This is a genomic window from Pedobacter sp. PACM 27299, from assembly GCF_001412655.1.
Lineage (GTDB): Bacteria > Bacteroidota > Bacteroidia > Sphingobacteriales > Sphingobacteriaceae > Pedobacter.
Genome location: NZ_CP012996.1, coordinates 346,028 through 461,370 on the forward strand (window position 1 = coordinate 346,028; position 115,343 = coordinate 461,370).

At 41.2% G+C, this 115,343-nt stretch carries 105 protein-coding genes (2 of these 105 running past the window's edge); 69 read left to right on the plus strand and 36 right to left on the minus strand.

The features are described from left to right. From AQ505_RS01395 to AQ505_RS01415, 5 genes are all read left to right on the plus strand, one after another. Positions 1 to 1,071: the 3' portion of a LamG-like jellyroll fold domain-containing protein gene (locus tag AQ505_RS01395; protein ID WP_197286275.1), read on the plus strand. Its footprint begins 705 nt before the window's first position; the window shows 1,071 of its 1,776 coding nt (coding positions 706-1,776); the start codon falls outside the window, past its left edge; the stop codon is at positions 1,069 to 1,071. Between the two features lie 35 nt (positions 1,072 to 1,106). Continuing rightward, the gene (locus AQ505_RS01400) at positions 1,107 to 3,011 is read left to right on the plus strand and encodes a M60 family metallopeptidase (protein ID WP_062546526.1); all 1,905 of its coding nucleotides are present in this window, start codon (positions 1,107 to 1,109) and stop codon (positions 3,009 to 3,011) included. Between the two features lie 24 nt (positions 3,012 to 3,035). After that, positions 3,036 to 4,742: a DUF4983 domain-containing protein gene (locus AQ505_RS01405; RefSeq protein WP_062546527.1), complete on the plus strand. Its 1,707-nt coding sequence runs from the start codon at positions 3,036 to 3,038 to the stop codon at positions 4,740 to 4,742. Positions 4,743 to 4,816: 74 nt separating this feature from the next. Then, positions 4,817 to 5,644: a discoidin domain-containing protein gene (locus AQ505_RS01410; RefSeq protein ID WP_062546528.1), complete on the plus strand. Its 828-nt coding sequence runs from the start codon at positions 4,817 to 4,819 to the stop codon at positions 5,642 to 5,644. A 94-nt stretch (positions 5,645 to 5,738) separates the two neighbouring features. After that, positions 5,739 to 8,261, plus strand: coding sequence for a beta-N-acetylglucosaminidase domain-containing protein (locus tag AQ505_RS01415; protein ID WP_062546529.1), 2,523 nt, complete (start codon positions 5,739 to 5,741; stop codon positions 8,259 to 8,261). 170 nt (positions 8,262 to 8,431) lie between these two features. Here the strand turns inward: AQ505_RS01415 and AQ505_RS01420 are convergent, their stop codons facing one another. Next, positions 8,432 to 8,800, minus strand: a complete 369-nt coding sequence (locus tag AQ505_RS01420) for a hypothetical protein (RefSeq protein ID WP_231635005.1) — start codon at positions 8,798 to 8,800, stop codon at positions 8,432 to 8,434. 86 nt (positions 8,801 to 8,886) lie between these two features. Between AQ505_RS01420 and AQ505_RS01425 the strand changes: the two genes are divergently transcribed. After that, positions 8,887 to 9,420: an ExbD/TolR family protein gene (locus tag AQ505_RS01425; protein ID WP_062546530.1), complete on the plus strand. Its 534-nt coding sequence runs from the start codon at positions 8,887 to 8,889 to the stop codon at positions 9,418 to 9,420. Between the two features lie 60 nt (positions 9,421 to 9,480). On the opposite strand, the gene metK is transcribed toward AQ505_RS01425, so the two are convergent. Continuing rightward, a complete protein-coding gene (gene metK / locus AQ505_RS01430) occupies positions 9,481 to 10,731 on the minus strand; it encodes a methionine adenosyltransferase (RefSeq protein ID WP_062546531.1) in 1,251 nt (416 codons plus the stop codon). 231 nt (positions 10,732 to 10,962) lie between these two features. Between metK and AQ505_RS01435 the strand changes: the two genes are divergently transcribed. The 30 genes from AQ505_RS01435 to AQ505_RS01580 all read left to right on the plus strand — a co-directional run bounded on the left by AQ505_RS01435 (position 10,963) and on the right by AQ505_RS01580 (position 37,709). Next, a complete protein-coding gene (locus AQ505_RS01435; RefSeq protein ID WP_062546532.1) occupies positions 10,963 to 11,871 on the plus strand; it encodes a diacylglycerol/lipid kinase family protein in 909 nt (302 codons plus the stop codon). Positions 11,872 to 11,882: 11 nt separating this feature from the next. Beyond that, the gene (locus AQ505_RS01440) at positions 11,883 to 12,236 is read left to right on the plus strand and encodes a translation initiation factor (protein ID WP_062546533.1); all 354 of its coding nucleotides are present in this window, start codon (positions 11,883 to 11,885) and stop codon (positions 12,234 to 12,236) included. A gap of 144 nt (positions 12,237 to 12,380) precedes the next feature. Further along, positions 12,381 to 13,985, plus strand: coding sequence for a phosphoenolpyruvate carboxykinase (ATP) (pckA, locus tag AQ505_RS01445; protein ID WP_062546534.1), 1,605 nt, complete (start codon positions 12,381 to 12,383; stop codon positions 13,983 to 13,985). A gap of 283 nt (positions 13,986 to 14,268) precedes the next feature. Beyond that, the gene (locus tag AQ505_RS01450) at positions 14,269 to 15,111 is read left to right on the plus strand and encodes a MotA/TolQ/ExbB proton channel family protein (RefSeq protein WP_062546535.1); all 843 of its coding nucleotides are present in this window, start codon (positions 14,269 to 14,271) and stop codon (positions 15,109 to 15,111) included. An 86-nt stretch (positions 15,112 to 15,197) separates the two neighbouring features. Further along, a complete protein-coding gene (locus AQ505_RS01455) occupies positions 15,198 to 15,812 on the plus strand; it encodes a biopolymer transporter ExbD (protein ID WP_062546536.1) in 615 nt (204 codons plus the stop codon). Between the two features lie 9 nt (positions 15,813 to 15,821). Further along, the gene (locus AQ505_RS01460; RefSeq protein WP_062546537.1) at positions 15,822 to 16,358 is read left to right on the plus strand and encodes an ExbD/TolR family protein; all 537 of its coding nucleotides are present in this window, start codon (positions 15,822 to 15,824) and stop codon (positions 16,356 to 16,358) included. 33 nt (positions 16,359 to 16,391) lie between these two features. Next, entirely contained in the window at positions 16,392 to 17,213 is an 822-nt protein-coding gene (locus AQ505_RS01465; protein ID WP_062546538.1) for an energy transducer TonB, read from the plus strand. A gap of 9 nt (positions 17,214 to 17,222) precedes the next feature. Next, positions 17,223 to 17,447 carry a hypothetical protein gene (locus tag AQ505_RS01470; RefSeq protein ID WP_062546539.1) on the plus strand — a complete coding sequence of 75 codons (225 nt, stop codon included), beginning with the start codon at positions 17,223 to 17,225 and terminating at the stop codon, positions 17,445 to 17,447. A 73-nt stretch (positions 17,448 to 17,520) separates the two neighbouring features. Continuing rightward, a complete protein-coding gene (locus tag AQ505_RS01475; protein ID WP_062546540.1) occupies positions 17,521 to 18,429 on the plus strand; it encodes a substrate-binding domain-containing protein in 909 nt (302 codons plus the stop codon). A 63-nt stretch (positions 18,430 to 18,492) separates the two neighbouring features. After that, positions 18,493 to 20,208, plus strand: a complete 1,716-nt coding sequence (locus AQ505_RS01480; RefSeq protein WP_062546541.1) for a tetratricopeptide repeat protein — start codon at positions 18,493 to 18,495, stop codon at positions 20,206 to 20,208. A gap of 74 nt (positions 20,209 to 20,282) precedes the next feature. After that, entirely contained in the window at positions 20,283 to 20,654 is a 372-nt protein-coding gene (locus AQ505_RS01485) for an NADH-quinone oxidoreductase subunit A (RefSeq protein ID WP_062546542.1), read from the plus strand. Between the two features lie 108 nt (positions 20,655 to 20,762). Continuing rightward, complete coding sequence (locus AQ505_RS01490) at positions 20,763 to 21,305, plus strand: NADH-quinone oxidoreductase subunit B (protein WP_062546543.1); 543 nt, start codon at positions 20,763 to 20,765, stop codon at positions 21,303 to 21,305. Then, on the plus strand, positions 21,305 to 21,805 hold the full coding sequence (locus AQ505_RS01495) for an NADH-quinone oxidoreductase subunit C (protein WP_062546544.1): 501 nt from the start codon (positions 21,305 to 21,307) through the stop codon (positions 21,803 to 21,805). Before AQ505_RS01490 ends, AQ505_RS01495 begins: the two co-directional genes overlap by 1 nt. A 4-nt stretch (positions 21,806 to 21,809) precedes the next feature. Beyond that, entirely contained in the window at positions 21,810 to 23,024 is a 1,215-nt protein-coding gene (locus tag AQ505_RS01500) for an NADH-quinone oxidoreductase subunit D (RefSeq protein WP_062546545.1), read from the plus strand. Further along, positions 23,017 to 23,529 (plus strand): NADH-quinone oxidoreductase subunit NuoE family protein, encoded by a 513-nt coding sequence (locus AQ505_RS01505; RefSeq protein ID WP_062546546.1) that lies wholly within the window; start codon positions 23,017 to 23,019, stop codon positions 23,527 to 23,529. Before AQ505_RS01500 ends, AQ505_RS01505 begins: the two co-directional genes overlap by 8 nt. Further along, positions 23,529 to 24,893 (plus strand): NADH-quinone oxidoreductase subunit NuoF, encoded by a 1,365-nt coding sequence (gene nuoF, locus AQ505_RS01510; protein WP_062546547.1) that lies wholly within the window; start codon positions 23,529 to 23,531, stop codon positions 24,891 to 24,893. The genes AQ505_RS01505 and nuoF overlap by 1 nt, the downstream gene beginning before the upstream one ends. 69 nt (positions 24,894 to 24,962) lie before the next feature. Beyond that, the gene (locus AQ505_RS01515) at positions 24,963 to 25,967 is read left to right on the plus strand and encodes a 2Fe-2S iron-sulfur cluster-binding protein (RefSeq protein WP_062546548.1); all 1,005 of its coding nucleotides are present in this window, start codon (positions 24,963 to 24,965) and stop codon (positions 25,965 to 25,967) included. Then, positions 25,967 to 27,004: an NADH-quinone oxidoreductase subunit NuoH gene (gene nuoH, locus AQ505_RS01520; protein ID WP_062546549.1), complete on the plus strand. Its 1,038-nt coding sequence runs from the start codon at positions 25,967 to 25,969 to the stop codon at positions 27,002 to 27,004. The genes AQ505_RS01515 and nuoH overlap by 1 nt, the downstream gene beginning before the upstream one ends. A 33-nt stretch (positions 27,005 to 27,037) precedes the next feature. Next, a complete protein-coding gene (locus AQ505_RS01525; protein ID WP_062546550.1) occupies positions 27,038 to 27,538 on the plus strand; it encodes a NuoI/complex I 23 kDa subunit family protein in 501 nt (166 codons plus the stop codon). A gap of 54 nt (positions 27,539 to 27,592) precedes the next feature. Continuing rightward, entirely contained in the window at positions 27,593 to 28,090 is a 498-nt protein-coding gene (locus tag AQ505_RS01530; RefSeq protein ID WP_062546551.1) for an NADH-quinone oxidoreductase subunit J family protein, read from the plus strand. Between the two features lie 57 nt (positions 28,091 to 28,147). After that, positions 28,148 to 28,477 carry an NADH-quinone oxidoreductase subunit NuoK gene (nuoK, locus tag AQ505_RS01535; protein WP_062546552.1) on the plus strand — a complete coding sequence of 110 codons (330 nt, stop codon included), beginning with the start codon at positions 28,148 to 28,150 and terminating at the stop codon, positions 28,475 to 28,477. Between the two features lie 22 nt (positions 28,478 to 28,499). After that, positions 28,500 to 30,392, plus strand: a complete 1,893-nt coding sequence (gene nuoL, locus AQ505_RS01540; protein WP_062546553.1) for an NADH-quinone oxidoreductase subunit L — start codon at positions 28,500 to 28,502, stop codon at positions 30,390 to 30,392. 21 nt (positions 30,393 to 30,413) lie between these two features. Continuing rightward, entirely contained in the window at positions 30,414 to 31,880 is a 1,467-nt protein-coding gene (locus tag AQ505_RS01545; protein ID WP_062546554.1) for a complex I subunit 4 family protein, read from the plus strand. 4 nt (positions 31,881 to 31,884) lie between these two features. Beyond that, positions 31,885 to 33,258, plus strand: a complete 1,374-nt coding sequence (locus AQ505_RS01550; protein WP_062546555.1) for an NADH-quinone oxidoreductase subunit N — start codon at positions 31,885 to 31,887, stop codon at positions 33,256 to 33,258. A gap of 45 nt (positions 33,259 to 33,303) precedes the next feature. Further along, the gene (locus AQ505_RS01555) at positions 33,304 to 33,966 is read left to right on the plus strand and encodes a DedA family protein (protein ID WP_062546556.1); all 663 of its coding nucleotides are present in this window, start codon (positions 33,304 to 33,306) and stop codon (positions 33,964 to 33,966) included. A 2-nt stretch (positions 33,967 to 33,968) separates the two neighbouring features. Continuing rightward, positions 33,969 to 34,523 carry an inorganic diphosphatase gene (locus tag AQ505_RS01560; RefSeq protein WP_062546557.1) on the plus strand — a complete coding sequence of 185 codons (555 nt, stop codon included), beginning with the start codon at positions 33,969 to 33,971 and terminating at the stop codon, positions 34,521 to 34,523. After that, positions 34,523 to 35,839 carry a hemolysin family protein gene (locus AQ505_RS01565; RefSeq protein ID WP_062546558.1) on the plus strand — a complete coding sequence of 439 codons (1,317 nt, stop codon included), beginning with the start codon at positions 34,523 to 34,525 and terminating at the stop codon, positions 35,837 to 35,839. The genes AQ505_RS01560 and AQ505_RS01565 overlap by 1 nt, the downstream gene beginning before the upstream one ends. 12 nt (positions 35,840 to 35,851) lie before the next feature. Then, complete coding sequence (locus tag AQ505_RS01570) at positions 35,852 to 36,556, plus strand: 16S rRNA (uracil(1498)-N(3))-methyltransferase (protein ID WP_062546559.1); 705 nt, start codon at positions 35,852 to 35,854, stop codon at positions 36,554 to 36,556. Further along, on the plus strand, positions 36,553 to 37,209 hold the full coding sequence (locus AQ505_RS01575) for a DUF4159 domain-containing protein (RefSeq protein ID WP_062546560.1): 657 nt from the start codon (positions 36,553 to 36,555) through the stop codon (positions 37,207 to 37,209). Before AQ505_RS01570 ends, AQ505_RS01575 begins: the two co-directional genes overlap by 4 nt. Positions 37,210 to 37,211: 2 nt before the next feature. Next, positions 37,212 to 37,709, plus strand: coding sequence for an acetyl-CoA carboxylase biotin carboxyl carrier protein subunit (locus AQ505_RS01580; protein ID WP_062546561.1), 498 nt, complete (start codon positions 37,212 to 37,214; stop codon positions 37,707 to 37,709). A gap of 88 nt (positions 37,710 to 37,797) precedes the next feature. On the opposite strand, the gene AQ505_RS01585 is transcribed toward AQ505_RS01580, so the two are convergent. Beyond that, on the minus strand, positions 37,798 to 39,396 hold the full coding sequence (locus tag AQ505_RS01585; protein WP_062546562.1) for an SUMF1/EgtB/PvdO family nonheme iron enzyme: 1,599 nt from the start codon (positions 39,394 to 39,396) through the stop codon (positions 37,798 to 37,800). A 373-nt stretch (positions 39,397 to 39,769) separates the two neighbouring features. Between AQ505_RS01585 and ispF the strand changes: the two genes are divergently transcribed. Next, positions 39,770 to 40,249 (plus strand): 2-C-methyl-D-erythritol 2,4-cyclodiphosphate synthase, encoded by a 480-nt coding sequence (gene ispF / locus AQ505_RS01595; protein ID WP_062546564.1) that lies wholly within the window; start codon positions 39,770 to 39,772, stop codon positions 40,247 to 40,249. A gap of 46 nt (positions 40,250 to 40,295) precedes the next feature. Here ispF and AQ505_RS01600 read toward each other — a convergent pair whose 3' ends face one another. The 9 genes from AQ505_RS01600 to AQ505_RS01640 all read right to left on the minus strand — a co-directional run bounded on the left by AQ505_RS01600 (position 40,296) and on the right by AQ505_RS01640 (position 47,903). Then, the gene (locus AQ505_RS01600; RefSeq protein WP_062546565.1) at positions 40,296 to 41,171 is read right to left on the minus strand and encodes a pirin family protein; all 876 of its coding nucleotides are present in this window, start codon (positions 41,169 to 41,171) and stop codon (positions 40,296 to 40,298) included. Between the two features lie 38 nt (positions 41,172 to 41,209). Beyond that, entirely contained in the window at positions 41,210 to 41,740 is a 531-nt protein-coding gene (locus AQ505_RS01605; RefSeq protein WP_062546566.1) for a YceI family protein, read from the minus strand. 87 nt (positions 41,741 to 41,827) lie between these two features. Next, positions 41,828 to 42,415, minus strand: coding sequence for a Crp/Fnr family transcriptional regulator (locus AQ505_RS01610; RefSeq protein ID WP_062546567.1), 588 nt, complete (start codon positions 42,413 to 42,415; stop codon positions 41,828 to 41,830). A gap of 18 nt (positions 42,416 to 42,433) precedes the next feature. Then, the gene (locus tag AQ505_RS01615) at positions 42,434 to 42,619 is read right to left on the minus strand and encodes a FeoB-associated Cys-rich membrane protein (protein WP_062546568.1); all 186 of its coding nucleotides are present in this window, start codon (positions 42,617 to 42,619) and stop codon (positions 42,434 to 42,436) included. Between the two features lie 24 nt (positions 42,620 to 42,643). Further along, positions 42,644 to 43,831, minus strand: coding sequence for a hypothetical protein (locus tag AQ505_RS01620; protein WP_062546569.1), 1,188 nt, complete (start codon positions 43,829 to 43,831; stop codon positions 42,644 to 42,646). A gap of 47 nt (positions 43,832 to 43,878) precedes the next feature. Further along, positions 43,879 to 44,712, minus strand: coding sequence for a type 1 glutamine amidotransferase (locus AQ505_RS01625; protein WP_062546570.1), 834 nt, complete (start codon positions 44,710 to 44,712; stop codon positions 43,879 to 43,881). A 2-nt stretch (positions 44,713 to 44,714) separates the two neighbouring features. Then, positions 44,715 to 45,815, minus strand: coding sequence for a carboxylate-amine ligase (locus tag AQ505_RS01630; RefSeq protein ID WP_062546571.1), 1,101 nt, complete (start codon positions 45,813 to 45,815; stop codon positions 44,715 to 44,717). 203 nt (positions 45,816 to 46,018) lie between these two features. Further along, complete coding sequence (locus AQ505_RS01635) at positions 46,019 to 46,984, minus strand: ATP-grasp domain-containing protein (protein WP_062546572.1); 966 nt, start codon at positions 46,982 to 46,984, stop codon at positions 46,019 to 46,021. Positions 46,985 to 47,198: 214 nt separating this feature from the next. After that, complete coding sequence (locus AQ505_RS01640; RefSeq protein ID WP_062546573.1) at positions 47,199 to 47,903, minus strand: esterase family protein; 705 nt, start codon at positions 47,901 to 47,903, stop codon at positions 47,199 to 47,201. A gap of 156 nt (positions 47,904 to 48,059) precedes the next feature. Here AQ505_RS01640 and AQ505_RS01645 point away from each other — a divergent pair, with 156 nt between their 5' ends. Beyond that, the gene (locus AQ505_RS01645) at positions 48,060 to 48,962 is read left to right on the plus strand and encodes an alpha/beta hydrolase (RefSeq protein ID WP_062546574.1); all 903 of its coding nucleotides are present in this window, start codon (positions 48,060 to 48,062) and stop codon (positions 48,960 to 48,962) included. On the opposite strand, the gene AQ505_RS01650 is transcribed toward AQ505_RS01645, so the two are convergent. Beyond that, the gene (locus tag AQ505_RS01650) at positions 48,907 to 49,614 is read right to left on the minus strand and encodes an oxidoreductase (RefSeq protein WP_062546575.1); all 708 of its coding nucleotides are present in this window, start codon (positions 49,612 to 49,614) and stop codon (positions 48,907 to 48,909) included. The two genes, AQ505_RS01645 and AQ505_RS01650, sit on opposite strands and share 56 nt — an antisense overlap. 247 nt (positions 49,615 to 49,861) lie before the next feature. Here AQ505_RS01650 and typA point away from each other — a divergent pair, with 247 nt between their 5' ends. Together typA and AQ505_RS01660 are read left to right on the plus strand one after the other, a co-directional pair. Next, on the plus strand, positions 49,862 to 51,658 hold the full coding sequence (typA, locus tag AQ505_RS01655; protein WP_062546576.1) for a translational GTPase TypA: 1,797 nt from the start codon (positions 49,862 to 49,864) through the stop codon (positions 51,656 to 51,658). Positions 51,659 to 51,811: 153 nt separating this feature from the next. After that, positions 51,812 to 52,528, plus strand: coding sequence for a 3-ketoacyl-ACP reductase (locus AQ505_RS01660; protein ID WP_062546577.1), 717 nt, complete (start codon positions 51,812 to 51,814; stop codon positions 52,526 to 52,528). 142 nt (positions 52,529 to 52,670) lie between these two features. Here AQ505_RS01660 and AQ505_RS01665 read toward each other — a convergent pair whose 3' ends face one another. Continuing rightward, entirely contained in the window at positions 52,671 to 53,420 is a 750-nt protein-coding gene (locus tag AQ505_RS01665) for a glycosyltransferase family 2 protein (RefSeq protein WP_062546578.1), read from the minus strand. A gap of 14 nt (positions 53,421 to 53,434) precedes the next feature. Continuing rightward, positions 53,435 to 54,706 carry a glycosyltransferase gene (locus AQ505_RS01670; RefSeq protein WP_062546579.1) on the minus strand — a complete coding sequence of 424 codons (1,272 nt, stop codon included), beginning with the start codon at positions 54,704 to 54,706 and terminating at the stop codon, positions 53,435 to 53,437. Between the two features lie 222 nt (positions 54,707 to 54,928). On the opposite strand from AQ505_RS01670, the gene AQ505_RS01675 reads away from it, so the two are divergent. After that, a complete protein-coding gene (locus AQ505_RS01675) occupies positions 54,929 to 55,678 on the plus strand; it encodes a class I SAM-dependent methyltransferase (RefSeq protein WP_062546580.1) in 750 nt (249 codons plus the stop codon). A gap of 7 nt (positions 55,679 to 55,685) precedes the next feature. Continuing rightward, entirely contained in the window at positions 55,686 to 57,224 is a 1,539-nt protein-coding gene (locus AQ505_RS01680) for a rhomboid family protein (RefSeq protein WP_062546581.1), read from the plus strand. Positions 57,225 to 57,236: 12 nt separating this feature from the next. Here the strand turns inward: AQ505_RS01680 and AQ505_RS01685 are convergent, their stop codons facing one another. The 11 genes from AQ505_RS01685 to AQ505_RS01735 all read right to left on the minus strand — a co-directional run bounded on the left by AQ505_RS01685 (position 57,237) and on the right by AQ505_RS01735 (position 65,860). After that, a complete protein-coding gene (locus AQ505_RS01685) occupies positions 57,237 to 58,136 on the minus strand; it encodes a glycosyltransferase (RefSeq protein WP_062546582.1) in 900 nt (299 codons plus the stop codon). A gap of 1 nt (position 58,137) precedes the next feature. Beyond that, positions 58,138 to 58,905: a class I SAM-dependent methyltransferase gene (locus tag AQ505_RS01690; protein ID WP_231635006.1), complete on the minus strand. Its 768-nt coding sequence runs from the start codon at positions 58,903 to 58,905 to the stop codon at positions 58,138 to 58,140. A gap of 4 nt (positions 58,906 to 58,909) precedes the next feature. Further along, complete coding sequence (locus AQ505_RS01695; protein ID WP_062546583.1) at positions 58,910 to 59,536, minus strand: hypothetical protein; 627 nt, start codon at positions 59,534 to 59,536, stop codon at positions 58,910 to 58,912. A 187-nt stretch (positions 59,537 to 59,723) separates the two neighbouring features. Continuing rightward, positions 59,724 to 61,067 (minus strand): flippase, encoded by a 1,344-nt coding sequence (locus tag AQ505_RS01700; RefSeq protein WP_062546584.1) that lies wholly within the window; start codon positions 61,065 to 61,067, stop codon positions 59,724 to 59,726. A gap of 21 nt (positions 61,068 to 61,088) precedes the next feature. Further along, a complete protein-coding gene (locus tag AQ505_RS01705; RefSeq protein WP_062546585.1) occupies positions 61,089 to 61,487 on the minus strand; it encodes a hypothetical protein in 399 nt (132 codons plus the stop codon). A 65-nt stretch (positions 61,488 to 61,552) separates the two neighbouring features. Beyond that, positions 61,553 to 62,071 carry a DinB family protein gene (locus AQ505_RS01710; RefSeq protein WP_062546586.1) on the minus strand — a complete coding sequence of 173 codons (519 nt, stop codon included), beginning with the start codon at positions 62,069 to 62,071 and terminating at the stop codon, positions 61,553 to 61,555. Between the two features lie 5 nt (positions 62,072 to 62,076). Continuing rightward, positions 62,077 to 62,772, minus strand: coding sequence for a DUF4476 domain-containing protein (locus tag AQ505_RS01715; protein WP_157262165.1), 696 nt, complete (start codon positions 62,770 to 62,772; stop codon positions 62,077 to 62,079). A gap of 48 nt (positions 62,773 to 62,820) precedes the next feature. Continuing rightward, the gene (locus tag AQ505_RS01720) at positions 62,821 to 63,510 is read right to left on the minus strand and encodes a YjjG family noncanonical pyrimidine nucleotidase (protein WP_062546588.1); all 690 of its coding nucleotides are present in this window, start codon (positions 63,508 to 63,510) and stop codon (positions 62,821 to 62,823) included. A 24-nt stretch (positions 63,511 to 63,534) separates the two neighbouring features. Then, a complete protein-coding gene (locus AQ505_RS27305; RefSeq protein ID WP_062546589.1) occupies positions 63,535 to 63,933 on the minus strand; it encodes a DUF1648 domain-containing protein in 399 nt (132 codons plus the stop codon). Positions 63,934 to 63,953: 20 nt separating this feature from the next. Further along, the gene (upp, locus tag AQ505_RS01730) at positions 63,954 to 64,598 is read right to left on the minus strand and encodes a uracil phosphoribosyltransferase (RefSeq protein WP_062546590.1); all 645 of its coding nucleotides are present in this window, start codon (positions 64,596 to 64,598) and stop codon (positions 63,954 to 63,956) included. Positions 64,599 to 64,738: 140 nt separating this feature from the next. Further along, complete coding sequence (locus tag AQ505_RS01735) at positions 64,739 to 65,860, minus strand: DUF7033 domain-containing protein (RefSeq protein ID WP_062546591.1); 1,122 nt, start codon at positions 65,858 to 65,860, stop codon at positions 64,739 to 64,741. Between the two features lie 227 nt (positions 65,861 to 66,087). Between AQ505_RS01735 and uvrB the strand changes: the two genes are divergently transcribed. The 23 genes from uvrB to AQ505_RS01850 all read left to right on the plus strand — a co-directional run bounded on the left by uvrB (position 66,088) and on the right by AQ505_RS01850 (position 91,536). Further along, positions 66,088 to 68,148 (plus strand): excinuclease ABC subunit UvrB, encoded by a 2,061-nt coding sequence (uvrB, locus tag AQ505_RS01740; protein ID WP_062546592.1) that lies wholly within the window; start codon positions 66,088 to 66,090, stop codon positions 68,146 to 68,148. 2 nt (positions 68,149 to 68,150) lie between these two features. After that, positions 68,151 to 68,348: a YwbE family protein gene (locus AQ505_RS01745; protein WP_062546593.1), complete on the plus strand. Its 198-nt coding sequence runs from the start codon at positions 68,151 to 68,153 to the stop codon at positions 68,346 to 68,348. Between the two features lie 92 nt (positions 68,349 to 68,440). Next, positions 68,441 to 68,710 (plus strand): DUF4834 family protein, encoded by a 270-nt coding sequence (locus AQ505_RS01750; protein WP_062546594.1) that lies wholly within the window; start codon positions 68,441 to 68,443, stop codon positions 68,708 to 68,710. 87 nt (positions 68,711 to 68,797) lie between these two features. Next, entirely contained in the window at positions 68,798 to 71,278 is a 2,481-nt protein-coding gene (locus AQ505_RS01755; protein ID WP_062546595.1) for a YfhO family protein, read from the plus strand. 294 nt (positions 71,279 to 71,572) lie between these two features. Next, positions 71,573 to 72,424 (plus strand): UDP-2,3-diacylglucosamine diphosphatase, encoded by an 852-nt coding sequence (locus AQ505_RS01760; protein WP_062546596.1) that lies wholly within the window; start codon positions 71,573 to 71,575, stop codon positions 72,422 to 72,424. A gap of 29 nt (positions 72,425 to 72,453) precedes the next feature. Then, positions 72,454 to 73,440 carry a glycosyltransferase family protein gene (locus tag AQ505_RS01765; RefSeq protein WP_062546597.1) on the plus strand — a complete coding sequence of 329 codons (987 nt, stop codon included), beginning with the start codon at positions 72,454 to 72,456 and terminating at the stop codon, positions 73,438 to 73,440. A 29-nt stretch (positions 73,441 to 73,469) separates the two neighbouring features. Next, positions 73,470 to 74,450: a DUF6427 family protein gene (locus tag AQ505_RS01770; RefSeq protein ID WP_062546598.1), complete on the plus strand. Its 981-nt coding sequence runs from the start codon at positions 73,470 to 73,472 to the stop codon at positions 74,448 to 74,450. 68 nt (positions 74,451 to 74,518) lie between these two features. Beyond that, positions 74,519 to 75,274: a type III pantothenate kinase gene (locus tag AQ505_RS01775; RefSeq protein ID WP_062546599.1), complete on the plus strand. Its 756-nt coding sequence runs from the start codon at positions 74,519 to 74,521 to the stop codon at positions 75,272 to 75,274. Beyond that, positions 75,237 to 76,547: a hypothetical protein gene (locus tag AQ505_RS01780; protein ID WP_231635007.1), complete on the plus strand. Its 1,311-nt coding sequence runs from the start codon at positions 75,237 to 75,239 to the stop codon at positions 76,545 to 76,547. Before AQ505_RS01775 ends, AQ505_RS01780 begins: the two co-directional genes overlap by 38 nt. A gap of 7 nt (positions 76,548 to 76,554) precedes the next feature. Next, complete coding sequence (gene lptC, locus AQ505_RS01785) at positions 76,555 to 77,127, plus strand: LPS export ABC transporter periplasmic protein LptC (RefSeq protein ID WP_062550848.1); 573 nt, start codon at positions 76,555 to 76,557, stop codon at positions 77,125 to 77,127. 128 nt (positions 77,128 to 77,255) lie between these two features. Beyond that, complete coding sequence (locus tag AQ505_RS01790) at positions 77,256 to 79,352, plus strand: peptidylprolyl isomerase (RefSeq protein WP_062546601.1); 2,097 nt, start codon at positions 77,256 to 77,258, stop codon at positions 79,350 to 79,352. 63 nt (positions 79,353 to 79,415) lie between these two features. Next, positions 79,416 to 79,931, plus strand: coding sequence for a DUF2480 family protein (locus tag AQ505_RS01795; protein WP_062546602.1), 516 nt, complete (start codon positions 79,416 to 79,418; stop codon positions 79,929 to 79,931). Between the two features lie 30 nt (positions 79,932 to 79,961). Beyond that, a complete protein-coding gene (locus AQ505_RS01800) occupies positions 79,962 to 80,738 on the plus strand; it encodes a DUF3108 domain-containing protein (RefSeq protein WP_062546603.1) in 777 nt (258 codons plus the stop codon). 5 nt (positions 80,739 to 80,743) lie between these two features. Further along, the gene (locus AQ505_RS01805) at positions 80,744 to 81,310 is read left to right on the plus strand and encodes a DUF3109 family protein (protein ID WP_062546604.1); all 567 of its coding nucleotides are present in this window, start codon (positions 80,744 to 80,746) and stop codon (positions 81,308 to 81,310) included. 86 nt (positions 81,311 to 81,396) lie between these two features. Beyond that, complete coding sequence (gene rfbA / locus AQ505_RS01810) at positions 81,397 to 82,257, plus strand: glucose-1-phosphate thymidylyltransferase RfbA (protein WP_062546605.1); 861 nt, start codon at positions 81,397 to 81,399, stop codon at positions 82,255 to 82,257. Positions 82,258 to 82,560: 303 nt separating this feature from the next. Next, positions 82,561 to 84,756: an alpha-L-fucosidase gene (locus AQ505_RS01815; protein WP_062546606.1), complete on the plus strand. Its 2,196-nt coding sequence runs from the start codon at positions 82,561 to 82,563 to the stop codon at positions 84,754 to 84,756. A gap of 85 nt (positions 84,757 to 84,841) precedes the next feature. Beyond that, complete coding sequence (gene fucP, locus AQ505_RS01820; RefSeq protein WP_062546607.1) at positions 84,842 to 86,104, plus strand: L-fucose:H+ symporter permease; 1,263 nt, start codon at positions 84,842 to 84,844, stop codon at positions 86,102 to 86,104. Positions 86,105 to 86,108: 4 nt separating this feature from the next. Further along, positions 86,109 to 86,441 carry an L-rhamnose mutarotase gene (locus AQ505_RS01825; RefSeq protein ID WP_062546608.1) on the plus strand — a complete coding sequence of 111 codons (333 nt, stop codon included), beginning with the start codon at positions 86,109 to 86,111 and terminating at the stop codon, positions 86,439 to 86,441. Between the two features lie 6 nt (positions 86,442 to 86,447). Then, a complete protein-coding gene (locus AQ505_RS01830) occupies positions 86,448 to 88,106 on the plus strand; it encodes a UxaA family hydrolase (RefSeq protein WP_062546609.1) in 1,659 nt (552 codons plus the stop codon). A 56-nt stretch (positions 88,107 to 88,162) separates the two neighbouring features. Next, the gene (locus tag AQ505_RS01835) at positions 88,163 to 88,927 is read left to right on the plus strand and encodes an SDR family NAD(P)-dependent oxidoreductase (protein WP_062546610.1); all 765 of its coding nucleotides are present in this window, start codon (positions 88,163 to 88,165) and stop codon (positions 88,925 to 88,927) included. A 119-nt stretch (positions 88,928 to 89,046) separates the two neighbouring features. After that, positions 89,047 to 89,904, plus strand: a complete 858-nt coding sequence (locus tag AQ505_RS01840; protein ID WP_062546611.1) for a fumarylacetoacetate hydrolase family protein — start codon at positions 89,047 to 89,049, stop codon at positions 89,902 to 89,904. After that, a complete protein-coding gene (locus tag AQ505_RS01845; RefSeq protein WP_062546612.1) occupies positions 89,891 to 90,721 on the plus strand; it encodes an amidohydrolase family protein in 831 nt (276 codons plus the stop codon). Before AQ505_RS01840 ends, AQ505_RS01845 begins: the two co-directional genes overlap by 14 nt. Positions 90,722 to 90,747: 26 nt before the next feature. Next, positions 90,748 to 91,536, plus strand: coding sequence for an SDR family oxidoreductase (locus tag AQ505_RS01850; protein ID WP_062546613.1), 789 nt, complete (start codon positions 90,748 to 90,750; stop codon positions 91,534 to 91,536). A gap of 414 nt (positions 91,537 to 91,950) precedes the next feature. Here the strand turns inward: AQ505_RS01850 and AQ505_RS01865 are convergent, their stop codons facing one another. Further along, complete coding sequence (locus AQ505_RS01865; RefSeq protein ID WP_062546616.1) at positions 91,951 to 93,732, minus strand: aminopeptidase P family protein; 1,782 nt, start codon at positions 93,730 to 93,732, stop codon at positions 91,951 to 91,953. Between the two features lie 74 nt (positions 93,733 to 93,806). Here AQ505_RS01865 and AQ505_RS01870 point away from each other — a divergent pair, with 74 nt between their 5' ends. The 4 genes from AQ505_RS01870 (at position 93,807) to AQ505_RS01885 (ending at position 98,840) form a co-directional block, all read left to right on the plus strand. Then, the gene (locus AQ505_RS01870) at positions 93,807 to 94,691 is read left to right on the plus strand and encodes a helix-turn-helix domain-containing protein (RefSeq protein WP_062546617.1); all 885 of its coding nucleotides are present in this window, start codon (positions 93,807 to 93,809) and stop codon (positions 94,689 to 94,691) included. 132 nt (positions 94,692 to 94,823) lie between these two features. Further along, positions 94,824 to 96,125, plus strand: a complete 1,302-nt coding sequence (locus AQ505_RS01875; RefSeq protein ID WP_062546618.1) for a TolC family protein — start codon at positions 94,824 to 94,826, stop codon at positions 96,123 to 96,125. A gap of 17 nt (positions 96,126 to 96,142) precedes the next feature. After that, entirely contained in the window at positions 96,143 to 97,192 is a 1,050-nt protein-coding gene (locus AQ505_RS01880; RefSeq protein WP_062546619.1) for an HlyD family secretion protein, read from the plus strand. A gap of 1 nt (position 97,193) precedes the next feature. Then, positions 97,194 to 98,840, plus strand: coding sequence for a hypothetical protein (locus AQ505_RS01885; protein ID WP_062546620.1), 1,647 nt, complete (start codon positions 97,194 to 97,196; stop codon positions 98,838 to 98,840). Between the two features lie 380 nt (positions 98,841 to 99,220). Here the strand turns inward: AQ505_RS01885 and AQ505_RS01890 are convergent, their stop codons facing one another. The 9 genes from AQ505_RS01890 to AQ505_RS01935 all read right to left on the minus strand — a co-directional run. Further along, entirely contained in the window at positions 99,221 to 100,159 is a 939-nt protein-coding gene (locus AQ505_RS01890) for a methionyl-tRNA formyltransferase (RefSeq protein ID WP_062546621.1), read from the minus strand. 393 nt (positions 100,160 to 100,552) lie between these two features. After that, entirely contained in the window at positions 100,553 to 101,095 is a 543-nt protein-coding gene (gene cysC / locus AQ505_RS01895; protein WP_197286276.1) for an adenylyl-sulfate kinase, read from the minus strand. A 1-nt stretch (position 101,096) separates the two neighbouring features. Continuing rightward, on the minus strand, positions 101,097 to 102,047 hold the full coding sequence (locus tag AQ505_RS01900) for a phytanoyl-CoA dioxygenase family protein (protein ID WP_062546622.1): 951 nt from the start codon (positions 102,045 to 102,047) through the stop codon (positions 101,097 to 101,099). Then, positions 102,034 to 103,002: a hypothetical protein gene (locus AQ505_RS01905; protein WP_157262167.1), complete on the minus strand. Its 969-nt coding sequence runs from the start codon at positions 103,000 to 103,002 to the stop codon at positions 102,034 to 102,036. The genes AQ505_RS01900 and AQ505_RS01905 overlap by 14 nt, the downstream gene beginning before the upstream one ends. Next, positions 102,983 to 103,678 (minus strand): aspartyl/asparaginyl beta-hydroxylase domain-containing protein, encoded by a 696-nt coding sequence (locus tag AQ505_RS01910; protein ID WP_062546624.1) that lies wholly within the window; start codon positions 103,676 to 103,678, stop codon positions 102,983 to 102,985. The genes AQ505_RS01905 and AQ505_RS01910 overlap by 20 nt, the downstream gene beginning before the upstream one ends. Before the next feature lie 129 nt (positions 103,679 to 103,807). Continuing rightward, a complete protein-coding gene (locus tag AQ505_RS01915; RefSeq protein WP_062550850.1) occupies positions 103,808 to 104,698 on the minus strand; it encodes a PorP/SprF family type IX secretion system membrane protein in 891 nt (296 codons plus the stop codon). A gap of 44 nt (positions 104,699 to 104,742) precedes the next feature. Further along, positions 104,743 to 113,376 carry an MBG domain-containing protein gene (locus AQ505_RS01920; RefSeq protein ID WP_062546625.1) on the minus strand — a complete coding sequence of 2,878 codons (8,634 nt, stop codon included), beginning with the start codon at positions 113,374 to 113,376 and terminating at the stop codon, positions 104,743 to 104,745. Positions 113,377 to 113,410: 34 nt separating this feature from the next. Next, positions 113,411 to 113,977, minus strand: a complete 567-nt coding sequence (locus AQ505_RS01925; RefSeq protein ID WP_062546626.1) for a phage tail protein — start codon at positions 113,975 to 113,977, stop codon at positions 113,411 to 113,413. Between the two features lie 474 nt (positions 113,978 to 114,451). After that, positions 114,452 to 115,343 carry the 3' portion of an LCP family protein gene (locus tag AQ505_RS01935; protein WP_062546628.1) on the minus strand. The gene runs 107 nt beyond the window's last position, so 892 of the gene's 999 nt are visible here — the last part of the coding sequence; the start codon falls outside the window, past its right edge — the gene reads right to left on this strand; its stop codon occupies positions 114,452 to 114,454.

The window sequence follows — 115,343 nt, forward strand, 5'->3', positions numbered from 1 at the left end:
GCCGCTCTGGCTAAAAGAAAGAGCTTTGCAGATGAAAATTGGTTGGTGGTGGTCGCTTCGAATAAAGGTGGGGTATTGCCTCCGGATCCGTCAGTCACAGATAAAACAGTGTATGCAGATGATGCCCGCAATAGTTTTATCGTTTTCTACAACCCAAGATTTGCAACGAACTTTATCCCTAAGCCGGATTCAGATAAAATTCCTTTTTCAGGAGTAGGTCCACGTCTGGCAGGAAATGTCGATACCAAAGGACAAGCAGTTCTAGGTAACGATGCTGGCTTGTATAACTTCGGTACAACAGGTGAATATACCGTTGACATCAGGGTGAAAATTAACAGTACAGCCAGTAATTATCCAACTATTTTAGGGAAACGTGAAAGCTTTACCATTGGTAAACCAGGCTGGGTGTTTTTCTTGGAAGGTGACATTTGGCAGTTAAATGTTGGACGTGTTGGTGCAGGAAATGTTCAGGCAAATGGTGGGAAAATCCGCGATGGCTACTGGCATACTTTAACAGCGAAGTTTTATAAGGATGGATCCACCCGTAAAGCAAAAGTATTTACCGATGGGGTATTAAAAGCAACCATTGATATTACTGCATGGGGAAGTCTAGATTCACCAGCACCATTAACTCTAGGTTATATAAATGATGGTGGTGGACAAATCGATGTCTCTTACAGTAATTTACAAATCTTTAATGTACCTGTTGCTGATGAAGTGATTACGGCAAATTCACGTCGCACAGTTTTAAATCCAGGTCACCCTAATATCAATAACCTGATTGGTTACTGGCCATTAGATGAAGGAATAGGAACGGTAATGTTCAATAAATCAACACTAGGTGCGGGCAAGAACTTCAATATGGTAGGCAATGCCGTATGGTCTTCTTTTAGTGATTATAGTCCGAATCTGGATGCGGTTATTTCTGATGCATTTTTTAAGATCGTTCCAAATAACGTAGACATTCCTTTCCACATTTATCAATGGTTAGGTGTTCCTGCACCATCAGGTATTTCCCTGGAAGGAAAACTATGGAAAACAACTTTTACTGACCTTAAGCTGCCTTATTAAGGGCTGCTATTGTTTACAATATTTAAATTTTCAATATGAAAAGCTTTAATTTTTTATTCAAAATCAGCTGTTTTATTTTAATCATGGGCTTGGCCTCTTGTAAAAAATATGGATACAGTTTTGAGGATGGAACGGATAAACCAAATGATAATCCGCTAACAAATATACAGGTCGATACGGCGATGTCCAGAGTAGATCGAAGCTTGTATCCCAGGGCACGTGTTTTTCCAGGCTTAATGGAGCCGCAGGAGATTCGTCTGAAAGACCAGAAGTTGATGATGAATTTCAACTATGTGGATGTACAGCCTAGAATGCTAAGGATGAACATCACTCCAGATCCGCAGTTCAGTACAGGCTTTTGGGCTCCTGCGGGCGAGCTGATCAAAATTGTATTGCCAGCAGGTATAGAAGGACTAAGTGTTCAGGTAGGTGTGCATACAGATAATTTGTCGGCCATCTCGCCATTGCGAAGAGATCCTTTAATTACCACCAGAAAGCAGTTGTTTCCTGGAGTAAATTATATCCGTAACCTTTATGGCGGAACGGTTTATATCAATGCTTCGGTAGCCATTACAGCACCGGTAGAGGTAACCTTCTCAGGTGTAGTAAAGGCACCTGATTTTATATTGGGCGAAACTAATGATGCAGATTTTGCAAAGGCAGTGGTGGAATCTTCTGTACCATGGTTAGAGCTTAGAAGTAAAAATGTGATCTTCAGTTTACCAAGAGATTTGTTTCTCCGCTACCCACTAATGAACGCAACAGCTTTGATGAGAGAATGGGATGTCATTATTGACAAAGATTATTATGAGTGGATGGGTTTATCAGCAACAACCACTGATATGACACAAAGAAGTCCGGATCTGCCTTGGCGCGTGATTTTAGATATACAGCCTTCCGTAGGTTATGCGCATTCAAACTATCCTGTAGTGGCACAGCTGGACGACAACTGGTTTACTGAGTTTACTACTTTGGCCGAGTTAAAAAATGGGGGTAACTGGGGTTTCTTCCATGAGATCGGACACAATTGTCAGCAGCCAGGAATGTGGAGCTGGGAAGGTTTAGGAGAAACCAGTAACAATCTTTTTGTATTTAAAGGTGCAAACAGAAATGGTACCATAGCCAGACACCCTGCATTATTGGAGCAGTTCCCTAAATCTCTGGCCTGGGCTGCAGTAAGCTCTACACCAAATCTAGCGAAAAACTTCAATGACAACGCCGATGCTTTCTTTAAGATTCTTCCATTTGTACAGATTTTTGAGAAACTAGGTTATAATGCCATGACTTATTTATACAAGGCAGCAAGAACAGCAGATCGCTATTCTATGAATGATCAGGATCGTCAGGACTTTGTGTACGAAAAGTTCTCTGAGTATGCGAAGCTGGATTTACAGACTTTCTTTGATTCGTATAACATCAGACTGAGTTCATTGTCAAGAAAAAAAATCTCTGGCCTTTACCCTGCCTTAACCACACAAATCTGGACTTATAACCCGATTACGAAAACCGGTGGTACGGCTGCGATTGTGCCTACCTATACGGCTAGTTCTTCACAAAGCAATGAAGGTTCTGTGGCTGCGATGTTTGATGGGAGTACCGCTACGTATTGGCATTCGCAATATAGCCCAACCCCTGACGCAACCACTAAAAAGCCATTCACCATTAACATGGATATGAAAAAGCTGGTTTCAGCAAAAGGGATGTCTTTCACACCAAGAATAAACTCTGGGGCTGAAAGACCAAAAACAACAGAGGTTTATACGAGTCCGGACAATGTGAACTTTACTCTAGTGGGTACAGTGGTGATTGCAAATGCGGCTACGCCTACTACGATGACTTTTACGGATCCTCAGAAGGCAAGGTTCTATCGCGTGGTGATTAAAGATATGTGGTCTACAGGTGATTATGCCTCCCTTTCGGAAATCTCCTTTATTAATTAAGTTTTTTTGCTAGAAAATAAGACAATGAGGAAATATATAAATACAAACAAGGTTTTTGCCTTTTTCGGAATGGCTTTACTGCTGGCCAGCACTTTTACTGCCTGCAAGAAATATCCAAATCCTGCACCTTATTTTGAAGAGTATGGAGAGCTTGAGGTGAAATCCTCGAGAAGGATCCTGCTCATCAGTATTGATGGAACAGATGGTGGGGAACTACAAAAGATAGCCCCAACAAATATCATGAGCCTGATTAAAACAGGAAAGTATAGTTTTAACAGGGGGCCGGAATTGGTCTCTACACAGGCTTCGACTTGGGCAAGTATGCTGACCGGTGCTTCAAGTACCAAGCATGGCATCTCTGATAACAGCTACAGACCAGTATCTGAACCAGGTAAGGAACATACTGCGCCACCATATTTTCCAAATATGGTGGCGAGAATCCTGGATATTAAACCAGAATTGAAAACAGCAGCCATTACTTCTGATGCGGCATTAAATAAATACCTGATTGAAGCGGATCATCGCGTGTTAGCGGCTAATGATGGAGTGATTAAGGATTCTACGCTAGCGATTTTAACCAACGAGAATCCAAATTTGGTGATCGCAAGCTTTAAAGATGTGGAGACCGCAGGTGCTGCAGGAGGATATGCTGCAAGTGTACCTGCGTATAAGGCGGCAATTGAGAAAACCGATACTTATATCGGTGAAATGGTGGCTGCGATAAAAAAGAGGAAGAACTACAGTAATGAAGATTGGCTGATTATTGTGACGACCAATAAAGCTGGAACTGAAGCGAATCCAAAAGCAGGATTTATCATTACTTCAAACCCGGCTTTGAAAGAGGGAATGTTAACAAAAGTGGGTTTCAATGGAATGAGATTTGGCAAAGTAGGTTTAGTTGGAACGATAAAAAATGACAATGGCCTTTATGATGCAGGTAAAAACAAGGACTTCACGGTACAGGTACAGATGAAGTTTAATGTGATTACTACCTATCCTAGATTTCTTTCGAAAGGCACGCCATTGGTAAGTGATGCCATTACTGGCTGGACCATGCTACAGAATGATGGCAGTACCTGGGCAGTAATTTTTGGAGGAAAAGCTGCTGGTGGAAATGGGAAAAGACAACTGGTTGGTACTTCTGTAGCAGGTGGGGGCTGGCATACTTTAACCTTTACGGTAAAAACTGTAGGCGCTACCAGGATTGCTACTGTGTTTACAGATGGGATCCCTGGACAAACTTTGGATATCACCAATACTATCGACCTGAGCAGTCCTACTACACCATTGAGCATAGGTGGGGTAGAAGCTTCAACCAGCAGCAACTCTGATTTTTATGCCGCAGATCTGCAGTATTTTAATGTGGCTTTGGATCCTGCTGTCATTAAAGCAAATGTTGCGCTGAAAGACGTCACTCAACATCCTAACTACAGTAACTTGGTAGGATACTGGCCATTTGATGATGGTGGCGGTGCAGTGGTTGCGAATAAAGCACCTATCGGTTTTAACCTGAATATTGCAGGACCTAGCAGTTGGGCTGCTTTAGGGAATGACATCCCAGTGAGCAGAGCCCCGCAAACCATTAGCGGCGTGTCTATTGTGCCAACTAGTCCGGATGTGGCTTCTCTTTGCCTTTATTGGTTGAAAATTCCAATCAAAGACGAATGGAAAATGGACGGAAATCCATGGATTTCAAACTATGAGATTGAATTCCTGAAAAAAATTAATTAACAGCTGAATAGTTAAAAAATAACTTGAATACGATGAAAGGAAAGAGCCTTTATTTATTTGCGATATGTACTGTTATGACGGTTGCGTCATGTAAAAAGAGTAGTGTGGCTCCGATTGGGCCGGTAGAGCCACCAGTAGTCGAAGTAGTGGAAGATCCAAATTATGAGATAGTGGCTAATACTGTTACGGTGTCCGCAGTATTGAACGGCGCAAAATTTAACTGGGTAAATGAGGCTAAAAAACCAGTATATCTTAAATTTAAATATGTGCAGGATGCTTTGCCTAAGGAAGTGGTTATAGCCACAAGTTCGGATGCAGCTGGTACAGCAACCATTCCAATAGCGGCTTTAACGACTTTTAATGTGTCTGTAACTAATGTTGGCGGGCAAGCGGTGAGTACCAGAACTATGGCTATTCTTCCTTTGTTAAACCCCGAAACAAAATTGGCCAAAACGGGCTGGCATGCAAGTGCTTCCAGTGAAATCAATGATGAAGACAATGAGTTTAATGGGGCAGAAAATATTGTGGATGATGTGACTGTGATCAGTAAATCGTCTTCCAGCCCATCTTTCTGGCAAACAGATTATAATGCAGATCCGATGCTGATTTACCCGCATTGGTTGATCGTAGATATGAAAACGGCAGAGAAGATTACTAAAATTGGTCTGAATGCACATACCGATAAAAATCAAGGTTTCAATACCTTTAGAATTGAAGGCAGTGTGGATGGTGTTGACTTCGATGATATTGGGGGTTCACTAAAGAATTTTGCACCAGCAGTAACCTCAGAACAATTGTATTCAGTAGTGACTCCAGTGCCAATCAGATACGTAAAAATCACTTTAATTAGTGGTTCTGATTATCCTTGTTTGGCCAACTTTGAAGCCTACGTAAGAAAATAGTTATTATTAACCCTATTATTGTGGGCCCCTGGATCTATCCTGGGGCCCATTTTAATATAGATCCCCATTGTTAAAAAAGAAACAAAAGAAGAAGATGCTAAACTTTAAAAGACGACTGATCCCTATTTTTTTATGTGTACTTACTCAAGTGTCTTTCGCACAAGAGCTGCCGCGGATAACGGTATATCCTAAGCCCCATGAATTGCTGACGGAACCTGGATCATTTTCATTGGAACAAGCACTGTATGTGAAACCTGGAACTTTAAATCCAGAACTGCAAAGCTTTTTAAGCAATGTGCTCAAGATGGACGGTGGAAAAAAAGCATTGCCATTAACGGTTTTGAAAAGTAAATCTCCGGTGCAGCGTTCAGGTGCTTATCAATTGATCATCAATAAAGAAGGCATTAAGATCATTGCTACGGATGACCGGGGCGTATTTTATGCCGCACAGACTTTAATCCAAATGACTAAGGGTAAAACTTCAGTTCCTTATGTAAAAGTTACTGATTATCCGGATGTTCCTTTTCGCGGTACAGTAGAAGGCTTTTATGGAGAGCCCTGGACACAGCAGGATAGAATTGCGCAGCTGCGTTTTTATGGTCAGCTGAAATTGAATACCTATATCTATGGTCCTAAAGATGACCCTTATCATTCTTCACCAAACTGGAGGTTACATTATCCGGAAAAGGAAGAGGCAGAAATTAAGCAATTGGTACAGGAGGCAAAAAAGAATTATGTAGATTTTGTATGGGCCATTCACCCTGGGAAAGACATCAAATGGAACCTGGAAGACAGTACAGCGGTGCTTAAAAAGTTTGAAATGATGTACGGATTAGGGGTTCGCTCTTTTGCAGTATTCTTTGATGACATTTCTGGTGTGGGTACTGATGCGGCCAAACAAGCGGGCCTATTGAATTATATCCAGTACCAGTTTGTGAACAAGAAAAAGGATGTGACGCCATTGATCATGTGCCCTACAGAATATAATAAAAGTTGGTCTGATCCGAAGCCAGGTACCTACCTTGATATTTTAGGCGAAAAGTTGGATCCGGCCATCCATATTATGTGGACAGGGAATACCGTAGTCGCTGATATTTCGAAGGAAGGCTTGGAATGGGTCAATAAACGCATTCGCAGACCTGCATTCGTATGGTGGAATTTCCCGGTTAGTGATTATGTGCGTGACCATTTATTAATGGGGCCATCCTATGGAATTGATACTGATGCCCAGCAGGATATGTCTGGTTTCGTCTCTAATCCGATGGATAAAGCGGAGCCTTCGAAGACTGCTATATTTGGCGTAGCAGGTTATACTTGGAACATGAAGAATTATGATCCGGAACAGGCATGGCTGGCTTCTCACCGTTACATCATGCCGGAGGCGGCAGAAGCTTTCCAATTGTTTAATGCCCATAATAGTGATCCGGGAGCCAATGGCCACCGTTATAGAAGGACAGAGTCTGTAGAAATCAAGCCTTATACCCTTGCTTTTCTGAAGTCGCTGAGTGAAGGAGGGTATTCGATTGCCGATGCACAGCGCCTTAAAAAAGAATTTGAGGGGATGATTGCTGCAGCTAGAGATATTCCCTTAAAGAGCCAGAATAAAAGGTTAGTGGAGCAGATTAGCCCATGGCTTCAGCAATTTGATTTACTGGGAAGAGCGGGGATTGCAGTAATGGGTTTAGCGGAAGACTGGAACAATAAATCCTTTGCTGCGGCCTGGGGTAAATACCTGCAGACTGAGCGGTATCTGGATGAAATGACTGACCTGGATAAAAGGATGAACTTGAATCCTTATCAGCCAGGCGTTAAAACAGGCTCCCTGGTGATGACCCCTTTTGTAAAGTCGGTCTTACTGATGATTGGTCAGCAAATGGCTCAGGGGAATAGGTTGGCTGCTGTGAAAGCTACGGCTAGTCATCAGGAACAGACTACGCTGTTCAGTAATGCGGCCAAATTGAAAAGTCAACCGTTACAGATTGGCAATCAAAGCGTAGCTATTGCGCCGATCTTGGAAAACATTATCTTGAAGTCTGAGGAGTATTTCGGCTTACGTTTGCACCCGAATTTAACACCTTTGGCTTTACAGTTTAACCTGGAATCGGCTTCGCTTGGTGCCTGGGGGATGTTTGAAAGTTCTGCTGATGGCATCAACTGGAAATCATTCCCTGTGAAAGAGAAAAAAGGGAATGGTAAGGCAAGTCAGCTTGGTAATGCGGGAGGACAGTATATTCGCTTTAGAAATCAATCTGATCAGGCACAGAATTTTTACCTCAAATTGTTTAAATTGGACGTGAAGACGAAGAATGAAACAGACAATGGAGTGTATGTATTAGATGGAAATTTAGCAACTTTTAGTACTTTTTCTAAGAATGAACCGGGAATGCTGCATTTACCAAAAGATTTTCAGGAAGCTGATTTAAGATGGTTACTGCGTCTGAACGGGCAATCTGTAACCGTCTTTTCAAAAGATAAGCGTGGTAAAGAGTTGGTGATCTATCAGGGTGATTCAGATCTTATTAAAATCGAGAAGTCTGCGTTGAAGAATATAGATACTTTGTACTTTGAAACGGATTCGGCTGAGCCCCTGCGTATTTACGAAATCACTAAATATTAGGCGGATTTTATTACATTTTAAAACAATAAATAGATGCAGGTATACGAATGGGCAATATTAGTTTTAGCAATTCTCGATGGGATCATCGTATTGTGGATAAGTGTAATGGATAAAAAAGTATAAATAAATAAGGCCCATCTTACGATGGGCCTTTTACTTGCAATAGCTTTCTATTTTAAGAGTTCCTGAAGATCGCGGTCTGCGGTAGGGATTTTCTTTAAAAAGTCATCAAATCCTGCACCCTCCTGAGAACTGTACATGCCATAGGCATCCAGAATATAGCCAATCTGACCATCTTTATCCTCTAAGATGTAAAGGACGGAGTTATCTCCAGGGTCAGAATCACCTTCAAAACGATAGGTTTTTATAATGGTGAGATCTTCCGGGTTGTATATTTTATTCAGGCCTACACCTTGCATTTTACCATGATCGGTCATCTTTACTTCATTGTCCAGTCCTTTAAGTCTTAATTTATCCAGGATCTGGCTAAGGGTATTCATTTCTACGGGCTGTTCCATAATGATTGCTGTTTGTTTCATTAATTAACATTTATTTAAGGAAATGGTTTTTCGTTTATGTAATCGGGAGTTTTTTTACATCCTCAATTAAACTAAACTCAATTGATATGGCAACTTTAAACCTCTCCCAGAATGGCCGTGCCAAAAAGGGAAATGCAAGAACCCGCAAACCTGTTCCCGCTGTAGACCTGACCGCAATGGTAGACCTGGCCTTTCTTTTAATTACCTTTTTTATGCTGACCACCTCCTTGTCAAAGTCTCAGGCAATGGACATGCTGAAGCCGGTGATTGACATTCCTGATCAGCCTTATCCAGCTTCAAGAACGGTTACCTTAGTTTTGGGGAAGGAGAATCAGATCGTATGGTATCGTGGAGAGGCGGGGAAATCAGCGCGCGTAAAAAGCAATTTTCAGCAAATCAATCAAGTCCTGACTGAGCATAAAAAAGCCATTGCCAATCTTCATGGCCATGATCCGAATAAGTTTATGGTAGTAATCATTAAACCAACGGAGGCTTCCAGCTATAAGAATTTTGTAGATGTATTGGATGAGATGAAGATTGCGGATATCAAATCTTACCTGGTAGATGACGGTCCTTTACTGGAACCCGAGCTTGCTGCGTTAAAGCAGCTGAAGTTATAACTACAAAAAAGGCGCTATCCGATTGGATAACGCCTTTTCTAATTTTATATTTTTTCAGTTCTACAAAGAGAAAGCAGCTTTCACCTGATCTACGAAATCTAGTTTCTCCCAAGTAAACAACTCCACAGTTACTGTTTTTTCTTCTCCATAAGGCGTTCTGAAAGTTTTAGTAACGGTTTCGTTTTTACGACCCATGTGGCCATAAGCAGCAGTTTCGCTATAAATAGGATTTCTTAATTTCAAGCGCTGCTCGATGAAGTAAGGACGCATGTCGAATAAGCCTTCTACTATTGTAGCAATCTCACCGTCAGTTTTGTTTACTTTGCTCGTTCCATAAGTGTTGATGTAAATTCCCATCGGCTTTGCTACACCAATGGCATAACTCACTTGTACCAGAATTTCTTCTGCAACACCTGCAGCTACCAGGTTTTTAGCGATGTGACGAGTAGCATAAGCCGCACTTCTATCTACTTTACTTGGATCTTTTCCAGAAAAAGCACCACCACCGTGAGCACCTTTACCACCGTAAGTATCTACAATGATTTTACGGCCTGTTAAGCCAGTATCTCCATGTGGACCACCGATTACGAACTTACCAGTTGGGTTGATATGGTATTCAATTGTATCATTAAATAAATGTGCGTATTGAGGATATTTAGCAATAATTCTTGGAATTAAGATCGATACCAGGTCAGACTTGATTTTCGCAAGCATGGTCGCTTCTTCGTCGAAGTCGTCATGTTGAGTTGAAATTACGATAGCATCAATACGAACTGGTTTATTGTGGTTATCATATTCAAGGGTTACCTGAGATTTTGCATCCGGGCGTAAATAAGTGATGTCCTTATTCTCGCGTCTCAATTCTGCAAGTTCCTGTAGTAGTTTATGAGAAAGATCCAATGCTAAAGGCATGTAATCTTCAGTTTCATTGGTTGCGTAACCGAACATCATTCCCTGATCACCTGCACCTTGTTCTTCTTTGCTGCTTCTATCTACACCTTGGTTGATGTCTTGTGATTGTTCATGAATTGCAGAAAGGATTCCGCAAGAGTTGGCCTCAAACATGTACTCACTTTTGGTATAACCGATTTTTTTGATGACGTCACGTGCAATCTGCTGTACATCAAGATAAGTTTTCGATTTAACCTCACCAGCAAGAATAACCTGCCCGGTGGTAACAAGAGTTTCACATGCAACCTTTGAATCTGCATCAAAAGCCAGGAAATTATCAATTAGTGCGTCGGAGATTTGATCTGCGATTTTATCAGGATGACCTTCGGAAACAGATTCTGATGTAAATAAATATGACATCTTAAATAATTAATTTTATAATAAACAATTATATAAAATGGCCTCTGATCCTGCAACGCAGGCAGTAAATTGAAGTGTATGATAGGTTAGCACTTTTTTTTACGTGGTTGCAATCCCGCTATTTTTGATGATAGCATCGCAAATCAGTCCACTTTAATGATGCAAAATTACTATATATATTCAAATAGTCAAAAAATATCAATTATTTTGTACCGTATTTAAACCAGTGTTTTGTCAAAATCGAATATATTATTTATTATCAACCCGATTTCGGGAGGAAAGGACAAGCTGAAAATTCCAGCATTGATCGATGCACATTTGGATCGGTCCAAATTTAATGCGAATTACAGTTTTACGGAATATGTTGGTCATGCCTCCGAAATTGCAGAGGAAGCGGCCAGCAAAAATTTCGATGTCATTGTAGCCGTTGGGGGAGATGGAACGATCAATGAGATTGGGACCAAGGTGATGCAGCAGAACAAGATCCTTGGGATTCTTCCCTTTGGGTCCGGAAATGGTTTGTCGAGATTTTTAAAGATCCCGATGAACACTGTGCAGGCGATCAAGGTGATCAATGACTTTAAGGTGAGGGTGATCGATACGGCAAGGTTTAACGACAAATGTTTTTTTAATATGGCAGGTATGGGCTTTGATGCACACATCAGCTCAGTATTTGCCGGAAATAAATCGAGGGGCTTATCTGGTTACCTGAAACTCGGATTTAGGGAAATGAGGAATTACAAACCGCAGACTTACCATATATATATAGATGGGCAGGAATATGTTCGCACTGCTTTTGTGGTGAGCGTGGCAAATTCTTCTCAATATGGCAATAATGCACATATCTCTCCTCATGCATCGATTACAGATGGATTGTTAGATGTGTGTATCATTAAGCAGTTTCCACTTTTCAAGATTCCACTATTGGCTTATCACATGCTGAATGGTTCTACTGATCAATCAGAAATGGTCGAAATCATTCAGGGAAGAGACATCAAGATTGTGCGGCCTGCCAATGATGCCATCCACATTGACGGAGAACCTTATTTTATGGGTAAGGAGCTGGACATCTCTATGGTACCTTTGTCTTTAAATATCATTACACCAGATGAAGAAGCGCCAGCGCTTCCTGGTGCTTAAATTAAACAGCAATGAAAGCGAAAAAGAAAATATTAAATGATTTTGGGGGGATTATGTTTTCTACGGATCCTTCTTTTGTTTATGAATCCGATCAGGAAGTAGATCAAACTCCTTTGGCAGCGAATCAGCAGGACCTTAGGGTGACTTTGGACCGCAAAAACCGTGGCGGTAAAGGCGTGACTTTAGTGACTGGTTTTATCGGAAGTACGGAAGAACTGGAGGTGCTGGGCAAAATGCTGAAATCTAAATGCGGGGTTGGCGGTGCGGCTAAAGATGGAGAAATCTTAATCCAGGGTGATTTCAGGGATAAAGTTTTGTTACTATTGCAGAAAGAAGGTTATAAAGTTAAAAAATCTGGAGGCTAAGAAAAGCCCTTGTTAATTTGTAATTAACTGATATTTAGGTGTTTTATTGTTAGTGTATCAACAACAATAAGTAAATTTTTTCGTGCAAAAGCGCTGATAATACCTTTTTATCTGTATAACTTTGCCTCACTAACTTATTTATTTATGAGCAAAGCACTTACGCTTAAGCCGGATTTGGGATATTTGAATTTAAATTCAGATCAGGCCCTATATCAGCTTAATGTATCACAATTGGTTGAAGAGGCCTTAAAAAATGGAGAAGGAACACTTGCCGATACCGGAGCATTGGCAATAGACACGGGTAAATTTACCGGTCGTTCTCCAAAAGACAGATTTATTGTTTGCGATGAGTTGACGGAAGACTCGGTGTGGTGGGGAGACATTAACATTAAATTTAGCCCTGAACATTTTGATTCGCTTCTAAAAAAGGTTACTGATCACCTTAATCAAGACAAATTCTATGTAAGGGATGCTTATGCCTGTGCGGATGAGAGTTATCAAACTACCATCCGTGTGGTGACAGAAAGTGCCTATCAGAACCTGTTTGCCCATAACATGTTTTTAAGGTTGGGCGAGGAAGGCCTGCCTGCAAGCCCGGAATGGACGATTATCGCAGCACCTGGTTTTTTAGCAGACCCAGCTGTAGATGGAACCCGCCAGGGAAACTTCTCTTTATTAAACTTTACTAAAAAAATGATCCTTATTGGTGGTTCCGGATATACTGGTGAAATCAAGAAAGGGATCTTTTCTGTGCTGAACTTCATTTTGCCACAGCAAAGAGATACGCTTTCGATGCATTGTTCTGCAAATGTAGGCAAAGATGGCGATACGGCGATTTTCTTCGGACTGTCTGGAACAGGTAAAACGACGCTTTCTGCGGATCCGGATAGAGGGCTGATCGGTGATGATGAGCATGGCTGGGGTAAAGATACGATCTTTAATTTTGAAGGCGGCTGTTATGCAAAATGTGTGGACCTGACTGAAGAAAAAGAGCCCCAAATTTTTAAAGCCATCAAATTTGGTTCGCTGTTGGAGAACATCAATTATTTTCCGGGCAGCCGCGAAGTTGATTTCAGCAATGTAGAGAAAACGGAGAATACCAGGGTGGCTTATCCAATCCATTATATAGATAATGCGATCCTGCCTTCTATTGCGGGAGTACCTAAAAATATATTTTTTCTGACGGCAGATGCTTTCGGCGTATTGCCGCCAATTTCTAAATTAACACCAGGTCAGGCCATGTTCCATTTTATATCCGGATATACGGCTAAAGTGGCGGGTACAGAAGCAGGGGTGACAGAACCTCAGGTTACTTTCTCGGCTTGTTTTGGAAAAGCCTTTTTACCCTTGCATCCTACTAAATACGCGGAATTGCTGGGAGAAAAGATGAAGGAACATAATGTAAATGTCTGGTTAGTCAATACCGGATGGAGTGGCGGAGCTTACGGTGTCGGGAAACGAATGAAATTATCGTATACCCGCGCTATGATTTCTGCGGCTTTGAAAGGAGAACTGGAAAATGTGTGTTACAACGCAGATCCTGTGTTTGGTTTGCAGATTCCTGAAGCTTGTCCGGGGGTTCCATCAGAAATATTACAACCTAAAAATACCTGGGCAGATCAGAAGAAATATGATCAAAAAGCGAATGAGCTTTCACAGGAGTTTATTGCCAACTTTAAACAGTTTGAAGCTTTCGCGAGTGCTGAAATCCTCGCATCCTTCCCTAAAGTTGTGGAAAACGCCTCTTAAAGCTTTTTTTTTGCTCAAAAATTTGCATATCAATTTTTTTTTAGTTTTAATTGTGAAAGATTGTCTCCGCATGGGGACAATCTTTTTTTAATATACGCCGATGCGGACAGGGGGGAGACCTAGCTCAAGGGAAGAAACTAACGATTATTTAATTTGGAATTAAAATCAAAGTTATAAATTTGTTCTTGCAACAATTGTTTGTAATGATCGTTGTGTGTATTACAGAATAATAATCTAAATTTAAAAAAAACACGAGTACTAAAAACTAAAAAACTAAAAAACAATGGCAAACGCACCAAAACCAACAACAGTTCAAAAAGAGAGCTCTTCATCTGCTTCAAATTTATTTGCAACATTAGTAATTCCTATCTGTATCATTATCGGTATTTGTATTTTCAAGTTTGTCTTGGGTAGTAGAGATAACTTTATTGACGGCGCAGATCCAGATTTGCATGAGACTATGCCAAAAGTAGGTAACTACGCAGGTATGGCTTACAAAGGTGGTTTTATCGTACCAGTATTAATGGGTATGTTCTTAATGGTTATCGTTTTCTCAATTGAGCGTATGATCGTAATCGGTAAAGCAACTGGTAAAGGTAGCTTAGACGCTTTCGTTAAAAAAGTACAATCACTATTAAACTCGAACAACATCGAAGGAGCTATGGCTGAGTGTGATAGACAACAAGGTTCTGTTGCTAACGTAATCAAGTCTGGTTTGAAAAAATACAGAGAGATGGAAGTTGAGCCAAACATGGATACAGATCAAAAATGTTTAGCGATCCAAAAAGATATCGAAGAAGCAACTACATTAGAGATGCCAATGTTAGAGCAAAACTTAACAGTAATTGCAACATTAGTATCAGTAGGTACATTAACAGGTCTATTAGGAACAGTAACAGGTATGATCAAGGCCTTCGGTGGTTTAGCTAACTCTGGTGCTCCGGATCAGGCTGCATTAGCAACTGGTATTTCTGAGGCTTTGATTAACACAGCTACAGGTATTGGTACTTCTACTTTCGCGATTATCATGTACAACATCTTAACTTCGAAAATCGATAAATTGACTTACGCTATTGATGAAGCAGGTTTCAGCATCATCCAAACTTACGCTTCTACGCATAAATAAAAAATAATGTATTTTTTTTTACCGGCTTTATGGAAAACCGGAAGAATAAACATCATTAGTTAAATACATAAGTAATTTTTAAAATTATGCCAAGAGCAAAGGTTCAAAGAAAGAGTACTTCGATAGATATGACCGCCATGTGCGACGTATCTTTCCTATTGCTTACTTTCTTTATTTTAACAGCAACAGCACGTCAGCCTGATCCTTTGGATGTTACTATCCCTTCATCGACTTATAAACTTAAGGTTCCAGATTTGGACATGGGTATATTGTCGATTGGAAAAGGCAAAGTGTTTTATGAAATCGTAGGGAAAGACATTAAAATGGCTACCCTTGATAAAATGGGCGAAAAGTACGGCATTAAATTCACTCCGGAAGAAAGAGAGCGTTTTGGTGTGGTTGGTGCTTTCGGTGTACCGGTACAGAGTTTAAAGCAATTCATCATGATGAGTGGTGATGAGCGTACTAAGTCAGGTATTGCGAGCGGTATCCCAACTGATTCAACAAACAATCAATTGGCGGAATGGGTAATGCAATCACGTACGGCAGTAGCAGAATTACACGCTGCGCCAATGCGTATCAGTATCAAAGGAGACGCTAAGGAAGAATATCCTGCGGTGAAGAAAGTGATCGACATTCTGCAGAAGCAAAAAATTAACAAGTTTAGTTTAATCACATCTGCCGAAGGCGATGCTCAATAGATAAATATTATGGCTGAATTAGATACCTCCGGCGGGGGGAAAAAAGGCAAAAAAGTAAGGAGTAAGAAAGCGAATACCAAAGTCGATTTGACGGCGATGGTAGATTTAGCCTTCTTGCTGATTACCTTCTTTATGTTGACCACTTCCCTGTCGAAACCAATTGCAATGGATATTGCAAAGCCTGATAAAGACGACAAATCGACTGAAAAGAATGAATTGCGTGCTTCAGAGACCATGACTATATTATTGGGCAAAGACAATAAAGTTGCCTGGTACATGGGAGAAGCTGGTAAATCAAAACCTAATGTTGAGAGTTTTGCTGATATCAGAAAATCAATATTGGATAATAAAAAGAAAGTAGCTGAAACTACTGGTGGCAGACAGATCATCATGGTGATCAAACCTACATCAGGAGCTAATTACAAGAACTTCGTTGATATTATGGATGAGTTGGCGATCACTAAGATCAAAACGGCACCTGCAATCGATGATGAGAACATTACTGATGCTGAAAAAGATTTCATGAAGAGTGCTGGAATTTTATAATAAAAGAATTAATAAAATATTAAATAGTAAGCTATGTTAGGTTCTAAAATAGATTTATTGAAACGGGAATGGCTTGACGTCGTCTTCGCGGGTAAAAACAAGAGCTATGGAGCATACCAGCTTCGCAGCACGAGTGCCGCAAATACCACAAAAGCGTTATTGATTGCTTCTACTATTTTCGTAGTTGCATTTATGACCCCAAAAGTTTTGAGCTTGATCAAAGGTAGTCTTCCAGAAGACGAGATTGTGAAGCAAGTAGAGGTTACAGTTGTGCCACCTCCACCGGTGAACCCGGATACCCCTCCACCTCCACCGGTAGAGCCACCGCCACCGAAACAGGATCAGATTAAATTCCCTCCTCCGATTGTAAAACCGGATAATGAGGTGATTGACAAGGAGCCGGTTCAGATCGAAGATTTGAAGAAAGCGGATCCAGGTCAGAAAACCATTGAAGGTGATCCTACTGCTGATATTGTAATTGCCGGTCCTGTTGGAGATGGCCCTAAACAAGCAGCTGTAGTAGAAGATACAAAGGTTTATGACTTCGTGAGTATTGAAACACAGCCAGGTTTCCCTGGAGGTATGGAGAAATTCTACGCTTACTTGAAGAAAGCGGTAAGATACCCAGCAATGGCTCAGGAAAATAACATTCAAGGTAAAGTGTTCCTATCTTTCGTAGTAGAGAAAAATGGAGACTTAACCGACATCAAGGTTGAAAGAAAACTTGGTGGTGGTACTGATGAAGAAGCAATCAGAGTATTGAAAGCTAGCCCACGTTGGACTCCGGGTATCCAAAACGGAAAACCGGTACGTGTGAAGTTCAATATTCCAATCAGCTTTACCTTATCTCAATAGTATTTACGAATGTTTAATTTAAGAACATTTAAACAGAAATCGCCTCAACAGCGATTTCTGTTCATTTTAGGCCTGGTGATGTTTACGTTTTATTTCGTATTAGGCCTATTATTGATCTTCTGGACTGATATTCCCTTTGAAATCCAGAAAACTTATCGCATCTTGTTTGGGTTATTGCTGATCGTTTATGCAGCCATTAGATTTGCCCGGTTAATTAATCCTAAAGACGATTAAATCCGAATTATCCTAAGCTAAAGCGTTAAAATAGCTTAGCATAATCGCATCATATCGAAAAATATTGATTCAAATGAAACACTTAAGTCTGATATTGCTGTTATTCGTATTTGTGGCCTGTAAGCGTAAGCCTAAGCCGGAAAATACAGTGGAACAAAGTCGCACGACGGGGAGCGTTAAGATCCTGACTGACGCGTCCTTTGCCAGAGTGCTGGCAGATCAGATTGAGGTATTCAAAACGGATTACCCTACTGCAGAGTTCACCGTGATTGAAGGTAATGAGAATAAAATTATACCTACCTTTCTAAATGATAGTGTCAGGGTGATGATCTCTTCAAGGATGCTGACACCAGAAGAGGACAAGATTTATAGAAATAGAAGTATTGTTCCAAGAACGTCAAGGTTTGCCATTGATGGAATTGCTTTAATTACGAATGCAGCGAATGTGGATAGTACCATTAAGGTACAGGAAGTAATCGATATTTTGCAGGGAAAATCAGTTACTGGAAAACAATTGGTGTTTGATAATGCTTATTCCAGTACTTTACGTTACTTTAAAGACCTTGCCGGAGTAAAGGAACTGCCAAAAAAAGGAGTTTATACTTTACAAGACAATAATGACGTTATTAAATACGTTGCAGAGAATAAAAATTTTATTGGTGTTGTTGGAGTAAACTGGTTAATCTCTAATGAGGCAGCTATGGCTGGGCCAATCGCCAAAGTGAAGATGCTGGGGGTGAAGAATTTACCAGGAAAAAAAGGGGATGATGCGTTTTATACGCCAATTCAACAGAATTTAATTAATGGGATATATCCTTTTTTAAGAAATATCTACATCATTAATGCGGAAGGCCGTGAAGGTTTAGGCACAGGTTTTGCAAACTGGTTAGTAAGTCCACGCGGACAACTGATCGTACTCAAATCTGGACTAGGTCCACATAAAATGATGCCGAGAGAATTTAATTTAAAGAATACAAACTAAATTTTATATTTGAACTATGAAGCCTGCTTAGGAGCTTCATTACAATTAAAACAATAGTGAACCATGAAAATGACAAAGAAAGCAATAACCTTAAGTTTAGGTTTAGTAGTGATGGGTTCTGCCTCTTTTGCTCAAAGCTTAAATGATGCAAAGAAGGCAATAGATGCCGAACAGTACCAGAAAGCGACCACCATGCTGAAAGCATTGGTAAAATCACAAGCGAATAAAGGAGAAAACTACTTTAATTTAGGTGATGTTTATCTAAGAATGGATTATGTAGATTCAGCTAGAGCAACTTTTACTCAAGGTGTAACGGCAGATCCTAAAAACCCATTAAACTATATTGGTTTGGGTGAAGCAGATTTATATGATAAAAATCCTACTTCAGCAAAAACTAATTTTGATAAAGCTGTAGAGGTATCTTCTAAAAAAGATTATATCCCACAGTTATACATCGGTAAAGCTTATATCGCTACCGATAATAAAGACTTTACTGCGGCATTACCTTACCTGCAAAAAGCGGATGAGCTGGATGCAAATGATAAAGATGCAGAGACTTTCTTAGCATTAGGTGATTACTATGCCGCTCAGAAAAAGAACTCTGAAGCTTTGCAAAACTATATGAGAGCATTGAACATCAATGCAAACTTATTGAGAGCAACAGTTCAGATTGGTAGAATGTACACAGAATCAAGAGCATTTCCAGAAGCAGAAGACCGCTTAAAAGAAGCGATTGCTGCTGATCCTAACTACGGTCCGGCTTATAGAGAACTTGCAGAATTATATATGCAATGGGCAAATCAGGTAGCTGCTGAACAAGCTGCTAAATCTGCTTTGGCATTGACTAACTATAAAAAATATTTAGACTTAACGGATAATTCTTATGAGTCTAAATTACGCTATGCACAATTCTTATTCTATGCAAAGGACTACCCAACGTTAGAGCAGGTAACTACTGAGTTAGCTACAATGAGCCCTAACAATGAGAAAAGCCTTGTGGTATCAAGATTACGTGGTTATTCAGCTTATGAAAACAAGAACTTTCCTAAGAGTTTAGAATACATGAACGATTTCTTTGCAAAAGTTAAAGATCCTTCACGTATCATCGCCGATGATTACCTATACCTGGGTAGAGCTCAGATGCAAACTGGTAACGATAGCTTAGCTTTAGGAAATATCGTAAAAGCAGTAGAGAAAGATTCGACAAAAGCAGAGGCTTTAGAAGAAATCGCATTGGCATTGTTCAAAGCTAAAAAATATGATAAAGCTGGTGATGTATATGCATTAGCACTTAAAGCAAATCCTAATGGTCCAAATAGCTTAACTAATAATTACTATTTAGGTACTGCAAAATACTATGATTATGCTTTCAAAGATAGAGACGGTAAACATCCAGATAAGAAAATTTTAGCTGATGCTGATTCTGCATTTGCTAATATCATCAAGGCTAAAAATGATTTCGTTTTAGCGTATGCTTTTAGAGCACGTATTGCAAAATATAATGATGATGCGAATAACCCTAAATGGTTAGCTGTTCCTTACTACGATCAGTTGATTCAATTGGTAACGGTGACTAAGCCTGAGCTTGCAGCGGCACAACCAAAAGAATTGGTAGAAGCTTATGTTTATGCAGGTTCTTACTATGCACAAACTGATAAAGAAAAAGCAAAAGAATATTTGACTAAAGCTTTAGCAATTGACCCTGCAAATACAGGTGCACAAGAGCGTTTGAAGCAATTAACTGCTCCGGCAGCTAAGACTCCAGTTAAGAAAAAGTAATAATTTCCAATAAAAGAAAAAGGCAGGGTTGTTATCCTGCCTTTTTCTTTTAATTTTGTCCCAAATTTAATGCCATGGAAACCCAAAGTGTACCTGTAGATTTTTTACCTATTGTATTTCAAATTATTGTTGCTTTAGGATTTGTTGTTGTGACTTTGATTGCCACACACTTTTTAGGCCCAAAAAGGAAGACAGCTGATAAGTTGGCTACTTTTGAAGCGGGAGTAAAGGTGGTTGGTAATGCACGCCAGCCTTTCTCTATTAAGTATTTCTTAGTAGCGATCCTGTTTGTTCTTTTTGATATTGAGGTGGTCTTCATGTACCCATGGGCAGTAAACTTCAGAGAGCTTGGAATGACTGGAATGATCCAGATGTTCGTCTTCATGGGTACCTTGCTGCTAGGTTTTATCTACATTTTGAAAAAGAAAGCTTTAGACTGGAATTAACCTATTTAGATTGTTTCTAAATGATCAAGGTTTAGGCCAATTCCTTTCAAAATATTGTAAATTTGTGGTTCATTCTTTGTAGGAATGAACCTTTTTTCGTTTTGTATCATGAGTAACATCAATATAGTAGACGCGCCTCCAGGCATAGAAGGATCTGGTTTTTTTGCCACCTCTTTAGACAAAGTAATTGGTTTGGCACGTTCCCATTCATTATGGCCCCTGCCATTCGCAACGTCTTGTTGCGGTATCGAATTTATGGCTACAATGGGTTCTCACTATGACTTCGGTCGTTTTGGATCTGAACGCTTAAGTTTTTCTCCTCGTCAGGCGGATTTATTAATGGTGATGGGTACCATCGCTAAGAAAATGAGTCCGGTGTTAAAACAAGTATATTTACAGATGGCTGAACCTCGCTGGGTGATTGCTGTAGGTGCATGTGCTTCCAGTGGCGGTATCTTTGATACGTATTCAGTGCTTCAGGGGATCGATGAGATCATTCCTGTTGATGTGTATGTTCCAGGCTGCCCTCCAAGACCAGAAGCAATCTTAGACGGCTTTGGGAAGATCCAGGAGCTGGTTAAGAATGAATCTTTGAGAAGAAGAGATTCAGATCAATACAAAGAAATGTTGGCTTCATACGGAATTCTATAATGGCAGAGGTGACAAATAAAGAAATCTTGGACGCACTGAATGAAAAGTTTGGTGCTAAAATTATAGGGGTAAATGAGCCTTATGGTTTACTTACTTTCGAAACCACTAAAGATGTCATCATTGATGTGTTGCGGTTCTTAAAAGAAAGCGACACAAATTTTAACTTCCTTACGGACATTACAGCAGTTCATTACCCGGAGAAAAAACACGGTATTGCAGTGGTTTACCACTTACACAGTATGGTGAAAAAAGTAAGGGTACGCGTAAAGGTGTTTATCGATGAGCATCATCCTACTATTCCTACGGCAACCGTTCTTTGGAATGCCGCGAACTGGATGGAAAGAGAAACGTATGACTTTTTCGGTGTGAAATTCGAAGGTCACCCGGATTTAAGAAGAATATTAAACATGGACGACCTTGGTGTTCATCCGATGTTGAAACAATATCCTTTGGAAGATCCAAACAGAGTAGATAAAAAAGACGAATACTTTGGTAGATAAGCACATGAATCACAATCAACCGGTATATACAGATAATGATCCTCAGAATGAGCTGGTCACCCTGAATTTAGGACCTACTCACCCTGCAACACATGGTGTTTTTCAAAATGTTATTCAGTTAGACGGAGAGCGTATTGTAAGTGGTGTTTCTACCATTGGCTATATCCACCGTGCTTTTGAAAAAATCGCAGAACACCGCCCATTCTATCAAATCACTCCGCTGACAGATAGATTGAACTACTGCTCATCGCCGATCAATAATATGGGATGGCACATGACTGTAGAGAAATTGCTGAACATTCAGATGCCTAAAAGGGTAGATTACTTAAGGGTAATCGTAATGGAGTTGTCCAGGATCGCAGATCATATTATATGTAACACCATTATTGCTCAGGATACTGGTGCAACCACTACTTTCCTTTATCTGTTCCAGTTCAGAGAGCACATCTATGAAATCTTCGAGGAGATTTGTGGTGCGCGTCTGACGACTAACATTGGTAGAATTGGTGGTTTTGAAAGAGATTTCAATGAAATCGCCTTTGCGAAAATCAATAAATTTTTAAAAACATTCCCAGTAGCGTTAAGAGAATTCGAAAGTTTGCTTGACCGTAACCGGATCTTTATCGACCGTACTTCAGGTGTGGCTGCAGTAACTGCGGAAATGGCTTTGGATTATGGCTGGACTGGCCCATTACTGCGTTCTGCAGGTGTAGATTATGATGTTCGTATCAGCGAACCCTATTCTTCTTACCAGGATTTCGATTTTCAGGTTCCTGTAGGTACCAGCGGTGATATTTATGACCGTTACCTGGTGCGTAATGCAGAAATGTGGGAAAGTGTGAGCATTATTGAACAAGCTTTGGAGAAATTGAAGCATGAGCCTGCTGGAATCTTCCATGCAGATGTTCCTGAATTCTATTTGCCAGCTAAAGAAGAGGTCTACAACAATATGGAGGCTTTAATCTATCACTTCAAAATTGTGATGGGAGAGATTGATGCACCAAAAGCAGAAGTTTACCATGCAGTAGAAGGTGGTAACGGAGAATTAGGTTTCTATTTGATCAACGATGGTGGTAGAACACCTTACCGTTTGCACTTTAGAAGACCAAGCTTTATAAATTATCAAATGTTTGCGCCCATGAGTGTTGGTATGCTGTTATCAGATGCCATCATCAACATGAGTAGTATGAATATTATTGCAGGAGAATTAGATGCTTAAAGTAGAAGAACAACAACCTGTACAGTTCTCCTCAGCTTTAGTTGAAAAGTTTGAAGAGATCGTTAAAAGGTATCCGGAAGGAAAGCAAAAATCCGCGTTATTGCCAATTTTGCATGAAGTACAGGCAGAACTGGGCTGGTTAAGTCCAAATGCTATGGATAAAGTTGCGGAATATCTGCGCATAGCGCCAATTGAAGTATATGAAGTAGCTTCGTTCTACAGTATGTACTTCTTAAAGCCACAAGGAAAATACGTGCTGGAAGTTTGCAGAACGGGACCTTGCTGCTTGGTAGGCGCGGAGAAACTAATGGGCCATATTGAAAAAAGCCTTGGCGTTAAAGAAAACGAGGTTACTCCCGACGGCTTATTTAGCTGGAGAGGCGTAGAGTGTTTAGCTGCCTGCGGCTACGGACCAGTATTACAAATTGGCCCTGAATACACTTTCTATGAGAACCTTAACGAACAAAAGGTAGACGATTTGATACAAGACTTACGCAAGAAATAATGAGTCGTAAACTATTATTAGAACATATAAACGTACCAGGCATTCATACATTGGATGTTTATCGCCAGAAAGGCGGGTACCGTTCCGTGGAAAAGGCCCTGAAAACTCTGACTCCTGATGAAGTAGTGGAAGAGGTAAAGAAGTCTGGATTACGCGGTCGCGGGGGTGCAGGATTTCCTACGGGAATGAAATGGAGCTTTTTAGCTAAACCTGATGGGGTAGCACGTTACCTGGTTTGTAATGCCGATGAATCGGAGCCAGGAACATTTAAAGACCGTTATCTGATGACTCACATTCCTCATGCACTGATTGAAGGTATGATTGTATCCAGCTTTGCCTTGGGTGCAAAAACATCGTTCATTTATGTACGTGGTGAAATGATGCCTCAAATTCGTATTCTGGAAAGAGCAATTGCGGAAGCTAAGAATGCTGGATTTTTAGGTAAAAATATTTTAGGTTCAGGTTACGACCTTGAATTATACGTTCAGCCGGGTGGTGGTGCTTATATCTGCGGAGAAGAAACCGCATTATTGGAATCATTGGAAGGAAAACGTGGTAATCCAAGGATTAAACCTCCATTCCCTGCAATTGCAGGATTGTACGGCTGTCCGACGGTTGTGAACAATGTGGAATCTATTGCTGCTGTAGTACCGATCATTAATGATGGTGGGGACGAGTATGCTAAAGTAGGTATTGGACGCAGTACAGGTACAAAACTGATTTCGGCCTCTGGAAATCTGGTAAGGCCAGGTGTTTATGAGATTGAATTGGGACTTCCTGTAGAAGAATTTATCTATTCTGATGAATGGTGTGGTGGTATCGCCAATGGCAAAAGGTTAAAGGCAACTGTCGCCGGTGGATCTTCTGTTCCGGTACTTCCTGCTAACCTTTCCTTAAAACTTGCGAACGGGGAACCTCGTTTAATGAGTTATGAATCATTATCTGAAGGTGGCTTTGCTACGGGTACGATGATGGGTTCTGGTGGTTTCATCGCTTTTGATGAAGACCAGTGTATGGTTAGGAACACCTGGAATTTCTCCCGTTTTTATCACCATGAGAGTTGCGGACAATGTTCGCCTTGTCGTGAGGGTACTGGATGGATGGAAAAAGTGCTTCACCGCATTGAATATGGCCATGGTAAAATGAGCGATATTGATTTATTGGTGGATGTAGCTAAGAAAATTGAAGGGAATACAATTTGCCCATTAGGTGATGCGGCAGCATGGCCGGTAGCAAGTGCCATCAGACATTTCAGAGATGAATTTGAATGGCATGTGAAAAACCCTCAGTTATCCCTGGATACGAATTACGGATTGGCAAATTATGCTGAACCAATAGCTAAAGCAGTTAGTACAGAAAATTAACGATCAAACCAATGCCTGGAAAGGGTAATACCTGGAAAAGCAGCGCGATGATAAAGAATATCTTTAACAATGAGTGATAAAGTTAAGGTAACCATAGACGGAATAACCGTAGAAGTAGCACCAGGGACGACCATCCTAAATGCTGCGCGCCAAATCGGTGGGGATATTGTTCCTCCGGCGATGTGTTATTATTCCAAATTAGAAGGTAGCGGTGGAAAATGTAGAACCTGCATCGTAAAGGTGAGCAAGGGTTCTGAAAAAGATCCGCGTCCAATGCCGAAATTAGTGGCTTCATGCCGTACCACTGTAATGGATGGAATGGAAGTGATGAACATTACTTCCCCGGAAGTGATCGAAGCAAGGAGTGGTGTAGTGGAGATGTTGTTGATCAACCATCCATTAGATTGCCCGGTTTGCGATCAGGCTGGTGAATGTGACCTTCAGAACTTAGGTTATGAGCATGGTTTGCAAAAAACTAGATATGAGTTTGAAAGAAGAACTTTCGAACGCATTGATATCGGTGATAAAATTCAGTTACACATGAACAGGTGTATTTTGTGTTACCGTTGCGTATTTACAGCGGACCAGATTACCAATAAACGTGTTCATGGTATCTTAAACCGTGGAGATCATTCAGAAATTTCTACTTATATCCAAACGGCTGTCGACAATGATTTCTCCGGAAACGTGATCGATGTGTGTCCGGTGGGTGCATTAACAGACAAAACTTTCCGATTCAAAAACAGAGTTTGGTTTACAAAACCAATCGATGCACATAGAGATTGCCCTACCTGCAGCGGTAAAGTAACCCTATGGTATAAAGGAGAAGATGTTTTGCGCGTAACGGCAAGAAAAGATGTTTATGGTGAGGTGGAAGAGTTTATCTGTAACACTTGTCGCTTTGACAAGAAAAAGACTGCAGATTGGACAATTGAGCATCCTACACACATCCCAGATACCTCTGTAATTGCCTCAAATCACTACGAGACTTTAATACCTTTACCGGTAATTCAGGAAGATGAGCGATTGAAAGAAGCAAATAGGATTGAACTAGAAAAAACCACTAAATTCTAATGGATATAGCTTTTGTAATAGAAAAATTTGTACTGGTAGCGATTATATTCGGTATAAGTTTAGTGATAGCCATGTATTCCACTTATGCAGAAAGGAAAGTGGCTGCATTTCTACAGGATAGGTTAGGACCAGACAGAGCAGGTCCATTTGGAATTCTTCAGCCACTGGCTGATGGGGTTAAAATGTTCATGAAAGAGGAAATCATTCCTACAAACGCCAGTAAATGGTTGTTTATGGTAGGACCTGGTTTATCAATGTTAACCGCTTGTATCGGAACTGCAGTGATTCCTTGGGGAAGCGCAATGACGATCGGTGATCGCGTGATTCCTCTGCAGGTAACAGACATTAACGTTGGTGTGCTTTATATTTTCGGGGTAGTTTCTCTGGGTGTATATGGCGTTATGATTGGTGGTTGGGCATCCAACAACAAATACTCTTTATTAAGTGCGATTCGTGCAGCATCACAAAATATCAGTTATGAGATTGCAATGGGTTTATCCATTATCGGCTTATTATTGGTGACCAACTCTATGAGTTTGGGCGAAATTGTTGCCAATCAACACGGATGGCGCTGGAACGTATTGTACCAGCCTTTAGGTTTCCTATTGTTCATGATCTGCTCTTTTGCAGAGACGAACAGGGCACCTTTCGATTTACCGGAATGTGAGACCGAGCTGATCGGTGGTTACCACACAGAATATTCGTCCATGAAATTAGGTTTCTACCTGTTCGCAGAATACATCAATATGTTTGTTTCTGCAGCGGTAATGGCTAGTTTATACTTTGGTGGTTACAACTACCCAGGAATGGATTGGGTACTGGTACAAGCAGGACCAGTGATTGCTCCTCTAATCGGAGTGGGTGTTTTCTTCCTTAAAATCTTTGCTTTCATCTTCTTCTTCATGTGGGTACGCTGGACGATTCCTCGCTTCCGTTATGATCAGCTGATGCACTTAGGTTGGAAGGTCTTGATTCCTTTGGCCATTGCGAATATCATCATCACAAGTATTGTGATTGCTATAATTGAAAAGTTTTAACTGTCCGCATTTAGCGGTATAAAAGGAGGTTTAATGGAACCATTAACCAGTAAAAAGAAAGTATTAGAGAAAAAGCCCCTTACGTTTGCAGAACGCATGTATTTGCCTGCAATCACTAAAGGCTTAGCTATTACCATCAGTCACTTTTTTAAGAAACAAGCGACGATCAGATACCCGGAAGAGCAAAGAGAGTTTTCTACGAACTTCAGGGGAATGCACTCTTTGAAAAGAGATGAAGAAGGTAAAGAACGCTGCACGGCCTGTGGCCTTTGTGCATTATCTTGCCCTGCTGAAGCGATCACTATGATTGCCTCAGAACGTAAACCGGAAGAGAAAGACCTTTACCGTGAGGAAAAATACGCCTCAGTATATGAGATCAACATGTTACGTTGTATCTTCTGCGGATTGTGCGAAGAAGCCTGTCCAAAAGAAGCCATCTATTTAGACGGTCCGATTGTCCCTTCAGATTACCTGCGTAAAGATTTTATTTACGGCAAGGATAAATTGGTAGAGGCACCATTAGAGAAGAAATAATAAGCATAGGTAACCTTTGGGTTATTAATATAAACAGTTTAAATTATATAATAAATGGGTACATCGGTATTCTATTTTGTAGCAACATTAAGCGTCATCTTTTCACTGATGGTTATCTTTTCTAAGAACCCGGTGCATAGCGTGCTTTACTTAATTGTTACTTTCTTTACATTAACGGTTCATTATATTCTATTGAATGCGCAGTTTCTGGCAGTCGTGAATTTTATCGTTTACATGGGGGCCATCATGGTGCTCTTCCTCTTTGTGCTGATGCTGCTCAACCTGAATAAGGACAATGAGCCGCTAAAATCGAATTTGGTTAAGGTGGTAGGCGTAATTGCAGGATGTTGTCTAGTAGTCACCATCATCGGTTCTTTAAAAGCAACAGCGATTTCTGATCCGGTATTATTGAAAAACCCTAATCTTGGATTGGTGAAGAATTTAGGTAAGGAATTATTTGGTCCTTATATGTTGCCTTTTGAGCTGTCCTCGATTCTATTGCTAACCGCAATGGTAGGTGCAGTATTGTTAACTAAAAAAGAAAAAGCATAGTATTGGGTTCGCATCATTTGATGTAAAACTCATTGCCATAAAATAAGTATAAACTGAATGGAAAACATAACTCAGGGATTGCAGGGAGTACCACTTAACCACTACATCTGGCTAAGTGCGATTATTTTCACCATTGGTGTAATTGGGGTATTGACCCGTAGAAACGCCATCGTCATTTTTATGTCGGTAGAATTAATGCTGAATGCAGTAAATTTACTGCTGACCGCATTTTCGGTACATAACAATGATCCGTCAGGACAAGTATTCGTCTTCTTTATCATGGTACTCGCCGCCGCAGAAGTTGCAGTAGGACTAAGTATCATCGTAATGGTATACAGAAATACTCAATCTATAGATATAAATGTGTTGAATCGCCTTAAGTGGTAATTAATAAGAATAAAGTAATAACATGATAAATTTAGTTTGGCTGGTTCCCTTAATTCCTCTTTTAGGCTTTGTTATCAATGGCCTGGGAAGAAATACGCTTTCTAAAAACCTGATTGGTTTTATCGGAAGCAGCGTGATATTCATTTCCTTTGCCATCAGTGTAGGCATCTTTTTCGAATTGGGAGCAGATGCGAATAAGTCGCACGAGATTTTCCTGTTCGACTGGATCAGCGCTGGTAAGCTGAACATTCCACTTTCCTTCCTGGTAGATCCACTAAGCTCAATTATGCTGCTGATCATTACCGGTGTAGGTTTTTTAATCCATATTTACTCTATTGGCTATATGCACGCTGATGAGGCTTTCGGGAAGTTTTTTAGCTACCTGAACCTGTTTATCTTCTTCATGCTGCTATTGGTACTAGGTTCTAACTACATCGTGATGTTTATCGGATGGGAAGGCGTAGGACTTTGTTCTTATCTACTCATCGGCTTCTGGTATACGAATAGCAGCTATGCTTCGGCAGCGAAGAAAGCTTTCATCATGAACCGTATCGGCGACCTTGGTTTCCTATTAGGAGTGTTCTTTATCTTTACCACTTTCGGTACTGTAGAGTTCTCTAAAATCTTTCCTCAGGCGGCCAATATGCTTCCTGGAAATGGCAGCATCGCTTTAATCGCCTTGTTGTTATTTATCGGTGCCTGTGGTAAATCGGCTCAATTGCCATTATTTACCTGGTTACCGGATGCGATGGCTGGTCCAACGCCTGTTTCTGCGTTAATCCACGCAGCGACCATGGTAACTGCCGGTGTATATATGATCGCAAGATCAAATGTGCTCTTCGACTTAGCACCAATGATTCAGCATATTATTGCCATTGTTGGTTTAGCGACAGCAGTATTAGGGGCAATTATTGCCTTAACACAAACAGACATTAAGAAGGTACTGGCTTATTCTACTGTATCTCAATTAGGATATATGTTCCTTGGTTTAGGAGTTGGCGCTTACAATGGTGCTTTCTTCCACGTGATCACACACGCCTTCTTTAAAGCCTTATTATTCTTATGTGCAGGTTCTGTGATTCATGCTTTACACCATGAGCAAGACATGAGACATATGGGTGGCTTACGGAAGAAATTACCAGTTACGTTCATGACCATGCTGATCGGTACGATTGCGATTGCTGGTTTACCTCCATTCTCTGGTTTCTTTTCTAAGGACGAAATCCTGGCGCATGTATATGCACACGATAAAACCATGTGGGCAATCGGTGTATTCACCGCTTTCTTAACGGCTTTCTATATGTTCAGAATGCTGTTCCTTACTTTCTCAGGAAAGTATCGCGGAACGCACCATGCAGAAGAGAAAATTCATGAATCTCCAAAGTCAATGACGATTCCTTTAATCGTATTGGCAGTTTTATCTGCAATCGGTGGAATGATCGGTGTTCCTGAAGCATTGGGTGGCAACCATTGGTTGTCGCACTGGATGGCTCCTGTGATCAAACATGCAACAGAAGGACCAGATCATGCAACGGAATATATGTTAATGGCTGTTTCTGTAATTGGTGTGCTGATTGCTATCGGCTTTGCCTATGTGAAATATGTGAAACAAAACCACATCCCACTTCCTGATGAAGGGAAAAGATCTGCTTTGGCTAACCTATCTTACCAGAAATTCTATATTGATGAGATTTATGATCTGTTAATCAGAAGACCTTTGGATGCACTTTCAACTTTCTTCTATAAAATTATTGACAATAAAATTGTTGATGGTATTGTGAACGGTTTAGGTTGGAGCACCTCGGAAGCCAGTAAAGGTTTACGCTTGGTTCAGTCCGGAAACGTTGGCTTCTATCTGTTAATGATGGTGGTAGGAATCATCTCATTGTTATTGTATACTTATTTATCTCTGTAAAAGATCGTTCAAGAAAACATAATGGAACAACTTTTAATACTTCTTATCTTTCTACCATTGGTTGGCGCCGTGGTTACTGCATTCACAGGTAATGCAGCGAAACATGTGGCTCTGGGCTCAGCAATCCTTTCACTAGGCTTGACGCTCATCACGGTATGTAATTTTACACCGGATGCCAGTACGCAATTTGCGGTAAACTATCCTTGGATTCAGGATTTAGGCATCAATTTCCACGCGGGAATTGATGGGATCAGCATGATCACCGTTTTATTAACCAATGTATTGGTTCCGATCATTATTTTATCGGCTTATCAGCACAACTATAACAAGGCCAATGCGTTCTTTGCATTGATCTTGTTCATGCAGTTTGGTTTACTATTGGTGTTTACGGCTTTAGACGCCTTCTTATTCTATATCGGATGGGAAGCAGCCTTGATCCCAATCTACTTTATCTGCGCAATTTGGGGTGGTAAAGACAGGATTAAAGTAAACATGAAGTTTTTTGTGTATACCATTGCTGGATCTTTATTCATGCTGATGGGTATCATTTATCTGTACTTACAAAATCCCGCTCATAACTTTGAGTTACAGGCTTTCTATAATTTGGAACTTGATTCTGCACAGCAGGGATGGATTTTCTGGGCTTTCTTTATCGCATTTGCGATTAAAATGCCAATCTTCCCATTCCATACCTGGCAGCCAGATACGTATACTGAAGCTCCAGCTCCCGGTACGATGCTGTTATCAGGTATTATGCTGAAAATGGGTATTTATGGCGTGATCAGATGGTTATTGCCAATTGCTCCGGAAGGTGTTCAGCAATGGGGTCATTTAGCCATCATTCTTTCGATTATTGGCGTTGTCTACGCCTCGATCATTGCTTTTACACAGAAAGATGCAAAGAGACTGGTTGCTTATTCTTCCATTGCTCACGTAGGGTTAATCTCAGCAGGTATTTTCGCTTTAAATACACAGGGGATGCAGGGTGCAATGGTACAGATGTTAAGTCATGGTATCAACGTAGTCGGTTTATTCTTTGTGCTGGATATCATTGCCAGTCGCATGAAAACCAATAAAATCGCTGAATTGGGTGGTATTGCTAAAAAAGCACCTCAATTGGCCATTGCCTTCCTAATCATCGTATTGGGGACGGTAGCACTTCCAGGAACCAATGGTTTCATTGGAGAGTTCTTATTACTGATCGGAATTTATCAATACCAGGTATGGGCAGGCGTTTTCGCCGGATTGTCTATCATCTTTGGTGCGGTGTATATGTTCAGAATGTATCAGAACATTATGCTTGGAAAAACCAATGACCTCACCATAGGCTTTACAGATATTAAAGGATCTGAGAAAGTAGTATTGTACGTCATTTGTGCCTTGATCATTGCTTTAGGAGTGTATCCTAAACCAATTCTTCATTTATCTGAAGCCTCGGTACAACAATTAATAGAACAGGTAACACAAAAATTAACATCGGTAAACTAAGCAAATGAATATCATCATAACAATTACTGTTACAGCTTTAGTGGTGCTTTATGCAGGTTTGTTTAAAGCTAAAAAAGCGTTATTACCCCTTACCTTAATTGGTTTGCTTACTTCGCTGGCTTTTGTCGTTACTTCCTGGAACACAAATCAGACTTATTACGGAATGATGCAAATGGATAACTTTGCATTAGCTTTCGCAGGTCTAGCAATTATCGGAACATTTTTCATCTTCCTGTTGACGCAAAATTATTTTGCCGCCAATAGTGAGAATATTGCAGAATATTTTACCCTGATGCTCTTTGCCCTGACGGGGATTGTGATCATGGTTTCTTACAAGAATATGTCGATGTTATTTATCGGTGTGGAGATCATGTCTGTCGCGCTTTATATTCTGGCAGGGATTAGAAAGAACAATTTCGCTTCCAATGAAGCGGCTTTAAAGTACTTCCTGATGGGTGCATTCTCTACAGGCTTCCTGTTGTTCGGTATAACCCTGATCTACGGTGCGACGGCTTCTTTCGACCTGGATGCGATCAATAAATACCTGGTGGAGAACCCACAGCAGGTTTCTCCTCTATTTTATCCTGGAGTAATCCTTTTATTGGTTGGTTTATGCTTTAAAATCGGTGCTGCGCCTTTCCATTTCTGGACTCCGGATGTTTACGAAGGAGCACCAACATGGGTAACGACTTTCATGTCAACCGTAGTGAAAACTGCAGGTTTCGCCGCGATTCTTCGCTTATTCTCAGATACGTTTGCACCATTGCACGATTTCTGGTTACCTCCTTTGATGGTGATCGTATGTCTGACGCTATTCATCGGTAACGTAACTGCGCTATTTCAGAAGAACTTCAAAAGAATGCTGGCTTATTCCAGTATCTCTCATGCAGGTTACTTATTGTTCTCTTTAGTATCGCTTACTGCAAGCTCAATGAACAATGTATTGGTTTACGCTGCAGCTTATACTTTTGCAAGTATTATAGCTTTTGGTGTGCTGATTTTGGTGAAACAGAAAACAGGCAATGACAACTTTGAAAGCTTCAATGGTCTAGGCAAACGCAATCCTTTTGCAGCCTTCGCATTGACAGTAGCAATGCTGTCCTTAGCGGGTATCCCATTAACAGCTGGTTTCATTGGGAAATACCTGATGTTCCTGAATGTAATGCACGATTATCATTTCTATTTAGTGGCTTTTGCGATTTTGAATGCGCTAGTAGGATTTTACTATTATTTCAAAGTAATTGTAGCGATGTATTTCAAAGAAGGTGCGGAAGTAGAACTGGAAACGCCTGTGCAGTATAAGGTTGTATTGGCTTTATCGCTGATCATCACTGTTTTCTTAGGGATTTATCCTGCTGTAATTTTAAATCTGATATAGTCATTTCTGTAGATAATTATATGTAGTTTTACGAATAATTGAACTATGCAAGATTTCTGGAACTCATTACAGCAATTCATTGATCCTGAAAAACTACTTAAAGAAGGTGGTTTTTATGTTGTAATGTTTGTAATCTTCGCCGAGACAGGTTTGTTTTTTGGTTTTTTCTTACCAGGGGACTACCTGTTGTTTCTTGCCGGCATGTTCGTCGCTACAGGCAAATTAGACGTCAACCTATATGTGTTGATCCTCGGACTAATTATTGCCGCCGTATCAGGTAACTTTACTGGCTACTGGTTTGGTCGAAAGACGGGCCCCGTACTGTACGATAGAAAGGATTCTTTCTTCTTTAAAAAACGCTATTTAAAGGCTGCCGAAGATTATTATAATAAACAGGGGGCCTTTGCACTTATAATGGGGCGCTTTGTGCCAATTGTAAGAACTTTTGCACCGATTTTTGCTGGTGTAGTAAAACTGGACTTTAAAAGATTTGCATTATATAACTTTGCAGGTGCAATTATTTGGATTGCTTCCTTAACTTTGCTGGGTTACTTCCTTGGCAAAAGATTTGAAAAAGAAATTAACGATTATTTATTATACATAATTATAGGTTTTATTGTCATCACCACCATTCCGCTGGTTTACACATTCGTAAAGAAGCAAGTAGTGAAAGAAGACAATGACGATATATCAAACACTGAACATTAAAAATGATTAAAGACGAGCGTCATCCGTGGCATTTTGTTTCTCCAGGTGAAAACTTACCTGAAACAGTAAATGCAATTATTGAAATTCCTAAAGGATCTAAAGCAAAATACGAAATCGATAAAGATTCCCACCTGATTAAATTAGACAGGGTACTTTTTTCTTCTGTAATGTACCCGGCCAACTACGGTTTTATCCCACAAACTTATTGTGACGATAATGACCCTCTGGATATCCTTGTACTTTGTTCTGTTGACGTTTATCCAATGTCAATCGTAGAAGCAAAAGTTATTGGTGTCATGCACATGGTGGATAATGGTGAACAAGATGATAAAATTATTGCAGTAGCAAAAAATGATATGTCTGTAAACTACATCAATGATTTAGCAGAATTGCCTCCTCATACGATGAAGGAAATTGTAAAATTTTTCCAGGATTATAAAGCCTTAGAAGAAAAACAAGTTACTATTGAGCACCTTTTAGGCGTTCGATATGCGCATAAAGTGATACAAGAAAGTATCCTCCTTTATGACCAGAAGTTTAGAAATCAAACATCTTAATGGAAGGATTCAAGATATTTTTAACATTCTTCTTAGTAGCACTGAACGGATTTTTCGTTGCAGCAGAGTTTGCAATTGTAAAAGTCCGGGCATCACAAATTGAAATTAAAGCAAAATCAGGTAACAGGGTAGCAAATATTGCAAAATATATTACCCAGCATCTGGACGGATACCTGGCTGCTACGCAGCTAGGTATTACTTTAGCCTCTCTGGGCTTAGGTTGGGTGGGTGAATCTGTGATGCACAGCCTGATCCACGACATGTTAGTCGGCTTTAATTTTTCTGAGGTATACATCTCTTCTATCTCTACCGCAATCGCCTTCTTGTTTATCACTGTAATGCACATCGTATTTGGTGAGCTGGCGCCTAAATCGGTTGCCATACAACGCCCGGTAGCGACAACACTGTTTATCGCAGTGCCATTACAAGCGTTTTATCTGATCTTCAGACCCTTCATCTGGGTGCTGAACGGATTTGCAAACATGATCCTTAAAATTTTTGGAATTTCAACTGTAGGAGGCCATGAGTCGGTACACAGTACGGAAGAACTTCATTATTTATTGGATCAGGGTAAGGAAAGTGGAGCTTTAGATACCAATGAGCATGAATTGATTAAAAATGTCTTTGACTTCAACGAAAGAGTTGTAAAAAATATTATGGTTCCCAGAACCAAAATATCAGGTATAGAATTGTCTACTCCCCCAGCAGTGGTGATTGATAAAATCATCGGAGACGGATATTCCAGACTACCGGTATATGATGGTATTATTGATAAGATCATCGGTATTATTCATGCCAAAGATATCTTACCACTCCTGGCTTCTAAAAAAGACTGGGTATTACAAGACATCATCAGAAAACCTTATTTCGTTCCTGAAACGAAAAAAATCAATGACCTGTTGAGCGAACTTCAGCAGAAACGCATTCAGATCGCGATCGTAATCGACGAGTTTGGCGGTACCGCAGGTATGGTTACACTGGAAGATATCGTAGAAGAGATCGTTGGAGAAATCCAGGATGAATATGATGAAGAAAAACCGACAGTAGAGAAAATCTCTGAAACTGAATTCATTATTAATGCTTATGCCACAGTTTATGATGTGAATGAGCATTTACCGCACGACCTTCCTGAAGATGAGGATTTTGATACCGTAGGCGGATTGGTGTCACATGCTTTTGGTAAAATACCGGAAGTAGGAGACAGCGAAGAATGCTACGGCTATTTATTTACCATCCTAAAGAAAACAGAGCAAAATATTGAAACCATAAAGCTTGAACTTGTGATTGATAAAAGCGATATGGTGGACAACCACTAAACCTTTTATACAATGCACGTTTTTTATACCCCTGATATTGAGACCGCCGAGTATTCTTTAAATGAAGAAGAAAGTAAACATTGTCTGAAGGTCCTGAGATTAGGGATGGGCGATGTAGTGAACCTAATTGATGGAAAAGGAGGCTTTTATGAAGCTGAAATCATCGGAGAAGGAAAGAAAAATGTTCAGCTCCGTGTGATTAAATCCGTTCAGGAATATCAAAAACGAAATCACCACCTTCATATCGTGGTGGCACCTACAAAAAATATTGATCGACTGGAATGGTTCCTTGAAAAAGCAACCGAGATAGGGATCGACGAAATTACTCCGATCATCTGCGAACGTTCTGAAAGGAAAATCATCAAAGAAGATCGGCTTAATAAAGTGATTACATCTGCCCTGAAGCAGTCTTTACAGGCTTATCATCCGGTGCTAAATCCACAGATCTCATTCACTGATTTTCTGAAAATAGAGAACAACTCCATCAAAATGATTGCACACTGCATCGATGGGGAACCTCGTTTGTACATCAGCCAGGTGGCGGAACCTCAAAAAAGCTATACGGTTTTGATTGGTCCGGAAGGCGACTTTAGCCCGAAAGAAATCGAACTTGCTTTGCAAAACGGCTTTAAACCCTTAACTTTAGGTAATACGCGTCTGAGAACAGAAACTGCTGCATTGGCAGCCTGCTTTGAAGTGAATTATTTAAACAGATGAAATTAAAAACAGGCTTAGTTGTCGGATTGATGTTTTTGTTGTGTGGCTTTAAGCCGCCAACTTATAAGATGGCTAAACTGAAATATAACGGGGGAGGCGATTGGTATGCCAACAGAACTGCACTCCCAAACCTTATCGAGTTCTGCAACAAAAATCTAAATACCAATTTTGCAGCACTGGATGCCACTGTTGAAGTGGGCAGTGCGGAATTGTTCAATTACCCTTTCGTATACCTGACCGGGCATGGAAATGTGGTTTTCAGTGATGCTGAAGCGCAGAACCTGAGAAAATACCTCAGCGGTGGTGGTTTTCTTCACATCGATGATAATTATGGATTGGATAAATTCATCCGCAAAGAAATGAAAAAGGTATTCCCTGAGCTTTCTTTTGTAGAACTTCCATCAAATCACCCGCTCTATCAGCAAAAATTTAAGTTTCCAAATGGTTTACCGAAGATCCATGAACATGATGGGAAAGCACCTCAGGGCCTGGCTTTAATCCGGGATGGGAGAGTGATTTGCTATTACACCTTTGAATGCGATCTGGGCAATGGTTGGGAAGATTTCGGCACTTATCCAGATGATACGCAAGATAAGCGCTTAAACGCGCTAAAAATGGGCGCTAATTTAGTTCAGTATGCATTAACACAATAACTATGAAGGTAAAAGTAAATGAACAATACAATTTTGACGTAGAGGTTTCCAATCCATCATTAACCATAAACGGGAAAGCATTGGATATTGATGCCAAAAAGTTATCAGGCACCACTCAGCATATTATTTATCAGCATAAATCCTATAACGTAGAGGTTTTGGAGCAGGAAGAAGGAGGAAAGCAGACCAGCATCAGGGTAAATGGAAATATATACCAGGTGGAAGTCGAAGACCAGTACGATGAATTACTGAAAAAATTAGGAATGGACACTGCTGCAGGAAATAAGGTTCAGGAGGTTAAAGCACCGATGCCTGGCTTGGTATTGCAGCTGATGGTTGCCGAAGGGCAGGACGTGAGTAAAGGAGATAGCTTGCTGGTGTTGGAAGCAATGAAGATGGAAAATATCATTAAATCACCTGCAGCAGGTACTGTAAAGCGGATCTTAGTGCAAAAAGGAGATAAGGTAGAGAAGAACGGAATTTTGATTCAGTTTGCTTAAATCCTAACTGAAAATATCACCGGCCTGAAAATGTCAGGTATAAAAAAAGGGAGCTTTAAGCTCCCTTTTTTTATACCTGATGAATCAATTAACGTGATTTAAATGCTTTTGCCGGTTTCGGTTTAAACTGTGGTTTTCCGGTAGACCTGATTTCAGATGCACCTAGCATCGTCATCGCGCAGCGGAAGCCTATATCAGCGGTAGATTCATCCTGCTGCAGAAATCTTCTGGTAGCAGGGTTTAACCACAAAGCCTGATCATCCCATGAGCCACCTTTATAAACTCTTGATTTATCCGTTACCAATGTGATTTCACCATATAAATCATTCGCTCTATCGCGGTAACCTCTTTGGTCCGCATATGTATTTGTAGCAGGCGTAGCGGCAGCAGGGGCTGCAGCTTGTTTTTCTGCCCAGGTTTGTTTCTTATAAGACTTGGCATCAGTGAGTACAGGCCTGTTGTATTTATCAATTTCTATCTTTCCACTGATGGGATCAGCTACTTTTTTATCCTGGTAATAGTTACCTCTATATGGATTAAAAGCATCAGCAGCTTCGAATGTTTTTGCGCGGTAAACGTCGGCAACCCATTCATTTACGTTTCCAGCCATGTTGTATAAGCCAAAATCATTCGGCATATAAGACCTCACTGCAACGGTTAAACCACCTTTATCATTCAGCGATCCACCAACACCCATATAATCTCCTTTAGTTCTCTTAAAATTCGCTAAAATCAAACCTCTGGTGTTTCTTTTGGCAGAGCTTAATCCAAGACCATTCCAGGGATAAATTTTATTGGCATTGATGTTTTCATACTGAGTATTGCCGATTAATCCAAGTGCTGCGTATTCCCATTCTGCTTCTGTTGGCAGACGATAAGGCTGTTTGATGATTCCATCTTCCAATCTTACATTTCTCGTTGCACCAGATCTGCCACCCGCATTTGCCGCGCCTGCAGCATTACCGGCATTGGATGGATTAAGGTCTTTCATGGCTTTTTTACCCTTATCATCATATTGGCCGCTCAGGTAGATGTCCGTATTGAAAGCTCCTTTTGCATTATTGGTAGATGCCGCTGCTGCATTAGAATTTCCAGTGCCATTCAGGTCTTTAAAGCTGGTCATATATCCCTTCTCGCGAAGTAAAAGCTCATTTACGCGATCGGTTCTCCAGGCACAATACCTTTCGGCCTGTTCCCAGGTAACTCCTACTACCGGATAATCCTGGTAGGCAGGATGCCTTAAATAGTTGTCTACGTAAGGTTCATTGTAGGATAAGGGCCTGCGCCACACTAAAGTGTCAGGGAGTTCGTTATAATAGTATTCGTGATCTGCTGGATAATTGGTGCGAATCCAGTTCAGGTACTCCAGCCAGTTGGTATTGGAAACTTCGGTTTCGTCCATATAAAACGAAGAAACAGTGGTTTCTCTTTTGTGGTTATAATTGCTCAGTTCTTCACCAGCAACGTTAATTGCGCTTCCACTCATCACAAAAACACCGCCTTCAATTTCCACTAATCCTGGACCTGGGCCACGTTTAAATTTTTTATTTACTTCAAAGCCACCAAACTCGCGCTTGTTATACGCCATTCCTGTCTTCTCAGAAGTCCCTGATTTTTTGCTGCAGGAAGAGAGAGAAGCTACGATTGCAATGGATGCAATCGAATAATATAAGTATGATTTTTTCATATTGAGGGATCTCATAGTGCTTTAACTGTTAAAATTACATAAAAAAAGACTTATTGAGCAACAAAAAATACGAGTTAAGTAAAAAATAATCTTTAGTAAAATATGTTTTGCGCATATCTGAGGGGGTTTTTGCAAAAAAATGTCTTAATTGTCAGATGTTTTTGGGTGATATGGTCAGGTAATATCCGCTGGTAAAATATGATCTGTTTCTTTTCAACTTTGAATATTTATAGTAGAATATTCAATAATTCGGCTGATTACCCATTAAGATGGGCTTTATTGCTTAATTTCGAAATCCGGCTCAGCGACCTGAAACTAGGAAGAGAAACCGGGATAGGAAAACAAGAATACATAGAAATTAACAGGTATAGAAATGAAGATTAAGGTAGGATTTGGCTTTGATGTACATCAGCTAAAGGATGGACATCCTTTTATAGTAGGGGGCGTAAATTTGGAACACCATAAAGGTGCTTTTGGTCATTCAGATGCGGATGTATTGCTGCATGCAATTTGCGATGCATTACTTGGTGCAGCAAATCTGCGCGACATCGGTTTCCATTTTAAAAATACGGATCCGCGTTGGAAAGGGATCAGCAGCCTGATCCTATTGCAGGAAAGTGTGAAACTGGTCAGGGAAAAGGGATTTGAAATTGGAAACATTGATGCGATGCTTTGCTTGGAAGCACCGAAAATTAATCCTCATATTCCATCTATGCAGCAGCACATCGCCGCAGCAATGGGAATGGATGTAGAAGACATCTCAATTAAAGCCACCACCAACGAACAAATGGGATTTATAGGAAGAGAAGAAGGGGTTGTCGCTTATGCCGTTTGCCTGATTCAAAAAGGATAAAAATAAAGCAGCCAGTAATTGAAGTTATTGGCTGCTTAAAATTAAATTACTCCTCTAAATAACCAAATCTCCCCTGGTTATAATCTGCAATAGCTTGCTGAATTTCTTCGGGTTTATTCATTAAAAACGGCCCGTAATGTGTAATGGGTTCGTTTATCGGTGCTCCGCTTAAGATCAGCACCACACTATCATGAACACCTTCTATTACAACTTCCTCGCCTTGATTTTTGAAATAAACCAATTGATCTGCTTTGGCAGTTTCCTGGTGATTCACTTTGATTTCCCCTTCAATGATCACAAAGGCAGTATTGAAATCAGCAGGGAAGTTAAAACTTGCATTTCCGCCTTTATTCAGACGAAGGTTATAGACATGCATGGGTGTAAAAGTACTTGCAGTTCCTTTAGTACCCTGATATTCACCAGCAATGACCTCCAGCAATCCTGCCTGATCAGGCAATTCATGTTTAGCAATTGAAGCCTGACTAAGTGCCTGATATTTCGGCTTGCTCATCTTGTCTTTCGCAGGTAAATTGACCCATAGCTGTACCATTTGGAAGGCACCACCCTTTTTACTAAATGCCTCTTCGTGATATTCTTTGTGTAAAATACCACTGGCTGCAGTCATCCACTGCACATCTCCAGGATAGATGACACCACTGTTTCCAGCACTATCGTGATGCGCAACAGCCCCATGATATGCAATGGTGACCGTTTCAAATCCACGATGTGGATGTACACCTACACCTCTAGGCTCATTGCGTGCAGAAAACTGGATTTTAGAATTATAGTCCAACAGGAAAAAAGGGCTCATATTGAGTTTATACCCGCTGGGAAAAAAATTATGAACCCTAAATCCGTCTCCAACCATTTGAGGTGCCGGCGGCTTCAACACCGCCGATACCTGTTTTATATTTTCATTCATTTACGTCTCCATTCTAAATTAAGATGGACGTGTTTTTTTTAAGCTTGTTTTACAAACTGTAATTCGCCTAATATTCTTACGTCCTCACTCACCATCACCCCACCAGTTTCTAATGCTGCATTCCAGGTTAAACCAAAGTCAGTTCTGTTGATTTTACCACTGATGGTAAATCCTGCTTTTGTATTTCCCCATGGATCAGTTGCAATACCACCAAATTCTACATTTAATTTGATCGGCTTAGTGATCCCTTTAACGGTTAAATCACCTTTTAAAACGTAATCACTGCCGTCTTTATCAAAAGAGCTAGATGTAAAAGTCATTTTAGGGAATTGTTCAGCATCAAAGAAATCGGCACTTTTCAAGTGGTTATCTCTGTCCGTATTTCCGGTATCAATCGAGTTTAGCTCTGCTTCAAAAGTAACTTTAGCATTTTCAAAATCATCAGCATCGGAACTTAATGATGCGGTTAAAGAATTGAAACTACCAGTTACTGTAGTGATCATTAAATGTTTTACTTTAAATTGTAATTCACTGTGGGTTGGGTCTAACGACCATTGAGTAGTTGCCATAATATTGTTGTTTTTAGATTGTCTTTATTTACAACACAAAATTACGGCCACAAAGCCAGGCATACATTGATGTATGATAAGAAATGGCTAAACTTTAAAATGCTTGTGTGCGAGGTCTTTACGAACCCTGCTCAGCGACTCAGGAGTGATGCCTAAATAGGATGCAATCATCCATTGTGGTACCCTTAGGGTGAGGTTGGGATAAAGCTGAATGAAGTTCAGGTACCTTTCTTCGGCGGTCGCACTGAGGAGCATATTGATTCTTTTATGCATGAAACGAATAGAATTGTTCAGCATGGTGTTGTTAAAATCATACATACAAGGGACATGCTTTGCCGCTCCATCAATGAAGTTCTTAGGCATAACTACAGCCAGGGTCGGCTCAATGGCATCAATGAAAAATTCTGAAGCTTCATTAAACATCCCATTCCGATCAGAAAGCCACCATTGTTCAGGGGCGAACTGAATGATATGGGTTTTACCTTTTGCATCGATTGAATAGCTGCGCAGCAAGCCGCTCAAGACAAAATAACCGTGTGGAGATACTTCTCCCTTCATCAGGATCATTTCATTTTTATCAAAGCTCTTTACTTTCAAACGGTCGGAAATTAAGTCGAATTGCTCATCTGTAATGGCAACCTTCTTCTGTAAATAGAGTTTGAACGGCTCAAGCATAGGTGATATAGATAAAATCTATTTTTTAGTAGGTTCGATATTGGAGAAGTCTACACCGCATTTGCAATTAGACGCACAGCCCCCTTTTTTAGGAGATACTGATCTGAGAATCATCCGCCCTATATAAAATATGGCAGCGATGAAAAGAATGACAACTAATATGGTTTGAATATCCATAAGTACAAAACTAGTTAAAGCCTGCATTAGGCAGGTCTGTTAAATGTAAATTTACTTTTCCATCAGGCCAACCGTTCCGCCAACCCAATCGAAATCCTGGTTATATCTCACACCAATCATTTTCCCCCGACTTAAGCGCGCAAGGCTGATGCAAAGTACAGGTTCTTTTCCTTCTGGCCAAAGATACATCAGCCTGATCTCTAATTTAATACCTCCATCAGGTGCCTGAACAACGGGTTCATAGCTTACTTTCCTTTGCAGGATCCAATTTTCAGGGTCAGAAATGTTTTCAATGTCTTTGTTTTGAACATCTATAAGAACACCCATGCCTGCAAATGAAAACAATGGTTTGAGTACATAGTTTTCTAAATCCTCAGGGATCACCTTCAAATCTTTTAAGAAATGGGTGGGAGGGACGAAGTCACTGTTTAAAAAAGGCATGGTGTATTTGCTGATCCTGTAAAACCAGTTTGGATGCGTTACCCATTCAATATCCATTCCTTCCCTTGGATCAAAACCATCCTTGAAAATAGCGGTATTCGTACCAATCTCATCGAAAATTAACCGATTATAAATTCTCTTTAAAAAGAACTTATGGCCATCTTCTAGGTAATAGAGGCGTTTTCCTTCTTTCTTAATGTCGGTAATGCTCAGCACTTTTATACCCAGATATTTTGCCGTCAGGAAAAAATCAATTGCTGTTTTCTGATGTGGCGCATCTATGTCCATCAAGGCCACTTCATGAGGTTCATGCTTGCCAACAATAACCTCTTTCAGTAACTCAAGATAACTTTGCTCATTGAGTCCGCTGAAATAAGGAGTCAATGCAGTTGATAAGTTAAAAGATTGTTGAAAGATCTTTGCTAAATGTGACTGAAAGCCATAAAGAGAAGGAAATCCTTGCAGTTCAATTAATTTTGGAATCAATTTTCCCTCCTGATCCTTACAAATGCCAAAGTCGAAGGTGAGGAAGTGAGGATGGGCATCCTCTGCAGGCACATTCCATTCTTCCGGAATTGAATGTGCTGTTAGTTTCTTAAAGTTTTCCGATTTAATCAGAGCGATGATTTCTTCTCCGGCTGCGATCAGCTGATCTTTTAAGTCTGAGGGAAGGAAAACCGGTGTTTCTGCCACCCTAAATGGGATTTCAATAAAGCCTTTTTCCAGTTCCTTCAAGAACAAATCATATTGTTCCGTCGTAAATTGTTCATTAAAAGAAGTCCGGTAGCTATTGATCATATCTTGGGTGGTTGGTCTTTGGCTGCTATTAAGGTTAACAAACGATGCTAAGCTTCTTGTAAAGCATTTAAGGCTTCATTTAAAAAGTTGGGTAAGATCAGACTTTGGGTCAGGCTGATTCTATTTGGATCGTCTACGCTATTCAGCATATCCAGATATTTTTCTTCCCCGTGGTTTTCAATAATTGCTTTTTTCTTGTCATCCTGCAGGAGGTATAGCTTCATGCCTACTGGATCCGCTTCCGGGTGAAATTGTGTCCCCACAATTTCTGGTGTAAAGCGAATAGCCATCACACAACGCTCCAGATCTACATGCGGACGTTCTTTTTCTATGGCCAAAACTTCGGCTTCATTATTAGAAAAGAAAATATCTTCCGGATTTACCACCTGCCAGTCCCTGCTGTCTACCGTATAAAAAGGATTCGGTAATCCATTAAATATAGGATCATTCTCGCCTTCTTCAGTCAGGTAAATTGGAAAGATTCCAAAAGCGGTTGAACGTCTTTTGATCACTTTTCCTACGCCAAATTTCCTGCAGGCCATTTGAAAAGAATGACAAATTAGGAAAACATGTTTCTTTTGATGTTCATTTTGCTGATTGAAAGCTTCCAATTCGTCCAATAAGGCAAAGAAATCATCTTCCCACTTTTTTCCTATGCCATCATAAGGACTTCCTGGGCCGCCACTCGAAATGTAAATGTCGTAACTGCGATCAGGGATCTCTCCTTTTAACCTCAAATCGAAAATATCAAAAGATAGGTTGATCGCCATTTCTTTCTGATAACGAAGCAAAACTTCTTGTATCCCGCGCATCCCCTGATTCGCGACTCCATTATTCATGTCAATTACAGCAACTCTAATGTTATTTTTATCCCTGGTCATATTTATCTGGCACCGATTAATGTTTGTGAGGTAATGTAATCTACCACCGATTCAAAGTTACCATTTTGTTCGTAAACAGCCAATTGCCTGTCGGCACCTGTGCCGTTAGCCAATATCGTATGCACATATTTCAGGTCTTCTCTGCAGCCCAGATCATCTACTACATCATCTACAAAATCGAGTAACTCTAATACGAGATTTCTGCAATTTACTTCCATTTCTTTTCCAAAATCGATCAGATTTCCATCGATCCCATACCTTGCTGCTCTCCATTTGTTCTCATTGATCAATGCCCTCGAATAGCTGATGAATTTCATATTTTGCAGGCGCAGCTTGTATAATTTTGCACATAATGCCTGAAATAGGGCGACAAATGCCATCGTTTCATCAATTAACATCGGACAGTCGCAGATTCGGAACTCTATGGTTTCGAAAAATGGATGTACCCGAATGTCCCACCAAATCTTTTTAGCATTGTCAATACTATTGGTTTTGATCAATAGCTTCACATAGTTATCATAGTCCTCAATACTATTGAAAATATCAGGAATCCCTGTTCTCGGAAACTTGTCAAATATTTTCGTCCGAAAAGATTTATAGCCTGTATTTCTACTTTCCCAGAAAGGGGAATTTGTAGATAATGCGAACACATGGGGTAAGAAATAACGCACTTGGTTGGCAATATGGATCGCCAATTCCCTGGATTGGAATCCCACATGCACATGTAAACCAAAGATTAAATTGGACCTGGCTGCTTCCTGCAGCTCATTTACTATCTCGCTATAGCGCGGATGCTCGGTAATCAATTGCTTTTCCCAGTGTGAAAACGGGTGTGTGCCTGCGGCACCAATCCGTAAGCCTTGTTCTCCTGCCAATTGGGATACCGTATACCGTAACTGTGAAATTTCTGCGCGTGCCTGCTCTGTGTTTTTACAAATGCCAGTGCCCACTTCCACCACTGCCTGGTGCATCTCTGCCTTGACCTGATCTTTGTGTATTTTTTGTGCCGCCTCTACAATCTTTTGATCATGAGAGGTCAATTCGCGGGTTACAGGATCGATGACCATGTATTCTTCCTCGACGCCAAGTGTGAAAATATTCATCGTTTAATTTTTAGCTGTTGGTTCTTGGTTATTTATAGCTAAATAGGGTGGAGGCTGGTATTTAGCGGTTCTTTTATTTTTTCTTCTAATGGATAATTGGCTGCTATGCTCGGTTTTTATAATTGAGCCCTCCTGATGATGCGATCCTTAATGGCCCATGACCTGGAGCATGTCAATCGATCTAATCCATACGCGATTTAAGCCTATACTTTCTCAATTAATGGAACACCAGCTGCAGAAGTGCGGATGTACTCACCCCAGGTCAGGTTGTCCTGACCATCTACCTGCGCTTTTGCGCGTTCTATAGCATACCTCGCAGAGGTTTCAACTACCCATTCAAAGTTTTCCAATCCTACACTTGATACCTCTGCATCGGGTGCCGGATTACAAAAATCAATAGCATAAGGAATCCCATCTCTCACCGCAAATTCAACCGTGTTGAAGTCATAACCCAAATATTCATTCAACTGGATCACATAATCATGAATGGTTTTCAATAACTTTTCACTCGAAGGAGGAGTATCTACGGAATACCTTAAATGCGCCGGATTTCTAGGCTCATACTGCATAATTTTTACATATTTTCCACCGATACAGTAACACCTGAAATATTCATCAAAAATGATTTCTTCCTGGAGCATCATGACTGTTTGCTTGGTTTTACTGTGTTTTTCAAAGAAATCTTCTTTGTCAGTAAGCTTATAAACTTCCTTCCAGCCGCCGCCATCGAAGGGTTTCATGTAGGCAGGGAAGCCTGTATATTGAAAAATTCCTTCCCAATCCATTGGGAAAGCGAGATTGCTGAAAGAAGCTTCAGAAGTATCTTCAGGTTGGTCGTAAGAAGGGATTAAGGCGGTTTTTGGAACAGGGATACCTAGTTTAATTGCCAGTGCATTGTTGAAAAATTTCTCATCGGCACTCCACCAGAATGGGTTATTGATGACTGCCGTTCCGGTTATTGCTGCATTTTTCATAGCGGCACGATAAAAAGGAACATCCTGAGAAATGCGGTCAATAATGACTGCATAATCTAATGGTCTGGCTTGAAAAATCTTGTCGATACTCACAAATTCAGCAATAATATCTTTTCCTTCTATTTCATTTACGCGCTTTATAAAGGCCGCAGGAAAGGATCTTTCCTGCCCGAATAAGATTCCTATTTTTTTCATTCGTTCAATGGTTTTTATAGATTTTCTACTAATGTTTTTGTTGGATACAGGTTAAATTCCATTGTTTTTTAAACAAAAAAAACAGGTTAATGTTCTGTATGATATTAGTTTATAGTTGTTGCTGAGTTTAGTTTCTTACTGTCATTTAATGAAAAATATTTGATTTCATCATGGATTACCTATGCCTCCTCATGGAATAAGCCAGGTTATAGGATCAGAGTTGCGAAATGTATGCAGGAAACATTTCCCGCCAGATCGGCCAGTCGTGGTCTGCATTTTCACGGATGTCCAGCCAGTGGTCAATTCCTTTGCCCGTTAATGTTGTCGAAAGCTTTTCATTGTCTGGTCTGCAGGGGTCTCGGTCTGTCGTTCCTAAAACAATTTTCATGTTCCATAACTCCCTATTTTGATCATGAGGTAAAAAGTCTATTGGGTTATTGAAATAAGCATCATCATTATAGAAGCCATCCAGTTGTCCCCGGATGTCAAAAATACCGCTCATGCTAAATAAATGGCTCACCAGCCAGGGATGCCGAAAAGCAAAATTTGCCGCATGATAACCACCAAAACTACATCCTGCGGTAATGATTTTTCCCTTACCGGTTTCTTGCCTGGCAATAGGGGCAAGTTCTTTTAGAATCAGCTGATCGTACCAGATATGGTTCCTGATCCGGTCCGCAGGGCTAATGTTTTTATTGTACCAGCTCAATTTGTCAATACTGTCTACACAGTAAATTTTAACCTTTCCAGCATCAACAAACTGCTCCACGGATTCCAGTAATTTGAAATCTTTAGGCTCATAATACCTCCCCATACTCGTAGGAAACAACACAATCGGGTAGCCACTTTCTCCGAAGGTCAATAGCTCAAAATCTGCGCTCAAATGCGGACTATACCATTTTTTATAAGTCTCAACCATAATACAGAAATTAGCTGCTTTAAGGTATAAAAAAGTATTTTCAAACGCAAGGCAATATTTGTATTTCTTTCTATGAATCTGGCGTTTAAGTAAAATTATTAGCAGTCTTGAGGATGTTTTAGGAAGAATAGTACCTTTGCACGCTATACCATTGCTATGTTACTTTCCAAAGTTGCCCGTACTCAGCATTCCATTAAGTCTGTCATTCTAAAAAGAGAAGTTGTGATTGATCTTTTTATCCCAAATGATTTACTTGGGAATGAAATTTTAAACTTGCTGCTTTTAAATGACGGGCAAGATGCGACATCCCTGGACCTGGAGCAGACTTTCACGGAACTTTATGATAAAAAAAGACTGGAACCTACCGTCCTGGTGGCGATCCATGCATCGGAAAACCGTACTCAAGAATACGGAGTTGCAGGTGCTCCTGATTTTCTCAACAGAGGTGCCTCTGCAGGTTTATACCGTGATTTTGTATTTACCGAATTGCTGCCTTACATTCAAGAGCAGATAGGCATGCCAATCCTTGGAAAAAAAGGGTTTGCTGGATGTTCGCTTGGCGGGATTTCAGCATTTGATATCGTCTGGAATAATGCCGAATATTTTGACCTTGCAGGCGTATTTTCTGGCGCGTTCTGGTGGCGCAAAAAAGACCTTAAAGATGGATATACAGATGAGGATCGCATTGTACATCAAATGATTAGGGAGGCAGATGGGATAGAAAAATTAGCTGTGGATCAAGCGCCTGCTGCCAGGATTCCAGAGGCCAGCAGTGTTGCTGAGGGAAATCCTGTTTCCGAAACAGGGGGCAGTCCGAAGCTTAAATTCTGGCTCATGACTGGAACGGAAGATGAAACAGCCGATAGGAATCACAACTTAATCATCGATTCCATTGATGATACGATAGATATCATTAAAGAACTGCTGAAAAAAGGATACCAGCGTCCTGAAAACATCACCTATTACGAAATGGTAGGAGGCAAGCATGATGTCGAAACATGGTCTAAAGTAATGCCGGCTTTTCTTTGCTGGGCTTTTGGTCGGAAAAACGCGCTGTAGCAATTTTTTCAATTTCATCTGAAGGGTAAATAAATACACCCTCTTTAGTCGTTAAAGACATCTTTAACATCGCTAAAGCCACATGCTCCACCTTTATACTTCTATATTTTCGTAGAGCTCCCACCATGATAGGGTTTAAAAAGCGCATCAGGCCAATCATCAATCCCTCTGTCGGGCGATGTTCCTCCCGATCGCCATCTAATACAGAAGGTCGGTAAATATGAATACTTTTGAAAGGAATACTTTGCAGATCTCGCTCTGTCTCCCCTTTAGTGCGGGAATAGAAAATACTGGAATTGGGATTAGCGCCCATAGAAGAGACCAAATGATACTGAGAAGCACCATTTGCCTCTGCAACAGCCGCCGCATCCAAAGGATATAAATAATCAATTTTCCGGTACTGCGCCACATCCGGGGTTTTACTTTTTGTGGTTCCCAGACAGCAAAACACCACATTTCCCTGAATTTCTGATCCATAATCGTTCAATCGGTCGAAATCTACCACCAACTGCTCCAGTTTAGGATGTTCGCGATTTAGTTTCTTTCTAACCAGCACCAAAACAGCCGTATAATCCGGACTATCGAGCAGTTGCATTAACAAACTCGTCCCGATTAAACCACTCGCACCAAGTATTACTGCTTTTTTCTTCATGTTGAATTTTTATAGGACAATTTCATTTTTAGCACAAACCGTTTGTTTTTTTGGAATAAGTGCCAATTGGTTTTTCTGCTGCTCCAAAGTACAAATTCCCTCCTGTAGCTGCAATAAACCTTTATAATAAAACGGTCATTGTTATGGTAATATAAAACGCGCGTTATTTTTCATTATTTGCTCTTAACTAATTGATTGATATGTCGATAATAAACTGTATCTTTGCGCAAAAATTTACACGCATTTTATGCAAAAAATAAGAAATATAGCTATCATAGCACACGTTGACCACGGCAAAACTACACTGGTTGATAAGATCTTACACTCTTGTTCAATCTTCCGTGATAACGAACAATCCGGAGATTTAATACTTGACAATAACGATTTGGAACGTGAACGTGGTATTACCATCGTTTCCAAAAACGTATCTGTGATGTACAAGGATGTAAAAATCAACATTATTGATACCCCTGGTCACGCCGATTTTGGTGGTGAAGTAGAACGTGTATTGAAAATGGCTGATGGAGTATTGTTATTGTGTGATGCTTTTGAAGGTGCAATGCCTCAAACTCGTTTCGTTACACAAAAAGCTTTAGCCCTTGGTTTAAAACCGATCGTTGTTGTAAACAAAGTAGATAAAGAAAACTGTCGTCCTGAAGAAGTTTATGAGCAAATCTTTGAATTGTTCTTCAACCTTGAGGCTACAGAAGATCAATTAGATTTCCCTGTAATCTACGGTTCATCGAAACAAGGATGGATGAGTACAGACTGGCAAAAACCTACTACTGATATCTTCGCATTATTAGATGCTGTAGTAGCTAACATTCCCCCTGCACCAACAAATGAAGGTACATTACAAATGCAGATTACCTCTTTAGATTATTCATCTTTCGTAGGTCGTATCGCAGTTGGACGTGTTCACCGCGGTTCAATTAAAGAAAACCAACCGGTTACTTTGATCAAACGTGACGGTAAAACTGTTAAATCAAGAGTAAAAGAATTATATACGTTCGAAGGTCTTGGAAAAATCCGTGCTACTGAAGTAAGATCTGGTGATATCTGCGCTGTTGTAGGTATTGAAGGATTTGATATCGGTGATACTATCGCAGATTTCGAAGCTCCAGAGCAATTGCCAGTAATTAAAATTGATGAGCCAACAATGAACATGTTGTTCACCATCAATAACTCACCATTCTTCGGTAAAGAAGGTAAATTTGTAACGTCTCAACGTATCAAAGAACGTCTTTACAAAGAAATGGAGAAAAACTTAGCCCTTAAAGTAGTGGAAACTGAATCTCCAGATGCTTACTTAGTGTATGGTAGAGGTATTCTCCATTTATCAGTATTGATCGAAACGATGCGTCGTGAAGGTTATGAGCTTCAGGTAGGTCAGCCACAGGTAATCATTAAAGAAATTGATGGTAAAAAATGTGAGCCTATTGAAACTTTAATCGTTGACGTTCCTGGTGAAGTTGCTGGTAAAGTAATTGAATTGGTAACACAACGTAAAGGTGAATTGTTGATCATGGAGCCTAAAGGAGATTTACAGCATTTAGAGTTTGAAATCCCTGCACGTGGTATCATCGGATTAAGAAATAACGTATTAACTGCCACTGGTGGTGAAGCGATTATGGCTCACCGTTTCAAAGCTTATGAGCCTTGGAAAGGTGTAATCCCTGGAAGATTAAACGGTGTATTAGTTTCAATGGAAAAAGGTAGTACTACTGCTTATTCAATTGATAAACTACAAGATCGTGGACGTTTCTTCGTTGATCCAGGTGTTGACGTTTATGAAGGTCAGATTATGGGTGAACACATCCGTGACAATGACTTAGTAGTAAACATCGTTAAAGGTAAAGCTTTAACCAACATGCGTGCTTCAGGTACTGATGATAGCAACCGTATTGCTCCGGCAATTAAGTTCTCTCTGGAAGAAGCTATGGAATACATCCAGGCTGATGAGTACATTGAAGTTACTCCATTGAGCATGCGTTTACGTAAGATTCACTTAACTGAAGCTGCACGTAAAAACAACAAAAACTAATCCGCTTCTAGCAAGATTAATATTTTGAAAAAGCCCCTGAACTTCATGTTCAGGGGCTTTTTCTATTTAGAAGTCATAAGTCTATAGGCGATCAGGTATAGCCCCTTCTTTTTTCTTAGTTTTGTGCATTATAAAACATAAATACAAGCTCAGATGGAATCATTGAAAGGAAAAAATGCAATCATTACCGGTGCCGGAAAAGGACTTGGACGTGCCGTTGCTATCGCTTTAGCACAAGAAGGTGTAAACGTAGGTTTAGCCGCAAGAACACTTGCCGATTTGGAAAAAGTTGCTGCAGAACTTGCACAATATGGTGTTAAAACGGCAATCGCAACAATGGATGTTTCCGATATCAATGGTGTAAATACCGCCGTGGAATCTTTAAAATCGGAACTGGGTGCAATTGATATCCTGATCAATAACGCCGGAATCGGTACCTTCGGATCATTCATGGAACTGGAGCCAGCGAAATGGGAAGAAATTATAAAAGTGAACCTTTTAGGTCCTTACTATGTGACACGTGCTGTACTTCCTGAAATGATCGAAAGAAAAACTGGTGATATCATCAACGTATCTTCAACCGCAGGAAAAAATGGAGCAGCAGTAACGAGTGCCTACAGTGCCTCTAAATTCGGACTAATTGGAATGTCTGAATCCTTAATGCAGGAAGGCCGTAAACACAACATTCGTGTCACTACTTTAGTGCCAAGCACAGTTGCTACAGATATGGCAATCGACCTGAAACTAACTGATGGTAACCCTGATCGCGTGATGCAGGCAGAAGATTTTGCAGAATTTGTAATAGCTCAATTGAAGCTAAACCGCAGGGTATTTGTGAAAGAAGCCGCATTGTGGTCTACTAATCCATAGTTTTCAAAAGAAACAGCACAAGGATCTTTCAAAAAGCAGATGACTAGCTTTGATCATTGGCTCAGCTATCTTTGAAAAGATCAAAAACAATATAATAAAGGGAGGAGCGAAAAGCTTTTCCCTTTTCCTGCAAAATGAAAACTTAATCGTTTGTTCGGCGATGGCGGATGTAATACTGCCCTAAGTTGACCGCAATGAAAAGATGGTTGATCACATTCGGAATAAAACCGTAGTATTTGGTAAAGATCTTGAAACGCTCTTTTAAACTCGCCATGTGTTTCTTTTTAGATATTCCCCCAACCAGATATTTGGCCACATAACTGTGCGTATTGACAATACTTGACGCATTTTTAGCCGCCCTGATGATCCAGTCAATATCTGCACTATACTTATATTGTAAATCAAAAGGTCCCGCCAGACTGCGTTTCACATAGATCGCCTGATGACTGATACACATGCCATACCTGAAACTTCTCCAGCTAAAAGTTTCCGGAGCCCGATGTCTTCTTTGTCCCAGGCTATGCCAGTTCTCATCGTACATTTCCGTCTCACCATAGTAAATGTCAGCAGCAGAAGCACTTTCAAATACCTCAGTAACTGTGACCGGAGAATAAATTTCATCACCCGAATTCATGAACAGGACATAATCCCCTGTTGCCAATGCGAGCCCTTTATTCATGGCATCATAAATTCCTTTGTCAGGCTCTGAAATAAACTGCGCCAGACGAGATTTATAATTGTAAATCGTGTCTTTGGTACCATCGGTAGAGGCACCATCAATCAAAATGTATTCAATATTCGGATAAGTCTGATTCAACACAGAAAGCATCGTGCGCTCAATATCCTTTACATTATTATAAACGATGGTGATGACACTGAGCTTTGGTTGCATAGAGTGAATTGTTTTTAATGAGGCTGTAAATTAATCAGCGATTGATACAATAATAAGTGTTTTTCTGCAATAACCGACTCCGAGAATTCAGTTAATATCGTTCTTCTGGCTTCTTTTTGAATATCAGGAGCGTTTTCATCATGGTACAACCACTCAATTCCAGTGGCGAGGTCTTCCGAAGATTTATACTCCGCTAAATACCCATTTTCAAGATGCTTCACCATGTCAGGAATGCCACCTGTTTTAAAGGCCACCACCGGAGTTGCACAAGCCAGACTCTCCATTACCGTATTCGGTAGATTGTCTTCCAGAGAAGCCGTAATAAATACGTCTGCGGCAGAGTAACATTTAGCGAGGTGACTGTCGTTACTGATCGTTCCTAAAAATGTGGTTTTGAAAGGGAATTCCGGCATATCCACATTGTCTTTATTGCCAAAAATAACCAGTTCAATATTTTCTTTTATGATTCCCGGCCTAGTAGACAGGTCGTTTAAAGCGTCAATCAAATAAGAAGTCCCCTTGTGTTTGTCATTCTTGGAAGGCATGAAACCACTCATCAGTACAAACTTATCAGGATTGATCTTTAATATTTTCTTGGCTTCCGATTTTACATAAGGCTTGAAAACCTTGGTCTCTATCGTGTTTGGGATCACAGTAACTGCTCTTGTTCCCATTAAACTGCTCAACTTTACAGAATCTGCCATCCAATGACTCGGTGCTACAATGTGAAAGTTCAATTCAGAGTAAGCTTTTTTCTTTTGTAACCAATTCCTATGAGAAAAATCATCCTTGCCGCTAAATTTCAACAGCGGACAATTACCGCATTCCTTATGGTAATTTTCACAGGAATAACGTACATGACAACCTCCTGTAAACGCATTGCTATCATGAAAAGTCCAAACCACCGGTTTCTCCAACTCATCGATCTGTGCCAGAAATTTGGGCGATAAAAATCCATGGTTGATCCAGTGGATGTGGATAATATCCGCAGATCTTACTTTAGGGTGATGAATGACAGATCTGCCAAACCATTGCAAAGAAAAAGGGGTTTTTAACGCTTTTGAGAAGGCTTTCGACAAATACCGCTCTGCCAGAATCTTCACAACAGCCACCGCTTTCTGAAATGGACTTCTGTTAAAAGCAGTGGTCAGTTTGCTTTCTTTAAACTGAAAATAAACCATCACTTCAGAATCAACATCATGCGCTTTTAATGCATCACTTAGCCTAAGACAAGCCCTTCCGGCGCCGCCATTTCCTTCGTATGTATTTAAGTGAACTACTTTCAATCTATCAAAATTAGCGGTTATTGTTAAATTCTTCTGTATTTTCGTTCCAAACTTATAAAGCCGGTTCGCCTGCCGTTAAATTTAATTTAAAAATCGAAACAATCCTAAGCTGTAAGCTCACAAATGGTATATGATGATAATATGACATTAAATTAGGACTTTGAAAACAATTAAATGAACAGGAATCAATCAAAAGATAATTATAAAAGCTAAAAATATAATATGGAAAACCTGTTAACCGACAGACAGTTTTGGGTGAATTATTGGGAAAGTAAAACCGGGTTATCGGTTAATATTCCATCAAATTATTTGTTTCATCAGGAACTCGGCGAAATTATCAACAAACAGGGCGTAAAAACGGCAATTGAACTGGGTGGCTTTCCAGGATATTATGCCGTATTTCTGAAAAAATATTTTAAGCTGGATGTCACACTGCTCGACTATTTCGTGCACCAGCCGGTGACCAATACGTTATTAGAAGCCAATCAATTGAAACCAAGCGACATCAATATTATTGAAACAGATCTGTTTAATTATCAGCCCGTGCAGGAATTTGACCTGGTCTTATCTTGTGGATTGATCGAACATTTCAACGATACCGCCGACATCATCAACCGTCACATTGCTTTTGTAAAACCTGGTGGAACCTTATTCATCACCCTCCCTAATTTTAAAGCCCTGAATGGCTGGTTCCAAAAGTCTTTCGACCGCGAAAATTACGATAAACACAACATAGATTGTATGGATCCTAAACTGCTGGCTGGCATTTGTGAACAGGCAGGCCTGGATGTCGTGCAATCCAGATATTTCGGAAATTTCAGTCTGTGGCTGGAAAATGAACAGCAAAAACCACTAAGTGTTCGTCTTTTGAAGAAAACACTTTGGTTTGCAGGAAAAATATTTACTAAAATCATTCCTTTTAACTCCAAAGTATTGTCTCCTTATATTATCTTAGAAGCAAGAAAAAAGTAAAAAGAAAATGGGACTAAGCTGGGGCTATTCACCTAAAGTTGAAAAATATATACCGCTAGGAGATTACCCGGCAGACCAGTACCTCATTATTGCACAGCAAGTCATCGAAAACCTGGGCTGGAAGCTAAGTCATGTTTCAGAATCAGGTCTTATTGCCTATACTGGGCTTTCTTTTCAATCCTATAGCGAAGAGATCTCCATCCGCATCAACTTTAACTTCGCCATTTTTAAAAGCGAATGCGTAGGTGTTCAGCTCCTGTTTAATGACTATGGAAAAAATGAAGAGAACCTTCAAAAGTTCTTCGATGAGTTTGAATATGTTCAGTTTCATCTGAAAGATGTCTGGAAAGAAAAACTCGAACAATTTCATGAACATATTGCCAGTCAGGACGACCAGTATTTCGAAAAAGCGCCCTTGGCCATCAAGAATAAGATCAAAAATGTGCTCTACCTGTTTATTCCCAGAAAGGGATATGTAGTCACACCGCTGCTTTTGATCGCTAATATTTTATACTATCTGTTGATTATACTGGTCTTCACGCTCCAGGTCATTAAATTTAAAGGAGTAAATCTAACCCCTTTTGAATGGAAGGAGGTCGGAGAAAGGATTTTTCTAAACCTCGGTGCGGACTCCAGAGATGCGGTACTAAATGGTCAGGTCTGGAGATTACTGAGCCATCAATTCATTCATTTTTCTTTTATTCACCTGTTCTGTAATATGTACGCACTCATTTATATCGGTCTCATGGTGGAGAATAAACTGGGTAGCTGGAAAACATTAGCCGTTTACCTGTTGAGCGGTATTTGTGGTGGACTGATCAGTGTAGTACACTATAAAACAGGCCTTATGGGGGGTGCATCAGGCGCGATTATGGGGATGTTCGGTGCCTTTCTGGCCTTACTACTCAGCAATGCCTTCGAGAAAAATGCCAATAGGGCACTATTAATCAGTACCCTGATCCTGACTGCTTTTATGCTGCTGAATGGATTGATGGGCAAAAAAACAGATAATTCTGCACATTTTGGGGGAGTAATATCTGGATTTGTACTTGGTTACCTCCTTTATAATCCAGTGATTTTCAAAATTAATCTGCCAGTATATTGGAGAACAGCCACTGCCTTCTTCCTGGTATTGCTATTAGGAGCAGGTGTTATGCGGTTTTCACCGATTTATCAAATCAAAGAGTATGCTAAGCTTCGCGAAAAATTGATGAGCAATGAACTGGCATTTAATGAAATCTATAGCCTCCACCAGGGAATGTCTAAAACTGAAAAGTTGGAACTGATCAAAAAATGCGTCCTGGATTCCTGGAAAAGAAACCTCGCAATAGTCAAACGCATGGAAACGATGGTATTATTAGATAAAGATAAGGCTGATCTGGAGTTTAGAACAAAAAAAGCGAAGAGAGGATATGAACTTGGAGTGATGCTCTATCAAGATTACCAATCGGATGATAGGCCTCTGAAGGCTAAAATCCAGCGGAAATTAGATGAACTGACTCATCTAAACCAGGCAGAACGAGAGGAGAGCACTGTCGAAGATTAGAACGTCTACGCACTAGCCCAAACGCTGTTTAACGTATCTTTTGATCCTTTCCCATAAACTACCTTTACGTGTAGACAAGAAGCTTTTAATGGTCTCGTAAGCGGCTTTGTTCTCCTTAATTTCCGTTGGAAAATGCTGAATCGGCTTAGGGTTAATGATCACATTATAAATATCGTTGATCCCGGAATGGATTCCGGTTCCATCATGGCCAATATTGTTCACTAATGATTGGGAAGGGTTCAAGGTTAATCCGCCTTTTAAAAAGATGGAAGCATACCATCGGATCGCCCAGGAGTTATTCTTTCCATTTTTAAAATCCTGCATCTGCTTCCAGAAGTTCATTTTATGTTCAATAGAAAACTCTGACTTCTTTTTCGCATCAAACTGACCCATTAAAGTGTCGATATTTGGTTCAAAATGCTGCCATGCACGCTCCCAGGTCGCCCATCCCCAGCTTGTCGCCGCTCGATAGAAAAATGATTCAGGAAGATTATTCTCTTTTAAAGGATACATGTAAGCCCCGATATGCATCACCTTTTCTTCTTCGCGGTAGCGGCTTAAGGCCTCATTAAAATAGGTCAGGGTAAAAGGGGAAGTGATCAGGTCATCTTCCATCACAATCACCTGCTGGTAGTCTTTTACCAGTCGGCTGACACCAGCGATGACCGAATTGGCCAGTCCCATGTTTTCCGGACGCTCAATGATTTCCACAGATTTGAACCCATCAATGCTTTTCAGCAGCTCGCGAACCTCCATCACCTTTGCCTGGTCTTCCGCGGATTTAAATCCATCAGAAAATACGAATAACCTGCTTTCTGCCGCCAGTTGATTCTGCTGCAAAAACTTAATAGTACGTTCCGTATGCTGCGGACGGTTATAAACGAATAAAGCAATAGGTGCAAAAAGCTGCATATTAGAAGATCTCGAGGTTTTGGTTTGACTTTTTAGTGAGCACAGTATAAGCGTTCCCAAATTGCTCCCGCTTATTTTTTCCTAGAATAGTACCCAAAATGTTTTTAATGCGGTGTTCCAACTCTATTTTTAAAGTAGTCAGTATAGTTTTTGGTGTTTTCTTAACTTTAAATTCGCAGAATTTAATGGTGTCAATAGGGGTAAGGGTGGTTTTGTCCGCTTCGATCACAAAACCCTCACTTTGCAGCAGAAAACGGATCAATGTTGGGGTATACATGTTGATATGGCCATAATCCAGGAAGTGTTTCATTCTTTTGTCAACGCCAAAACGGTAATCTAATGGTACCTCAATGACCACATATTTAGCCACCCTTTTTAGCTCTCTTAACAGCACTCTTTCATGCTCCACATGTTCCAGTACATGAGCAAGAATGATGAGGTCAAAGCTGTCGTCCGGATAGGGAATACTATAGCCATCGAAACGGCTGACCTCCTTTAATTTACTCAAATTGCGCTTTCTGATCAGCTCAACACCACTATCCGCTATTTCTAGCGCATAAAGCTCCGTGCCAAAGTTCCACTCGTTTAAGTAATGTAATATACTGCCATCTCCCGCACCTACTTCCAATATCTTCTTTGGCTGAATTCCCTGACACACCGCGATCAGGTTTTTTGCTTTGGATTTTGCACCAAGCATACGCCATTCTACATCGCTATCGGTGTAAAAGTCGTTGTAAGAAGCGACGATATCTTCTGTGATGATGGCCATTTGATTAGTCTTTTATACCGTCAATAATCAATGAAGAATAGCCTAGAGGCTCATTAAAGCGCTTATCGAACCTTCTGGACCTTAGAATATGGCCATCGTCGCTTTTCCAGTCTACAAAATGAAACTGCTGCTGCTCATCATAATATTCTAAAAGTTTCACTCGGAACCCTGCGTCTTCCAGTACTTTGCTTAGTTTTTTATAGTCGTATAACAACTTATGGTCATGGGAACCCTCTCCATGTCCACCAGGTTCTACCTGTTCAATATAAGCTGGATTAGGATGGAAACCATCTGGAACGGCAATTCTGATGCTGCCGCCTTTCTCCATAAATGCATAACAGTTTTTTAAAGCGATCAGGGCATCTGCATAGCTGATGTGCTCAAATACATGTTCGGCAAGAAATTTTGAGGCTTTCTTTTCGCCCAACAAGTTTTCAAAAGAACTCTTTTCCAATAAATTTAAACTCTCGATATTGGTCGGCAACCAGTTTTCATAATCGGTGTTTTCTGAACCGATAATGATGTTCAAAGGATCCGACGATTTCTTGATTTTGGACTTCAACTGCAGAAGATCCAATATGTTTTTTGGTTTTAATACGATTGATCTTACTACCTTTCTTAAGGAATTCATCTGTATAATATGTGTTTTTGTAAGATGTAACGGTCATGAAATCATGTGTCGGTTCACCTGTATGGCTTAAATTTATGTCCTGCAGTTCCATGTTAAGATGCAGGTCATTTGAGTGTCAAAGTTAAAATGTTAAACGCAAAAAGCTAATATATCCGTATAATTATTGGATCAGATAATTTCTTTAAGCTTACTTAACTCCAGAAGGCCTGTTTTTGACCTTTTCAAACAGCGTGATGAGGAATAAAGATTTGAGCATCATAATGCCTTGCTGCCTTGTTTTTGGAATGAATAAAATCATGAAATTTGAACTCGCATAGGCAATTAATGTCGCCACTGCGGCACCCATAATCCCATATTCTGGAATCCACAGGATGTTTAAAACAATGTTGATGATCGCTCCAGCACCAGTGCGAACCATGGAAAGTTTGGTATAACCTTCTGCAATGAGGAATTGTCCGCTGGCAGTACCAAGGAAAGTAAAAACCCCTGCCCAGATATGTACTGACAATACATGCGCTGCAGGCCAGTAGTCAGGAGTATACAATATTCTGTAAATAAGGGGAGAAGCAAAGGTCATGAAAAGTGCGATGCTGAGGCTGATCCAGACCATTAAATCGTACATGTTCTGCATTCTTCGCTGATACCTTTCCGGGTCATCTCTTTTTGCATTCATAATGGCTGGAAAAACGGCCGTTACAATGGCTACAGGGATAAAGTACCAGGCTTCAGAAAACTGGGCCACTGTGGCATAGATTCCTTGCTGTGCAGAACCTAAATATCCCTGGATCATCAGCGTATCTATCTTCATGTAGATGGAAATCAGGATGGCCGAAAATGCCATTGGCCAGGAATGTTTTAGTAGAAAACGTGCTAAAGGACTTTCAAACTTCCATTCAAATATAGATCCTCCTTCCTTTTGGTATATATACACATAACCAAGCGCCAATGCAATCACATCAAACAGTAAGGCAGCGATAAACCAATTCAGGCTCATGCCCAGTACAATCAATAGCAATTTGAAACCTGCAGATAACAGGTTTCCCATCACCTGCACAGCCATTATAAATTTCCCCTGGGCCCTGGACTGAAAATAACTGTCAATGATATTAAATGCCTGAACAACCCCCGTAAAACCGACCACCATAATATAAGACAATGGCGCGTCTACGGTGGTCATGTCTACCGCAAAATGATAAGCGAGATAAATCAGTGGGAGCACAGCGATACCACCAATAAGTTTCAGAGTAAAAGCTGTGCCGAGTAATTCGTTTTTCTTTTCCGGGAAACGCAGGAGCTCCCTGGTTACAAAACCGTCTAATCCCAAAGCCGCTGCGGCAATGAAAAACGTAATAAATGCAAGTGGGTAATTGTAAACTCCGAATACTTCTGGACCTAAATAATTCCCGACAGCTATGCTGGCCACTATTTTTATGCCCATACTGCCCACACGGGCAATCATCAGCCAGCCTGCATTTTTTGCGTATTTCTCTATCGCTCCCTGGTCAAAACCAGGAATACTTGGGATTTTCATGCTCGCCTGTTCTTGCTAAAATTAACTTAAGGGTGCACCAACAGGGATCGCACAATCATGACCTGGAAGGCCATGAGCCGGGTTTAATTTCGCTTCTTTCTGGTTTACAGGCGTACTTGGAGCAGTCGCCGCAGGTGCTGTCGTTTGTGGCACAGCAACAGGAGCTGAAGTTGCCGTTCCTGTACTTGGAGCCGCTGCTGCCGCACTGGCATTCAATGGTGCTCCAACTGGAAGTGCGCAGTCATGAAAAGGTTGTCCATGTGCTGGATTGTTTGCTGGTTTTTCTCCGCTGGCCATGGTTGGACTAGCCGAAGGAAGGCCGCCAGGTGTAGGAGTTACTACATTCTGACTTTGCTTAGGTTCACTGTTACAGGCAGAAAGTGCCAGAACAAAACAACTGATATAAAGGATCCTTTTCATAAGTTATACATTTATTAACCTTCTAATAGAGATAAAAGATAGGCAAAGATGTGAAATTTGTTGGGTTATCGTAGGTAGCTTTGATCAATCCTATGTAATTGTTGCAAATGGTGGTTCAGGTGAATTCTAATAAAGCGCAACCACTGAAATGCATTCAGATAACCAAACCTTGGATGCGGCATTTTCAAGCCTTTATCCGCATTTGGGAGTAGTAAAGCATCTTTTTCCAGTTGCTTTACAAAGTCGTCCATTAAAGCCACAGCCTCCGTTTTGCTGATTTTTTTCAGTCTTTCTACCAACCTTTTCGGTGCCTTATACTTTCTTCCCGGAGGAAGACTACCCATAAATAGAATCAGCTTTACAATAAAAGCAGTAGGTTTTTGCTCACCCTGACCAGTAATAGCACACGTCAATTGCTTTAAAGAAAGGATACTGGAGTCAAAAATATGAAAATACACTTCACTGTAGGACCAGCCGCCAATAGCAGGCGTTTCGAGAAAACGATCTTCTTCCAGCTCCTTTAGTTTATTTTGATAAGCCAACACGATTTGCTGGATCTTTTTATAGTCTTTGCCAGTACTCATTTGTTCTAATTTTGTTTAGCCATAAAGTCGATGAAAGCTGATTTGTCGGTCGGGAAGCGGAATAAATTGCCGATTTTCATGGCATTCCTTTTATCCGAAATGAAAGGATAAATATATTTTGCCAATTCCAATTGGTCTCCGCCAAATTTTAATACCCTCACCAAATCATAAGCCTGGTCTGAAGTTATCCATGAACTCTTCAAAGCTATTTTTATCAATTTTACCTGACCATCAGCCCAGGTTTCTTTGCTGATCATAGACAGCAATTGCTTGAATTCATCAGCATTCATGATTTCAGGTCTGTCATCTATTTGCCCAGGCCCAGGTCGGTCACTAAAAATTGCTCGATCCCAGTTGTCCAATGCGTACTGGCCACGGTCGTATAAATTTAAAGTGCTGATGTTTCTCCAACCCCCACGACTGGTGTAACCGGCCAGTAAGCGGGCATTCATCGGTAAATTGATACGTCTGCGGAAGACCTCCGCATTGTCTTTCATCACGACTACCGTAGGAGCGCTATTGCGGATTTCATAAAAACGGAATCGTCCTTTTGAAGATCCGGCAAATTCATCATCTACATAAACGACGTAATTTCCCCGTTCTGGAATTTCTATGAATAACTCGGAAGTACTGCGCGTATTTTGTGCAAAAATAAAGCTGCTCTGCAAGAACAGCACAAAGAGAAATAGTAGTTTTTTCATAGGGTTTGAAGGATGGGTTTTAAGGCTTTCCCTGATAAGAATAAGCAATTAAAAATGATTTAACAATTCTTCCAGGTGATTAATCTGCCAGGCTACGTCCTGCGGCTTTTCCTTGCGTAATGGATTAAAAAAGATCGCCTGAATTCCGAAATCCTGTGCTCCGCGAATATCCGCCTCCAGACTGTCGCCAATCATGATGCTTTCCGGTTTTGTCGCTTTCGCCTTTGCCAATGCATATTCAAATATGGCTTTGTCGGGTTTATTCACCCCCACATCCTCAGAAATGATCACATTTGAAAAATATGGATTTAAACCGGATTTGTCCATTTTCGTCAGGGTACTCTCTTTAAACCCGTTAGAAATGATATGTAGTGTGTACTTCTCCTTCAGATAGGTCAATACCTTTTTCGAACCTTCAAATAAGTTGGTTCTAATAGGGGTTAAACGTACATAGTCTTCTTCAAACTGCAAAGGAATTAGTTCTGGTGAGACGCCCAGCTGTGTAAAAGTTTTGCTGAAACGTTCAGATCTCAGGGTTTCTTTGGTGATCTTTCCTAAATGATATTCTGCCCATAATAAATGGTTGTTCTCAGTGTAAGTTGCAATGAAGGCTTCCGGGGATGCCAGTCCTAATGCCGCAAGTTCATAGTGATGGTACAATTCCATCAATGTTTCCTCGGCATTTTTATCAAAATCCCAAATCGTATGGTCTAAATCGAAGAAAATATGTTTAATCATGCTACTGTTCCGTTATACTGATCATCAATAATGTATAGTAATGCTGATGAGCATTGCAAAGATAACAACAACCAGAACTTTTAAGTATCTAAGTAATTTTGTCGCTATGGTATATTGCCGATGTGCGTTTTCTGGGGTAACAGAAGTTAAATAATTGAAATAATGAGGAAAATTGTTGACTATCGTCAGTAAAATATAAAGAGCAGTGGCCACCATCGGCAGACTATATATGTCTGATCGGTGGCCAAAACTATTCGGCGCTCCTGAAAAATTAAAGTGAACAGGGAGGTATTCCGGCAATCCCGCATATTGAAAATACACACATAACCATAGACTCATCAGCAGAAAAAAGCCTATTCCTTCAATTATTTTATCAAATAAAGAGAGCTTTAGCTTAATTAGGGGTCTTTTGAAGCTGGTCATGGTGCGCTGGACATGGCTGATTACTGTTTTACGCCGTAAGCAAGATCTCCTGCGTCGCCTAATCCAGGTACAATATAAGACTTACTGGTCATTTCTTCATCAATAGCACCAAACCATAATTTTGCCTTAGGTAGATTGGCCCTCAGGTGGTTGATGCCTTCTGTACTGGCGATGGCGCATACAATATGCAGTTCTTTAATGCGGTATCGGTTCAACAATTCTTTACAGCAAAGCACCATACTCAGACCTGTCGCCAGCATTGGGTCTGCTATAATCACCACTTTATCGTTCAAATCCGGCGAATAGATATTCTCTACCTCCACTATAAAATTACCATTTTTATGAACTTTCCGGTAAGCAGTGATAAAAGCTGATTCTGCCTGATCAAAAACATTCAATAAGCCTTGATGCAAGGGGATTCCGGCCCTTAAAATGGTTGCCAATACAGGCTGTTCCACCAGGCAGGCAGTTTTTGCCATCCCTAGCGGTGTTTGTGTTTCCTTTCGCTCATACTCCAGTGTCTTGCTGATTTCATAAGCGAAAAACTCACCCATCCGCTCCATATTTTTACGGAAACGCATGGTGTCTTTCTGAATGTTTTCATCACGAAGTTCGGCAAGGAAAACGTTAGCAATGGAGTCGATTTTGTCTAGGTTAAAAATCATCGGGCTGGGAATTAAAATTAGGAGAATAAACAAGTAGGAACATGAAAAAGAACTGAAAATGAGGAGCAAAAGTTGAACGGCTCCGCATGAAAAGATACAATGAAAATTAAAAACTATCAATAGCGATCAGCAACTATCAATTACGCAAGGGCGATTACTTTGTGCTGCCAAAGGCTGTAAAAACTGCCATCTACAAATTTCACATGGTCCATCAGTTCATTTAGTAACAGCATAGGGTCTTTATTAGTTTTCTTTCCACCGGCAATTCCGGCGAAACTTACAGCAAAAGGAAATATTTTCAATTGAGACTGTTTCTCCATTTGTAAGTCATACCAGAAAAAGGGGCTGCAGGTGCCTGCTCTAAAACCTGGTGTATCGGAATAATACATGCTGTAATCCTGGGCTACATTTTTGGCGGAAAGTTGGATATAACTCTTCGGTAGGTTCAGTTTCTCCTGCCAGTTGATACGCCGCTGTGTATTTGGCAATAGGAATTCTGGCGGAGCAGCATGGCCATCTTTCTCCATCTTTTTAATCAACTGACGGATTTTAGTCAGCTGTTCTTCTTTTATTTTTCCACCAAACTGCTCCTTTATCTTATGATTAATGAAGCTAAAAGCCTTTTTCAGTGGCCTGACCAGCGATTGATGTTCCGGGTTCAGCGAATAAGCAACCTTAAAGCTAAAATTCCTTCTTGGGAATTTTAGTGATGGAAAGTGCTGATGTAAGATGTTTTTTAAAATGATCGCCCATTCATCAATTACCGGGATTTCTAAAAGTCCCAATTTATACTGCAGACTTAAACGCGCCCGATAACCCTGGTCTTTCCGGTCGTCAAAGGGCAGGTATTCTTCATATCTGCTCAGAAAATAAAAGGCAGCAGAAAAAGGGTCAAAAGGTAAAGTGCTACCTTCTACGGCAAATGGAACCTGGTTTTCTCCAAATACAGTGGTGTTAATTTTTTGGCGCCTGATGGAGCGGTCGGTCAATAGACCTGCGCTCTTAAAAAATAAGCTGTTTGGAATGGGATGCTTCCCATAAGAAATTTTAGGGCCTTCCGCCTGGGAAAATTCCGCTAAACTTTTCGGATATTCCAGCTCCAGTCCTAAAATCCCGCTAAACATGAAATTGAAAATGTATTTGATCCGGGGGCTAACCAATGGGGCATAAACCTGAAGCTTCATAGGGTGTAATTTTAAATATAATTTATCACCTGGATTCTGGTCATCAGGAATCCGCAGCAGGCAAATACCTTTTAACATTACTTATACATTTTAAATTCCAAATTGTTTGACGCGCAGTTGTGTTTTTACATGAGGTATGTTGCTGTGAATTAATGTCTTAAAATCAAAGCTTGACAGATGATTCAAGCTGTCAGAGCAAGGGCAAATCTCCACAGGAATAGCGATCGCTTCCCTTATCCAAGCAAATAATTCCTTATCTTTACATCTTTCGAACTCAACATCAAGATAAATAAGGAAATCTGCACATGAAGTTTCAGCTCGTATCAGACTATAAGCCAACAGGAGACCAACCCAATGCCATTAGGCAATTGGTAGATGGAGTGAATAACGAAGAAAATTACCAGACACTTTTGGGCGTAACAGGATCGGGTAAAACCTTTACGATTGCCAATGTGATCGAGCAAACTCAAAAGCCAACGTTGATTTTAAGTCATAATAAAACATTGGCCGCACAGCTTTACGGAGAATTTAAACAGTTCTTTCCGGAAAATGCGGTCAATTATTTTGTTTCCTATTACGATTATTACCAGCCTGAGGCATTTATGCCCAGCACAAATACCTATATAGAAAAAGACCTGAGCATCAATGAAGAAATAGAAAAACTTAGATTACGGACCACCTCCGCTTTAATGTCCGGACGTAGAGACGTGATCGTAGTTTCCTCCATTTCCTGCATTTATGGTATGGGAAATCCAGAAGATTTCTCCAGATCGGTATTCCGATTCTCTGTGGGCACCAGAATTTCCAGAAATAGCTTCTTACACAGCCTGGTGGAAATTTTATATGCCAGAACAACCACCGAATTTAAAAGAGGTACCTTCCGTGTCAAAGGTGATACTGTAGATATTTTTCCTGCTTACCTCGATGAAGCCTACCGCGTTTCCTTTTTCGGTGATGACATTGAAGAATTGAGCCTGATTGATCCGGTAACCGGAAAAACATTGGATAAGATGGAAGATATGGCCGTTTATCCCGCCAATCTTTTCGTGACGCCAAAAGACCGTTTTACCTCCTCCATCTGGGGAATTCAGGAAGAACTGGAAGTCCGTAAGACACAGCTGATCAATGATGGCCACCTGTTAGAAGCAAAAAGGCTGGAAGAAAGAGTCACATTCGACATAGAAATGATGAAAGAACTCGGTTACTGTTCAGGAATTGAGAATTATTCGAGATTCTTTGACGGACGTTCTCCAGGAATGAGACCCTTCTGTTTGCTGGATTACTTCGCGGATGATTACTTAATGGTAATCGATGAGAGCCATGTGACGGTCCCTCAAATTCGCGCGATGTACGGCGGCGATAGGTCCCGTAAGATGTCGCTGGTAGAATATGGTTTTCGCCTGCCTTCCGCATTGGACAACAGGCCATTGAATTTTGATGAATTTGAAAACCTTGCGCCTCAAACGATCTACGTAAGTGCAACCCCCGCTGATTATGAATTGCAGAAAACTGAAGGGGTGGTGATTGAACAGGTGATTCGTCCTACTGGACTATTAGACCCATTAATTCAGGTGAAACCAGCAGTCAACCAGGTGGATGATCTGCTCGACGAGATCGATAAAACCATTAAAATGGGCGATAGGGTGCTGGTGACCACACTGACCAAAAGAATGGCAGAGGAACTCACCAAATATATGGACCGCCTAAATATCAAATGCCGTTACATCCACTCCGAAGTGAAAACTTTGGAAAGGGTAGAGATCCTGCGTGGTCTTCGCCTGGGAGAATTTGACGTATTGATCGGGATCAACTTACTAAGAGAAGGACTGGATTTACCGGAAGTATCTTTAGTGGCGATCTTAGATGCGGATAAAGAAGGTTTCTTACGCTCTGATCGTGCATTGATCCAAACCATCGGCAGGGCGGCACGTAACGACAGAGGGAGGGTAATCATGTATGCAGATCGCATCACTGACTCTATGGAAAGAACAATCAGTGAAACCAACAGACGCCGCGACCGACAAATTGCCTATAACCTCGAACACGGCATCACGCCAAAAACTGTCGGCAAAAGCAGGGAAGCAATCCTGGAGCAAACCTCCGTACTGGACTTCTCCGGAAATGCTACAAGAGCAAAAGCGTATGTGGAAGTAGATGAAGTGAGTATGGCCGCAGATCCGATTGTTCAGTTTATGAGCAAAGCTGAAATGCAGAAATCAATTGATAAAACGCGTAAAGATATGGCCAAAGCAGCCAAAGAAATGGACTTCCTCATGGCTGCAAGGCTTCGTGATGAGATGTTTGCCATGGAAAAAGTATTTGAAGAAAGATTTAGTAAATCAGCAACTGCTGATCATTTAAAATAACAATGGACGGAAAAAATAGAAAAGACGTATATCCAGGATTGGAAGTAGAGATTATCCTTAAAAAGGACCAGAGAACAGGAAAATTAACAAGAGGAATTGTAGCCAACCTGCTCACTTCATCGGCCTTCCATTCCAGAGGAATAAAAGTGCGTTTGGAAGATGGACAAGTAGGTCGTGTCGCGGAAATCATAGAAGATTAGGCCTCTATTGTAATGAAAAAGCAATAATCTACGGAATTTTGTAATAATGAAATCCCAATTCCGTCTATATTTGTAAACATTAATTTAACACAATGGCATTTTTAAAATTTATTGTAGTCACCTTTTTAGTACTGTATCTCCTGCGCTTAATTTTGCGCCTGGTATTTCCTATGGTATTGAAAAGTATGTTTAGCAAGGTACAGCGCCAGGCTGAAAACCAAGCCAGACAAGCTCAAGGCCAGGCCAGACAGCAAGACAGCAAGCCGGAGGGCGCAATTACTATCGATTATATGCCACCGCAAACTAAAGGTGGTAAAACAGACAAACTCGGAGATTTCGTAGATTACGAAGAAGTGAAATAAACTATTTTAGGCTAATCGATAAATTTCCTTCCTAATCTGTATCAATTTTATATTTTTGGGGTTAGTTTAAATCTTAAACAAACCTTAATGAATAATTGGTTAAAAGCGAATGGCATCCACCTGGCCATCATTGGATTTTTTGTGATCATCTGTTTTGTCTATTTCAGTCCTGTTATGCAAGGAAAAGCTCCTGCACAAAGTGACGTCATCCAGGCAAAAGCTACTGCTAAAGAAATTATGGATTACAAGGCTAAAGACGGCAAAGGCCCTCTTTGGACGAATCAAATGTTTGGCGGTATGCCTGCGTATCAGATTTGGGTGCAGCACCCAATGAACGTAGGAACTTATGTGATCTCTACAATTAAAGCAGTTTTCCCTGACCCTGTAGATGCAGTATTGCTGTACCTGGTAGGTGCATACCTGCTGTTTTGCGTGCTTCGGGTAAATCCATGGCTCGCCGCAGTTGGCGCAATTGCATTCGCCTTTACCTCCTATAACTTTATTATTATCGCCGCAGGGCACAGCAATAAGGCATTAGCCATCGCTTTTATTGCCCCGATTATTGCCGGCGTTATCCTCACCCTAAGAGGGAAATATTGGCTGGGAGGAAGTTTAACCGCTTTGTTCCTGGCGCTGGAAATCAGAGCGAACCACATCCAGATGACTTATTACCTGATGATTGCGCTATTGATCTTCATCGGTATCGAAGTTTATCATGCGGTAAAAGAAAAGAAATTGGCTGCTTTTGGAAAGTCCATGACTTTCTTAGGACTGGCATTGCTAGTCTCTTTAATGGTAAATGCGGGTAAACTCTGGACTACTTATGAATATGGTTTAGAGTCTAACCGTGGAAAATCTAACATCACTACCGATAAGTCAGAAGAGAAAAATGGCTTGTCAAAAGAGTATGCATACGGATGGAGCCAGGGTGTAGGCGAAAGCTTAACCTTCCTGATTCCGAACCTGTATGGTGGCGCAACGAGCATCGACCATATCGTGAAACCAGAAAGCCATACCTTTAAAGCATTACAAGCAGTAACCGGTGGAGATCCTACCCAGGCGATTCAGCAATTGGCCGGACAAATCGGTTTGCAGCAATACTGGGGTGAAAAACCAGGTACTTCTGGCCCTTATTACTTCGGTGCCATCATCTGTTTCCTATTCGTTTTCGGTCTTCTAATCGTGAGAAGCAGATTGAAATGGTGGATCGTAGGTACTACAGTGCTATTTATGCTCCTTTCTTTCGGTAAAAATGCACCATTCGTATCCGACTTATTCTTTGAATATTTCCCAATGTACAACAAGTTCAGAGCAGTAGAATCTATTCTGGCACTAGTTGGATTAATGGTACCAATACTGGCGGTTCTAGCGATCAAAGAAGCACAGGAAAGTAGCTACGATCCAAAAAAACTGACTCAAAAATTAACAATCGCTGCGGGAATTACTGGTGGTCTTAGCTTATTGGTGGCCATTATGCCTACCGCTTTCTTTAGCTTCACCTCATCTATGCATCCTCAAATGCTGCAGGCATTGACGCAGATGCTGGACAATAACAGCGGTGTAGCACAAAGTATTACCAATGCCTTAATCAGCGACCGTGCAGATATCGCACGCGCAGATGCCTTACGTTCTTTAGTGTTCATCGCCATTGGTTATGCGCTGGTATGGGCATTCATCAATAAAAAACTGAATGCACAAACTGCCATCATTATCCTTGGTCTAGCGACCTTAATAGACCTTTGGCAAGTAGATCGTCGTTATTTAAACAACAGCAATTTCGCCAGCAAAAGTGATCTAACCAATCATTTCCAGCCTCGTGATGTGGATACGTTTATCATGTCGGATAAAGATCCTAACTATAGGGTACTGGATCTGTCGATCTCTACCTTCTCTGATGCGAGTGCTTCTCAATTCCATAAAACTATCGGCGGTTATCATGCCGCTAAACTGAAACGTTACCAGGAATTGATTGACAGCCAGCTTTCTAAAAGCGTGAATCAGGACGTGCTGGATATGTTAAATACGAAATATATCATCACTCAGGATCCAAAAAATGGTTCTTATAAAATGCAGCGCAATCCGACAGCTGCAGGTAACGCCTGGATCGTTCAGAATGTGCAGTTTGCCAAAGATGCCGATGAGGAAATGAAAGCAATCAGTAGCTTCGATCCTAAGAAAGAAGCGATCGTAGATGTACAATACAAACATTTAATCGATACTAAACGCCTGGGTGCAGATCCTTCCGCATTCATTAAATTAGATAGCTACCACCCGGATCACCTGGTGTACTCTTACAGCGCACCAAGAGATGCAATCGCTGTATTCTCCGAAATCTATTACGATAAAGGATGGAATATGTATGTAGATGGGGTTAAAAAACCATATTTCAGAGCAGATTACGTACTTCGTGCAGCACAGCTGGAAGCAGGAAATCATAAAGTAGAATTTAAGTTTGAGCCAGTTTCTTACTACATGGGCGAAAACATCTCCTTAGTAGGTTCAATCTTACTGATTGCAGGTTTAGGTTTTGCCTTCTACTCGGAAAATAAAAAGAAAAAAGCAGCTTAATGCTTTTGAAATATAATAGAAAGGCCTGAAGTTGAAAAACCTCAGGCCTTTCTCGTATAACAGGATTTTTTATCCCTGCCTTATGTGGCTTTATCATTTTCAGAAGCCTAACCGGATCACACGAAATACAACTTGCTCAATAAATAACGATTTCTTAACCTGCTGTTTATCTTAGTATTGCATTTTTGTGTCATAAACTGTTAAACATGATGCAGGAATTGTTATTGATCATTTGTTTAGTCGTTGGGCTCGCTTTCTTTTTCAGCCCTTACGAACTCTGGCTGGAGGAAGATGATGTCTAAAAGAGCAGTGGATATCGTAGTCATCTCCGACGTTCACCTTGGAACCTATGGCTGCCAGGCCAAAGAACTCTTAAAATACCTGAAAAGTATCAAACCCAATCAGATTATTCTCAATGGTGATATCATTGACATCTGGCAATTTAGTAAACGCTACTGGCCGGAAACACACATGAAAGTGTTGCGTAAGCTCATGAAATTTGTGGTAGAAGGCGTTCCGGTATATTACCTGACCGGCAACCATGATGAGCTGCTGCGCAAGTTTGCCGATATACACATGGGTGCTTTCCACCTCCAAAATAAGCTGGTTCTAGAGCTGGACGGTAAAAAAGCATGGTTCTTTCATGGCGATATTTTCGATGTGACCATGCAGCATTCCAAATGGCTTGCCAAACTAGGCGCTGTCGGTTACGACTCCCTCATTCTCATCAACAGCCTTGCCAATTGGTTCCTCGGACTTTTCGGTAAAGAGAAAATGAGCTTTTCCAAAAAAATTAAAGCAGCCTTTAAAGATGCCGTTAAATTCATCAATAGCTTTGAAAATACAGCCGCAGATCTCGCCATCGAAAATGGCTATCAATACGTAGTCTGCGGACATATCCACCAACCTGAAATGAGAACCATTGCCAATGAATCCGGTGAAGTATTGTACTTAAACAGTGGAGATTGGGTGGAAAACCTGACCGCCCTGGAATACCAGGATAAAGCATGGAAGATTTTCAAATATGACCCAAAAGACTTTGAAAAAGAAGAACTCGAAGAGGGCGAATTGTCCGATAGCGAAGACCTTCACAGCAAACTGGATATCAATGTGCTGCTTCAAAAGATTAAATTAGAAATTGTCTAAAGCGTAAAAATTGTAGATATTCGGTGCGGATGAAAATACTATACGCTATTCAGGGTACAGGAAATGGACATATTAGCAGAGCAAGGGAAATCGTTCCACTATTGCAGCAATATGGAGACGTAGATTTACTGATCAGCGGTACCCAGGCAGATGTTCAATTGGTGCAGAAAGTCAAGTACCAGCTTCATGGATTCAGTTTTGTTTTTGGAAAAAAAGGTGGCGTGAACCACTATGAAACCTGGAAAACGATGAACCTTCCACGTTTCGTGAAAGACATGAAGACCATTCCCTTAAAAGATTACAACCTGATCCTGAATGATTTTGAGCCGGTAACGGCATGGGCTTGCCGCATGCAGGGATTGGAAAGCGTAGGCTTAAGTCACCAGGCCTCTTTCCAATCCAGAAAAGTACCAAAACCCATTAGTATCGACTGGGCGCAGCTGGTAATGAAGTATTATGCACCAGCCACGCATTATGTAGGTTTCCATTTTGAACGATACGACGATTTTATTTATACCCCGGTCATCCGCTCCGAAATCCGAAATATGAAGGTCAGTAATCTTGGCCATTATACGGTTTACCTGCCTGCAATCGACGATAAATACCTGGTGCCTATTCTTAAACAGATTCCCCAGGTGAAATGGCAGGTGTTTTCTAAACACACCAGATTCAGCTATATCGATGGCAACGTAGAAGTGTATCCAATCAATAACGAGCTGTTCAATACAAGCCTGGCCTCCTGCGAAGGATTGTTTACCGGTGGCGGCTTTGAAGGCCCTGCAGAAGCATTATTTCTGGGAAAAAAGCTGCTGGTTGCCCCGATGAAATTTCAGTACGAACAGCAGTGTAATGCCTTCGCATTGAAGAAATTCGGGCTCCCTGTCATCTGGGCAAGTAATAAGAACTGGCTGCCGATCATCAAAGACTGGGTGCAGAACCCTCAGGAACACCAGTTCCAGTTCCCTGATGAAACCGCTGCGGTAATTGAGAAAGTAGTGAAGGATTTTGCCAGATAATTTGCTTTACTTTGCCTTAATATACAGGCATGATCAATCAATTTAGAAATTTAAACCCTATAAACCTGCTCCTGTTATTCGCATATACTTTTTTTATGCGCATGGCGATTTTTGCAGACCCGCCAGAACACCTGAATTTTGAATTCCTGGAACCTTATACCAAGTTTTTTATTCAGATTCCCGTTCAAAATAGCTTTTCGCCTATAGGAAACGCATTTTTTGCCGCAATCATTATCTATGTTCAGGCGATTTTATTCAATAGGGTAGTCAATAATCATGGCTTATTGAACAAGCCGAATTTCTTGCCAGCCTTGATGTATGTGACTGCTTCAGGTCTGTTCATGCCCTTTCTGGTGCTGAGCCCAACCCTAATCTGTAACTTTATACTGATCTGGATCATGGACAAATTGCTGAAAGTAGGCAAGTCCTCCAATGCCCTGATGATCATGTTTGATATCGGCATGCTGATCGCAATCGGTACCCTGATTTACTTCCCTTTTATTGTGATGCTGGTGATGATCTGGTTTACACTCTTATTATACCGTTCCTTTAACGGTAAGGAGTGGATTGCCGGTTTGGTTGGCTTTTTAACGATATTTTTCTTCGTCTGGGTCTTCTATTATTGGAATGACAGCCTCTCGATGTTCTACAAAATCTGGCTGCCATTGGGTAATAAATTCCCTTCGGTTTTCAAGATCAATTACAACGATTACCTCGTACTGGTGCCGGTATTGGTGATGATGGTACTGGCGATGATCCAGCTGCGGGAAAACTTTTTCAGGAGCTTCATCAGTACGAGAAAAGCCTTCCAGATGTTATTCATTATGTTCGTGGTCGCCATCCTCAGCTTTTATACGAAACCGGATTTCAGACTTTATCATTTCCTGCTCTGCGTGCCTCCAGGGTCGGTATTACTAGCCTATTATTTTTCTAACGCCAAAAAGCGCTGGTTTTATGAGAGCTTATTCCTGATTCTGGTTTTAGCAATCCAGTACTTTTTGTTTGTTTAACTTTTTTTAACAATTTGGTCCCTTGAAACTTGCTAAAGATTAATAGCTTTGTGCCATGAGGGTTGGAGATGTATAATCTTGTTATAGATATCGGTAATACAAACAGCAAAATTGCTGTTTTGGATGACAGAGTGATTGTTCATAGCCAGGCATTTAAACAGCTTGATCCGAAGGTGTTAATGGGTGTAATCCAGAAATACCATGTTACCTGCAGTACCATCTCCAGTGTCGGACCAGAATTAGAAGAGGTAATTACCCTATTGAAAAATAATACGGTTTACATCCCTTTTTCGACCGCTGTAAATACCGGAATAAAGAATTATTATCAAACATTAGCCACACTGGGATTGGATCGATGGGCAAAAATTATTGCCGCGAACCATTACTTTAAAGGTAAAAATTGTTTCATAATAGATGCAGGTACCTGTATTACCTACGACCTGCTGAATGCCCAAAGTGAATATTTTGGAGGCAGCATCAGCTTAGGAATAGACATGCGCTTCCAGGCATTAAACCATTATACCGGGCGTTTGCCATTGGTAGCATGGGACCGGGAAGCAGGAACAGTGCCGGATGGTACTGATACCACCACCGCCATTCAAAATGGGGTTTTACAAGGCGTAATTAACGAAGTGGAGGGCTTTATCGCTCAACACACTAATAAAAATAAAGACCTTACGGTACTGATAACAGGAGGTAATGCTGAATTTTTGCTGAAACAATTAAAAAACAGCATCTTTGCGCCTCAAATTATTCACGATCCGTATTTGGTTATAAAAGGATTAAATGAAGTCATTGCTTTCGAATATGTACAAAAAAATTAATTATATAGCAGCAGTTTTGGTGTTGTTTACCGGCATCACTGCCCAGGCACAGGTTACCTCGCAATCTCCATATTCCAGATATGGTCTTGGGAATGTGAAAGAATTGGTGCTTCCTCAGTTAAGAGCGATGGGTGGAATTTCTGCCGGTGTATATAAACCGAATGGTTACAACAATATCAATATGCAGAATCCAGCTTCTTATGCCGGAATTTCAATGACTACTGCTGATATGGGCCTATCCGGTACCTTTACTAAATTGAGCACAGGCAGCCTTTCTGAAAAAGATTTTAATGGTTCTTTAAATCACATCGCCTTCGCATTCCCGCTGATTCAAGGAAAAACAGGCTTGAGCTTTGGTTTAATGCCATATACACAAGTTGGTTATGATTATCAGACGGTAAGCAGAGTGGATACCACTAATGCCATCAATAGATTTACAGGACAAGGCGGTCTTTCGAAAGCTTATTTAGGTATTGGTCAGGCAATTGGTGACAATTTCAGGATTGGTGCCAATGTGGAATACATCTTCGGTGATGTAGAAAATAGCAGCTCTTACGAATTGCAAAGAGTCAATGCCTTGTATACCAGAATTCAGGATAAAAATAGCGTTGGCGGTGTAAGTTTCTCTTACGGTGCTCAATATGAAATTAAATTAGGCGGTAAAAAGAGAATTACCCTGGGATACTCCGGATCTGCTTCTTCTAACATCAACTCTACCAAAACTTACGTAGCTTCTCAGTTCATCAGAACAGCGACAGGTGAAGATACCGGTGTTTCTGATACCACTTCCTTCATTGATGGCGGAAAATCAAGCCTAAAACTTCCATTAACACATAACTTTGGATTTACTGTTCAAAAAGACAATAAATGGTTGATCGGTGCCGATTATAGAATGGGTGGCTGGAAAAAATTAACAATTGGTGGTGTAAATCAAGGTTTACAAGATAGCTGGGGTTTCTCAGCAGGTGGTCAGTTCACTCCTGATATCACTTCAATCAACAACTATTTCGACCGTATAGATTACCGTGTAGGTTATACTTACGATAAAACATACATCCAGAGAGGTGGTCAGGACATTAAACAGCAAGCCATTACTTTCGGTTTAGGATTGCCACTGGCTTCCAGCAGATACTCGATTTACAAAATGAACTTTACTACGGAAATCGGAAAAAGAGGTTCACTGATGAATGGATTAGTAAAAGAGAATTACATCAATTTCCATCTTGCATTTACGCTTAATGATACCTGGTTCATTAAAAACAAGCTTTATTAAGCGAGGTATGAAATCCTTAAGCATACCCACTGGTTTGGCTATATTGTGCTTATTCCAGCTTTGCTTGAGTTCCTGTGGGGAAGACGACTTGAAAAAAGCCGCCCCACTTTCAAAAAAAGACTTGGTGCTCAACCGCGATCGTACCATCGACGTGGAGATCACTTATAGTGATTCCTCCAAAGTGAAAGGGATCGGTAAGGCACCCATCATGGATAAAATTACCCCTGCAAGCGGCGCAACCTATCAGGAGATGCCTAAAGGAGTGAAAATAAACTTCATGAATGACAGCCTAAAGGTCAAAGGCTCCATCACTTCCGATTATGCCATCTCCAAAGACACCGAAAAACTCGTGATCTTTAAACGAAATGTGGTCGTTGTCGACGAACAGCTGACTTTCAATACCGAAGAATTAACCTGGGATCAAAATAAAAAGATGTTTTACTCGCCGCAAGGCGTCATCACGAAACCCGATGGTACGGTCATCAATGCCGTAAACTTCAGCGCAAAGCAGGATTTCAGCGTTTTCAACTTCGAACAAGGCTTTGGAGAGACTTATGTAGACAAAAATTTCGGCGAATAATCAGCGGTTTTAAAAGCGCATATTTCCTTAATTTTTAAATACTTAATCAAAAACAATTTTATATTTTCTTTTTTTCCCAAAAGTTGTATCTTGCGCCCTCTTAAAAAGGATTTATAAATAAGAATATTATGGGATTAATGACATTTTTGCGGAATCGCGCAGGGTACATTTTGATCGGTGCCATCGGTTTTGCAATTGTTGCATTTTTAGTTGGTGATGCAGTTAACGTAGGTAAGCCTTTTTGGGCCGAATCTCAAAAGGTTGTAGGATCGATTGACGGTGAAGATATTAGCATTGATACTTTTGGTCCTAAAGTAGACCAGAGTTTAGCGCAGTTTAAACAACAATATGGTGGCTCAGGCAATGCCCAGATGCAGGCAATGGCAGTAGACAACGTTTGGAACGGTGAAATTGCAACGGTTCTTTTAGGTAAAGAATACAACCGCCTGGGTTTAACGATCTCTGGTGATGAATTATTTGATTTATTGCAAGGTAAAAACCCAAGCCCACTGATCGTTCAGTACTTCGGTAACCCGCAAACAGGTCAGGTAAACCGCGCTGAAGTGATCGCCTCATTAAAACAGCAAGCAAAAAATCCTCAATTGAAACAACAATGGGATATGTTGCAGGCGGAAATCGAAAAACAAGCTTTACAACAAAAATATGCGAACCTGGTTCGTAATTCAGTATATGTAACCACGCTGGAAGCAAATGATGAATACATCAACCGTAATAAATTGGCTAACTTCAAATATGTAGCCCTTGATTACGCAACTATCGCTGATGCAACGTTAAAATTGACAGAATCAGATTACTCTGATTATTACAATGCCAACAAAGCTCGCTTTGAAAGCCCTGCAGAAACCCGTTCATTCGAGTATGTAACTTTCAGCGTTAACCCAACAAAAGATGATTCTGTTGCAGTAAGAACACAAGTAGAGAAATTAGCGGCAGACTTCAAAACGGCTGTAAACGATTCTTTATTCGCTGCATTGAACTCAGATGTGAAAGTTCCTTATGTATATATGTCGAAAGGTAAATTAGATCCTGCTGTTGATTCAGTTGTATTTAACGTTCCTGCAGGTAGCTATTACGGTCCTAAATTCTCTGGTAACTCTTACAAATTGGTGAAAGTTGTAGATACTCGTTTCTCTCCGGATTCAGTGAAAGCTAGCCACATCTTAATCGACCCAGCTAAATTAGGTGGCGTAGATAAAGCCATCAAATTAGCAGATTCGTTAAAAGGATTGGTTCAAGGTGGTGCAAACTTCGCAGCATTGGCAAAACAATATAGCGTAGATGGTTCGAAAGATAAAGGTGGTGACCTTGGTACTTTCAGCCGCGGACAAATGGTTCCAGAATTTGAGAATGCTGCCTTCAATGGTAAACCAGGCGATCTTAAAGTGGTAACTTCTCAGTTCGGTGTACACTTGATCAAAGTTGAAAAACAAATCGGGAACTCTAAAGTTGCTAAACTAGCTTATATCGAGAAAAACCTTTCTCCAAGTAATAAAACTAAAGATGCAGCTTACAAAAAAGCAAGCAGCTTCCTGGCTGAAGTGAAAGACAATAACTTCTCTGAATTAGCACAGAAAAAAGGTTATACTGTAGGTGTAGCTGATAAAGTGACTGCTTCTCAAGGTTTCGCTCCAGGTTTAGATAACCCTCGTCAGTTGATCCGCGATGCCTATGCTGCTGATAAAGGTGATATCCTGAAAGAAATCTACCAGATGGACAATGCTTTCGTAATTGCACGCGTAACTGGTGTAAATCCAAAAGGTACTTTACCATTGGAAGCGGTTAAAAAAGATATCGAGCCATTGGTTCGTAATGCTGTAAAAGCAAAAATGCTGACTGAAAAAGCAAATGCAGCCCTACAAGGTGCAGGAAACCTGGATCAGGTAGCTAAGAAATTAGGTCAGCCAGTAAACCCAGTTCAAAATATTGTGTTTGCTAACCCAATCATCCCAGGTGCTGCTCAGGAAAATAAATTGGTAGGTTCCGTATTCGGTTCTCAGCCAGGTAAAGTTTCTCAGCCAGTAGATGGTGAGCGTGGGGTGTATGTGTTCTCAGTAGATAATTTCATCAATCCAGCGCCTTTAGCGAATACCTACAAACAAAAAGAAGCCATGATGCAGGCAATTGCACAACGCTCTTTAGGTTCAGCTTTCCAGGCCCTGCAGGATAAAGCCAAGATAAAAGACAATAGAGTGAAATTCTATTAATCTTATTTTACGTAATTTTGTAACCGGAAGTATTTTTGCTTCCGGTTTTTTTATTTTATAAGCATGGACATTCAAGAAAACTTCGTTAATAAAGTAGCTGCAAGTGGATTGATCACTTTCAATCTGGAAGAATACTACCATACCGGTGAAAGAGTGGTTTATGATATCAAAGACAATCTTTTTCATGGGCTGATGCTGAGAGAGAAAGATTTTAGAGAGTTTATTAAAACCCACGACTGGGCCAGTTATACCGGAAAAAATATTGCAGTCATCTGTAGTGCCGATGCCATCGTACCTACATGGGCCTATATGCTGCTCGCCAATAAATTAAAACCTTATGCCAATGAAGTGGTATTCGGAAGCCTCGAAACCCTGGAATCGGTGCTGTTTACCAAAGCACTGGCTAAAATAGACCTGAATGCCTTCGCTGGAGAACGCGTGGTCGTAAAAGGATGCGCAGATATCGATGTGCCCATCTCTGCCTATGTGGAGATTACCAGCCTGCTCAGCCCTGTGGTAAAGAGCATTATGTACGGAGAACCTTGTTCTACCGTGCCAATATATAAGCGAAAGGATTAAATTTGGAGTGTTTTTTGTTTAAACCCTGATATGAAGAAATCATTATTGATCATTACTATTGCATTATTAAGTTTCAGGGGCATGGCTCAAGAACTTCCTTTTGTTAAAGAACCTGTTTTTCAGGTGGGGGAAGTGCTGAAATATAAATTGAGGTATGGTTTCATTACCGCAGCAGAAGGTACCTTAAAAGTGCTGGATACTGACCTTAAATTCGATGGTAAACCCACTTATCGCCTTTCAGTAGACGGAGAAACATCCGGTACATTCGATGTTTTTTATAAAATAAGAGACCATTATGATTCTTATATCGACCGCGTAAACCTGAAACCTTATTTCTACCAGGAGAACATCCGCGAAGGCAGCTACCGCAGAGAAGATAAAGCAAGATTTTATCAGACCGATCAAAAGGTAGTCGCCACGAAAGGGACTTTTAAAACTCCTGATAAACAGACATTCGACCTGGTATCTACCTACTATTTTGCCAGAAGTCTGGACATTTCGAAATTGAATCCCGGTGATGAAGTCAAACTGAATTACTTTTTAGGGGATGAAATCAACCAGCTGAAAATAGAGTTTGTAGGCCGCGAAGTGGTGAAAACCAAAATGGGTAAAATCAGGTGTTTGAAATTTAGCCCTTCTATTAAGCCCGGAAGGATCTTTAGAAAAGATAGCAGATTATACCTGTGGATCACAGATGATGGAAACAGGGTGCCTGTAAAGGCTCAGGTGGAGATCCTGGTGGGTGCAGTGACAATGGAAATTAAATCAGCCGATGGATTGAAGTATCCCCTGGCGATCGTAAAATAAATAAAATGATAGAAGTACAAAATACACTCGTTCACGAGGACCTGATCAGCGAAAGCTTCGTCTGTAACTTAAACAAGTGTAAAGGCATTTGCTGCGTCGAAGGTGATGCAGGTGCCCCTTTAGATGTAGCTGAAACCGCGATCCTGAAGGATATTTATCCAAAAATTAAACACCTGCTGGAAGCAAAAGGGATTCAGGCCATCGAAGAACAGGGAACTTCAGTAGTAGATGCTGATGGCGACCTGACGACGCCTTGTGTGGATGGAAATAAAGAATGTGCCTACGTGACTTTCGAAAATGGCATTACCAAATGCGGTATCGAAAAAGGTTATGAACAAGGTCTGGTAGAATGGCAAAAACCAATCTCCTGCCATTTGTACCCTATCCGCGTAACGCAATACCCGGAATTTGAAGTGTTAAACTACGACAGATGGCACATTTGCCATGATGCCTGTTCCTTTGGAAGAGAGTTGAAAGTCCCGGTATACCAGTTCCTGAAAGGGCCGCTGATTAGAAAGTATGGCGCAGAATGGTATGCAGAGCTGGAAAATAGTGTAGCCACAAATCAATAAAGCGAAGCAGAATTTCCGAAGCCTGACCGCCAAAATAATTTGAACCAGAATTCAAAACATATACTTACAAAAACCAACCTACGGAAGTGAAAGGAATAATTTTAGCAGGAGGAAGCGGGACAAGACTGCACCCTCTGACTCTAGTAATGAGCAAGCAAATGATGCCGGTTTATGATAAACCGATGATCTATTACCCATTGTCAACTTTAATGCTTGCAGGAATCAGAGAAATTCTGATCATCTCTACGCCACATGATTTGCCGAACTTTAAAAAGTTATTAGGTGATGGAAAAGAGCTGGGCTGCGAGTTCTCGTATGCAGAACAGGCAGATCCGAATGGTCTGGCACAAGCCTTTGTGATCGGTGCTGATTTTATCGGTACAGATAAGGTGGCTTTGGTACTTGGCGACAATATTTTCTATGGTGATGGGATGTCTAACCTATTACAGGCAAGTTCAGATCCTGAAGGTGGTGTCGTTTTCGCTTACCGCGTTTCTGATCCGGAACGTTATGGTGTAGTGGAATTTGACACCGAAAATCGTGCCATCTCTATCGAAGAGAAACCAGTAGCACCAAAATCTGATTATGCAGTTCCTGGACTTTATTTCTACGACAATAGCGTAGTGGAAATTGCTAAAAATATCAAACCTTCCCCTCGTGGTGAGTATGAAATCACAGATGTGAACAAAGTATACTTGGAGCAGAATAAGCTGAAAGTTGGCGTATTGAGCAGAGGAACAGCCTGGTTAGATACCGGAACTTTTGCCTCCTTAATGCAGGCCGGACAGTTTGTACAGGTGATCGAAGAACGTCAGGGACTGAAAATCGGATGTATCGAAGAGGTCGCTTACCGAATGGGCTTTATCGATAAAGAACAACTGCGTAAAATCGCGATACCATTGGTGAAAAGTGGTTATGGTGCGTATTTGTTGAAAATGATCAAGTAGTACTCAAATCATAAATCATATCCAAAACCTGGCAATTCGCCGGGTTTTTTTATGGAAAAACTTTTTTATCAGCTATTTAGTCTACTGACCATCTATTCAGTTTTCAAGGTCTTAAGGGCAGAATCTCCGTTTTATCTTTAAAGATGGAGCCCTTTAGAAAGTAACAATTATGCTGATGCCAAAATCATTTAATCTTTTGGCAATTTCAACAATGTATATCGCTGTATAATCCGCTTTCTTTGAGTTTATAGCTTTTTATTACCTTAATCCTTGACACGCCTCTAGAACAAAATAGAAACTCCAATGACAACGAAACAGAAATCAGGAATTTTGCTCCTTCTACTCCTTTTATGCAGCAACATTAGCTTTTCTCAGCAGCAACAACATGATCCTAAGGCGTTAAAAGCCTGGCAAGACCAGAAATATAGCCTATTTATTCATTATGGAATTTACTCGGTATTGGGTGGTGTATGGGAAGGCAAAGAAATCAGCAAAGGCCTGAGCGAGCAGATTCAGGCGCATGCAGGCATTTATAGTGATACTTATGCTAGTGTTGCTAAAAGGTTTAATCCTAAAGATTGGAATGCAGATACTATCGTTTCACTAGCCAAAAAAGCAGGAATGCGCTCCATTGTGATCACTTCTAAACACCACGATGGTTTCTGCATGTTTAAAACGGCAACTACCGATTTCAATGTGGTGGATGCGACGCCTTTTAAAAGAGATATTCTGAAAGAACTTTCGGATGCCTGTAAACGTGGCGGCTTAAGATTCGGGTTGTACTTTTCCCTAATCGACTGGCATTATCCACAGGCATCGCCGATCTCCAGCAGTAACTCCGATTACATTACTCCCGAACACGTTCAATACAATAAAAAACAAATCACAGAACTGCTGAGCAATTACGGCCCAATCTCAGAATTGTGGTTCGATATGGGCTCTCAGAATGCAGCAGAAAGTAAAGAACTGAGAGATTTAGTACATAAATTACAGCCTGATTGTATGATTGGCAGCCGTATTGGAAACGATATGGGCGATTTTAATGTGATGGGAGATAACCAGGAACCAGATTATGCGATTGGCGTGCCTTGGCAGTCGCCAGCTTCTTTCTTCGATGATACCTGGGGTTACAGATCATGGCAGGACAGAGGCAGCGAAGCCGTTAAAACCAAAGAAAAGTTAACCAGTCTGATTCGTGTAGTGAGCAGAGGAGGGAACTTCCTGTTGAATATCGGCCCAAAAGGTGATGGATCAGTAGTCGGTTTTGAAAAAGACATTTTACTCAATATCGGAAAATGGCTGGACAAAAATGGAGAAGCCATTTATAGCACGGATGCAGATCCTTTTCATGTTTCCTTTAAATGGGGCAGCTTAACCTCAAAGCCTAATCAGCTTTATTTACATGTAATGAGTCATCCTGAAAATGGACAGATCGTTTTACCAGGCCTTAAAGGCAAGATCAAAAGTATAGGGGTATTGGGCGAAAAGAATCAAAAGATCAGTTTTATACAGAACAATCAAGAGTTCAAAATCAATGTCCCAGCTAGCATCAACCCAGATAAAGAATTCAAAGTCATCAAGATAACGTTTGCCAATGGTTTCAGTGTACCACCGGCTAATGTGATTAAAATTCCTGCGGATGGCTTAAACGTAAATGCAGCAGCTCCTACAAACGGACACGGAATCAACTTAAATTCCCATAATGCGTTTAAACATTACAGCAGTTCAGGAATAGATTACAATACCAGATTCCAAAGCACAGTTAAAGAATCCTGGACATTGCAGCCCTTGAAAAACGCAGGCTATAAACCTGTAATCTATTATTCGGCACAGGAAAAAGGGAAAACGATAGACCTTGAAATCAATGGAAAAGTAAATTCCCTGACTTTCACTGATGGTAAAGCCATACCTATAAAACAGCAGGGGTCGCTCAATTGGGGTCCAATTTACCTATCTGATTCTCAGTGGACAGGGATTGAAGGTTTTCCAGGACAGGTCAAAAATATAGACCCAAACCAGGCATGGGGTAATGGTAAATTAACCTGGACGAAGAAAGCCGATTGGAAAAACAACGAGAAATATACCTTAGCAGCAGATCGCAGCAGTGCTGTTTATGTGCTGCAGGAAATCACAGCAACAGAAGATCAGCCCTTCCTGGCCGGTATGACCAGCACAGATGGTCTGGTGGTCGTGCTCAATGGAGAGACATTGGCGATCCATAACAACCCTTTCAAAGAAAACCAGTGGAATGACCTGATCTTACTGCCGCTAAAGAAAGGTAAAAACCAGTTGCTGCTGAAGATTTACAATGGTTATCAAAAGAAAATAGATCTTGGAATTGATACAACTCAGCCACAGGAATTATTTTCAAAAGAACTTCCTGCGATCTCTCTGGAAAAAGGAAAATATTATCCTTTCAGCTGGCAGCTCCATCAACCAAATTCTCCGCATAGTACGCTTGGATTGTCAAATGTTAGCCTTGTTTTACCAGAAAACTAGCCAAAATCATTTAATGATATGATAATATCATAAAATAAAATGTAAGAGAATTCGCGTCCTTTGGGTAACCAAATAAATTAAACCGATGACTAAGAATAAATACCTGTTTCCGTTTATCATGATTACGTCCCTCTTTTTTATGTGGGGCTTCGTTCATAATCTTGATCCGATTTTAATCCCTCACCTGAAGAAGTCATTTAGCCTGTCTACTTTACAAGCTTCATTGGTAGATTCGGCAGTTTTTATCGCCTATTTCCTGATGGCCTTACCAGCAGGATTTCTGATGAAAAAATATGGATATAAAGCAGGGATCATTATGGGACTGATCTTATTCGCCATTGGTTCGTTTTTGTTTATTCCTGCAGCAAATACACAGTCCTACTTTTTCTTTTTGATCGCGCTTTTTATCATTGCCTGCGGATTAACCATCCTGGAAACAGCAGCAAATCCTTATGCTTCCTTATTAGGACCTGAGGAAACTTCTACTTTTCGTTTAAATTTTGCACAATCATTTAATGGCCTGGCAGCCACTTTAGCCCCGATTATCGGTGCTAAAATTATCATGACTAAAGGAAATACAGAAGAAGAATTAAATGCGATGACGGAGTCGGCCAGACAAATTGCCCTGGCTTCCGAAGCATCCAGCGTGAAAATGCCATACTTCATTTTGGGTAGTATTATCCTGGTCATCGCCATCATTTTTGTCTTCCTGAAACTTCCTGAAATTAAAGAAACAGCGCAAAAGAAAGGGGAAAAAACAGGGATCATTCATGCACTGGCACATAAACACCTGAGCTGGGCAGTAATCACCCAATTTTTCTACGTAGGCGCACAAGTATGTGTGTTCAGTCTTTTCATCTTATATGCGACTAAAGCAGCCGGAATTGACGAACAAGAGGCGGCAAAATATGCTGGATTTGGTGTAGGGATGGCTTTTATGATCGGTAGGTTCTTTGGAACATTCCTCATGAAGTTTATCGCCCCGCCAAAATTGCTGTCGATTTACGCAGCAATCTGTATCCTGCTATCCGCAGCAGCCATGACAGTGACCGGTATGATTGCCATTTATGTCGTCATCGGAATCGCATTCTTTATGTCAATTATGTTTCCATCGATTTTTTCGCTGGGCATCAGAGAACTGGGTAAAGATACCAAATTTGGCAGCAGCCTCATCATCATGTCAATCGTTGGCGGTGCCATCCTTCCCTTAGGAATGGGGCATATTGCCGACCTTACTCACAACATTCAGTTGGGTTATATCGTTCCCTTAATATGTTTTATAGTGGTATTCCTATTTGGAATCAAAGGCCATAAAGTGGTGCCAATCACCTCTGGTAGTTCAAATTAATTTTATGAGTAAAAAGTATTATTTAACGCTGGATTTAAAAGCGGACGATCAATTGATCGCAGAATATGAAGCAATGCATAAGGCGGTATGGCCCGAAATCATAGAAAGCATCACCTCGTCCGGGATACAGAATATGGAGATCTATAGGGTAGGAAACCGCCTGTTTATGATCATGGAGGTGAGCGATGACTTTAGCTTTGAGCAAAAAGCAGCCATGGATGCCAGCAATGAAAAAGTGCAGGAGTGGGAAACCCTCATGTGGAAATATCAACAGGCCTTACCGGGCGCCAAACCCGGAGAGAAATGGATGATGATGGATAGAATATTTCAATTATAAAGGCCAATGTCAGCAAGCAATAACAACAGTTTTTTACAAATCCATCCGGATGATAATGTGCTGGTAGCCTTACAGGATTTACCAAAAGGGCAGGTCATCGAATGGAACAATTCGCAGATTATCTTACAGGATGATATCCGCGCAAAACATAAATTCTTTATCCAGGACATGAAAGTGGACGATGAAGTATTGATGTATGGCGTATTAGTAGGAAAAGCAACCAGCCCAATTTTAAAAGGTGGACTCATGACTACAGATAATATCCACCACGCTTCTCAGGATTATAGCTTCAGAGACATCAATTACCAATGGCAAAAACCCGACGTTTCCAGGTTTGCCAAACGCACATTCAATGGATATCACCGTAAAGATGGTAGAGTGGGGACCGCCAATTACTGGCTGTTCATCCCTACCGTTTTCTGTGAAAATAGAAACCTGGATGTAATTAAAGAGTCTTTATACCATACTTTAGGCTACGCGGTAACAGATAAATACAGGTCTTTTACAGATCAGTTGCTAACAGCCTTCAAGGAAGGTGCCGCTTTGGAATCTTTCCAGCTGGACCATATCGCCGCTGCAGAACCTGTGAAAAACAGGGTGTTTAAAAATGTAGATGGGATCAAATTTCTAAATCATCAAGGTGGTTGTGGTGGCACAAGACAAGATTCTGCTTTATTGAGCAATCTGCTGGCTGCGTATGCAGACCATCCAAATGTGGCGGGAATTACCGTATTGAGCTTGGGTTGCCAGCATTTGCAAACACAGGACTTATTAAATGATGTCAAAAAGAGAAACCCAGAATTCGATAAAGACATCCTGATCTTTGAACAGCAGCAAAGTCAGAGTGAAGAACAATTGATCAAAGAAGCAATTCTCAAAACATTTGTCGGGCTGACAGAAATCAATAAAATAGAACGTGCACCAGCACCTTTAAGTGCCTTGTGTGTAGGCGTGAAATGTGGAGGTAGTGATGGTTTCAGCGGGATTTCGGCAAATCCTTCCGTAGGTTATACCTCAGATTTATTAGTCGCGCTGGGTGCTAAAGTCCTGCTGGCAGAATTCCCGGAATTGTGCGGTGCAGAACAGAACATTATCGACAGGTGTGTGGACAAAGCAACCGCTGATAAGTTTATTCGCCTGATGCAGGAATATGATGCCCAGGCACATGCCGTAGGTTCCGGTTTCCACATGAACCCTTCCCCAGGAAATATTAAAGATGGCCTGATTACCGACGCGATTAAAAGCACAGGAGCAGCCAAAAAAGCAGGTACCTCGCCAGTAGTGGATGTGCTGGACTATACAGAGCCGGTTACCAAACCTGGACTAAGTCTCGTATGTACGCCTGGAAATGATGTGGAAGCAACGACCGGAAAAGCAGCAAGTGGCGCTACACTGATTTTGTTTACCACCGGTTTAGGAACGCCAACAGGAAATCCGGTATGTCCCGTGATCAAAATCGCGACAAATACAGCCTTGGCTACCAGAATGGGGGATATCATCGATATTGATACCGGTGCGATCATCCGCGGAGAAAAAACAATCGAAGAAATGGGTGTGGAAATCCTGGAATACTGTATCAAAGCAGCAAGTGGTGAAATCACTCCGAAAGCAGTATTACTAAATCAGGATGACTTTATTCCTTGGAAAAGAGGAGTTTCACTCTAAAAGACAATTAGAACGCTCATGATCAATAAATAGAGTTTTCATTATTTTATCATATTATGTTTAGTTTAAAAGGAAAATCAGCAATTATAACAGGTGGAGGCAGTGGAATAGGAAAAGCTATTTCCATGCTCTTTGCTAAACAAGGGGCAAATGTCCATATCATTGAATTAAATGCAGCAGCAGCGGAACAAGCGGTAGCCGAAATTCAGGCCGCAGGTGGTACTGCTGATGCCTATGGCTGCGATGTGAGCAATCAGGAAGCAGTAGTAGAAGTCTTTCAAAAGATCGGTGCGATTGATATCTTAGTGAATAACGCTGGTATCGCACATATTGGGAAAGCAGATACGACTTCTGAAGAAGATTTCACTAAAGTATTCAACGTAAATGTAAAAGGTGCGTACAACTGTTTATATGCAGGAATCCCCGCATTAAAGAACAGCAGCTCTGCAGTAATTCTAAATATGGCCTCTATTGCTGCTGTAGTAGGGATTACAGACCGTTTTGCCTACTCTATGAGTAAAGGTGCCATCTTCGCAATGACGCTTTCTGTAGCGCGCGATTATATGGCAGAGGGCATCCGCTGCAACAGCATTTCACCGGCAAGGGTACATACGCCTTTCGTAGATGGCTTTATCGCTAAAAATTACGCCGGAAAAGAAGCAGAGATTTTTGAGAAGTTATCGAAAAGTCAGCCGGTAGGCCGTATGGGAAAACCAGAAGAAGTAGCTTCATTAGCACTTTACCTGTGCTCGGAAGAAGCAGGATTTATCACCGGTAATGATTATCCACTAGATGGTGGTTTCATTAAATTGAATAATTAAAAAAACACATCGTATTTTAGGAATGCGAATTAATCCATACCAGAAGATATCAAAAATATAATCGGTAGGGATTGAATGAGATATACAATTGAATACACACAATATTTAGCTAACTAACAATGAAATTAATCAGATGGGGAGTTGCCGATCAGGAAAAGACCGGTGTAATTATAAACGATATTTGGTATGATACTTCTGCTTTCGGAGCAGATTATAACGAACTGTTTTTTCAAAACGACGGCCTGACAAAACTAGCCGCTTTTGTAAAAGAAAATGAAGGTAAACTACCTGTCGTTCCTGCAGATACCCGCCTGGGATCTCCTGTAGCACGCCCTTCAAAAATTGTATGTATCGGTTTAAACTACGCAGATCATGCGAAAGAAACCAATGCACCAATGCCGCCTGAGCCAGTGATTTTTATGAAATCAACTACGGCATTAACAGGTCCTAACGACAATATCATCATCCCTAAAAACTCTGTAAAGACGGATTGGGAAGTGGAATTGGCAGTCGTGATCAGCAAAAAAGCATCTTACGTTGAGGAAGCTGATGCCCTAGATTATGTAGCAGGTTATGTGCTGCACAATGACGTGTCAGAGCGTGAGTTCCAGATCGAAAGAAATGGTACCTGGGATAAAGGAAAAGGCTGTGATACTTTCGCACCATTAGGCCCATTCCTTGCCACTCCCGACGAGATCGCTGATGTCAATAACCTTCGCCTGTGGCTGACCGTAAACGGTGAGAAAATGCAGGACGGAAATACGTCTAATTTTATTTTTAACATCCCTTTCGTGATTTCTTATGTGAGTCAGTTTATGACTTTACTGCCTGGGGATGTGATTTCTACAGGTACGCCTGCAGGTGTTGGCTTAGGCTTTAAACCTCCGGTATACCTAAAAGCGGGTGATGTTGTGGAGCTTGGTATTGACGGCCTTGGTACTTCAAAACAGCTGCTGGTAGACTATGTTAAAAATTGATTCACACCAGCATTTTTGGAATTATGATGAGGTGAGAGACAGCTGGATCAGGGACGATATGGACGTGCTTCGGGATGATTTCCTACCGCAGCACCTGAAGTCTATCCTGGAGCATTACAGCTTCGATGGATGTGTAGTGGTGCAGTCTGATCAAAGTCCGGCAGAAAATGATTTTCAGTTGAAACATGCCGCAGCACATCCCTTTATTAAAGGGGTAGTCGGATGGGTAGATCTTCAAGCAGCAGATATCGATGCTCAATTGAAAAAATTGAGTAAAAATGAAAAGTTAAAAGGGTTCAGGCACATCCTTCAGGGAGAGCCTGATCCTGCCCTAATGCTGAAACCGGAATTTGTCAATGGAATCAGTAAACTTAGTGCCTACGGCTTTACTTACGATATACTTATTTTTCCCCATCAGCTGAAATATGCAACAGAACTAGCCAGAAAGTTTCCAGATCAACGATTCGTATTAAACCACCTCGCCAAACCAAATATCAAAGATGGCCTGATCGAAGAATGGAAACAAGACATCATCGAACTCGCAAAACAAGAAAATGTGAACTGCAAGGTGTCAGGAATGGTCACAGAAGCCGATTGGAAAAAATGGAAAGTCAAAGACTTTACGCCCTATCTGGAGGTAATATTCGAAGCTTTTGGCCCCAAAAGAGTCATGTATGGCTCTGATTGGCCAGTATGCCTGTTAGCCGCAGACTATGGAAGGGTGCTCAGTCTGATAGAGAACTATACCGAAAAACTCCCGCAAGAAGCTCAGGAAGACTTCTGGGGAAACAATGCAAAGCGCTTTTATAACCTATAATAGTATAACCTAAATTAAGCAATCAAATGGATTTGCAATTAAAAGATAAGGTAGTCATCGTAACCGGTGGAGCCAAAGGTATCGGCGAAGCAATTGTCAGAGTGCTGGCAAATGAAGGAGCGATACCCGTAATCGTTGGAAGAAATGCAGCCGATAATCAGAGGCTGGCAGATGATATTGCTGCTGAGGGGGGAAAGGTGTTTCAGTTGGTCGCCGAATTAACCAATCCCTCAGACAGTGAAAAGGCGATTCAAACCGTGCTGGAAAAGTATGGTAGAATTGACGGTCTAGTCAATAATGCAGGAGTAAATGATGGCGTCGGACTGGAAAGCGGAAACTATGAAAGCTTCGTTGAAAGTCTGCATAAAAATGTAATTCATTACTACCTGATGGCTCATCATGCCTTACCAGCATTGAAGAAATCCAAAGGCGCAATTGTCAATATCGGCTCTAAAGTGGCGGATACCGGACAAGGTGGGACCTCTGCTTATGCTGCTTCAAATGGGGGTAGAAACGCGTTAACCAGAGAATGGGCAGTGGAATTATTGCCGTATGGGATCAGAGTAAATTCGGTGATCGTTGCGGAATGTTACACGCCGCTTTATCAGACATGGATCAATTCAATCCCGAACTCGGAAGAGAAACTGGCAGATATTAAAGCGAAAATCCCTTTTGAGAACAGAATGACTACGGCGGAAGAGATTGCGAATTCGACGGTGTTCTTGTTGTCTGGGGCCTCAAGTCATACGACTGGTCAACTGGTTTACGTCGACGGTGGTTATGTGCATTTGGATCGTTCTATTAGCCCAATTTAAAAAAGAAAGTCCTTTTCCTCCTCAAATGTTTTGAAGGAAACATTTGAATGTCGTCTAAGCACATTTCTTTTTTATATCAATCGCCCACAGATAGTAAGCGTCCAATATGGTGGGGGTTTGAAAAGGGAAGAAAGAGGCAAAGGGAAGAAAGGGGCAAAGAGAAGAAAGAGGCAAAGAGAAGAGAATTTTTCAATTCTTAACAAGAAACATAAAAGTATAAAGTTGGAAGGGAAAATCACCCTTCCTTTTTTTTGCATTTAAAAAGAAAAACGGGCTTTGTAGGAAAAGACATAGGAAGTTTTGCCCTTTTTCAGGGTAAAAGATTCCAGGCGCTTCCTATAAAGCTCGTTTTTCTATTCAGTTTTTCAACTGACCACTGGCTTTTCGAAACAAGACAGGGAAAACCTCAACTGCTTACTTGTAAATCGGCTTAGTATAAGCTTTCAGCCATTTCGCTTCATCAGCATCCAGCATCGGACTCAATCTTTCAAATACCATTGCGTTATAGCTGTTTAGCCAGTCAATTTGTCCTTGTTCCAACAGTTCCGTTTTCACGATTTCGGTACTGATAGGGGCAATTGTTAAAGACTCAAATGCGTAGAATTCATTAAATTCATTAGTTACATCTGTAATGGTATTGACTAGGTTTTCGATTCTTACACCATGTTTGCCCGGACGGTATACGCCTGGCTCAATAGAGGTAATCATGCCTAATTCAATTGCTACAGGTGTTGCAGTAGGGTTAAAAACCTGCGGACCTTCATGAACATTCAGGAAATACCCTACACCATGACCAGTTCCATGACCGTAGTTGATGGCATAATCCCATAATGGTTTGCGGGTAATGGCATCGATCTGGTAACCGCAGGTTCCTTTAGGGAAACGGCTTTTACAACCATCGATCATACCTTTTAATACCAAGGTATAGTCTGTTTTTTCTTCTCCGGTATTGTTGCCCATCGGGATGGTACGCGTGATGTCGGTAGTTCCGTAATTGTATTGACCACCTGAATCTACCAGGAATAATCCATGTGCGTTTACTGCTACATCGCTTTCTTCAGTAGGGCCATAATGAGGTAAGGCACCATGAGCGGCATAAGCACTGATCGTATTGAAACTATCGCCAACAAAACCTTCCTGAGCTTCTCTGAATTTACGAAGTTCCGCTGCGGCAGAAAGTTCAGTAATCTTGATCTTTCCGATGTTTTCTGATAACCATTTTAAGAATCGGGTAATGGCTACACCGTCTTTGGTCATCGCGATGCGGGTATTGGCCAGTTCTGTTGCGTTTTTTACTGCTTTTAGACTGGTTGAAGGATTGGTGTCTTTAATGACTTTTACTGAGGCTGGTAATTGCTTGGCAAAAGCGAAACAATTGCGCTTAGGATCAATAAAAATGCTGGTATTTTCAGGGATTGCCGCTAGTGCTGCTTCCACTGCTTCATAAGGTTTTACCTGTACGCCGCTTGCTGCTAAAGCTGCTTTTTCTGCCTCGCTTAATTTTTCAGGATTGATGAAAATAGTCGCCTCTTCTTGTCCAATTAAAGCAAAGCTCAATACAACAGGGTTATAGCTGACGTCATTGCCACGGATGTTAAATAGCCAGGCCATGTCATCTAAAGATGAAATCAAATGATAATTTGCCGTTTTATTGCTCAGTTCAGTTCTTACTGCAGTAAGTTTTGAAGCCACGGATTGTCCAATGTGTTTTTCATCAATCAGGTAAGCTTTCTCAGCAGGTAGGGCCGGTCTATTTTCCCAGATGGGACTTAAATAGTCTTTATCGGTTAATGTAAGGCCCTTGAAAGAGAATTGCTGGGTTAGCAAATCTCCAAGAAGGATGGAAACCAGTTTTTCATTACTAGCTACAATAGCACCTTTTTCAAGTTTGCTGCCTAACCATTGAATGTATTCTGGAGCATGCTGTATCTTTTGTTTTACCAATTCAAAACCACTGTTTTGCAATTGTTCTGCTGCTTGTTCAAAATAACGGAAATCGGTCCATAAACCAGCAAAATCATGGGTAATAACCAATGTTCCAGCTGATCCGGTGAATCCGGAAGCAAAAGGGATGCATTTATAATGATCTGGTAAGTATTCACTGATGTGAGGATCTGCGGATGGAATGATATAGGCCTGTACATTGTCGGCTTTCATTTGAGAACGTATCGCGCTTAATTTTTCCTGATATGTCATGGTTTAGCTTTTTTATATCTATCGAGTAAAGGCAAATCTATGGATTTTAATTATAGTTGTTATTTTTACCTGAAATGAAGAAGTCTGCAGCTTATCATCAGGGATTAAGTATGAAGGAGGAAGAAATTCCACTGATGTTAAAGGTATTCACTGAGGAGGACTTCGCCAGTCGAATTGTGGTCGGAGAGGTTTATAAAGCAAGTTATTTTGCCATTCTTATCATTAAGAAAGGCAGTATGTTTGTGAAACATAACCTCCGGGAATATCTGGTGAAAGAAAACTCCTTGTTTTTCATTATGCCTTCCACCATATATGAATTTTCTGAGATCAGTGCCGATTTTTCCATAGTAGGCAGTGTTTTTTCTGTAGATTACATGAGCCAGACAGGAATCATTCTGAATACCTCCAGTGTGGTGGAGGTGATGACCGGTGCTTATCAGCCCTATTATGCGATCAATATGGAAGAACGGGATTTACTATTAAACCTCCAGGAGATCCTCAAAAAAGCATTGGCGGAGGAAACTACCATTGCTTTCCTCCCGGAGATAAAAAAGCACAGCTTCCTTTCTTTATTTTACCACGCGGCCTCCATCTATGCCCGATATAATGTTTCTCATAGGGTGAAATTGAACAGAAGGGAAGAGCTGACGATTGGCTTTTTAAGGCTGCTGGCGAAACATTATAAAGAGGAGAGAAGCGTAAAGTATTATGCCGACCGCCTATTTGTAACACCAAAACACCTCACACAAATGCTGAAAGAAGGCACCGGGCGTACTACCGGATCTTTCATTGACCGCGCTGTGATTGTGGGCGCCAAAGTATTACTCCGAGACCCTACTTTAAACATTGCACAGGTGGCACAGGAACTGAATTTCGCAGATCAGTTTACCTTTGCAAAATACTTTAAAAAACATACAGGAATCACCCCTTCACAGTTCCGTGCAGAACATTCCGCTTAGTGGATTTATTGTTATTATTGCTGTTTGTTCTGCACTATTATACGCCATCCTGACATATTTCCCTGCTATACGGACATAGGGTAGCATTCCTGCTATGCCGACCTTTGGAAGGTGAAAAATATGATAATTTTTATGAGTGCTGTGCTTACAGTATTCAGTGCTCAAATTGCCTCAGCACAGGATACACTTTATCAAAAGATAAGTATCCCGGAGCTGTTTAAAATGGCGGAGACCAACAACCAGCAGTTAAAGATTTCCAGAATAGGGATGACCGCTGCCGGGCAGCGCCTAGATGTGGTCAAAACGCAAAGAAATCCAGTGCTAACCGCAGCAGCAACCGCTGCTTATATCGGAGATGTGACGGTTTTTAACAGTGATTTCTCTGGAAAAACAACGGTTCCTATGCCTCATTTCGGTAACTCTTTTGCTTTACAGGCCAGTCAGACGGTCTTTAAAGGCGGTGGCATTAATAACAATATCGCCATAGCAGGATTACAAGAACAATTGGCCGGATTGGCTTATGAAAAAAATAGCCTGGACGTAAAGATCCTACTCGCTGGCAACTATTTCGACTTGTTCAAGATGTATAACCAACGTGGCGTATATCAGGAAAACATCAGACTTGCTCAATTGAGACTTTTTAATATCAATAAGATGTATAAAAGTGGGATGGTGACCAAAAATGATGTCATCAGAAATGAGCTCCTCATCACCAATTTAGGTACAGCAGTACAGCAGCTCAACAACAACATTGATATATTGAGTCAGCAGCTGAGCATCGCTTTGGGCTTATCAGATCAGACTTATATCCTGCCTGATACGACTGTTTTAAATAATAAGCCGAATGCAAGTGGCCTTCAGGAGTATTTGGATCTCGCTTATCAGCAGTACCCGGAATTGCGTTCTGCTGAATTGAGCAACCGCATTGCAGAGCGAAATGTGGCTTTGGCAAAAGCAGAGCGCTTACCCAGTATAAATTTGAATGCTGGGAATTCAATGGTCAGGCCATTAACCACTTCCATGCCTGCAAGGGATAGGTACAGCAATGGATGGCAGGCGGGTGTGGGCGTGTCCTTCAATATTTCTTCGCTATACAATGCGCCAAAGCATATCAGCCTTGCTAAAACACAGCAATCTCAGCAATTGGCGATGGCAGAGCAGTTGAGACAAAACACGGAGATCTCTGTTAAAGCAGCCTTTATCAAGCATAGAGAAGCGAAACAGCTGATGCAATCGGCAGAGAAAAGTCTGCAGCTAGCCACAGAAAACTTTAGAATTGTAGAAAAGAAATACCTGAATCAGATGGCTTTATTAACAGACCTGATGGATGCCACAAACGTAAGGTTAGAGGCAGAGCTGCAGCAGAAAAATGCGGAAATCAGCATCATCTACACCTATTATCAATTACAAAAAACAACTGGAAGCTTAAATTAATTCTCATTTATCAGCACATGTCACATCAAAAGAAATCATTACAAAAAAAACATTTCAGCATCATTAATGCCCTGCTTATCCTCATGGTTAGCGGCGGACTGATCTGGGCCGGCGTTATTTATTTCAAATTTGACAAGTCGGAATATACAAACGATGCACAGATCGAAGAATTCATTACGCCCATCAACACAAGGGTGGCTGGATACATCAAAAAGATCTATTTCATAGAACACCAGTCCGTAAAAAAAGGGGATACTTTGGTAGTCATAGATGATAGAGAATTGAACATTGCATTGGCACAGGCCGAGGCTGCCTATATGAATGCACAGGCGGCGAGAAATGTGACTTCTTCAGGGGTAAATACGGTGAAAAACAATGTGGCAGTCTCCGAATCTAATATTGCAGCAACCGGTGCAAGATTGCTCAACGCAGAGAAAAACTATAAACGTTATGCTGCTTTATTGAAAGATGAAGTGGTGACGCAGCAGCAATATGAGCAGGTGCAAACAGAATATGATGCCTTAAAAGCGCAATACCAAGCCTTAAAACATCAAAAAGGAACAACGGAATTGTCGGCAGTAGAAGCAGGTTCCAGAATCGGTGTCAATGAAGCGGAGCTGAAACGTAGCAAAGCAGCCTTAGACATGGCAAAGCTCAACCTTTCCTATACTGTAATCACAGCTCCGTATGACGGGGTGGTGGCGAGAAGAACTTTGCAGGAAGGTCAGCTGATCCAGGCCGGACAATCACTGCTTTCTTTTGTGAGTGGAGAACTGAAATGGGTGGTTGCCAATTACCGGGAAAAGCAGCTGAATGGCATCCAGGTTGGACAAGATGTTTTGGTGAAAGTAGATGCTTTAGGCAGTAAAACTTACAAGGCAAAAATCACTGCAATCTCTCAGGCTACTGGCGCAAAGTTATCAACAATTCCTGTGGATAACTCTACTGGCAACTTTGTTAAAGTGCAGCAGCGCATACCGATACGAATTGAATTCAGTGTGGATAACAAGCCGGAAGATCTAAAGTTATTAAGAGCCGGTATGAATGTGGAAGTAGAATCTATCTAATATGCAGACCTACAAATTAGGATTATTTCATGATTGGGTGCCCAAACCGCTGCAGCTGTTGCTGATCATTTTATTGACCATCCCGATCCTCGGAATCAGCGGTGTGTACAGTACAAATATCGGAGATATGCTGGCTAGTCAGGGGATGCTGACGGAAGACTTGATGATGGCCAGTTACGCCTCCGCAATTGGAATGGCACTCGTTTTTCCACTGGCCTTGCGTACAAAACAGTTTTTTAGATCCAGACATATTTTAATCGTTTCCCTCAGCAGTCTGATTTTACTAAGCTATATCTGCGCAACAACAGATCATGCCTGGGTATTAATCGGCGCAAACACGGTGATGGGTATGATTAAGGCCTTTGCCATGATGGAAGTCATCCTGCCCATCATGTTTATCATCAGCCCAACCGGCGACAGGCCGAAGTTTTATTCCGTATTTTATCCGCTGTCGATTGCACTAGCGCAAGTAGCGAGTTATTATGCCACCAAACTATCATTTGAATACAGCTGGCATGCGGTTTATTACTATACCATCGCGATTTTGCTGTTCTGCTTATTGCTGGTACTGATCTTTGGACACCATTACAGAGGATCTAAAAAAGTCCCTTTTTACCAGGTAGATTGGCTAAGTTTTGTCTTGATCCTCAGTGCGATGATGATGCTCAATTATGTGCTTTCCTATGGAAGAATCCTCGATTGGTGGAACAATCAAAGTATTAAATTTACGCTATTTGGCTCCCTCTTGCTGACCATCTGGTTTATCCAGCGTCAAATGATACTAAAAAGACCATTTCTGAGTCTGGAGGTTTTCAAAAGAAAAAGTGTGTGGATGTCCCTGGTATTTATATTTCTTATGGGGATTTTCTTGGCCAGTACTGGGATACAAAGTACTTTCACTACTGGTGTGTTAAAATATAGCGCGTTGAGCAATGCAGAAATCAACCTGATGATGGCATTAGGAGCTGTTGCCGGTGGTTTTTTCTGCTTTGCATGGTTCAAAATAAAATGGAGCCTTAAAGGCCTGGTCATTTGCGGGTTTACTGCTTTTATCCTTTACCACCTGATCCTGTTTTTTCTTTTTAGTCCGGTGATTGAAATACATGACCTGGCTTTTCCACTGTTTTTAAAAGGATTAGGGCTGACAATTATATACATTTCCATTGGCGTGTATTGCGCAGATAAATTATCGCTGACAGCGCTTTTGGCTGCGGTTTCCGTATTGATTCTTTTCAGATCATTTATCGGTCCTGCTTTCTGGAGTTCCGTGTATTCTTATGAGCTGTATGCCGGTCAGCTGAAACATACCGCTTTCCTGGTACAGCACATGGATGCGAATGATCCTTTGCTCACAGGGCGATTAAGTCCGCTGGTTCAAGGGGCAATGTCGCAAGGGAAAAGTTCGGAACTGGCACAGTCGCTCGCGGTTTCCAGTGTTTGGGGTACGGTACAGCTGCAGGCAACTATGGCGGCAGCAAAAGAGATCTTTGGGTGGATTGTGATCGCTGGTGGATTTGTGTTGCTATTGGTGATCTCTTACCGTTTTGAACCCGTTAATTTCCGGAAATTAGTGAACATAAGAAGGAGGTTTCGCGGCCAGGAAATACTCAAAAGAGAAGAAGAGATGTTAACAGCAATCGCTCCATAGTTAAGGTGGTGTTTAATCAACGTATAGTTGTTAACATTTTATGTGGATAACGATGAGAACAACCTTGTTAATTGCCAGTGTATTAAAGTATTATAAGTTTGTGGTTCTGTTGATAACAAAGTTAGATAAGTTACCCACTTTTTATGTGGATAACCATGTGAATAATATGTTAAGTATCAATTTTTAAGTTAATTAGATGTTTAAATAAGCTGTGGATAAACTGGGTTTATTCCTGGAGAACTTGGGTTCAGCTACATTGATGAATATCTTTAAGAAGCTCAGACTTAGACAAAATGAGCACAAAAAAAGGCCTGGAATTTCAGATCATAACAGAGATCCAAAATACCAGGCCTTTTATTGGTTTTAAGCTGCTGTTGGAATTATTTTAAAGTAATGAACTGATCACCGACTTTCAGGCCGATTGCACACATTTTCTTTCCACTAAAAATACCTTCCATAGTGCCTACAACATTCAGTAGTAGCAATGATTTGTCGGAAGTTAATATCATCGGACCGTGTTCTGGCTCAATGTGAAAAACTGTTCCTGCTGCTGCAGTTCCTGGATCAAACTCCCCGGTAACGGATGTCACTTCAAAAATTCTTACTTGTTGTCCGCCGATATAGGTGATTGCACCTTGGTACAATGGGTTGGAAGCATTTACAATGTTTTCAATTTCTATAGCTGTATGCGTATCCCAGTCGATGGTCAAGTCTTTTACTTCCGGGATACCGAAAGCGCTTTCTATATCTTCATCACCAACATACAGGTATTGTTCTGCTTTGATCCTTTCCAGGATTTGGGGCATACTTTCACCAAGGAAAGCGGTTAAACGAGCTTTAGCAAGGCCATAATTTTCTCCTGGGTACAATTGTAATTCTTGTCTGAATACCATCGGACCGCTGTCTACATTGCTCGTCATTCTATGTACAGTTAATCCCGTTTCCTTCTCGCCATTTCTCAATTGCCAGAACAATGGAGCCGATCCTTTATAAGAAGGAAGCTTACTGAAATGCACATTGAAAAATCCTTTCTCTGTTGATTTTAACAAGTGTTCCGGAATAATCCATGGGAAAGTCAATACAAGAACTGCTTCAACCTTTAATTCTTGTATCCATGAGGCTACTTTGCCACCTTGTTCAAGGTCAGATTTAGCAATTTTTAACACAGGAATTCCTCTGCTTTCTGCATAAGCAATCGTGCCTAACAGCTCATAGTTTAGTTCTTCAGGAACAACAAGTCCTGCAACATCGCAATGTTCGTGAATGCTTAAAGCGGTATTTAAGTATAAAGCGCTATTTGTAAAAATTAAGGTTTTCATAAAAGAGATTTTGAAGGAGGTATCCCTGATCTCAAAAAATCAGGATTTTAAATACACTCTATAGCAATTAAAATTATATATGTTCTTGTTAAATGTTCCGCAATTAAATATAATTTTTTGGAATAAACAGGTTTTATTGCATGTTTATTCAGTGCTTAAAAAAATTCTTTCTATCAACATATAAGGAGTGATTCTTAATAAATAATAACCATCCTAAAGATGAGCATTCACAAAATGTACGGGATTTAAAATATAGCAGGTTTGAACGATCTCTTCTAAATCATGGCCATAATAAATACTGGCAATAACAAAAAAAGCATGGTCACCATAGTAAGGTTTGAATATGGTCGGTTAAAAAAAAGAGGATAGGCTAGGACAAGGCCTAGAAGGATTTCAATGCCTCTTTTTTTTCAATTCTTTCCCCTCCAAATATCTATTTAAACATTCCACACTTTCTTCAAGGCTGAACACATCCGTTTCTATGACCAGTTCTGCCTGTTCTGGAACCTCAAACGCATCATTTACCCCGGTCAGGTTATAAATCTTATCCGGGTGTCCATCCGGTAACTGCGCTTTAAAGTACAGCCCTTTCGTATCCCTTTCTCTCAATGTCGACAAGCCACATTTAATCCATACCAATTCCATCTCTTCTTTTGAAAACACCAGTTTTCTTCCTTCTTCAAATGGGTTGATGATGGAGAGCAGCACCAGGTCATACTCCGCGCTAATGCGCCTCGCTTCTTCCTTAATTCTGCGTACATTTTCCAATCTGTCGGCCTTACTAAAACCCAGGTCTTTACACAGCGATTGCCTATAATCGTCGCCATCCATTACCATCACCTTCCGACCGTTCTTCCGCCATTTTTCTGCCAGTGTATTTGCCAATGTTGTTTTTCCGGCACCGGAGAGCCCGCAAAACTGAAGGAGGATGCCCATTTTACAACTTATTATAGCTGATATACTGTACGAATCTAGGGAGCTCAGAAAGGTTTGCGCTTGCTGCATGCGGACAAGTATTACGCCACAGGATCAGGTCACCTTTACCACCTGGCACCGGTACTGATTTTTCGGTAATCCGGAGAAACTCTTGTGCTCTATCCAGGCTGGAAAAATCCTTGATCCATTCCTCGAAGCGCAGGTGAAATCCTGGAACAACTTGCAGTGGCCCACGATTTTCAGGAACCTCATTGAGATAAATTAGTCCTTGAATATGAAATTCTATGGGCTGGTCGATATTCAAATCCCAGTGCAATTTTGTTTGCGGCGGAGCCCATACTTCATTTTGCGGCGGATTGTAACCCAATTTTTCCGGGATGGCCACCAGTTGATTGCTCTGGTAAAGTTCCGCGAAAATCTGTTTGATTGCTGGAGAATGTCTTACGGCCTCAATATCTTCATTTTGATACATCTGCAGCATGATTCCTTGCCAGTCTGGGTGTGCAATGTACCAGGTTTCCGGGTAATCCATGTGCAGGTTCAGGTGTCTGCAAATTCGTTGTTTCAGCTTGTCGCAATGCGCTGCTTCGAGTACCTGAGGAATCCTCAGGTAGCCGTTTTCCTCCCAGAAGGTAAGTTGTGCTGCTGTTAATACCTTCGGATAATCTTCAGCTGGGCGATCAGCGTTCTTATTTTCCTGCCATTGCTGAAAATCCTGACTGGCGCGTTTTAAGAAATCAGCGCCTTTCAATGCTGTTGCCCATTCGATAAAATGATCATAATCCCGGCAATCCCGGTATATGAAGGCATAAGTTTCAAACTTACCAAGGCCATAAATATTCATCCAGATCTCTTCAGTACGCTGATATGCTGCATCACGGGGAATACCTTTTCCTTTTTTTATTAACTCATGGTTTTCGTAAAATTGGCTGCTGAAACTACAATCTCTCATTTGTTTTTTTTAATTGTTGATAGGCCTCCATACAGTCTGCATAATGGTATTTAGCTTCCGGTATGCGGTCTTTCTGGAAGGCTGTTGTGGTTGATTTACTATGGTATTTTAGGCGATTATTGAGCTGTTCCCGATCTTTAATCTGAATATTAGCGAAGCTTGAAAACTGATCAATCATTTCGGGGATGCCATCTCCATAATCGGCGAAAGCATTTTTCGGATGCTGCAGCTGTTGAATCAGATACGCCTGTTCATAAAACCCTTTTAAAACATCGGCTGTAAATTGTCTGAAATCGCCGCCATAATCTTTCTGCTGATCAATGTTCAGCAGCTGTCTGCTGACCATTCCGGGAACGGTATGTATCCCTGGCTGTTTCCCATGAGAGGCCAGTACCTCATCTGGTCTGCGCAGTAAAAAGAAAAATGGCGTGTCAGGATACCAGCTGCGTAAGGTATCATAAAAATGCAGGTGCCAGCTGTCGAGTTTAATGATCAAGCTCTGCTCGGTTCCATTTCTACGCTGACCTAATAAGTTGAGGGCGGCCATAAACCAATGTTTTCTTTCCGAGTCAGTTATTGGTGCTTTTTCAGAAGCTCTTAGCAACTCATCCAGCAATGGAGCTTCTGCGATGATGATATTTTCGGCTTCCTCTCCAAAGGCTTGACTCAGTAGGGTAGATCCGCAGCGTGAAACATGAAACACAAAAGCACTTGGTGTAACATGTGGAATTTCTGCTGCTGCTTCTAACAGGAAATCAGGAGAACTGACACTGGGCAATCGGTTTTTTTCCCTCCTTTTAAAGCGGGAGATTGAAATGGTTTCATCAAAGAAAGGTTCCTTCATCTGGCGATCTTCCAGATCCATCCAATGCAGCATCCATTCTTCTTCTTCAGAACGAAACAGCTGATAGGGTACCCAATTTGTTAAAAGTGAATCAGGCCTCATGCGCTCCATTATTTCTTAGTTTGTGGATCACACTTCTTGCGGTATCGGTATCGAGGCGTTCCAGTTCGGCGATGATCATCAGTTTAGTCGCTTCATCATAAGAAGGGCCTTTAGGAACATCCTGGATGCGGAAACCATGATCTCTGAACAGGTCATCTGTCCAGGTATTCCTAATCCCATCCATAATCAGGTGAACCCTTGTTTCCTTCCCTTCATTAACGATGCTGTGCGTCTCATTAAAGTCCAGGTACCAGCATTCCCCTGCTTTCAATTGCAGACGCTGGTCATTGATCATAAAATGAACCCCAGGGTTGGTCACTACAGGAATATGAATCCTGAAACTCCCTTCCATATAGCTGCAGCCTGGATCTTTATGCGGTTTAATAATGCTTCCAGGGGCGAGGGCCAGCAATCGGATGGATTCCTTTTCACAGCGCCAGGAATTCACAATGCTGTTAATGTAAGGCGATGCCTGCAGTAACGGAGTATCTAAATAACTGCCGGCATGGGCATAGATATCCTGACTATTGCCGGAAGCCGAACGGAGTGAAATACTTCTCCAGTCTCCATTAAAATCGTTGGTGTTGAAATGCATTGGCCATTCCTGTTCCAGACAATAATTCAATTCCTGCTGGAGCTGCAGATGGTCATAGTGAATGTTAAATTTGAGATGTGTTAATGGCATAACTTCAAATATTAATGGACACAAAACAGGAGATTAAAAAATCTCCTGTTTTCATGCGTTTAAATGTACGTTAATTCATGCTGAACAGCACAATGTAGCCTTTGCTGAGCTGTATTTTATCAGCTCCGTTTATTTTCCAAGGTTCAGTCTGAGGTTCAGCTCAAAACTACCATTGGTATACTTGCTCAATGCGGAAGTCTGTGTGGTATAGTTGCCAGAGATCAGGTATTTCTTTCTAAAGTCCATTCCTAAACCAAAAGTTGCATTTTCTGTGCTGTGGTATAGTGCAGTCAGGAATACCTGTTTGTTGGCAATTTCCAGCTGTGCACCGGCATCCCAGATGTTATCATAACCTTGAACCCCTCTGTAAGCTACTTTCGGCTCCAGGTCGAAACCATTTTCCCCTTCAGATAAATTCACACGGTAACTTGCGGCGGCATAAAAAGTAGATACGTCGGCCAGCTTAATCACATCCTTTTTCAGCACACTTTTCAGATTGGGAATGGAAGCTTGAACCGTTAGTTTTTTTGTGGTATAGGCCGCTCCAAAATCACCATCCAGGTAAGTTTTTCGGTCGTTATACTGACCAACCCCCGGATCATTTGGATTGCCATTAATGTCACTGTTTTCTAATCGCTGACTCATAAAACCGATAGACACCCCGAAATGAAGCTGATTGTCGTCGTTATTCATTTTGAGGTGATAGGCATAAGTTCCCACTACCCGTGTTTGTCTCTGCAGACCTGCGCTTTCATTGTATACATTCAAGCCCAGCCCCACCTTATTAAAACCATAATCAGCAGTAACATTCTGGGTCAGTGGAGATCCTGGTACATTGCTCCATAATTTACGATAAGCGGCATTGAACCTCAGCCCCTGATTAGCTCCCGCCATTGCCGGATTGATCAGATATTGATTGGTATAATATTGTGCGGCTAAAGGATTCAGCTGTGCTTTGGCAGTGCTGCCGATGGTGAAAACCATCAGCAGACCTAAACCATATTTATAAATTTTGTTCATCTTGAAGATGTTTGAGTCGGTGAAATTGAAAGTTAAAGCGTTCATTAGTTCTCTCTTACAATGGTGATAAATCCTTTGAATTTCTGTCTGTCTTTACCAAAGTCGATGACATAATAATAGGTGCCCTCAGACAGCGGCATGCCATTCAGCATTCCGTCCCAGCTGTTGTCATAGCTCCTTTTACCATAAACCATTCTCCCTGATTTATCGAAGATTTTCACCTCATTATTAGGATAGAAGTCAATGTTCTCAATGATCCATTTGTCGTTGTAACCATCACCATTTGGCGTTAAAATGTTGGTGGCTTTGATGGTCACCAGGTCATCCAGCACATTTACGGTAAAGCTTTTCTGCTCCGAACAACCACTGGCATTGGTCGCGGTAACCGTGTAAGTGGTCGTTTCTCTAGGTCTAACTGTAAGGCTGGCACTCGTCTGACCGCTCACAATGCTATTGTGAACTGCCCAAACATAGCTGCTGCCACCGCTGGCGGTTAATACCAGGGTTTCACCTTTGCTGACATCCGTGCTGCTGCTATTGTTGTTCCTGCCAATGTTGGCATTAATCGCAATGACAGGAAGTGGATTTACAGTCAATACAAACGTTCTGCTATAAGTATCTACACCACCATTGTTTGTTCCGCCATCGTCTTTTACGGTAACGGTGATCGTGCTGGTACCTGAAGCGCCATTTTTAACACGGTAGCTGAGGAGCGCTTTGCCGCCAGAACTAGGTGCTACTGTTAAACTTTGTAACAATGCAGCATTACTACCGGATGCGGTAATGGTCGTGTTTTGTCCAGATTCCGGACCAGCACTGATGCCTGTTAAATCAATAGTTTGTGTGCTGGTGGTATAACAAATCGTTTTGCTGGCCATCACATCCAGTGTAGGGATTTCATTGACATCACTCAGGTTGATGCTGAAGGTTTTGTCGAGAGAGAAACCATGCTGTGTCGTACTTCTTACGTTTACACTGTACACTTTCTTAGTTTCATAATCCAGGCTTGCTGCGGTTAACAGCTGATCACCGGAGATGCGGAAAGCTGCATTGTCTGTGTCACCGCTTCCAGTCGCCAGACTATAAGTAAAGGTAGCCTGCGGATCATCAGCAGTACTGCTCAATACACCTGCTTTAGTTCCTGCAATCTGATTTTCATAAAGCGCAGCTGCAGTAAGTAGTATATTTGTTGGTGCACCTGCTTTTACGGTCAGTACCCCATTTACATTTGTAATCTGATAGTTCATTCCTGTTGCGCCTGAAGGCACAATCGGATAGGTTCCAATCGGACTGCTAATGGTGGCCACAGATGTAAATGTTCCTTTGCTGGTCAATACGGACTCATTATCGCCATTTACAAAACCAGTAAACTGACCGGTAAACACTGGATTTGCAGTGCCTACAAATTTCGTTTGCGAATCTGCAGTAACGGTTAAAGGAGCAGGGTCAATCAGGAACGGGCCTTCGGTAAGGGTAACTGCATAATCGGTACTTGCAGCTAAAGTTCCTTTAGAAATTACATAGTTTCCTTTATTTTCTCCTGGACTTCTACTGAGGATACCTGTAAATACATCACCACTTTCCAATACTGGGTTGACGGTGTAAGTCAGCGGCGGATCTACAGTGCCATAAGTTTTCCTGATCGGGTCAACCTGAACCGAAATTGCTTTAGGGGCAATAGAAAGGTTGGCAGGGGTATAAGCAAGGATGTAGTTCGAACTTAGCGTGAGTCCACCTTGTCCGATTGCATAGTTCCCCACATGATCACCCGTTAGGCGAGTTAATGTACCAGTAAAGGTATCACCGATTTTTAAGGCTGGGGTAAAATTATAGTCGAATGCCGGGTCTGCCTCGCCGTAAATTTTAGTTTTTGCTTTCGCGGTAACATGAATAGTTTCCGAGCCGATGGTGAAATTGGCAGGCGTATAATTCAAGGTATAGTTTGAATTTAAAGCAAGATCTCCTTTTCCGATCACATAGGTGTTGACATTTTCACCAGCTGCACGGGATAGTGCACCAGTAAAGGCATCACCAGATTTTAATGCCGGTGTAAAGTTGTAATCCAATGCCGGATCTGCTGCTCCATATACTTTGCTTTTCGCGATCGCAGTTACATTAATGGTTTTTAAGCCTATGGTTAAATTAGCAGGCGTATAATTTAGGGTATAGTTTGCACTTAAAGCAAGATCTCCTTTTCCGATCACATAGGTATTGACATTTTCACCGACTGCTCGGGATAGTGCACCAGTAAAGGCATCACCAGTTTTTAATGCAGGTGTAAAGTTGTAATCCAATATCGGGTCTGCATCGCCGTACACTTTGCTTTTCGCGATCGCAGTTACGTTAATGGTTTTTAAGCCTATGGTTAAATTAGCGGGTGTATAATTTAGGTTATAGTTTGCACTTAAAGCAAGATCTCCTTTTCCGATCACATAGGTGTTGACATCTTCACCAGCTGCACGGGATAGCGCACCTGTAAAGGCATCACCATTGATCAATGCCGGAGTCGAAGTGTAAGTCAGTTCAGGATCAGTATCGCCGTAAACTTTAGATTTTGCTTCGGCAAGCACGGCAATGTCTTTTTTGCCGATCTGCAGCGTAGCACCAGGGTTAAAGGCCAAGGTGTAGTTGTTACTGACTACTAGATCGCCTAGCGACAAGTCATAACTGCCTACATTTTCTCCGGCAACTCTACCCAATTGACCAGTAAACACGTCTCCGTTGATTAATGCCGAACTGCTGGTATAACCAAATATTGGATCAGCATCACCATAAGTTTTGGTGTTACTTACCGCAGTAATTGCAATGGCTTTCGGTGTAATACTCAGGTTGGCAGGCGTAAATGACAGGTCGTAATTTGTAGTGCTTAAAGTTAGATCTCCTAAGTTAATAGGATAGCTGCCTACGTTAGTTCCTGCAGTTCTGCCTAGCTTTCCTGTAAACACATCTCCATTTGCTAAAGGAGTCGATAACGTATAAGGTAATGATGCCGGGTCTGCATCACCATAAACCTGGCTTACTGCCGTAGCAGCTACCTGAATTGTTTTTTTGGTAATGGCATAATTTTCAGCAGCTAACTGCAAGGTGTAATTTTGCGGGTTACTAACTGCCAGGCTACCGATTCCAATGGCATAATTGCCAACTGCCGAACCTGTAGTTCTACCCATAGCACCGCTGAAACTATCCCCATTTAATAAAGCTGGACTGGAGGTATAAGTGATGATGCCATCTAAATCACCATAAACTTTTCCTTGTCCGGCGTTTGCAACAATGTTGATGACTTTCGGTTGGATGGTAAAATTAGTAATGCCTGGGGCTAAACTCAAGGTATAGTTACTATTTACAGCCAATGTTCCAATGTTGATCGGATAATTATTTGGCGTTTCTCCTGAGCTTCTTCCTAATGCTCCAATAAAGGTATCACCTATTTTAAGTGCAGGATTAAAGGAATAATTTATGACAGGATCTGGATCACCAAATTGTTTACTGCTAGGTTGTGGCGTAATGCTGATCGCTAAAGGAGTGATCCTTACTGCGCCTCCTGGAGCTAAGTTCAGTGCATAGTTTGGTCCTGCCGATAGTGTTCCCAATGTAAATGGATAATATCCAACAGCTGTACCCGGAACCCTTTCTAAAGCTCCTGTGACTGGAAGACCAGATATGACAGGGCTGATGTCGTATTCCAGTGTCTCCGGATCGGGGCTGTTGTATAAGGTGATATACTCCGCTCTTGGGACTACACTTAATGGTTTCTTGTTGATGGTGAAATTGGCAGGCACATAATTAATCGCATATTTATACTGATCTAAGCTGAAAGTATTTTGCTGGATTTCATAAGTTCCTGCATTTTCTCCAGCTACCCTGGCTAAGGATCCTAAGCTGACATCACTTCCTATCAGTGCCGGACTAATGGTAGGGCTAGTTAAAGCAGGCTCCAAATCTCCAAAGGTTTTCGCCTGAGCAGTAGCTGTTACTGTAACTGGTTTTCGATTGATTTGTAATACTCGGATGACTGCTGGGGCATAAGTATAACTTGCATTTCCAGGTTGGGTGGCAATGATAGAAACTGATTGTAGGTTGTTTACACCTACAACAGTTACTGTATTTCCTGAAATCGTAGCGAGTGCAGGTTCGTTGGAGGTTAAAGTAACGGGTAAACCAGAACTACTAGTGGCGGTAATCGTAAATGAACTGCCGTACTCTGCCGGTTCAGGCTGATTAAAAGTAATGGTTTGGCTATTTAAAGGGATTCCAGTGACAGTGGAGCTGCTGGCCTGATTCCCAGCGGCATCATACACGCGAAGTGCATAGGAATAGGTTTGGAAATTTGTCAGACCTGTCTGCGTGAAGGTCATTGGGTTCGTCGCATCAGCGGCAAGAACTGTAGTCAGGACATTATTTCCCAAAGGACCAGTATTACCGCCTATCAGCTCATATTTCGCATAGTCAGAATTTAAAAACCAAATCATTACATTTTGCTGATCTCCAGCAGTTACTCCTAAGAAGTTAGGCGCAATAGGTAGGGTTTTATCAAAAGTAACGCTTGATGCATTGTTAGTATTGGTGACTGTCAGACTCTGGTTTCCTGCTAAATCAATAGTTACGATATTAAAGGTCAGTACTCCCTCCGTGTTTAAAGCGCTCAGGATTTTTGTAGCAGTATATACGTTGTTCCCGTTATTGATTAGGGTCGTTGCTGGCAAACCATCAATTAGCACTGTCGCAGTTACGGATTCAGATGCAGTAAAGGTTAAGCTGACCTGGTCTCCAGGTTTCGCCAAAGCAGGGTTTGGGTTGTTACTAGCGATGCTTACATTACTGATCAATGGGACCGTGGTGTCGATAGTTACGTTTTTACCAGTGCTCACATTTGTCACCTGTATTCCTAAATTTCCAGCAACATCCTCGAAGTCGATGGTAAAAGGAATAACTCCGTTTGTAGCCAGGTTTGGTACCGTATAAGTGGCCAAATAGGTACTGCCAACTTTTGTTGTGGCCACGAAAATTCCGGCTATCGTAACCAGAGGGTTACTTAAATCTTCACTAGATGTAAATGATAGTGTAACAACTGATCCGACTTTTGCATAAGCTGGCTGTCCAGAAACGTTAGAAATAAAAGTTAATGAAGCAGGAATTGTTGGTGGTGTTTTATCATAGAGAACTGCAGAAGAATTTGTGGTTGTGGTTCTAGGTAAGCCTGCATTTCCCGCAAGATCAGCATAAGTGATATTGAAAAGAATCTGTCCATCGTTGTCTGTAGCCAACATAGTATAGGTGGCTACCCAATTGTTCCCTGACGGATTTGCAAGTGTTGCTGGATTTCCACTGATGGTGACTGTAGGTGTACCAATTTGTTCGGAAGTGCTGAAATTGAGCGTAATGGTCTCACCGGCGATTGCGATACTGCCATTCCCATTATGATTAGAATTTATACTAGCGGAAGTAATCGTTGGTAAAACTTTGTCAATAGTATAAGATTGACTTGGTCCAAACCCTGTCAGAATAGGGTTTAGAACCAGGTTGGCAATTCCTGTACCGCTGGAATTTAAGTTAATGGCAACTGTACCATTTCCACTTCCAGTTCCTACGGTAACCGTATAGATTGCTCCTGATCCTTCAATAGCGTTAATGGAAGATAATGGTGTGGAGCCAGTGCTGATTTGAAAATCTAATTGATCAACTCCGGTTACTGGTTCACTAAAGGTAACGGTATACTGCACAGTATTGACATTGGTAAGTTCAGTAACCGGGGTTTTTCTGACGATACTCAATACTGTTGGGGCAATTCCGTTAATGACGATACTTCTGCCATTTGCTAGAGAACCCACTGCTCCTGGAGTAGGAAGGGTAAGTAGAGCTGGGCTGGTATTCAGGTCATTAATCGTTCCTCCGTTTAAGCTCAATGCAGTGGTACTGGTAAAATCTAGTGCTGGATTGCTTTGACCTGAAAGTACCGTGTAATTGAAATTCAGGACAGCCGTTCCACTACCACCTGAGTAAGTTGCAACCGCGCCAACACCCGTATTTAAGGCGAGCTGTGGTGTTCCGGTTACGGTAACAGGCTCTGAGAAAGTCAATGAGAGAGGTAGAACTGTCCCAACTCCATGAGGACCATCTGTTGCGGTCGTGCTCACTGAAGTAATTGTGGTTGGTAAATTATCTACTACAACTTTGCTGGCATTCGTGGTTGCGGTCACCTGGCTGCCCACATTTCCAGCTAAGTCGCTGTAATCAATGGTAAAGGTAACTGGACCTTCTGGATCGCTCGAAGTCACCGTGTAATCTGCAGTATAAGAATTACTAACTTGGTTAACAGCGGTCACTGGATGTCCATTCATGGTCACGGTAATTAAGCTTAAAGCTTCAGAAGCGTCTATATTTAAGCTAACTTGATCGCCTGTTCTCGCTAAAGCGGTGTTGCTGTTGTTTGAACGGATCGTTAGTGCTGGGATGGTAGGAACTGTGGTGTCAATCGTATAGGTTTGACCTGAGGTATAGCCACCTGAGATTGCATTCCCGGTAGCCAGGCTGACAATTCCTGTTCCTGCACTCCTTAAATTCAGGCGCAAGGTGCCATTTCCAGGCCCTGTGCTTACGGCTAGGGTATAGGTCGTGCCAGATCCATTGAAAATTAATATAATTGGAGCGGTCAAGCTACCTGTGGAAGTAAGCGTGAAATCGGTTATATCTACGTTGGATACTGCTTCTGAAAAGGTAACCGTATAATTCACTGAGGTGTTTTTGGTGAGTGCAGCAGCGCCGCCTTCTCTAACAATACTAAGTACTGTTGGGCGAAGGCCATTCAGGACTATGTTGGAGCTTGCGCCCAGAGAGCCTACTGTGCCAGGACTTGCCAGTGTTATGTTCGCATTGTTTCCTGCAGCATCTTTAATGGTACCTCCATTTAAAGAAAGGGCATTGGTTCCGGTATAATCCAAATCAGGGCTGCTTTGACCTCCAGCTACCTGATAATTGAAAGTCAAGGTGGATGTACCAGTTCCACTCACATAAGATGCAAATCCGGCAGGACTTACATTCAAGGCCAGCAGAGGGCTGCCCGTAACATTGATTACTTCTGAAAAATTTATGCTGATCGGTACGTTTGATGCGATATTATAGGTGCCGCTTGTGCCGCTTACGCTGCTTACAGTTGGACTGGTGGTGTCTATGATGATGCTGGCTTTGCCTAAAGGTCCAGTTAGACCGATTGTAGGGTTAGGGAGTGTAAGTGTTGCATCATTTCCCGCAGCATCTTTGATGGTTCCGGCGTTTAAAGCAAGGGCGGTTGTATTTACATAATTTAGTGCGGCAGTACTTTGCGCTGCCAATACGGTATACTCAAATGTTATAGTTGAAGTTCCGCTGCCTGATAGGTAATTGAGCGGGGTGCTGCTCGTATTTAAAAGCAGTGTTGGTGTACCCGTTACCGTTACAGGTTCAGAGAAGTTCACAGTTACAGGAAGGACCTTTCCGGTGGTATAACTCCCATTCGCAATGGTCGTATTTACACTGCTGACAGTGGGATTAACAGCGTCTACTACAATAGCGGCGTTGGCTCCTAGAGAACCTGTTGCACCTGGGGCAGGCAATGTGAGGTCCGCATCTTCATTTTGTGGATCTTTAAGGGTTCCACCATTGAGTTCAAGAGCGTTTACGCTGCTATAATCAAGGTCAGTACTGCTTTCTCCAGCAGCTATGGTATAGGTGAAAATAAGGTCTTGGCTGTTATTTCCTGAGGTATAAGTAGCATAGGCACTGGCGCCTGAGTTGAGTTTAATTCGGGGGGTTCCAGTCACAATTACATTGTCACTGAAATTAACGGTGATCGCAATTGTTGAACCTGTAACTTTGGTTCCTGTTGAGGGAGTAGCGGTTACATCGATAGGTATACTTCCAAGTTTGAAAATTGGCTGAGCAGTAGAAAAGGCTCCACCTGCTGTACCTGGGGTTAATTCGAAAGCTGGAACAACAGTCCTAAAATCCCAGTTAGCGATATTTACAATATTTGCTAAAATACTGGCTTTTGAGCCTATTAATGTACTTGAATAAGCGCGGTAGATTTTAGCGTTTGCTCCAGCTAAATTACATTGAAAATTACCTAGTTTTAAGTTATCTGGTAGAGAGGAAACTGAAGCGGAGATGATTCCATCGGGACGCGCCCAGCCGTATTGGTCTGGAGGACTGCCTCCTGGGTTTAGTGTTGACCAGTTGGCCAGGCCATAGATAAAAGAAGGCAATGCCTCAGTACCGGTATAGATCAGCCAGGAATCTCCTGCAGCAGTTGCTATGTTAAGATTTGTCCAGCCAGCATCAATTGCAATGCTTCCTATGTTTGGAGATACTGACACTGATGGTGCAGGGCCGCCATTAATGGTAAAAGTGAAAACTGTTCCTGCGTTAATTGTTCCGGTGGTCAAGGCGATGGTTCCATCTGCAACACTAGTAACAAAAGCCAGACTAGCACCTTGCCATCCCTTATCAGTAAATTTGATGACAGTATTGGCTGCGATATTTCTTAAGGCAACTACTGCTAGATTTACAGATGTTCCTTTGTTATTGACCCCGATGATGGCTAAATCACCGGGTACCAATGTGGTTTGTGCAAAACTTGATTTTGCGAAAAAGCAAAATAAAGAAAACAGCATCAGTACCGTTATGTTTTGTGTTATCCTTTTCATAGTGAGAGCGTTAATCCGATTAAATGCATTAAATTTAGTTTCTGCTAGGGAATCCACCCACAGTGCAAATGAGGTAAGTGATGGCAAGTGTAGGCTGACATATAGAGATTGGCACACCGGCACCATTATTTCCTATTGTTGTAGTTACGGTAGGACCCGCAATTTCAACATTTGGTGCAATGGAATTGTAACCAGCTACAGGATCTGCATTGATATCTACCATTGCTGCGATTGAATTCCCTGCCACAGGAACGCTTAAATTCCCTTTTTGGTCACTTACTTTTAATACAGCTGTAGTAGCTGAGGCATGGCTGTGTACAGGCATGTTGTTGATCGAAATTTGGATAGTTTCTGCACCTATCATCTCACCAAGTAGGTGATTGGTCGGTAATGATGGTCCTTGCCCTGTTCCAATCATAGCTCGGCCCCTGAGGTCTGGAAGGCCAAAAGTGCGCTGTCCGTCTCCGCCATACGCGGTTCCTAAAAGTGAGTAAAGTGCGGTATTTTGCTGAATTTCAATAAGTTGTCCGTTGCAAGGCATAAAGCCTCTTGGTACAAAATTTCCAGCGAAAGCTCTGATCATTCCTAGATAGTCATCCATAATAAAATTGTGTTTTATGTTAGTAATTGTTTGATTTGAGTAGCGAAGTTGCTTTCCGGGTTTGAATCATAAGGACGATGGAGACCTGCGAAAGCATAATCAAGAAATTTTATTAGATAATTAAAGATGTGTTTCCTCTGTAAATCAACAAATTCAAAAATTCGTTGACTAATCAATTTACCTTCAATAAAATGGAGAATGTCCATGAGACAATTAGAGTTGAGGCGTTAATTATCATTTACTTAGTGTAAAATTATGTAAAAAAAATTACACAGTGTGTGTTTTGCGAAACTTATTTAATAAGTAACGTCGTTATAGCTTTTTGGTGTATTTTGTTGTAATATTATGATTATTTTTATAATTGATATAAAATTTTGATCATAATGATTTAATAGTCTTTACCGGATTAAATTTTTAAAATCTTGTTTTCCACATTATGGGAGGGAAGTTCCCCAATAAAACAGCGGATTATTCCTAGTTTTTCGTAGAAGTATGGGGAACCGGAAGTTTATAAATAAATTGATGTATTGCGTTACTGGTGGTTTTCAAATCTGTAGTCAAGTACCAGATGTTATTAATTCTCGTTCCTTTACTATCCTTATCCAGTGGAAACCTGGCCTGTGCTATCGTTTTATTTTTAGAATTTAAAATACTTCCGGCAAAGCTGAAAAGTGTGAAATTGTTCATGCTAGTTTCCAGATTAGGGAGGACTTCTGTGGCAAAAACGGGAAAAATTTCCTTGCCCTTCATTTTCAATTGATTGAATATGGCGATGAGTACCAGACGTTGACGCTCCGTTCTTTGGGCATCACCATGGCCAACGGCACGGATCCGGGTATAGGCAACGGCCTGCTTTCCAGTCAGTAATTGTAAGCCCGCCTGCATCAATGGTATGGCTGGTACTTTATCGTAAATAGACAGCTCATTCAGGTAGTTGTTGAGGTAAGGAAGCTCTTCAGTTTTCACTGGAATCTGGACACCCCCTAAGGCATCTACAATCTTAGCTGCGCTGTAAAAATCAACATTCATATAATCTCTGATGTCCAGATCGAAGTTTTGATTCAGGGTTTTAATAGCCAGCTGCGGACCGCCAATGGCGAAGGCGGCATTGAGCTTATTCATGCCTGAACCCTCGATATTCACATAAGTATCCCTCATGATGGACGACATTTTAATTTTCCCGCTGAGCTGATCAATAGAAATGACCATCACTACATCTGAATTTCCAGCTTCTGCTTCGGTACGTCGGTCGACTGCAAATAGGGCGATATTAACCGAAGGGTTCTGACTGCTTTTTTGTCTGGCTATAGCTTTTGCAGAAATTCCCAATGCCGCATCAGAGCGGTTCAACTGGACTACTTTTTTT

Excerpts from the sequence above, each read along its gene's own strand:
- AQ505_RS01400 (WP_062546526.1), top strand. The coding sequence starts at position 1,107 with ATGAAAAGCTTTAATTTTTTATTCAAAATCAGCTGTTTTATTTTAATC.
- AQ505_RS01405 (WP_062546527.1), top strand. The coding sequence starts at position 3,036 with ATGAGGAAATATATAAATACAAACAAGGTTTTTGCCTTTTTCGGAATG.
- AQ505_RS01410 (WP_062546528.1), top strand. The coding sequence starts at position 4,817 with ATGACGGTTGCGTCATGTAAAAAGAGTAGTGTGGCTCCGATTGGGCCG.
- AQ505_RS01415 (WP_062546529.1), top strand. The coding sequence starts at position 5,739 with ATGCTAAACTTTAAAAGACGACTGATCCCTATTTTTTTATGTGTACTT.
- AQ505_RS01420 (WP_231635005.1), bottom strand. The coding sequence starts at position 8,800 with ATGAAACAAACAGCAATCATTATGGAACAGCCCGTAGAAATGAATACC.
- AQ505_RS01425 (WP_062546530.1), top strand. The coding sequence starts at position 8,887 with ATGGCAACTTTAAACCTCTCCCAGAATGGCCGTGCCAAAAAGGGAAAT.
- metK (WP_062546531.1), bottom strand. The coding sequence starts at position 10,731 with ATGTCATATTTATTTACATCAGAATCTGTTTCCGAAGGTCATCCTGAT.
- AQ505_RS01440 (WP_062546533.1), top strand. The coding sequence starts at position 11,883 with ATGAAAGCGAAAAAGAAAATATTAAATGATTTTGGGGGGATTATGTTT.
- pckA (WP_062546534.1), top strand. The coding sequence starts at position 12,381 with ATGAGCAAAGCACTTACGCTTAAGCCGGATTTGGGATATTTGAATTTA.
- AQ505_RS01450 (WP_062546535.1), top strand. The coding sequence starts at position 14,269 with ATGGCAAACGCACCAAAACCAACAACAGTTCAAAAAGAGAGCTCTTCA.
- AQ505_RS01455 (WP_062546536.1), top strand. The coding sequence starts at position 15,198 with ATGCCAAGAGCAAAGGTTCAAAGAAAGAGTACTTCGATAGATATGACC.
- AQ505_RS01460 (WP_062546537.1), top strand. The coding sequence starts at position 15,822 with ATGGCTGAATTAGATACCTCCGGCGGGGGGAAAAAAGGCAAAAAAGTA.
- AQ505_RS01465 (WP_062546538.1), top strand. The coding sequence starts at position 16,392 with ATGTTAGGTTCTAAAATAGATTTATTGAAACGGGAATGGCTTGACGTC.
- AQ505_RS01470 (WP_062546539.1), top strand. The coding sequence starts at position 17,223 with ATGTTTAATTTAAGAACATTTAAACAGAAATCGCCTCAACAGCGATTT.
- AQ505_RS01475 (WP_062546540.1), top strand. The coding sequence starts at position 17,521 with ATGAAACACTTAAGTCTGATATTGCTGTTATTCGTATTTGTGGCCTGT.
- AQ505_RS01480 (WP_062546541.1), top strand. The coding sequence starts at position 18,493 with ATGAAAATGACAAAGAAAGCAATAACCTTAAGTTTAGGTTTAGTAGTG.
- AQ505_RS01485 (WP_062546542.1), top strand. The coding sequence starts at position 20,283 with ATGGAAACCCAAAGTGTACCTGTAGATTTTTTACCTATTGTATTTCAA.
- AQ505_RS01490 (WP_062546543.1), top strand. The coding sequence starts at position 20,763 with ATGAGTAACATCAATATAGTAGACGCGCCTCCAGGCATAGAAGGATCT.
- AQ505_RS01495 (WP_062546544.1), top strand. The coding sequence starts at position 21,305 with ATGGCAGAGGTGACAAATAAAGAAATCTTGGACGCACTGAATGAAAAG.
- AQ505_RS01500 (WP_062546545.1), top strand. The coding sequence starts at position 21,810 with ATGAATCACAATCAACCGGTATATACAGATAATGATCCTCAGAATGAG.
- AQ505_RS01505 (WP_062546546.1), top strand. The coding sequence starts at position 23,017 with ATGCTTAAAGTAGAAGAACAACAACCTGTACAGTTCTCCTCAGCTTTA.
- nuoF (WP_062546547.1), top strand. The coding sequence starts at position 23,529 with ATGAGTCGTAAACTATTATTAGAACATATAAACGTACCAGGCATTCAT.
- AQ505_RS01515 (WP_062546548.1), top strand. The coding sequence starts at position 24,963 with ATGAGTGATAAAGTTAAGGTAACCATAGACGGAATAACCGTAGAAGTA.
- nuoH (WP_062546549.1), top strand. The coding sequence starts at position 25,967 with ATGGATATAGCTTTTGTAATAGAAAAATTTGTACTGGTAGCGATTATA.
- AQ505_RS01525 (WP_062546550.1), top strand. The coding sequence starts at position 27,038 with ATGGAACCATTAACCAGTAAAAAGAAAGTATTAGAGAAAAAGCCCCTT.
- AQ505_RS01530 (WP_062546551.1), top strand. The coding sequence starts at position 27,593 with ATGGGTACATCGGTATTCTATTTTGTAGCAACATTAAGCGTCATCTTT.
- nuoK (WP_062546552.1), top strand. The coding sequence starts at position 28,148 with ATGGAAAACATAACTCAGGGATTGCAGGGAGTACCACTTAACCACTAC.
- nuoL (WP_062546553.1), top strand. The coding sequence starts at position 28,500 with ATGATAAATTTAGTTTGGCTGGTTCCCTTAATTCCTCTTTTAGGCTTT.
- AQ505_RS01545 (WP_062546554.1), top strand. The coding sequence starts at position 30,414 with ATGGAACAACTTTTAATACTTCTTATCTTTCTACCATTGGTTGGCGCC.
- AQ505_RS01550 (WP_062546555.1), top strand. The coding sequence starts at position 31,885 with ATGAATATCATCATAACAATTACTGTTACAGCTTTAGTGGTGCTTTAT.
- AQ505_RS01555 (WP_062546556.1), top strand. The coding sequence starts at position 33,304 with ATGCAAGATTTCTGGAACTCATTACAGCAATTCATTGATCCTGAAAAA.
- AQ505_RS01560 (WP_062546557.1), top strand. The coding sequence starts at position 33,969 with ATGATTAAAGACGAGCGTCATCCGTGGCATTTTGTTTCTCCAGGTGAA.
- AQ505_RS01565 (WP_062546558.1), top strand. The coding sequence starts at position 34,523 with ATGGAAGGATTCAAGATATTTTTAACATTCTTCTTAGTAGCACTGAAC.
- AQ505_RS01570 (WP_062546559.1), top strand. The coding sequence starts at position 35,852 with ATGCACGTTTTTTATACCCCTGATATTGAGACCGCCGAGTATTCTTTA.
- AQ505_RS01575 (WP_062546560.1), top strand. The coding sequence starts at position 36,553 with ATGAAATTAAAAACAGGCTTAGTTGTCGGATTGATGTTTTTGTTGTGT.
- AQ505_RS01580 (WP_062546561.1), top strand. The coding sequence starts at position 37,212 with ATGAAGGTAAAAGTAAATGAACAATACAATTTTGACGTAGAGGTTTCC.
- AQ505_RS01585 (WP_062546562.1), bottom strand. The coding sequence starts at position 39,396 with ATGAAAAAATCATACTTATATTATTCGATTGCATCCATTGCAATCGTA.
- ispF (WP_062546564.1), top strand. The coding sequence starts at position 39,770 with ATGAAGATTAAGGTAGGATTTGGCTTTGATGTACATCAGCTAAAGGAT.
- AQ505_RS01600 (WP_062546565.1), bottom strand. The coding sequence starts at position 41,171 with ATGAATGAAAATATAAAACAGGTATCGGCGGTGTTGAAGCCGCCGGCA.
- AQ505_RS01605 (WP_062546566.1), bottom strand. The coding sequence starts at position 41,740 with ATGGCAACTACTCAATGGTCGTTAGACCCAACCCACAGTGAATTACAA.
- AQ505_RS01610 (WP_062546567.1), bottom strand. The coding sequence starts at position 42,415 with ATGCTTGAGCCGTTCAAACTCTATTTACAGAAGAAGGTTGCCATTACA.
- AQ505_RS01615 (WP_062546568.1), bottom strand. The coding sequence starts at position 42,619 with ATGCAGGCTTTAACTAGTTTTGTACTTATGGATATTCAAACCATATTA.
- AQ505_RS01620 (WP_062546569.1), bottom strand. The coding sequence starts at position 43,831 with ATGATCAATAGCTACCGGACTTCTTTTAATGAACAATTTACGACGGAA.
- AQ505_RS01625 (WP_062546570.1), bottom strand. The coding sequence starts at position 44,712 with ATGACCAGGGATAAAAATAACATTAGAGTTGCTGTAATTGACATGAAT.
- AQ505_RS01630 (WP_062546571.1), bottom strand. The coding sequence starts at position 45,815 with ATGAATATTTTCACACTTGGCGTCGAGGAAGAATACATGGTCATCGAT.
- AQ505_RS01635 (WP_062546572.1), bottom strand. The coding sequence starts at position 46,984 with ATGAAAAAAATAGGAATCTTATTCGGGCAGGAAAGATCCTTTCCTGCG.
- AQ505_RS01640 (WP_062546573.1), bottom strand. The coding sequence starts at position 47,903 with ATGGTTGAGACTTATAAAAAATGGTATAGTCCGCATTTGAGCGCAGAT.
- AQ505_RS01645 (WP_062546574.1), top strand. The coding sequence starts at position 48,060 with ATGTTACTTTCCAAAGTTGCCCGTACTCAGCATTCCATTAAGTCTGTC.
- AQ505_RS01650 (WP_062546575.1), bottom strand. The coding sequence starts at position 49,614 with ATGAAGAAAAAAGCAGTAATACTTGGTGCGAGTGGTTTAATCGGGACG.
- typA (WP_062546576.1), top strand. The coding sequence starts at position 49,862 with ATGCAAAAAATAAGAAATATAGCTATCATAGCACACGTTGACCACGGC.
- AQ505_RS01660 (WP_062546577.1), top strand. The coding sequence starts at position 51,812 with ATGGAATCATTGAAAGGAAAAAATGCAATCATTACCGGTGCCGGAAAA.
- AQ505_RS01665 (WP_062546578.1), bottom strand. The coding sequence starts at position 53,420 with ATGCAACCAAAGCTCAGTGTCATCACCATCGTTTATAATAATGTAAAG.
- AQ505_RS01675 (WP_062546580.1), top strand. The coding sequence starts at position 54,929 with ATGGAAAACCTGTTAACCGACAGACAGTTTTGGGTGAATTATTGGGAA.
- AQ505_RS01680 (WP_062546581.1), top strand. The coding sequence starts at position 55,686 with ATGGGACTAAGCTGGGGCTATTCACCTAAAGTTGAAAAATATATACCG.
- AQ505_RS01685 (WP_062546582.1), bottom strand. The coding sequence starts at position 58,136 with ATGCAGCTTTTTGCACCTATTGCTTTATTCGTTTATAACCGTCCGCAG.
- AQ505_RS01690 (WP_231635006.1), bottom strand. The coding sequence starts at position 58,905 with ATGGCCATCATCACAGAAGATATCGTCGCTTCTTACAACGACTTTTAC.
- AQ505_RS01695 (WP_062546583.1), bottom strand. The coding sequence starts at position 59,536 with ATGAATTCCTTAAGAAAGGTAGTAAGATCAATCGTATTAAAACCAAAA.
- AQ505_RS01700 (WP_062546584.1), bottom strand. The coding sequence starts at position 61,067 with ATGAAAATCCCAAGTATTCCTGGTTTTGACCAGGGAGCGATAGAGAAA.
- AQ505_RS01705 (WP_062546585.1), bottom strand. The coding sequence starts at position 61,487 with ATGAAAAGGATCCTTTATATCAGTTGTTTTGTTCTGGCACTTTCTGCC.
- AQ505_RS01710 (WP_062546586.1), bottom strand. The coding sequence starts at position 62,071 with ATGAGTACTGGCAAAGACTATAAAAAGATCCAGCAAATCGTGTTGGCT.
- AQ505_RS01715 (WP_157262165.1), bottom strand. The coding sequence starts at position 62,772 with ATGAAAAAACTACTATTTCTCTTTGTGCTGTTCTTGCAGAGCAGCTTT.
- AQ505_RS01720 (WP_062546588.1), bottom strand. The coding sequence starts at position 63,510 with ATGATTAAACATATTTTCTTCGATTTAGACCATACGATTTGGGATTTT.
- AQ505_RS27305 (WP_062546589.1), bottom strand. The coding sequence starts at position 63,933 with ATGACCAGCTTCAAAAGACCCCTAATTAAGCTAAAGCTCTCTTTATTT.
- upp (WP_062546590.1), bottom strand. The coding sequence starts at position 64,598 with ATGATTTTTAACCTAGACAAAATCGACTCCATTGCTAACGTTTTCCTT.
- AQ505_RS01735 (WP_062546591.1), bottom strand. The coding sequence starts at position 65,860 with ATGTTAAAAGGTATTTGCCTGCTGCGGATTCCTGATGACCAGAATCCA.
- uvrB (WP_062546592.1), top strand. The coding sequence starts at position 66,088 with ATGAAGTTTCAGCTCGTATCAGACTATAAGCCAACAGGAGACCAACCC.
- AQ505_RS01745 (WP_062546593.1), top strand. The coding sequence starts at position 68,151 with ATGGACGGAAAAAATAGAAAAGACGTATATCCAGGATTGGAAGTAGAG.
- AQ505_RS01750 (WP_062546594.1), top strand. The coding sequence starts at position 68,441 with ATGGCATTTTTAAAATTTATTGTAGTCACCTTTTTAGTACTGTATCTC.
- AQ505_RS01755 (WP_062546595.1), top strand. The coding sequence starts at position 68,798 with ATGAATAATTGGTTAAAAGCGAATGGCATCCACCTGGCCATCATTGGA.
- AQ505_RS01760 (WP_062546596.1), top strand. The coding sequence starts at position 71,573 with ATGTCTAAAAGAGCAGTGGATATCGTAGTCATCTCCGACGTTCACCTT.
- AQ505_RS01765 (WP_062546597.1), top strand. The coding sequence starts at position 72,454 with ATGAAAATACTATACGCTATTCAGGGTACAGGAAATGGACATATTAGC.
- AQ505_RS01770 (WP_062546598.1), top strand. The coding sequence starts at position 73,470 with ATGATCAATCAATTTAGAAATTTAAACCCTATAAACCTGCTCCTGTTA.
- AQ505_RS01775 (WP_062546599.1), top strand. The coding sequence starts at position 74,519 with ATGTATAATCTTGTTATAGATATCGGTAATACAAACAGCAAAATTGCT.
- AQ505_RS01780 (WP_231635007.1), top strand. The coding sequence starts at position 75,237 with ATGAAGTCATTGCTTTCGAATATGTACAAAAAAATTAATTATATAGCA.
- lptC (WP_062550848.1), top strand. The coding sequence starts at position 76,555 with ATGAAATCCTTAAGCATACCCACTGGTTTGGCTATATTGTGCTTATTC.
- AQ505_RS01790 (WP_062546601.1), top strand. The coding sequence starts at position 77,256 with ATGGGATTAATGACATTTTTGCGGAATCGCGCAGGGTACATTTTGATC.
- AQ505_RS01795 (WP_062546602.1), top strand. The coding sequence starts at position 79,416 with ATGGACATTCAAGAAAACTTCGTTAATAAAGTAGCTGCAAGTGGATTG.
- AQ505_RS01800 (WP_062546603.1), top strand. The coding sequence starts at position 79,962 with ATGAAGAAATCATTATTGATCATTACTATTGCATTATTAAGTTTCAGG.
- AQ505_RS01805 (WP_062546604.1), top strand. The coding sequence starts at position 80,744 with ATGATAGAAGTACAAAATACACTCGTTCACGAGGACCTGATCAGCGAA.
- AQ505_RS01815 (WP_062546606.1), top strand. The coding sequence starts at position 82,561 with ATGACAACGAAACAGAAATCAGGAATTTTGCTCCTTCTACTCCTTTTA.
- fucP (WP_062546607.1), top strand. The coding sequence starts at position 84,842 with ATGACTAAGAATAAATACCTGTTTCCGTTTATCATGATTACGTCCCTC.
- AQ505_RS01825 (WP_062546608.1), top strand. The coding sequence starts at position 86,109 with ATGAGTAAAAAGTATTATTTAACGCTGGATTTAAAAGCGGACGATCAA.
- AQ505_RS01830 (WP_062546609.1), top strand. The coding sequence starts at position 86,448 with ATGTCAGCAAGCAATAACAACAGTTTTTTACAAATCCATCCGGATGAT.
- AQ505_RS01835 (WP_062546610.1), top strand. The coding sequence starts at position 88,163 with ATGTTTAGTTTAAAAGGAAAATCAGCAATTATAACAGGTGGAGGCAGT.
- AQ505_RS01840 (WP_062546611.1), top strand. The coding sequence starts at position 89,047 with ATGAAATTAATCAGATGGGGAGTTGCCGATCAGGAAAAGACCGGTGTA.
- AQ505_RS01845 (WP_062546612.1), top strand. The coding sequence starts at position 89,891 with ATGTTAAAAATTGATTCACACCAGCATTTTTGGAATTATGATGAGGTG.
- AQ505_RS01850 (WP_062546613.1), top strand. The coding sequence starts at position 90,748 with ATGGATTTGCAATTAAAAGATAAGGTAGTCATCGTAACCGGTGGAGCC.
- AQ505_RS01865 (WP_062546616.1), bottom strand. The coding sequence starts at position 93,732 with ATGACATATCAGGAAAAATTAAGCGCGATACGTTCTCAAATGAAAGCC.
- AQ505_RS01870 (WP_062546617.1), top strand. The coding sequence starts at position 93,807 with ATGAAGAAGTCTGCAGCTTATCATCAGGGATTAAGTATGAAGGAGGAA.
- AQ505_RS01875 (WP_062546618.1), top strand. The coding sequence starts at position 94,824 with ATGAGTGCTGTGCTTACAGTATTCAGTGCTCAAATTGCCTCAGCACAG.
- AQ505_RS01880 (WP_062546619.1), top strand. The coding sequence starts at position 96,143 with ATGTCACATCAAAAGAAATCATTACAAAAAAAACATTTCAGCATCATT.
- AQ505_RS01885 (WP_062546620.1), top strand. The coding sequence starts at position 97,194 with ATGCAGACCTACAAATTAGGATTATTTCATGATTGGGTGCCCAAACCG.
- AQ505_RS01890 (WP_062546621.1), bottom strand. The coding sequence starts at position 100,159 with ATGAAAACCTTAATTTTTACAAATAGCGCTTTATACTTAAATACCGCT.
- cysC (WP_197286276.1), bottom strand. The coding sequence starts at position 101,095 with ATGGGCATCCTCCTTCAGTTTTGCGGGCTCTCCGGTGCCGGAAAAACA.
- AQ505_RS01900 (WP_062546622.1), bottom strand. The coding sequence starts at position 102,047 with ATGAGAGATTGTAGTTTCAGCAGCCAATTTTACGAAAACCATGAGTTA.
- AQ505_RS01905 (WP_157262167.1), bottom strand. The coding sequence starts at position 103,002 with ATGGAGCGCATGAGGCCTGATTCACTTTTAACAAATTGGGTACCCTAT.
- AQ505_RS01910 (WP_062546624.1), bottom strand. The coding sequence starts at position 103,678 with ATGCCATTAACACATCTCAAATTTAACATTCACTATGACCATCTGCAG.
- AQ505_RS01915 (WP_062550850.1), bottom strand. The coding sequence starts at position 104,698 with ATGAACAAAATTTATAAATATGGTTTAGGTCTGCTGATGGTTTTCACC.
- AQ505_RS01920 (WP_062546625.1), bottom strand. The coding sequence starts at position 113,376 with ATGAAAAGGATAACACAAAACATAACGGTACTGATGCTGTTTTCTTTA.
- AQ505_RS01925 (WP_062546626.1), bottom strand. The coding sequence starts at position 113,977 with ATGGATGACTATCTAGGAATGATCAGAGCTTTCGCTGGAAATTTTGTA.